Source organism: Acinetobacter defluvii, from assembly GCF_001704615.3.
Classification (GTDB): domain Bacteria; phylum Pseudomonadota; class Gammaproteobacteria; order Pseudomonadales; family Moraxellaceae; genus Acinetobacter; species Acinetobacter defluvii.
In genome coordinates this window covers 519,045-634,387 of record NZ_CP029397.2, presented here as the reverse complement: position 1 = coordinate 634,387, position 115,343 = coordinate 519,045, and the positions used below count along the sequence as shown (strand labels likewise).

General features: G+C 38.9%; 119 protein-coding genes, 6 tRNA genes, 3 rRNA genes and 1 pseudogene (1 of these 129 only partly in view). 48 read left to right on the top strand and 81 right to left on the bottom strand.

Annotation, left to right across the window (positions count from 1 at the left end; genetic code table 11):
* A protein-coding gene (gene rsmA / locus DJ533_RS05425; protein ID WP_065994278.1) for a 16S rRNA (adenine(1518)-N(6)/adenine(1519)-N(6))-dimethyltransferase RsmA crosses the window boundary here: on the bottom strand, window positions 1–396 show its 5' portion. It extends 417 nt beyond the left edge of the window; 396 of the gene's 813 nt are visible here — the first part of the coding sequence; its start codon is at window positions 394–396; its stop codon lies beyond the left edge, outside the window.
* 20 nt (window positions 397–416) lie between these two features.
* Window positions 417–1,400, bottom strand: a complete 984-nt coding sequence (gene pdxA / locus DJ533_RS05420) for a 4-hydroxythreonine-4-phosphate dehydrogenase PdxA (protein WP_171488534.1) — start codon at window positions 1,398–1,400, stop codon at window positions 417–419.
* A 363-nt stretch (window positions 1,401–1,763) separates the two neighbouring features.
* On the opposite strand from pdxA, the gene rplM reads away from it, so the two are divergent.
* The 8 genes from rplM to DJ533_RS05380 all read left to right on the top strand — a co-directional run bounded on the left by rplM (window position 1,764) and on the right by DJ533_RS05380 (window position 7,228).
* The gene (gene rplM, locus DJ533_RS05415) at window positions 1,764–2,192 is read left to right on the top strand and encodes a 50S ribosomal protein L13 (protein WP_004722943.1); all 429 of its coding nucleotides are present in this window, start codon (window positions 1,764–1,766) and stop codon (window positions 2,190–2,192) included.
* A gap of 12 nt (window positions 2,193–2,204) precedes the next feature.
* On the top strand, window positions 2,205–2,591 hold the full coding sequence (gene rpsI / locus DJ533_RS05410) for a 30S ribosomal protein S9 (RefSeq protein ID WP_065994276.1): 387 nt from the start codon (window positions 2,205–2,207) through the stop codon (window positions 2,589–2,591).
* 403 nt (window positions 2,592–2,994) lie between these two features.
* Window positions 2,995–3,648 carry a glutathione S-transferase N-terminal domain-containing protein gene (locus DJ533_RS05405; RefSeq protein WP_065994275.1) on the top strand — a complete coding sequence of 218 codons (654 nt, stop codon included), beginning with the start codon at window positions 2,995–2,997 and terminating at the stop codon, window positions 3,646–3,648.
* Window positions 3,649–3,662: 14 nt separating this feature from the next.
* Window positions 3,663–4,091 carry a ClpXP protease specificity-enhancing factor gene (locus tag DJ533_RS05400; RefSeq protein ID WP_065994274.1) on the top strand — a complete coding sequence of 143 codons (429 nt, stop codon included), beginning with the start codon at window positions 3,663–3,665 and terminating at the stop codon, window positions 4,089–4,091.
* Window positions 4,092–4,117: 26 nt separating this feature from the next.
* Window positions 4,118–4,777 carry a hypothetical protein gene (locus DJ533_RS05395; RefSeq protein WP_065994273.1) on the top strand — a complete coding sequence of 220 codons (660 nt, stop codon included), beginning with the start codon at window positions 4,118–4,120 and terminating at the stop codon, window positions 4,775–4,777.
* Between the two features lie 506 nt (window positions 4,778–5,283).
* Window positions 5,284–6,249, top strand: a complete 966-nt coding sequence (locus DJ533_RS05390) for a hypothetical protein (protein WP_065994272.1) — start codon at window positions 5,284–5,286, stop codon at window positions 6,247–6,249.
* An 11-nt stretch (window positions 6,250–6,260) separates the two neighbouring features.
* Window positions 6,261–6,794 (top strand): GTP-binding protein, encoded by a 534-nt coding sequence (locus DJ533_RS05385; RefSeq protein WP_065994271.1) that lies wholly within the window; start codon window positions 6,261–6,263, stop codon window positions 6,792–6,794.
* A 14-nt stretch (window positions 6,795–6,808) separates the two neighbouring features.
* Window positions 6,809–7,228 carry a roadblock/LC7 domain-containing protein gene (locus DJ533_RS05380; protein WP_065994270.1) on the top strand — a complete coding sequence of 140 codons (420 nt, stop codon included), beginning with the start codon at window positions 6,809–6,811 and terminating at the stop codon, window positions 7,226–7,228.
* A gap of 45 nt (window positions 7,229–7,273) precedes the next feature.
* Here DJ533_RS05380 and DJ533_RS05375 read toward each other — a convergent pair whose 3' ends face one another.
* The 6 genes from DJ533_RS05375 to DJ533_RS05350 form a co-directional block, all read right to left on the bottom strand.
* On the bottom strand, window positions 7,274–9,220 hold the full coding sequence (locus DJ533_RS05375; protein WP_065994269.1) for an acetyl/propionyl/methylcrotonyl-CoA carboxylase subunit alpha: 1,947 nt from the start codon (window positions 9,218–9,220) through the stop codon (window positions 7,274–7,276).
* Window positions 9,221–9,304: 84 nt separating this feature from the next.
* Window positions 9,305–10,141: an enoyl-CoA hydratase/isomerase family protein gene (locus DJ533_RS05370; RefSeq protein WP_065994268.1), complete on the bottom strand. Its 837-nt coding sequence runs from the start codon at window positions 10,139–10,141 to the stop codon at window positions 9,305–9,307.
* 13 nt (window positions 10,142–10,154) lie between these two features.
* On the bottom strand, window positions 10,155–11,312 hold the full coding sequence (locus tag DJ533_RS05365) for an acyl-CoA dehydrogenase family protein (protein WP_065994267.1): 1,158 nt from the start codon (window positions 11,310–11,312) through the stop codon (window positions 10,155–10,157).
* Window positions 11,313–11,424: 112 nt separating this feature from the next.
* The gene (locus DJ533_RS05360) at window positions 11,425–13,038 is read right to left on the bottom strand and encodes an acyl-CoA carboxylase subunit beta (RefSeq protein WP_065994266.1); all 1,614 of its coding nucleotides are present in this window, start codon (window positions 13,036–13,038) and stop codon (window positions 11,425–11,427) included.
* Window positions 13,035–13,973, bottom strand: coding sequence for an SDR family oxidoreductase (locus DJ533_RS05355; RefSeq protein ID WP_065994265.1), 939 nt, complete (start codon window positions 13,971–13,973; stop codon window positions 13,035–13,037). Before DJ533_RS05355 ends, DJ533_RS05360 begins: the two co-directional genes overlap by 4 nt.
* A gap of 94 nt (window positions 13,974–14,067) precedes the next feature.
* On the bottom strand, window positions 14,068–15,897 hold the full coding sequence (locus tag DJ533_RS05350; protein ID WP_407647726.1) for an acyclic terpene utilization AtuA family protein: 1,830 nt from the start codon (window positions 15,895–15,897) through the stop codon (window positions 14,068–14,070).
* Window positions 15,898–16,012: 115 nt separating this feature from the next.
* On the opposite strand from DJ533_RS05350, the gene DJ533_RS05345 reads away from it, so the two are divergent.
* From DJ533_RS05345 to DJ533_RS05325, 5 genes are all read left to right on the top strand, one after another.
* Entirely contained in the window at window positions 16,013–16,612 is a 600-nt protein-coding gene (locus DJ533_RS05345) for a TetR/AcrR family transcriptional regulator (RefSeq protein WP_065994263.1), read from the top strand.
* Between the two features lie 50 nt (window positions 16,613–16,662).
* Window positions 16,663–17,058, top strand: a complete 396-nt coding sequence (locus DJ533_RS05340) for a DUF2750 domain-containing protein (RefSeq protein WP_228716516.1) — start codon at window positions 16,663–16,665, stop codon at window positions 17,056–17,058.
* Window positions 17,059–17,284: 226 nt separating this feature from the next.
* Window positions 17,285–17,902, top strand: a complete 618-nt coding sequence (locus DJ533_RS05335; protein WP_065994262.1) for a DUF6915 family protein — start codon at window positions 17,285–17,287, stop codon at window positions 17,900–17,902.
* A gap of 80 nt (window positions 17,903–17,982) precedes the next feature.
* Complete coding sequence (locus DJ533_RS05330) at window positions 17,983–18,681, top strand: hypothetical protein (RefSeq protein WP_228716515.1); 699 nt, start codon at window positions 17,983–17,985, stop codon at window positions 18,679–18,681.
* On the top strand, window positions 18,674–19,072 hold the full coding sequence (locus DJ533_RS05325; protein ID WP_065994261.1) for a hypothetical protein: 399 nt from the start codon (window positions 18,674–18,676) through the stop codon (window positions 19,070–19,072). The genes DJ533_RS05330 and DJ533_RS05325 overlap by 8 nt, the downstream gene beginning before the upstream one ends.
* A gap of 426 nt (window positions 19,073–19,498) precedes the next feature.
* Here the strand turns inward: DJ533_RS05325 and DJ533_RS05320 are convergent, their stop codons facing one another.
* Window positions 19,499–20,662 (bottom strand): acyl-CoA dehydrogenase family protein, encoded by a 1,164-nt coding sequence (locus DJ533_RS05320; RefSeq protein ID WP_065994260.1) that lies wholly within the window; start codon window positions 20,660–20,662, stop codon window positions 19,499–19,501.
* 201 nt (window positions 20,663–20,863) lie between these two features.
* Here DJ533_RS05320 and DJ533_RS05315 point away from each other — a divergent pair, with 201 nt between their 5' ends.
* Window positions 20,864–24,250 carry a DEAD/DEAH box helicase gene (locus tag DJ533_RS05315; protein ID WP_065994259.1) on the top strand — a complete coding sequence of 1,129 codons (3,387 nt, stop codon included), beginning with the start codon at window positions 20,864–20,866 and terminating at the stop codon, window positions 24,248–24,250.
* A 90-nt stretch (window positions 24,251–24,340) separates the two neighbouring features.
* Here DJ533_RS05315 and DJ533_RS05310 read toward each other — a convergent pair whose 3' ends face one another.
* From DJ533_RS05310 to DJ533_RS05270, 9 genes are all read right to left on the bottom strand, one after another.
* Window positions 24,341–25,414, bottom strand: a complete 1,074-nt coding sequence (locus DJ533_RS05310) for an AI-2E family transporter (RefSeq protein ID WP_065994258.1) — start codon at window positions 25,412–25,414, stop codon at window positions 24,341–24,343.
* 198 nt (window positions 25,415–25,612) lie between these two features.
* Window positions 25,613–25,727, bottom strand: a 5S ribosomal RNA gene (gene rrf, locus DJ533_RS05305).
* 180 nt (window positions 25,728–25,907) lie between these two features.
* Window positions 25,908–28,800, bottom strand: a 23S ribosomal RNA gene (locus tag DJ533_RS05300).
* A 392-nt stretch (window positions 28,801–29,192) separates the two neighbouring features.
* Window positions 29,193–29,268: transfer RNA gene (locus tag DJ533_RS05295), tRNA-Ala, on the bottom strand.
* Between the two features lie 73 nt (window positions 29,269–29,341).
* A tRNA-Ile gene (locus DJ533_RS05290) sits at window positions 29,342–29,418 on the bottom strand.
* Between the two features lie 59 nt (window positions 29,419–29,477).
* Window positions 29,478–31,016 (bottom strand): 16S ribosomal RNA (locus tag DJ533_RS05285).
* Together the 16S, 23S and 5S rRNA genes with 2 tRNA genes alongside form the textbook arrangement of a ribosomal RNA operon.
* Window positions 31,017–31,463: 447 nt before the next feature.
* Window positions 31,464–32,534 carry a DUF6670 family protein gene (locus DJ533_RS05280; RefSeq protein WP_065995472.1) on the bottom strand — a complete coding sequence of 357 codons (1,071 nt, stop codon included), beginning with the start codon at window positions 32,532–32,534 and terminating at the stop codon, window positions 31,464–31,466.
* Between the two features lie 19 nt (window positions 32,535–32,553).
* Window positions 32,554–33,381, bottom strand: a complete 828-nt coding sequence (gene pssA, locus DJ533_RS05275) for a CDP-diacylglycerol--serine O-phosphatidyltransferase (protein ID WP_065995471.1) — start codon at window positions 33,379–33,381, stop codon at window positions 32,554–32,556.
* A gap of 42 nt (window positions 33,382–33,423) precedes the next feature.
* The gene (locus DJ533_RS05270) at window positions 33,424–34,281 is read right to left on the bottom strand and encodes a 23S rRNA (adenine(2030)-N(6))-methyltransferase RlmJ (RefSeq protein ID WP_065995470.1); all 858 of its coding nucleotides are present in this window, start codon (window positions 34,279–34,281) and stop codon (window positions 33,424–33,426) included.
* A gap of 113 nt (window positions 34,282–34,394) precedes the next feature.
* On the opposite strand from DJ533_RS05270, the gene DJ533_RS05265 reads away from it, so the two are divergent.
* Window positions 34,395–34,997 carry a 2OG-Fe(II) oxygenase gene (locus tag DJ533_RS05265; protein WP_065995469.1) on the top strand — a complete coding sequence of 201 codons (603 nt, stop codon included), beginning with the start codon at window positions 34,395–34,397 and terminating at the stop codon, window positions 34,995–34,997.
* A gap of 96 nt (window positions 34,998–35,093) precedes the next feature.
* Complete coding sequence (locus tag DJ533_RS05260) at window positions 35,094–35,621, top strand: hypothetical protein (protein WP_065995468.1); 528 nt, start codon at window positions 35,094–35,096, stop codon at window positions 35,619–35,621.
* Window positions 35,622–35,692: 71 nt separating this feature from the next.
* On the opposite strand, the gene DJ533_RS05255 is transcribed toward DJ533_RS05260, so the two are convergent.
* From DJ533_RS05255 to DJ533_RS05235, 5 genes are all read right to left on the bottom strand, one after another.
* Window positions 35,693–35,944 carry a DUF2789 family protein gene (locus tag DJ533_RS05255; protein WP_065995467.1) on the bottom strand — a complete coding sequence of 84 codons (252 nt, stop codon included), beginning with the start codon at window positions 35,942–35,944 and terminating at the stop codon, window positions 35,693–35,695.
* Between the two features lie 181 nt (window positions 35,945–36,125).
* Complete coding sequence (locus tag DJ533_RS05250; protein WP_065995466.1) at window positions 36,126–36,374, bottom strand: DUF2789 family protein; 249 nt, start codon at window positions 36,372–36,374, stop codon at window positions 36,126–36,128.
* Between the two features lie 187 nt (window positions 36,375–36,561).
* Window positions 36,562–37,548 (bottom strand): malate dehydrogenase, encoded by a 987-nt coding sequence (locus tag DJ533_RS05245; RefSeq protein WP_065995465.1) that lies wholly within the window; start codon window positions 37,546–37,548, stop codon window positions 36,562–36,564.
* Between the two features lie 168 nt (window positions 37,549–37,716).
* On the bottom strand, window positions 37,717–38,379 hold the full coding sequence (locus tag DJ533_RS05240; protein WP_065995475.1) for a ribonuclease T2 family protein: 663 nt from the start codon (window positions 38,377–38,379) through the stop codon (window positions 37,717–37,719).
* A gap of 44 nt (window positions 38,380–38,423) precedes the next feature.
* Window positions 38,424–40,322, bottom strand: a complete 1,899-nt coding sequence (locus tag DJ533_RS05235) for a lytic transglycosylase domain-containing protein (RefSeq protein ID WP_171488596.1) — start codon at window positions 40,320–40,322, stop codon at window positions 38,424–38,426.
* Between the two features lie 358 nt (window positions 40,323–40,680).
* Between DJ533_RS05235 and miaB the strand changes: the two genes are divergently transcribed.
* The 4 genes from miaB (at window position 40,681) to DJ533_RS05215 (ending at window position 45,081) form a co-directional block, all read left to right on the top strand.
* Window positions 40,681–42,135 carry a tRNA (N6-isopentenyl adenosine(37)-C2)-methylthiotransferase MiaB gene (gene miaB / locus DJ533_RS05230; RefSeq protein ID WP_065995464.1) on the top strand — a complete coding sequence of 485 codons (1,455 nt, stop codon included), beginning with the start codon at window positions 40,681–40,683 and terminating at the stop codon, window positions 42,133–42,135.
* A 39-nt stretch (window positions 42,136–42,174) separates the two neighbouring features.
* Window positions 42,175–43,251 (top strand): PhoH family protein, encoded by a 1,077-nt coding sequence (locus tag DJ533_RS05225; RefSeq protein WP_065995463.1) that lies wholly within the window; start codon window positions 42,175–42,177, stop codon window positions 43,249–43,251.
* A 27-nt stretch (window positions 43,252–43,278) separates the two neighbouring features.
* Complete coding sequence (ybeY, locus tag DJ533_RS05220; RefSeq protein ID WP_065995462.1) at window positions 43,279–43,764, top strand: rRNA maturation RNase YbeY; 486 nt, start codon at window positions 43,279–43,281, stop codon at window positions 43,762–43,764.
* 207 nt (window positions 43,765–43,971) lie between these two features.
* Entirely contained in the window at window positions 43,972–45,081 is a 1,110-nt protein-coding gene (locus DJ533_RS05215; RefSeq protein WP_081406161.1) for a mechanosensitive ion channel family protein, read from the top strand.
* Window positions 45,082–45,150: 69 nt separating this feature from the next.
* Here the strand turns inward: DJ533_RS05215 and DJ533_RS05210 are convergent, their stop codons facing one another.
* Entirely contained in the window at window positions 45,151–45,597 is a 447-nt protein-coding gene (locus DJ533_RS05210; RefSeq protein ID WP_081406160.1) for a hypothetical protein, read from the bottom strand.
* Window positions 45,598–45,781: 184 nt separating this feature from the next.
* Window positions 45,782–46,663, bottom strand: a complete 882-nt coding sequence (locus DJ533_RS05205) for an energy transducer TonB (RefSeq protein ID WP_065995460.1) — start codon at window positions 46,661–46,663, stop codon at window positions 45,782–45,784.
* A 218-nt stretch (window positions 46,664–46,881) separates the two neighbouring features.
* Between DJ533_RS05205 and DJ533_RS05200 the strand changes: the two genes are divergently transcribed.
* The 5 genes from DJ533_RS05200 (at window position 46,882) to DJ533_RS05180 (ending at window position 50,720) form a co-directional block, all read left to right on the top strand.
* Window positions 46,882–47,565: a hypothetical protein gene (locus DJ533_RS05200; RefSeq protein WP_065995459.1), complete on the top strand. Its 684-nt coding sequence runs from the start codon at window positions 46,882–46,884 to the stop codon at window positions 47,563–47,565.
* Between the two features lie 142 nt (window positions 47,566–47,707).
* Window positions 47,708–48,412 (top strand): DUF3108 domain-containing protein, encoded by a 705-nt coding sequence (locus DJ533_RS05195; protein ID WP_065995458.1) that lies wholly within the window; start codon window positions 47,708–47,710, stop codon window positions 48,410–48,412.
* Between the two features lie 102 nt (window positions 48,413–48,514).
* Window positions 48,515–49,090, top strand: a complete 576-nt coding sequence (locus DJ533_RS05190; RefSeq protein WP_065995457.1) for a xanthine phosphoribosyltransferase — start codon at window positions 48,515–48,517, stop codon at window positions 49,088–49,090.
* Window positions 49,091–49,227: 137 nt separating this feature from the next.
* Complete coding sequence (locus tag DJ533_RS05185; protein ID WP_065995456.1) at window positions 49,228–50,103, top strand: acyl-CoA thioesterase; 876 nt, start codon at window positions 49,228–49,230, stop codon at window positions 50,101–50,103.
* A gap of 233 nt (window positions 50,104–50,336) precedes the next feature.
* Window positions 50,337–50,720 (top strand): hypothetical protein, encoded by a 384-nt coding sequence (locus DJ533_RS05180; RefSeq protein WP_065995455.1) that lies wholly within the window; start codon window positions 50,337–50,339, stop codon window positions 50,718–50,720.
* Between the two features lie 146 nt (window positions 50,721–50,866).
* Here DJ533_RS05180 and wrbA read toward each other — a convergent pair whose 3' ends face one another.
* Window positions 50,867–51,460, bottom strand: coding sequence for an NAD(P)H:quinone oxidoreductase (wrbA, locus tag DJ533_RS05175; RefSeq protein WP_065995454.1), 594 nt, complete (start codon window positions 51,458–51,460; stop codon window positions 50,867–50,869).
* A 115-nt stretch (window positions 51,461–51,575) separates the two neighbouring features.
* Here wrbA and DJ533_RS05170 point away from each other — a divergent pair, with 115 nt between their 5' ends.
* Both DJ533_RS05170 and DJ533_RS05165 read left to right on the top strand, forming a co-directional pair.
* The gene (locus tag DJ533_RS05170; RefSeq protein ID WP_065995453.1) at window positions 51,576–52,820 is read left to right on the top strand and encodes a YihY family inner membrane protein; all 1,245 of its coding nucleotides are present in this window, start codon (window positions 51,576–51,578) and stop codon (window positions 52,818–52,820) included.
* Between the two features lie 388 nt (window positions 52,821–53,208).
* On the top strand, window positions 53,209–54,006 hold the full coding sequence (locus DJ533_RS05165; protein WP_065995452.1) for an AraC family transcriptional regulator: 798 nt from the start codon (window positions 53,209–53,211) through the stop codon (window positions 54,004–54,006).
* Window positions 54,007–54,123: 117 nt separating this feature from the next.
* On the opposite strand, the gene DJ533_RS05160 is transcribed toward DJ533_RS05165, so the two are convergent.
* The 3 genes from DJ533_RS05160 to DJ533_RS05150 form a co-directional block, all read right to left on the bottom strand.
* Window positions 54,124–55,485: an NAD(P)-binding domain-containing protein gene (locus DJ533_RS05160; protein ID WP_065995451.1), complete on the bottom strand. Its 1,362-nt coding sequence runs from the start codon at window positions 55,483–55,485 to the stop codon at window positions 54,124–54,126.
* A gap of 435 nt (window positions 55,486–55,920) precedes the next feature.
* The gene (locus DJ533_RS05155; RefSeq protein ID WP_065995450.1) at window positions 55,921–56,559 is read right to left on the bottom strand and encodes a fumarylacetoacetate hydrolase family protein; all 639 of its coding nucleotides are present in this window, start codon (window positions 56,557–56,559) and stop codon (window positions 55,921–55,923) included.
* A 33-nt stretch (window positions 56,560–56,592) separates the two neighbouring features.
* Window positions 56,593–57,093, bottom strand: coding sequence for a YcxB family protein (locus DJ533_RS05150; protein ID WP_065995449.1), 501 nt, complete (start codon window positions 57,091–57,093; stop codon window positions 56,593–56,595).
* A gap of 172 nt (window positions 57,094–57,265) precedes the next feature.
* On the opposite strand from DJ533_RS05150, the gene DJ533_RS05145 reads away from it, so the two are divergent.
* Entirely contained in the window at window positions 57,266–58,570 is a 1,305-nt protein-coding gene (locus tag DJ533_RS05145; RefSeq protein ID WP_065995448.1) for a hypothetical protein, read from the top strand.
* A 78-nt stretch (window positions 58,571–58,648) separates the two neighbouring features.
* On the top strand, window positions 58,649–59,140 hold the full coding sequence (locus DJ533_RS05140; RefSeq protein ID WP_148245827.1) for a hypothetical protein: 492 nt from the start codon (window positions 58,649–58,651) through the stop codon (window positions 59,138–59,140).
* A 69-nt stretch (window positions 59,141–59,209) separates the two neighbouring features.
* On the opposite strand, the gene DJ533_RS05135 is transcribed toward DJ533_RS05140, so the two are convergent.
* From DJ533_RS05135 to DJ533_RS05120, 4 genes are all read right to left on the bottom strand, one after another.
* A tRNA-Arg gene (locus DJ533_RS05135) sits at window positions 59,210–59,286 on the bottom strand.
* A gap of 347 nt (window positions 59,287–59,633) precedes the next feature.
* A tRNA-Arg gene (locus DJ533_RS05130) sits at window positions 59,634–59,710 on the bottom strand.
* Window positions 59,711–59,763: 53 nt separating this feature from the next.
* Window positions 59,764–59,840 (bottom strand) — tRNA-Arg (locus DJ533_RS05125).
* A 14-nt stretch (window positions 59,841–59,854) separates the two neighbouring features.
* Window positions 59,855–59,944 (bottom strand) — tRNA-Ser (locus tag DJ533_RS05120).
* Window positions 59,945–60,209: 265 nt separating this feature from the next.
* Here DJ533_RS05120 and rnr point away from each other — a divergent pair.
* Entirely contained in the window at window positions 60,210–62,651 is a 2,442-nt protein-coding gene (gene rnr, locus DJ533_RS05115) for a ribonuclease R (RefSeq protein ID WP_065995601.1), read from the top strand.
* Between the two features lie 263 nt (window positions 62,652–62,914).
* Here rnr and DJ533_RS05110 read toward each other — a convergent pair whose 3' ends face one another.
* On the bottom strand, window positions 62,915–63,778 hold the full coding sequence (locus tag DJ533_RS05110) for an IS982 family transposase (RefSeq protein WP_109849250.1): 864 nt from the start codon (window positions 63,776–63,778) through the stop codon (window positions 62,915–62,917).
* 253 nt (window positions 63,779–64,031) lie between these two features.
* On the opposite strand from DJ533_RS05110, the gene DJ533_RS18630 reads away from it, so the two are divergent.
* The 5 genes from DJ533_RS18630 (at window position 64,032) to DJ533_RS05085 (ending at window position 67,794) form a co-directional block, all read left to right on the top strand.
* Complete coding sequence (locus tag DJ533_RS18630) at window positions 64,032–64,289, top strand: hypothetical protein (protein WP_065994123.1); 258 nt, start codon at window positions 64,032–64,034, stop codon at window positions 64,287–64,289.
* A gap of 67 nt (window positions 64,290–64,356) precedes the next feature.
* A complete protein-coding gene (locus DJ533_RS05100) occupies window positions 64,357–64,956 on the top strand; it encodes a hypothetical protein (RefSeq protein WP_065994122.1) in 600 nt (199 codons plus the stop codon).
* Window positions 64,957–65,056: 100 nt separating this feature from the next.
* Window positions 65,057–67,096: a M3 family metallopeptidase gene (locus DJ533_RS05095; protein WP_065994121.1), complete on the top strand. Its 2,040-nt coding sequence runs from the start codon at window positions 65,057–65,059 to the stop codon at window positions 67,094–67,096.
* A 40-nt stretch (window positions 67,097–67,136) separates the two neighbouring features.
* Window positions 67,137–67,343, top strand: a complete 207-nt coding sequence (locus DJ533_RS05090; protein ID WP_171488594.1) for a YheV family putative zinc ribbon protein — start codon at window positions 67,137–67,139, stop codon at window positions 67,341–67,343.
* A gap of 13 nt (window positions 67,344–67,356) precedes the next feature.
* Window positions 67,357–67,794, top strand: a complete 438-nt coding sequence (locus DJ533_RS05085) for a hypothetical protein (RefSeq protein ID WP_065994119.1) — start codon at window positions 67,357–67,359, stop codon at window positions 67,792–67,794.
* Between the two features lie 381 nt (window positions 67,795–68,175).
* Here the strand turns inward: DJ533_RS05085 and DJ533_RS05080 are convergent, their stop codons facing one another.
* The 5 genes from DJ533_RS05080 to DJ533_RS05060 all read right to left on the bottom strand — a co-directional run bounded on the left by DJ533_RS05080 (window position 68,176) and on the right by DJ533_RS05060 (window position 73,746).
* Window positions 68,176–70,371, bottom strand: coding sequence for a TRAP transporter large permease subunit (locus tag DJ533_RS05080; protein ID WP_065994118.1), 2,196 nt, complete (start codon window positions 70,369–70,371; stop codon window positions 68,176–68,178).
* A 350-nt stretch (window positions 70,372–70,721) separates the two neighbouring features.
* The gene (rrtA, locus tag DJ533_RS05075; RefSeq protein ID WP_065994117.1) at window positions 70,722–71,303 is read right to left on the bottom strand and encodes a rhombosortase; all 582 of its coding nucleotides are present in this window, start codon (window positions 71,301–71,303) and stop codon (window positions 70,722–70,724) included.
* An 87-nt stretch (window positions 71,304–71,390) separates the two neighbouring features.
* Entirely contained in the window at window positions 71,391–72,536 is a 1,146-nt protein-coding gene (locus tag DJ533_RS05070; protein ID WP_065994116.1) for a hypothetical protein, read from the bottom strand.
* A 549-nt stretch (window positions 72,537–73,085) separates the two neighbouring features.
* Window positions 73,086–73,502: a hypothetical protein gene (locus tag DJ533_RS05065; RefSeq protein WP_065994115.1), complete on the bottom strand. Its 417-nt coding sequence runs from the start codon at window positions 73,500–73,502 to the stop codon at window positions 73,086–73,088.
* The gene (locus DJ533_RS05060; RefSeq protein ID WP_065994114.1) at window positions 73,489–73,746 is read right to left on the bottom strand and encodes an FAD assembly factor SdhE; all 258 of its coding nucleotides are present in this window, start codon (window positions 73,744–73,746) and stop codon (window positions 73,489–73,491) included. The genes DJ533_RS05065 and DJ533_RS05060 overlap by 14 nt, the downstream gene beginning before the upstream one ends.
* 180 nt (window positions 73,747–73,926) lie before the next feature.
* Here DJ533_RS05060 and DJ533_RS05055 point away from each other — a divergent pair, with 180 nt between their 5' ends.
* Complete coding sequence (locus DJ533_RS05055; protein ID WP_065994113.1) at window positions 73,927–75,099, top strand: acyl-CoA dehydrogenase family protein; 1,173 nt, start codon at window positions 73,927–73,929, stop codon at window positions 75,097–75,099.
* Between the two features lie 61 nt (window positions 75,100–75,160).
* Here DJ533_RS05055 and DJ533_RS05050 read toward each other — a convergent pair whose 3' ends face one another.
* The 30 genes and pseudogenes from DJ533_RS05050 to DJ533_RS04905 form a co-directional block, all read right to left on the bottom strand.
* On the bottom strand, window positions 75,161–76,651 hold the full coding sequence (locus tag DJ533_RS05050; RefSeq protein ID WP_065994112.1) for a flavin-containing monooxygenase: 1,491 nt from the start codon (window positions 76,649–76,651) through the stop codon (window positions 75,161–75,163).
* 206 nt (window positions 76,652–76,857) lie between these two features.
* Window positions 76,858–77,223: a 50S ribosomal protein L17 gene (gene rplQ, locus DJ533_RS05045; protein ID WP_004281488.1), complete on the bottom strand. Its 366-nt coding sequence runs from the start codon at window positions 77,221–77,223 to the stop codon at window positions 76,858–76,860.
* An 18-nt stretch (window positions 77,224–77,241) separates the two neighbouring features.
* Window positions 77,242–78,249, bottom strand: a complete 1,008-nt coding sequence (locus DJ533_RS05040; RefSeq protein ID WP_065994111.1) for a DNA-directed RNA polymerase subunit alpha — start codon at window positions 78,247–78,249, stop codon at window positions 77,242–77,244.
* A gap of 17 nt (window positions 78,250–78,266) precedes the next feature.
* Window positions 78,267–78,893, bottom strand: coding sequence for a 30S ribosomal protein S4 (rpsD, locus tag DJ533_RS05035; RefSeq protein ID WP_065994110.1), 627 nt, complete (start codon window positions 78,891–78,893; stop codon window positions 78,267–78,269).
* A gap of 12 nt (window positions 78,894–78,905) precedes the next feature.
* A complete protein-coding gene (gene rpsK / locus DJ533_RS05030) occupies window positions 78,906–79,292 on the bottom strand; it encodes a 30S ribosomal protein S11 (protein ID WP_001040166.1) in 387 nt (128 codons plus the stop codon).
* Between the two features lie 19 nt (window positions 79,293–79,311).
* Window positions 79,312–79,668, bottom strand: a complete 357-nt coding sequence (gene rpsM, locus DJ533_RS05025) for a 30S ribosomal protein S13 (protein ID WP_065994109.1) — start codon at window positions 79,666–79,668, stop codon at window positions 79,312–79,314.
* A 106-nt stretch (window positions 79,669–79,774) separates the two neighbouring features.
* Window positions 79,775–79,891, bottom strand: coding sequence for a 50S ribosomal protein L36 (gene rpmJ, locus DJ533_RS05020; RefSeq protein WP_000867907.1), 117 nt, complete (start codon window positions 79,889–79,891; stop codon window positions 79,775–79,777).
* A gap of 20 nt (window positions 79,892–79,911) precedes the next feature.
* Complete coding sequence (gene secY / locus DJ533_RS05015) at window positions 79,912–81,231, bottom strand: preprotein translocase subunit SecY (protein WP_171488593.1); 1,320 nt, start codon at window positions 81,229–81,231, stop codon at window positions 79,912–79,914.
* Window positions 81,232–81,276: 45 nt separating this feature from the next.
* Complete coding sequence (gene rplO / locus DJ533_RS05010; protein ID WP_065994107.1) at window positions 81,277–81,717, bottom strand: 50S ribosomal protein L15; 441 nt, start codon at window positions 81,715–81,717, stop codon at window positions 81,277–81,279.
* A 3-nt stretch (window positions 81,718–81,720) separates the two neighbouring features.
* Entirely contained in the window at window positions 81,721–81,897 is a 177-nt protein-coding gene (gene rpmD, locus DJ533_RS05005; protein ID WP_004825182.1) for a 50S ribosomal protein L30, read from the bottom strand.
* A 6-nt stretch (window positions 81,898–81,903) separates the two neighbouring features.
* Window positions 81,904–82,401 carry a 30S ribosomal protein S5 gene (gene rpsE / locus DJ533_RS05000; RefSeq protein WP_065994106.1) on the bottom strand — a complete coding sequence of 166 codons (498 nt, stop codon included), beginning with the start codon at window positions 82,399–82,401 and terminating at the stop codon, window positions 81,904–81,906.
* 2 nt (window positions 82,402–82,403) lie between these two features.
* A complete protein-coding gene (rplR, locus tag DJ533_RS04995; protein WP_004725713.1) occupies window positions 82,404–82,754 on the bottom strand; it encodes a 50S ribosomal protein L18 in 351 nt (116 codons plus the stop codon).
* A gap of 14 nt (window positions 82,755–82,768) precedes the next feature.
* Window positions 82,769–83,302, bottom strand: coding sequence for a 50S ribosomal protein L6 (gene rplF / locus DJ533_RS04990; RefSeq protein WP_065994105.1), 534 nt, complete (start codon window positions 83,300–83,302; stop codon window positions 82,769–82,771).
* A gap of 13 nt (window positions 83,303–83,315) precedes the next feature.
* Window positions 83,316–83,711, bottom strand: a complete 396-nt coding sequence (gene rpsH / locus DJ533_RS04985) for a 30S ribosomal protein S8 (RefSeq protein ID WP_065994104.1) — start codon at window positions 83,709–83,711, stop codon at window positions 83,316–83,318.
* 13 nt (window positions 83,712–83,724) lie between these two features.
* Entirely contained in the window at window positions 83,725–84,030 is a 306-nt protein-coding gene (rpsN, locus tag DJ533_RS04980) for a 30S ribosomal protein S14 (RefSeq protein ID WP_065994103.1), read from the bottom strand.
* 9 nt (window positions 84,031–84,039) lie between these two features.
* On the bottom strand, window positions 84,040–84,576 hold the full coding sequence (rplE, locus tag DJ533_RS04975) for a 50S ribosomal protein L5 (protein WP_065994102.1): 537 nt from the start codon (window positions 84,574–84,576) through the stop codon (window positions 84,040–84,042).
* A 16-nt stretch (window positions 84,577–84,592) separates the two neighbouring features.
* Entirely contained in the window at window positions 84,593–84,910 is a 318-nt protein-coding gene (rplX, locus tag DJ533_RS04970) for a 50S ribosomal protein L24 (protein ID WP_065994101.1), read from the bottom strand.
* 12 nt (window positions 84,911–84,922) lie between these two features.
* Entirely contained in the window at window positions 84,923–85,291 is a 369-nt protein-coding gene (gene rplN / locus DJ533_RS04965) for a 50S ribosomal protein L14 (RefSeq protein ID WP_004725701.1), read from the bottom strand.
* Between the two features lie 94 nt (window positions 85,292–85,385).
* Entirely contained in the window at window positions 85,386–85,643 is a 258-nt protein-coding gene (gene rpsQ / locus DJ533_RS04960) for a 30S ribosomal protein S17 (protein WP_065994100.1), read from the bottom strand.
* Window positions 85,640–85,837, bottom strand: coding sequence for a 50S ribosomal protein L29 (gene rpmC / locus DJ533_RS04955; RefSeq protein ID WP_065994099.1), 198 nt, complete (start codon window positions 85,835–85,837; stop codon window positions 85,640–85,642). Before rpmC ends, rpsQ begins: the two co-directional genes overlap by 4 nt.
* Window positions 85,837–86,250 (bottom strand): 50S ribosomal protein L16, encoded by a 414-nt coding sequence (gene rplP, locus DJ533_RS04950; protein WP_065994098.1) that lies wholly within the window; start codon window positions 86,248–86,250, stop codon window positions 85,837–85,839. The genes rpmC and rplP overlap by 1 nt, the downstream gene beginning before the upstream one ends.
* Window positions 86,190–87,006 (bottom strand): annotated as a pseudogene (gene rpsC / locus DJ533_RS04945) (30S ribosomal protein S3). The gene rplP and the pseudogene rpsC overlap by 61 nt, the downstream one beginning before the upstream one ends.
* 1 nt (window position 87,007) lies before the next feature.
* Complete coding sequence (gene rplV / locus DJ533_RS04940) at window positions 87,008–87,337, bottom strand: 50S ribosomal protein L22 (protein ID WP_065994096.1); 330 nt, start codon at window positions 87,335–87,337, stop codon at window positions 87,008–87,010.
* A gap of 11 nt (window positions 87,338–87,348) precedes the next feature.
* The gene (gene rpsS, locus DJ533_RS04935) at window positions 87,349–87,624 is read right to left on the bottom strand and encodes a 30S ribosomal protein S19 (protein ID WP_004869548.1); all 276 of its coding nucleotides are present in this window, start codon (window positions 87,622–87,624) and stop codon (window positions 87,349–87,351) included.
* A gap of 19 nt (window positions 87,625–87,643) precedes the next feature.
* Complete coding sequence (rplB, locus tag DJ533_RS04930; protein WP_065994095.1) at window positions 87,644–88,468, bottom strand: 50S ribosomal protein L2; 825 nt, start codon at window positions 88,466–88,468, stop codon at window positions 87,644–87,646.
* Between the two features lie 11 nt (window positions 88,469–88,479).
* Window positions 88,480–88,800 carry a 50S ribosomal protein L23 gene (gene rplW, locus DJ533_RS04925; RefSeq protein ID WP_065994094.1) on the bottom strand — a complete coding sequence of 107 codons (321 nt, stop codon included), beginning with the start codon at window positions 88,798–88,800 and terminating at the stop codon, window positions 88,480–88,482.
* Window positions 88,797–89,399: a 50S ribosomal protein L4 gene (gene rplD, locus DJ533_RS04920; RefSeq protein ID WP_065994093.1), complete on the bottom strand. Its 603-nt coding sequence runs from the start codon at window positions 89,397–89,399 to the stop codon at window positions 88,797–88,799. Before rplD ends, rplW begins: the two co-directional genes overlap by 4 nt.
* An 11-nt stretch (window positions 89,400–89,410) precedes the next feature.
* Window positions 89,411–90,049, bottom strand: a complete 639-nt coding sequence (rplC, locus tag DJ533_RS04915) for a 50S ribosomal protein L3 (RefSeq protein WP_065994092.1) — start codon at window positions 90,047–90,049, stop codon at window positions 89,411–89,413.
* Window positions 90,050–90,108: 59 nt separating this feature from the next.
* Window positions 90,109–90,420, bottom strand: a complete 312-nt coding sequence (gene rpsJ, locus DJ533_RS04910) for a 30S ribosomal protein S10 (RefSeq protein ID WP_004725677.1) — start codon at window positions 90,418–90,420, stop codon at window positions 90,109–90,111.
* 273 nt (window positions 90,421–90,693) lie between these two features.
* Window positions 90,694–91,422: a type 1 glutamine amidotransferase gene (locus DJ533_RS04905; protein ID WP_065994091.1), complete on the bottom strand. Its 729-nt coding sequence runs from the start codon at window positions 91,420–91,422 to the stop codon at window positions 90,694–90,696.
* A gap of 189 nt (window positions 91,423–91,611) precedes the next feature.
* Between DJ533_RS04905 and DJ533_RS04900 the strand changes: the two genes are divergently transcribed.
* The 7 genes from DJ533_RS04900 (at window position 91,612) to DJ533_RS04870 (ending at window position 98,837) form a co-directional block, all read left to right on the top strand.
* A complete protein-coding gene (locus DJ533_RS04900; protein WP_065994090.1) occupies window positions 91,612–92,799 on the top strand; it encodes a PLP-dependent transferase in 1,188 nt (395 codons plus the stop codon).
* A 224-nt stretch (window positions 92,800–93,023) separates the two neighbouring features.
* Window positions 93,024–94,607: a helicase HerA-like domain-containing protein gene (locus tag DJ533_RS04895; protein WP_065994089.1), complete on the top strand. Its 1,584-nt coding sequence runs from the start codon at window positions 93,024–93,026 to the stop codon at window positions 94,605–94,607.
* Window positions 94,608–94,764: 157 nt separating this feature from the next.
* Window positions 94,765–95,529: a globin domain-containing protein gene (locus tag DJ533_RS04890; RefSeq protein ID WP_065994088.1), complete on the top strand. Its 765-nt coding sequence runs from the start codon at window positions 94,765–94,767 to the stop codon at window positions 95,527–95,529.
* A gap of 197 nt (window positions 95,530–95,726) precedes the next feature.
* Window positions 95,727–96,170: an RrF2 family transcriptional regulator gene (locus DJ533_RS04885; protein ID WP_065994087.1), complete on the top strand. Its 444-nt coding sequence runs from the start codon at window positions 95,727–95,729 to the stop codon at window positions 96,168–96,170.
* 102 nt (window positions 96,171–96,272) lie between these two features.
* The gene (yihA, locus tag DJ533_RS04880; RefSeq protein WP_065994086.1) at window positions 96,273–97,118 is read left to right on the top strand and encodes a ribosome biogenesis GTP-binding protein YihA/YsxC; all 846 of its coding nucleotides are present in this window, start codon (window positions 96,273–96,275) and stop codon (window positions 97,116–97,118) included.
* 128 nt (window positions 97,119–97,246) lie between these two features.
* Window positions 97,247–98,191: a metal-dependent hydrolase gene (locus DJ533_RS04875; protein WP_065994085.1), complete on the top strand. Its 945-nt coding sequence runs from the start codon at window positions 97,247–97,249 to the stop codon at window positions 98,189–98,191.
* Window positions 98,192–98,348: 157 nt separating this feature from the next.
* Window positions 98,349–98,837 (top strand): hemerythrin domain-containing protein, encoded by a 489-nt coding sequence (locus DJ533_RS04870; protein ID WP_171488533.1) that lies wholly within the window; start codon window positions 98,349–98,351, stop codon window positions 98,835–98,837.
* On the opposite strand, the gene DJ533_RS04865 is transcribed toward DJ533_RS04870, so the two are convergent.
* Entirely contained in the window at window positions 98,832–100,082 is a 1,251-nt protein-coding gene (locus DJ533_RS04865; RefSeq protein WP_065994083.1) for a dicarboxylate/amino acid:cation symporter, read from the bottom strand. The genes DJ533_RS04870 and DJ533_RS04865 overlap by 6 nt on opposite strands.
* A 143-nt stretch (window positions 100,083–100,225) precedes the next feature.
* On the bottom strand, window positions 100,226–101,101 hold the full coding sequence (locus DJ533_RS04860; protein WP_065994082.1) for an acyl-CoA thioesterase: 876 nt from the start codon (window positions 101,099–101,101) through the stop codon (window positions 100,226–100,228).
* 282 nt (window positions 101,102–101,383) lie between these two features.
* On the opposite strand from DJ533_RS04860, the gene plsB reads away from it, so the two are divergent.
* Window positions 101,384–103,966, top strand: a complete 2,583-nt coding sequence (gene plsB / locus DJ533_RS04855) for a glycerol-3-phosphate 1-O-acyltransferase PlsB (RefSeq protein WP_065994081.1) — start codon at window positions 101,384–101,386, stop codon at window positions 103,964–103,966.
* Window positions 103,967–104,204: 238 nt separating this feature from the next.
* Here the strand turns inward: plsB and DJ533_RS04850 are convergent, their stop codons facing one another.
* Window positions 104,205–104,714 carry a hypothetical protein gene (locus DJ533_RS04850; protein ID WP_065994080.1) on the bottom strand — a complete coding sequence of 170 codons (510 nt, stop codon included), beginning with the start codon at window positions 104,712–104,714 and terminating at the stop codon, window positions 104,205–104,207.
* 275 nt (window positions 104,715–104,989) lie between these two features.
* Window positions 104,990–105,760, bottom strand: a complete 771-nt coding sequence (locus DJ533_RS04845) for an NAD(P)H-binding protein (protein ID WP_065994079.1) — start codon at window positions 105,758–105,760, stop codon at window positions 104,990–104,992.
* A 59-nt stretch (window positions 105,761–105,819) separates the two neighbouring features.
* Here DJ533_RS04845 and recG point away from each other — a divergent pair, with 59 nt between their 5' ends.
* From recG to DJ533_RS04830, 3 genes are read left to right on the top strand one after another with little or no spacing between them, the layout of a single operon-like run.
* Window positions 105,820–107,865 carry an ATP-dependent DNA helicase RecG gene (gene recG / locus DJ533_RS04840; RefSeq protein ID WP_065994078.1) on the top strand — a complete coding sequence of 682 codons (2,046 nt, stop codon included), beginning with the start codon at window positions 105,820–105,822 and terminating at the stop codon, window positions 107,863–107,865.
* 19 nt (window positions 107,866–107,884) lie between these two features.
* Entirely contained in the window at window positions 107,885–108,358 is a 474-nt protein-coding gene (locus tag DJ533_RS04835) for a hypothetical protein (protein ID WP_065994077.1), read from the top strand.
* A gap of 39 nt (window positions 108,359–108,397) precedes the next feature.
* Window positions 108,398–109,081 (top strand): ComF family protein, encoded by a 684-nt coding sequence (locus DJ533_RS04830; RefSeq protein ID WP_065994076.1) that lies wholly within the window; start codon window positions 108,398–108,400, stop codon window positions 109,079–109,081.
* Here DJ533_RS04830 and DJ533_RS04825 read toward each other — a convergent pair.
* Together DJ533_RS04825 and DJ533_RS04820 are read right to left on the bottom strand one after the other, a co-directional pair.
* A complete protein-coding gene (locus tag DJ533_RS04825; RefSeq protein ID WP_065994129.1) occupies window positions 109,078–109,470 on the bottom strand; it encodes an NUDIX hydrolase in 393 nt (130 codons plus the stop codon). The two genes, DJ533_RS04830 and DJ533_RS04825, sit on opposite strands and share 4 nt — an antisense overlap.
* A gap of 103 nt (window positions 109,471–109,573) precedes the next feature.
* On the bottom strand, window positions 109,574–110,191 hold the full coding sequence (locus DJ533_RS04820) for an LOG family protein (protein WP_065994075.1): 618 nt from the start codon (window positions 110,189–110,191) through the stop codon (window positions 109,574–109,576).
* A gap of 158 nt (window positions 110,192–110,349) precedes the next feature.
* Between DJ533_RS04820 and DJ533_RS04815 the strand changes: the two genes are divergently transcribed.
* Window positions 110,350–111,363, top strand: coding sequence for a magnesium and cobalt transport protein CorA (locus DJ533_RS04815; RefSeq protein WP_065994074.1), 1,014 nt, complete (start codon window positions 110,350–110,352; stop codon window positions 111,361–111,363).
* 99 nt (window positions 111,364–111,462) lie between these two features.
* Here DJ533_RS04815 and DJ533_RS04810 read toward each other — a convergent pair whose 3' ends face one another.
* The 6 genes from DJ533_RS04810 to DJ533_RS04785 form a co-directional block, all read right to left on the bottom strand.
* Window positions 111,463–111,879, bottom strand: coding sequence for a hypothetical protein (locus DJ533_RS04810; protein ID WP_065994073.1), 417 nt, complete (start codon window positions 111,877–111,879; stop codon window positions 111,463–111,465).
* Window positions 111,880–111,960: 81 nt separating this feature from the next.
* Window positions 111,961–112,248, bottom strand: a complete 288-nt coding sequence (locus tag DJ533_RS04805) for an STAS domain-containing protein (protein ID WP_065994072.1) — start codon at window positions 112,246–112,248, stop codon at window positions 111,961–111,963.
* Between the two features lie 15 nt (window positions 112,249–112,263).
* Complete coding sequence (locus DJ533_RS04800) at window positions 112,264–112,896, bottom strand: MlaC/ttg2D family ABC transporter substrate-binding protein (protein WP_065994071.1); 633 nt, start codon at window positions 112,894–112,896, stop codon at window positions 112,264–112,266.
* A 21-nt stretch (window positions 112,897–112,917) separates the two neighbouring features.
* On the bottom strand, window positions 112,918–113,595 hold the full coding sequence (mlaD, locus tag DJ533_RS04795) for an outer membrane lipid asymmetry maintenance protein MlaD (RefSeq protein ID WP_065994070.1): 678 nt from the start codon (window positions 113,593–113,595) through the stop codon (window positions 112,918–112,920).
* On the bottom strand, window positions 113,595–114,374 hold the full coding sequence (gene mlaE / locus DJ533_RS04790) for a lipid asymmetry maintenance ABC transporter permease subunit MlaE (protein WP_065994069.1): 780 nt from the start codon (window positions 114,372–114,374) through the stop codon (window positions 113,595–113,597). The genes mlaD and mlaE overlap by 1 nt, the downstream gene beginning before the upstream one ends.
* Window positions 114,371–115,189 carry an ABC transporter ATP-binding protein gene (locus DJ533_RS04785; RefSeq protein ID WP_065994068.1) on the bottom strand — a complete coding sequence of 273 codons (819 nt, stop codon included), beginning with the start codon at window positions 115,187–115,189 and terminating at the stop codon, window positions 114,371–114,373. The genes mlaE and DJ533_RS04785 overlap by 4 nt, the downstream gene beginning before the upstream one ends.
* Window positions 115,190–115,343: the final 154 nt, after the last annotated feature.

Here is a 115,343-nt window from a genome sequence, read left to right as displayed (position 1 = left end):
CTCTAAGAGGTGAAAAAGTAATGGTGTAGAAATGTTATAAGGTAAATTTCCCACTACACGAAGCGGACGACCTTCCTGAAAAAGCGCAGTAAAGTCATACTTCAAGGCATCTGTTTCCACAATCGTTAAACGTTCTGGGTGCGGCACTCGTCCTGGTAGTCCCGCTGCTAAGTCACGGTCTAATTCAACTACTGTTAAGGCATCACATTCACCAATTAAAGGTGAAGTCAGTGCAGCTAAGCCTGGACCAATTTCAACAATATTGTCACCTGAGCGTGGATTTACTGAACGTACAATTTTGGCGATTACACGTTGGTCGTGTAAGAAGTTTTGTCCAAAACGCTTACGCGTGTGATGCCCTTCATCTTTTGGGTTTAAGGCATTAATTTGATACATAAAATATTTTCCAACGTGAATTAGTGTCGTGCCAGATCAAGTGCAAGGTCAACAGCAACATGTAAGCTCGAACTTTTTGCCTGTCCTGTACCAGCAAGGGAGAGTGCGGTGCCGTGATCAACTGAAGTACGAATAAATGGTAAACCTAAAGTAATATTAATTGCTTCACCGAATCCTTGAGATTTTAACACAGGTAAACCTTGATCGTGATACATGGCTAAAACTGCGTCAGTATCTTTTAAATGCTCAGGAGTAAATAACGTATCTGCAGGCAAACTTAAACTGATATTTATGCCTTGTGCACGGTAGCTTTCAAGCACAGGATTAATGATATCAATTTCTTCATGACCGAGATAACCGCCCTCACCTGCATGAGGATTCAAACCACAAACAAGAATACGGGGATGTTCAATTTTAAATTTAGTTTTTAAATCGTGAATCAAAATATCAAGTACTTGATGTAAACGCACTGTAGTGATGGCATCAGCAACATCACGTAGGGCTAAATGTGTCGTTGCTAATGCAACCCGTAACGTTTTGGTGGCAAGCATCATCACCACACGTTCTACACCTGCAAACTCTTGATAATATTCAGTATGCCCACTGAAATGCATGCCTGCATCATTGATTACTGACTTTTGTACAGGTGCAGTCGCCACCCCAACACTCTGCCCTTGCATAGCATAATCAGCCGAGCGGCGAAGTTGCTCTAAAACATATGCAGAATTTTTAGGATTTAATTCTCCTAACTCGACATCTTCATATAAAGGCACATGCTCTACATACAGTTGACCTTGTGCGGATGATTGCTGTTGTTGTTGATATGCAATAATGTCTACTTCTCTATTTAAAATTTTGGCACGATCACGCAACATATTGATATCTGCTAAGACCACGATTGGACGTTCATCGACACGATCTGCAAGACTTAAACAAATATCAGGACCGATGCCGGCAGGTTCACCACTGGTAATATATAAAGGAAGCATTATCATCATACCCATTGCATTTGCTTTATTATAAGCGTGAAAAGCCTATTCATTTAAAAATTTTACTTTCCTTATCAATTTCAGCAGTATATCTATAAAACAAATATACCTATAAAATTATGCAGCATAATTATAATTTCAAATTTTTAGATTCAACTTCAAACTTTTATAAGGGTTGTCCGATATATTTATTTCCAATGCTTAAACACAAAAAAATACTGCAAACTAAGCTTTGCATTTTTAATTCACACTCAATATAATAATGCGCTTGAAATTCTAAATTTCGATTGTGGATTCTTCACGTTTCAGGTAGAATTCGCGCTCCTTTTGTTTGGACAGACTCCATAGTCCAAACCAACTATAATAGGTAGTGGTTTAATGAAAACTCTCAGCGCTAAGCCTGCTGAAGTTCAACACGACTGGTACGTTGTTGATGCTTCTGGCAAAACTTTAGGTCGCCTTGCGACTGAAATCGCTCGTCGTTTACGCGGTAAACACAAAACTTCTTATACACCTCACGTTGACACTGGTGACTACATCGTAGTGATCAATGCTGAACAAGTACAAGTGACTGGTAAAAAATCACTTGATAAGAAATACTATCGCCACACTGGTTTCCCTGGTGGTATCCGTGAAACTAATTTCGAAAAATTAGTTGCTCACAAACCAGAAGAAATCTTCGAACGTGCTGTAAAAGGCATGTTGCCAAAAGGTCCTCTTGGTTATGCAATGATCAAGAAGATGAAAGTGTACGCTGGTACTGAGCATCCACATACTGCTCAACAGCCACAAGTTTTGGACATCTAAGGGATACAGCACATGGCTACTAACTATGGTACAGGTCGCCGTAAGACCGCAACTGCACGTGTTTTCCTATCAGCTGGTACTGGTAAACTCGTAATTAACAACCGTACTCTTGAACAGTACTTCGGTCGTGAAACTGCTCGTATGGTTGTAAACCAACCACTTGAGCTTTTAGAAGCAACTGACAAATATGACCTTTACATCACTGTTGCTGGTGGTGGTATCGGTGGTCAAGCTGGCGCAATCCGTCACGGTATTACTCGTGCATTGATCGCTGCTGACGAAACTTTAAAACCTGCTCTTCGTCAAGCTGGTTTCGTTACGCGTGATGCTCGTGAAGTTGAACGTAAGAAACTTGGTTTACGTAAAGCACGTAAACGTCCTCAATTCTCTAAACGTTAATTCGTTTACCGAATCGGACAAAAAACCTTGGCCTTTGCCAAGGTTTTTTTATGTCCTAAAGACTACATCTTTAAGATCCAATAAAACACACCAAGAAGAACCACAATCACAGAACTCCACATACTGGTTTTTAAAGTAAGATTGCCCTACTGCATCCAACGATCAACATCTTCATCAAAATCACCCTCATCTAACCACAATGCTTCGCCACGCCAGAATGCACGACTAAAATAGCCATTTTCCGTGCCTAAACCGATCATTCCAATCAAAATGAAAAGATAAATTATAATTTTTAGCCTTGGTATTTCTTTTCTCTTGTTTTGTAGTGAAATAAAATTGTTTCCGTGATTTTAAGGTCTAATTTTAGTATCCTATCTGATTCACGTAGCTTACTTTTTGGAATATGAACCTCGAAAACCCACCATTGCAAGGGATTACACTTTATAGTCATGCAGATGATTTTCGCTCGCATTGGGTTCGTTTTGTCCTGACAGAGAAACAAATTAAACATAACTTGATTATTGTCGATGAAGATGATGAGGATTTAGCCAGTTTAAACCCCTATAACCAACTGCCGATGCTCATCGAAAATGATCTAAAATTATTTCATACTGCGATTATTTCTGAATATATTGATGATCGTTATCGTCAAAATAAACTTTATGCTGATGCGCCTGCACCTCGGGCTGAACAACGTCAGTATATTTGGCGTTTTGAACAAGATTGGTTGAAACTTGCCGACATTATGCTACGTCATCCCGATACTTTAAATGTTGATGCACAAAGAAAAGCCCAAAAACAATTACGTGATACTTTGGTTTCATTAACGCCACTGTTTCAGCATTTTCCTTATTTTATGTCAGAAAACTTTACAATTTTAGATTGCATGTTAGCGCCAATTTTCATACGGTTAAAACAAATGGGAATTGAATTACCAAAGCAACAATGTCGTCCAATTTTATTATATTGCCAACGAATTTTTAATCGACCAAGCTTTTTGAAGTCTATGACCCTTCAAGAAAAAAATCGTTTTCAAGAATTTTTAGCCAAAGAATAGAAGAGTAATTTCTCATGTCTGAACCAGAATTAAACTTAACACCAACACGCCCATATCTTGCTCGTGCAATTTATGAATGGATTTGTGACAATAACTTAACCCCTTATCTTCTAGTCGATGCCACACAACCCTACACCGATGTACCAACGCAATTTATTCAAGATGGGCAAATTGTCTTGAATATTGTGCCCCATGCCGTGCATATGTTGAACATGAGCAATGAAGCGATCACCTTCTCTGCGCGTTTTGGTGGGGTTTCTAAAGATATTTATGTCCCTATCAATGCTGTACTCGGTTTATATGCCCGTGAAAACGGACAAGGTTTGTTTTTTGATCCTGAAGAATATGCTAATGTTGAAAATACCCTTGAAACATCACAAGCTGATACAACGGAAGACGTTGAAACAGTTAAGAAAAAACCAAGCCTAAGAATTTTAGATTAAAAACTTACTGATATAAGGAGACCTGAATGGCTTTTGATCTCGTACAATATTTTGCTGAGCAGATTAAGATCCAAAAGCCTCAGCTTTTAAACCAATACACTTCAGAAGAAAGAAAGAACTATTTACTTGAGATGAATGCACTTACTTTAGGAAAATTGGTGCATCTTTGGAAGCAAAATGAAGACGTGGTTTATCGAGAAATACAAAATGTTGATCATTTATATGTGCAAGAAATTGCTCGACATCTCACAACTTCACCACACAACCATTCAAAACTCAAAAAAACTGAACTTGAAAATGCCACCATTGAAATTTTAGAATTACAACTGAAGGAGTTAAAACAACTCGATGAAACAGGAAGTTTTGGAAAAGCAGGTTTACGTGAACTGATTTTAGGGCAAGTTGAGCATTTATCTGGGCATGCTGATGATTGGGTTTGGTCAACCAATGAGCTAAAAGAGTTGAAAGGTTCTAAACCTATTGTACAAGAAGAGATATCATTGGATGAAACCATGAAGGAGTTTAATCAAATGGTCAGTATGCAAAAAGAACAGGTTCAAGCCGAACCGATCTCGATAGAAACAACAGCACCTCTAAATCCAGCATGGGCAAAAGTATGCGAGCCTATCGTGGCTTTGGTGGTTCTTTGGATTCTATTTGAAGCCTTACAAAAGGTATTTGCTTAAATTTATTTAAGCTCGACTTTAGACATAATTTAAACTGCAATAAGACATTATAAGCTTATTGCAGTTTTATATTTTTTAACTTTACATAATACTTCCGAATAAAACCTTATATTTTTTATATTTGTAAAATTAAGCTAAAATAATTTAGCCATGCTATATTTTAAATTCCTTACTTTTTCTTTTAAATATAAAAATTCATACGATAATAAATAAAATTTATTGCTTTAAATACTATATTTTATATAATAAATACACACTATATCTTTGATTTTTAATTAAATGTTTAATTGATCACATATATTTTAAATATGTGATATGGAACACAAATTAAAGCCTAGCTTATAAGTTATAAAATTCTTTATTAGATTTAAAATCTTTCAAAGGAGTTTTTACTTGAGTTTACATGATGATGTTTACTCAAGCTCAGAGAAACTTATTTATAAAGTATAACTTTGGTTTATAGCACTAGATATTTTGTATTCTTTCATTTTCCTTAAAGTGATATTATGAATAAACCACGTATCAATATCGCAATTTCAGGGCTCGGACTGGTTACAACTGAAAAACTCAAATTAAAATTGCGTGAAGTTATTCCATCTTCTTTGGATATTCATTGGGGAAAATTAAATGAAGCAGAGATTCATTTAGTGCTTATTCATGAATTCTTTTTTGAAACAGCAAATATCCAAAAAATTATTTTTTCAAACAATCTCGCTTATTTAAAAATATCTAAAGACAATTTTTCTCAAAAAGACATTATAGACCATACCTTGTATCTACCTATTCAGGATACAAAGTATTTAAAAAGTTGGTTGGAAACTCATGTTTTGGCTAAGCTCCAGATTGAGCTAGCCCCCCCTCTAGGCAATCTATCAACGCCATCGCCAGATTTTCCTCTTTTAGACGTTCAGTTTATTGCTGATATTTATGATAATTTACATCGTAAAGTGCATATTTTTGATCAATTAGGCAGTTTAGCGATTGTTGATCATCATCAGCATTGTGTTTGGATAAATAGCCAACGTACACAAGCACACACTGACGGCTCATTGCAATATAACTCTGCGATTATTGAAGACTTTTCAAATGTTTCTCGAAAATATCCTTTAAATTTAGAAGATTGGTTATTTGAGTTAGTTTGGAACTCACACCACTTATGTATACTCCCTCATGCTTCAGCACATTTTAAAATCAAGTTTTGGCCACAACCCACCGCAACTGATCGTAAATTAATTTTGCAACTTTCTGCATGCTTTATACAAGGTGCAGAAATTCAACACGTTGCCAATAAATTAGGCATCGATATCGAAGTGGTTCAGCGTTTTATTAATGCAAATTTAGCTATACACAATGCGGAGTTGGTCAACGCTAAAACTTGTCAATTTGACCAGAACCATTCCCAAGAAAGTCATCAAGATGTCAGTACTCTTCGCAGTTTTTTTGGGAAATTAAAACGCCGTTTCGGCTTTTAGGATAGCAACCTATGATAATTCAAAAATATAAAATTGTTTTTGCTGGTTCAATGGGGGCAGGCAAAACCGAAGCAATCAAAGCCTTATCGGAAATCTCTGTATTAGCCACTGAAGCATTAAATACTGACCAAGAGCGCCATCAAAAACTCAATACCACTGTAGGTATCGACTATGGTGAGATTACACTTGAAGACGGCAATAAAATTGGATTATACGGTACACCTGGACAAGGGCGCTTTGATTTTATGTGGGGTGTGATCTGCCAAGGTGCGATTGGCACGATTATTTTAATTGATCATAGCAGTCCTAAAAGCCTCGAAGAACTTCAATATTATGTTGATATATTTAAACAATATGGTGAAAACATTGTCATTGGCATTAGCCATATAGATGAAAATACAGAAGTATCTAGCCATCAATACCGTACTTGGCTGATTGAAAATAATTTGAGTTATCCGTTATTTTTTATAGACGCACGCAAAAAAGATGATGTGTTAATGTTACTTGAAACCATTATTACCACATTAGAAATTAAATATGTATAGTATAGAGGAATCATATGCTGAATATCGCTGAACAACGTAGCGCACCAGATGAATTAATCAATTTTACCAAAGCCCAAATTCATGATGTTTTAATGAATGTAAAAGGCATTGATTTCATCATGGCATGTTCAACCGATGGTTTTGAATTATGTTCGGTATATCGAAAAAACACCTATAATTCTAGTAAGCTTGCTGCGGTGAGTAGCTCGATTTTAGCGATGGTCAGTGCTTTTTTAGGTGAAATTGAATTGGTCGGTTGTCAAAGTATTACTCTTGATGCTGAAAATGGTAAAGCTGTTCTCACTGCTGTACCTGCGAGTAAACATCCGATGGTTATTGTGACACTCACTGCCAAAGATATTTTATTGGGGCAATTACTGTATAGTTTAAAAGAAGCGAGCAATAACATTCTTAAACACGATCATGTTGACTAATTAAACAAAAAGCCATCTAACAACAGATGGCTTTTTCTACATTAATTAGACATCAGCTTGAATATTTAATAACACTTGACGCTTTTTAACTTGTTGTCCAATCTGGGGAATAATTTCTTCAACCACCCCATCCACATCGGATTTGATTTGTTGTTGAATTTTCATTGCTTCTAACACAATCAAGGTTTGTCCTTTACTCACTGTGTCACCTTTATTGACCAAAATATTAATCATTGCGCCATCCATTGGCGCACGAATCATGCCATCTCCTGCCACATCGGCTGTTTCAGGTGGCAAGTAAGTAATATTGTGGACTTGAATATTGCCATGCTGACCATCTAAATACAGCAGGTCACCTTGTTGAACATAATCAATTTTACGACGTACACCTTCACAGATATAAATTAGTTGTTGTGCTGTCTGTTCCACCAGTTCGATATTTTGTATTTGTCCACACAATTCAACGGACACTACATTCTGATCTCGTTTAACCAGAACCTGTAATTGCTGCTCATCCACTTTTAGTTTCAATGGCAATGCCAAAGCGATGCCCGTATTCCAACTACTATTGCTTGAAGCATCAGTAAATAATGCCGCCACAATAGCTAAATTTTCTAAGCTCAAATTTTGTGGATGCAAACTGACATCTTGTTGAAAATGTTCTTGAATAAATGCTGTGTTGGTCTCACCCGCCACGATGATTGGATGACGCAATAAATTGACCAAAAACTGTTTATTACTGTTTACTCCCAACAATACACAATCATCCACTGCACGTGCCAAAAGTCGAATAGCATCTTGACGAGTTTGAGCATGGACGATGATTTTCGCTACCATCGGATCATAAAACGGACTAATTTCATCGGTTGGCATCATGCCATGATCAATCCGCACATTCGGTAATTGTGCAGCTTGCCAACGCAGAACTTTGCCAGTTTGGGGTAAAAAGTCCTGACGTGGATCTTCAGCATATAAACGGACTTCTATGGCATGCCCATTCAATGTTAATTGATCTTGTTGTAAAGGCAGTGTTTCACCATTCGCAACTCGGAGCTGCCACTCGACCAAATCTAAACCTGTAATCATTTCAGTCACAGGATGTTCGACTTGTAAACGTGTATTCATTTCTAAGAAATAAAATTCACCAGACGCATCCAATAAAAACTCAACTGTTCCCGCACCGACATACGCACATGAACGTGCCGCAGCCACAGCTGCTTCACCCATTTTTTGTCTTAAATCCTCAGTCATCACTGGACAAGGTGCTTCTTCCACGACTTTTTGATGACGACGTTGAATCGAACAATCACGCTCAAACAAATACACATAGTTGCCATGTATATCACCAAACACTTGGATTTCGACGTGACGTGGTGCAATCACTGCTTTTTCAAGGATTAGTTCACCTGAACCAAAAGCATTTTCAGCCTCAGATCGTGCTGTTTTTAACGCTTCAATAATATCCGTCGCACGTTCAACCAAGCGCATGCCACGCCCACCACCACCTGCCGAAGCCTTAACCATCAGTGGATAACCGATTTGATCGGCTTGTTGTGCTAAATAATCAATATCTTGCTGATCGCCTGCATAGCCCGGAACGCAAGGCACACCAGCCGCAATCATAGCAATTTTGGACAGGCGTTTACTGCCCATCAGCTCAATCGCAGCCGCTGGAGGACCAATGAAAACTATCCCATGTTCTGCACATGCAGCTGCAAAGTCCGTATTTTCCGATAAAAAACCGTAACCTGGATGTACGGCATCTGCACCTGTTTTTTTACATGCATCAATAATCTTTTCAATCGACAAATAAGACTCTGAAACTTTAGAAGCTCCGATATTTACCGCTTCATCTGCAACGTGTACATGGCGTGCATTACGGTCGGCATCTGAATAGACCGCCACAGTTGCATAGCCCATTGCTTTTGCTGTTTTCATGACGCGAACAGCAATTTCACCGCGATTCGCCACCAATACTTTTGAAAATGCCATTCTCGTTTTCCCTATTCTTGGTTTTATACTTTTAAAAATATTGAATCAGTTTTCTGCTATACATGTTTTAATCAATAGAAAAACTTATTCTCCATTAAACCAATTTGGATGACGTTTTTGAATAAATGCCATCGTGCCCTCAACGCCTTCTTCACTGGCAACTGCATCAGCAAACTGACGTGCTGCGTCATCAAGTAATGGGCTTAACGCTTCATTTAAAGTACGGTGCAATAAAGCTTTGGTCGCACGAGAGGCTTTTGGCGCACAGCGCTTAATTTGCTGAGTGACTTCCGCAAGTTGTGCGTCCAAATCTGTATCATCTTGTGCAATCTGATGAACCAAGCCAACATTTAATGCCATTTGCCCTTTAAAACGTGAACCTAATAATGCCAAACGGCGTGCTTGGGTTAAGCCAACACGCTTCACCACAAAAGGTGCAATTTGTGCAGGTAAAATGCCCAAACCTGTTTCAGGTAAACCAAACTGAGCATCAACATGTGCAATTGCAACATCAGACACACATGCCAAACCAAAACCACCACCTAAGACAGCCCCTTCAAGAACTGCAACAACGGTCTGTGGTGCAGTATCGACCTGTTCAATCAAAGCCCCAAAAGTACGGTTAAAATCGACATAAGCTTGATTATTGCCTGCCGAAGCCGCTTGCATACGAATGGCAGCCATATCTTTAATATCGCCGCCTGCACAAAAATGTCTACCTTTACCACGCAACACCACTGCTCGGATACTCAAATCATCTTGGATAGCAGTAAAAACTACCTGAAGGGACTGCACCATACTCAAACTCATGGCATTACGGCTTTCAGGACGATTTAACCAGATCGTTAAAATACTGGAGTGTTGCTCTAGTTGAATACTGTCATCTATCTGCACATCCTGTAGAGAACTCGATAAACTCATATCATTCTCCTGATTATTTTTGCTTACGTGGCAAAATGTCCATCAGCTTACAGATGATCCCGAGCATGATTTCATCTGCGCCACCACCGATTGAACCTAGACGACCATCACGATATAGCTGTGATGCAGGGTTATCCCACATAAAGCCATTACCGCCCCAATACTGTAAGCAACTGTCTGCAACTTCACGGGTTAAACGCCCTGCTTTGAGCTTTGCCATAGAGGCGATTTCTGTGGCATTACCACCATCAATGTGAATTTCACATGCACGATAGGTCAAAGCACGTAAGGCTTCGACTTCAGTCATCATTTCAGCAAAACGGAAATGGACATATTGGTTATTAATCAACGGTTGTCCAAAAGTAGTACGCTCTTTGGTATATTCAATGGTTTGTTTAATCACATGCTCTAAACCACCGATAGCATTGGCAGCCGCCCACATACGCTCTTCTTGGAATTGCATCATCTGCATCATAAAGCCCATGCCTTCTGCACCAACCAAGTTACGCTGTGGGACACGTACATTGTCAAAATACACTTGCGCAGTTGTGGTTGAACGCATGCCGAGTTTATTTAATGGCTCTGAGAAACTAATTCCTGCCGACTTGGCAGGCACGATAATCATGGATTTATTGACATGCGGTTTGTCATCAGAAGTATTTGCCAATAAACAGAAAAAATCGGCTTGTAGTGAGTTGGTAATCCACATTTTACTGCCGTTAATCACATAATCATCGCCATCTTTTTTGGCAGTAGTTTTCACGGCTGCAACATCTGAGCCTGCATGAACTTCTGACACAGCAATGGCAGCGACATATTCCCCTGCAACGGCAGGGGTCAGGAATTCATCACGTAATTCCTTGCTACCAAAACGTGCCAATGCAGGCGTTGCCATATCGGTTTGCACACCAATTGCTAAAGGAACACCGCCACAAGCAGCACGACCTAACTCTTCAGCAACTATGAGATTGTAAGAATAATCCAGTGCTGAACCGCCATTTTCCTCAGGTTTACAAATACCCAGCAAGCCCAAAGCTGCCATTTTTTTAAATACATCATGAATCGGAAACCGTCCAGCCGCTTCCCATTCAGAAATAAAAGGGTTGAGTTCAGTTTCTACAAACTGGCGTGCGGTACGACGTAATGCGTCATGTTCTGCTGTAAATTTCATTTTGTTTTGTCCTTAATTTAAATATTTGTTTTTTAATCTCTTAATCTCTCCCAACCTCCCTTTTTAAAGGGAGGAGTCCCCCTCTTTATCAAAGAGGGATTAGGGGAGATTTTTAAAACCTCGGTACGCCAAAACGTGTCGAATTTAACTGGCGCTGTTGTGCTTCATAAACGGTTTGTAATAAAAAAATTAGGAGTTTACGTGTATCTCTTGGGTCAATAATGCCATCATCATGCAACATGGCTGTATTGGCTAAAGCTGTCGATTGTTGCTCCAATTTTGCAGCTGTACTTTGCTCTAAGAAATCAAGCATTTGCTCATTCGGCTCCATGCCCGAAGCTTTTTGTTTGGCTTCTGCCACAATGCGAAGGACTTTGCCTGCTTGGGCAGAGCCCATCACAGCCACATGTGAGTTTGGCCATGCAAAAATGAAATCTGGTGCCAGTGGACGACCACACATGGCATAATTTCCTGCACCATATGAACCATGCACCACAATAGATATTTTTGGCACAGTGCTGTTGGCAACTGCTTGAATCAACTTCGAACCATGTTTGATAATACCGTTCTGCTCCGCATCCGTGCCAACCATAAAACCTGTGGTATTGTGTAAAAACAATAATGGTCGCTGAGTTTGTTCACAGAGTTGTATGAACTGTGCGGCTTTAGCTGCCCCTTGTGGTGTAATTGGGCCATTATTCGTAATGATGCCAATATTTAAACCACCGATTTTCGACCACCCACACACAGTATGCTCATCGTATTCATTTTTAAACTCAAAGAAATCCGAATCATCCACTAAACGGGCAATCACTTCTTTCATATTTAAAGGTTGCTTCGGATCGGCAGGAATGATGCCAAGCAACTCATCAATGGCATAACGAGGTTCTTGATAGGCGCTCTTTAAGGTTGTGGTTTGCTCTTTCCAATTTAGATGTTTAAAAATATCACGAGCAATCCGAATCCCATCGGCATCATTTTCCGCCAAATATTCTGCTGTGCCTGCCACTTGTGCATGCATTTCTGCACCACCCAATTCCTCAGCAGTTGCCACTTCACCTGTTGCAGCCAGCAACAGAGGTGGACCTGCAAGCAGCATCTCTGTTTGCTTACGTACCGTGATGACATAGTCAGATAAACCCGGTTGGTATGCCCCACCTGCCGTTGCATTACCATGCACCACTGAGATTTGCGGTATCCCTGCTGCGGACATTCGAGCTTGATTGGCAAATGTTGTTCCGCCTGCGGTAAAGACTTCTGCTGCATAGTTTAAGTTTGCGCCGCCACTTTCTGTTAAAGTCAACATGGGCAATTTTTGTTGCATCGCAATCGCTTGTAAACGTAAGGTTTTATGTACGCCCATCGGTGCAACTGTTCCGCCTTTAATCGCACTATTACTCGCTGAAATCAGACAACGTACACCATTCACAAAACCGATCCCTGAAATGATGCCACCACCCGCATCCGAGCCATCTTTATCATCATGCATGTTGTAGCCAACCAAGCTACATAACTCGATAAATGGTGAATCCGCATCCAAGGCTAAACGCACACGCTCATGCGGTAAAATTTTGCCCCGCTTATCAAACTTCGCTTTTGCAGCATAAGACTTTTCAACACTTTTGTTTTGAATGGCACGAATTTCTTCGATTTGTGCCAATAAAGCGGCTTGATTTTGCTGATATTGCTCACTGCCCACCGCAATTTCAGACTGAAGAATCGTCATGCTGAATCTCCTTGCTGTTGAGGTTTTTCACCTTCCGCTTGCGTAGTACTGTGCTCTGTTTTTCCAAGTTGATCTTTTAAAACATCTGGAATAAAAGCACGATGGAAACCATTGAACGAGGTACTATTGGTGGCATCAGCCAGCGGATACATACGGGTACCTTGTGATGCAGCCCCATCTACACGAATGGTCACGCCTGAAACAAAGCTTGCTGCTTCTGAAAGTAAATACACAATTGCTGATGAAATTTCAGACTCTGTACCCATGCGTTTCAATGGTACATTGGATGCTAAACTTGGAATGATAAATTTGGCAAAATCGCCTGTGTAATTGTCCATTCCCGAAGAAATAATCCACCCGGGTGCAACACAATTCACCCGTACCCCTGAACGTCCCCATTCCACCGCAGCCGTTTTGGTCAGGTTATCCACACCTGAACGTGCTGCGCCTGAGTGACCCATGCCCGGCATGCCGCCCCACATGTCGGCTGCCATGTTGACGATGCTGCCACCATGCTTTGCCATCCATTGGTTATAGGCTTCTTTCATCAAGTAAAAAGTTGAATGCAAGTTATTGCGAACAACTGCATCAAAACCATTGGCTGAAATGCCTTCTAGATTTGAAGGGAATTGACCACCTGCGTTATTCACCAAACCATCCAGCTTTCCAAAATTTTCAATCACTTCTGCAATCATGTCTTTGACTTGTTTTTCATCACGGTTATCACAGATAATAAAATGGACTTTGCCACCATCTTCGTTAATTTCTTTGCTGACTTTTTCAAGCTTTTCAATTTTACGCCCTGTGATCACCACTTGTGCGCCTAAAGCTGACAACTCATGTGCAGTACAACGACCAATGCCTGAGCCACCACCTGTCACGATAATGACTTTGTCTTGAAAAGCATCTGGTCTAAAGATTGAGTGATATTGCATTTTTTATTTCCAATTAGTGTTCTTTATTCCGAAATTTAAAAGTTTCCTCTGCCTTTTGGGGAGGGATTAAAATAGTTTTAGTATTTCCTGCTAATTATTTCACCAACCCCTTCGCTACTTTTACTGGCATATCTAATAGCTGCTGTGCAAAAGCTTTACCTTGTGGGTCTATGCGTAGACTGGCAATTCCACCACCACCTAGTGCATTTTCCAGCATAAAATTCAGCGCATTTAAACCCTCAAGCTCATAAAAAATTACTTTACTGATTTCTGGGTGTAGAACATGCTGCATATATTTCGCCACGTTTTCTTCTGTTAAATTTGCACGAATCCAAGGTAAATATTCAGGCTGACGTGCAATGACACCAATATTGCTATGGTTACCTTTATCACCACTACGTGCATGCGCAATCTCGATCAACGCCACTTCTATTTCATCACCTGTAAATTGTGCAACTTTACCTTGAATATTTTGAGGCAATGACTGATCTGTCGAACCTTGAGGAATCTCAACTTTTTGACGTTGACCATTCATGTCGATTTCGACATGTAGTTTTGATTTATCGACAAGAAAAGAGAAAAGTTTAATTACTGGTGAAGCTTTTGGACGACCACCGACCAATCCTGTGAGTGCGGGTGCCATACCTGTCGAAGCTTGGGCAATTTCTGAGGCAAAGAACATACACGCCTCTTTAAACAGATGTTTCACTGCCATTTTCACCACGATTTCACGATTATTGTGAATACGTGCATGTGCGCCATAAGTGGTTTCAGTACCTAAAAGTTCAACTGATTTTTCAGTAAATGGTGGGACTGATCGTAATGCCAAAACACGCTCACATTTATTTAAAATTGCATCGGCAATGGCTTGTGCTTTTTCAGGTGCTTCACGCCCTGCCACCATAAAACTGACTTGCACACGATAGCCATCAGGATACGTAGCACTCACTTTATACTGCGCTGTTGGTGCTCGTCCAAGTGCGCCTGTAACCTGCACCCGATGCTCACCGACTTGCGCTAAATGTACTTTGGAAAAGTCCGCAGTTACATCAGGCAATAAATATGCTTGTGGATCACCAATTTCATAAACAATCTGTTCTGCAACGGTTGCAGTCGACACCAGACCACCAGTACCTTGCGGTTTAGTAACAATAAATGTTGCATCTTCAGCTACTTCAACAATCGGAAAGCCCATATTGTCAAAGCCTTCAACCAAACGCCAATCCGTGAAGTTTCCACCTGTACATTGTGCGCCACACTCGATGATATGCCCTGCCAATGAACCTTGTGCAAGTTTGTCATAATCATTCAGTGACCATTGATATTCATGCAACAATGGCGCAAGCACAACTGCGGAATCCACTACACGCCCTGTGATCACAATATCCGCACCTAGATCAAGCGCATCTCGAATAGGAATCGCACCAAGATAAGCATTACAACTGGCAAGTTGGGCAGGAAAATCACTACCATTAAACATTTCTTTAATATTTTGTTTTTGTAATTCGGCGACTTGCGGCAATAAATCATCTCCTAAAACCACAGCCACTTTTAAGTCTAGTCCTTGTGTCTGAATCACTTTTTCTAAAGCATCACGACATGCCAATGGATTGACACCACCCGCATTACTGATCACTTTAATTTTTTTATCACTAATTTTTTTGAGTAATGGTGTCATCACACGACTGACAAAATCTAAGGCATAACCATGACTTGGGTCTGTCATCATGGCTTTTGCCATTATCGACATAGTAATTTCAGAAAGATAATCAAAGACCAAGTAATTGATATCGGATAAATGTACGAGCTGAAATGCTGCTGTATTGGTATCGCCCCAAAAACCTGAAGCACATCCAATTTTGACTACACGTTGATCTTCCATTTTCCTACCTATCTTATTTTCATTGTAGTGAATAAAATTCATACTTAATCTACCAAGCAAGCGCTTGGTTTGTAAAGTGCAAAATGCTATGCTGAATTGGCAAATCTGTTAAATTTCATGTCAATAAATTTTAAAGCTCAAGGATGAAAGCATTGTTATGATTGCAACGTCTATTACAGAAATTGAACCTATTGCTTGTTTTGATGACAGCCCTCGTGGTCGTTTATTATTGGGTGCTGCATATTTATTTCATAAACAAGGCTATGCCAAAACCACCGTCAGAGAACTGGCAAATTTTATTGGTATTCAATCAGGTAGCTTATTTCATCATTTCAAAAGTAAAGATGATATTTTGGCAAATGTGATGCATGAAACCATTATTTATAATCATGCACGTTTGGAACAGGCAGTTGCCAAGTCAGACAACCTAGAACAACAGTTGAAAAATTTAATTCATGCTGAACTGACTTCAATCACGGGTGACACAGGTTCTGCGATGGCAGTTTTGGTTTATGAATGGTTTGCTCTGTCTAAACAGCGCCAAGACGAACTGTTAAAACTGCGCAATGATTATGAAAATATTTGGCTGAATGTGATTGAAGAATTAAAAGTATTGGGCAAGATTCAGCATGATGCATTTATTTGGCGTAGGCTACTTGGTGGTGCGATTGCATGGACAGTAACTTGGTATAGACCTGATGGAAAAATTTCGTTGGATGAGTTGACGGAAATGGTATGGGAAATGGTGATGCGGTAATTCGTCTAAAAGAAAGCATGACAACACAGAGTAAAATCTAAGAGAATTAAATGAGTTATAAAATACATCAGAAGCAAATTGAAAATGTTTTTTCTCTAACCAGCGAGCTAAGATTCCAGCATTTTATATCAAAAGTATGTGATTGGGAGGAGCTATGGATTTTAGAAGATACAAATGATCATTTTCTTATACTAACCCCTGAAAAAAATATTGAATATTTACCTGTCTGGCCACATTCTGAATATGCTTCTCAATTTTCTAGTCTTTATCCTACCTATAAGCCTAGTAGAATTATGCTCAATTCGTTTCTCAAAGAATGGTTATTAGACCTTCACAACATGAATATTCAAATCGGTATTTTACCTAATTTAGAAATTAGCGTATGGATCATAGAACCCAATAAGTTAAAAATAGAATTAGAAAATGAGTTAAAACAATATGAATGAAATGCATCACACTATTTCAGAATGGTATATTCCAATAACTTTAAATTGTCTGCTGAATTTAGAACTGTCATTAAAACCATGATAGGCATACCATCGAATTAACTTAAATCGCTTAATAGAAGCTAAAAATCTCTACGTCACAACTTAACGCACGCCATCAAAAAATGATTTTTATTGTCATGATATTTTGCTAATCTACTGACTTTACAACAATAAAACTACAACAATGAACCCAGTCCAACATGCTCAAATTTCACAAAAACGTCGTGGTGGTGAACTTGAAGACTATATCGACATTCATGCTTTAATCGACAGTACCAAAATGCTTTGCACGGATAATCGTCATCGTATTTTGCATACCTTTTGGGGGGTGCAAGAAGTCATTATTCCGATCTTTGGGCATCATTTTCAGAATAGTGCAGGCGCAAGTATCGAAGTCAAAGACCTCTGCGAAAAAGATCATTTATTGGTCGATTTTCATCATCGTTTTATTCCTACTTTGGGCGATTTTGTGGCAGCGATGCAAGATATTCCCACCGAAGGTTTAGCCAAACGTTTAGAAAAATTTCATACCGAAGTGATTGATGATCCCAAATTATCTGCAACTTTACTCTCACCTTTGTCAGTAACAGGGCAGCTTAAATCTTTACTGATTACCCATAACAGTTGGTTTATCAATACCATTTTACCGATGATGGGTAAAAGTGAAGCGAAGTTTATCGAATTTGATCTTACACCTTCAATGTTTTTTAATCCTATGCGTTTTGAGTTATGGATGGACAATGGCACAGTTGTTCCACCCAGTGCCATGAAATTACAAGACTTAAAAGCGAAAATCGCTTAATTCCACCTTTATAAAAAGGAAGTAAATACAATGACAATAAAATATGTCATCCGCAGTAATGATTTTTCTTATAATGATGAATGGTATCAAACCATCAAGCTGCCGCAGGTAGTATTCAAGCCATTTATACTGATCAGGCTGAAGCCATTCAGGCATATAAACAACTTGTTGTGGATGCTTTATATGAAGATGGTGAATTGTGCAATTATGACATTGGCAATGGTTATGCGAGCGAAGAAACCTATGAAAAGTTAGAACAATTTGTGCTTGAAAAAACAGGTGAAGAATTTGAAATCGATGATGAAATTCCTGAAATGGAATTAGATGATGCATTTGAATTTGCGCAACTTTCAGGCGTATTACACTATCAACTGATTGAAATTGACGAACAAAAACCTATTTATATTTTATGGTCAAATGAAGAACAAGACTACTTACGCAGTGAAAATTATAATATTTTTGACAGTACAGATGAAAACTTCAACACCGTAGATGACTTTGAACTTTACATCTTTGAAAATGATTTTAATGGACATGTTTTTGATCAGTCTCTAAAAAAGATCAGTGAAAGTCCTGAAATATTAAAAAGTTTAATCCTTGGTATTCCTGCACTTGTTTATGCCGAAGATCGCAATTGTATTCTCAATATTGATTGGGAAGATATCTCTTTTAGTCAATTAAAAGCGATTAATGCTTTACTTAAAAACCCTATTTTTGAAATCCGACAAGTTACTTTAGAACAACTCCATAAAATCACCAATGGAGAAGAAGATGAGTAATATTAAATATGTCATCCGACAACGTAACTTTTTTTATAACGATGAAGGCCAATATCTTACCGATCCCGAATTTGATGGATGCGAAGGCTATGGTGATATTGAACAAGTTGAGGATAGCTTACTGTTAGCTCAACAACATTGTGAAATAAAAAATGTTCAATTTATGCGTAATGCTGAATTATCTATGTATTGCCCACCATGTGAAAATCATACTCATAACCACCCATCTGACGAATTTAAAGCAGAATTAGAAGAACTGTTACAGGGATATGGTCATCACTTATGTACTTTAGATGGTAGTTTAATAGCAAAACTTCCCTCTGACTTACCTGATGAGGCTGTACTAAAATTTGCAAAAATCGTCAATATTCTTGCCTATGAAGTACTATAATTTAAACAAGATGAAAAACTATATGCAATTTGGTTATTTAAAGAACAAAAATATTTTGGTTACACAAAAATTCTGACCTATTCAAATCCAGATTATTTTGCACTAGTAGGAACATACCTTCTTAAGGATGCATTATTAATTCCAGGTTCATTATCTGAACTCAGCGACACCCCTGAACTCCTCAATGCATTTATACAAAATAACTCAGCATTCTTTGAATATCAGGTCAATCCTGATGGAATTTTAATCGATAGTGTCGATGTTTCTTTTGAGGATTTATCTGCTCTAAATACCTTACTCAAACAGCCGATTTTTGAAATTCGACAAGTCACATTAGAACAACTTGCAACATTAGGCTAAAACTGCCTTTTTAAACAACATTGAAATGCGGTATTCTAGCTAACACCGCATTTTATTTAAATAAAATCAATACCCCAACTGACGACTCGCCAAATCTTTCATAATTTCTTCAGCGCCACCACCGATCATATTTACTTTCACATCACGGTAAATACGCTCCGACTTTGTCCCTCGCATAAAGCCCATACCACCAAGCGTTTGTACCGCAGCATCGGCACAAAATTGCATGGTTTGTGTTGCAACATTTTTAAGCATACAAATCTGTGCGATCAACTCATTACCTTGCAACTCAGGCTGCCCCAAACGATAAGCTGTATCTTCAAGCAATGCCAAGGTTGTGGTTAAACGAGTGGCCATATCAACCAATTTATGCCGTACCACTTGATGATCGACCAGACGCTTACCAAAAGTTTTACGCTCTTTTGCCCATTCCAAAGCTTCTTCATAACACGTGAGTGCAAAACCATAACTACTGGCTGCAAGGAAAAAACGTTCCATGTTAAAGTTATTCATAATCACAAGGAAACCCATATTTTCTGCACCCAATAAGTTTTTTGTAGGCACTCGGACATTGTCAAAATGTAAATGTGCAGTATCCGATGCCCACCACCCCATTTTATCCAGTTTGGATTTACTAATGCCTTCACTATGTGCATCTACCAAAATCATGGAAATACCATTTGGTCCTTTGGCTTCAGGATCAGTACGTACCGCAACAGTATAATAATCGGCACGTATTCCCGAAGTGATAAATGTTTTTTCACCATTTAAAATATAATCCTCCCCATCACGCACAGCTGCGGTTTTCAACGCTGCAACATCTGATCCTCCTGTGGGTTCAGTAATTGCCAAAGCAGAAATTTTTTCACCCGCCAAAATTTGTGTGAGTACGCTTTCTTTAATTTCAGACGAAGCAAAGTGATTGATGGGGGGCGCACCAATCGAGTGTGAAAGTAAGGATGCACACAAACCACCTGAACCTGTTTTAGCAAGTTCAATCGACGATAATAAAATATGAAAAGCATCTGTACCTGCGATACCGCCATAATTTTCATCAAAACCTAATCCAAGTAATCCAATATCTGCGGCTTTTTTGTAAAGCACTTTCGGAAATGTTTCTGATTCTTCCCACTCATTCACATAAGGCATTAATTCTTTTTGTACAAATTTACGCACAGTGTCAGCAAATTCAAAATGTTGTGGAGTGTAATAAATTGGATTTGGATTCATTTTTAGATACATCCTTATTAACTTTAAAATCTATACTGACAGATTTTTGTACTTTTAAGTTTGCAGAAAGCATCATTTAAACCCCATAGTCACGATCTTTTTCGCCAAAATATGAGTTTCATTTACTCACAAATATTGATTTTTTATGACAGGAAAATCCATTACAATCTTGGACTATTTGCTTTTTAATCTGATGTGGCGATGACGACTCTGACACAATTTTTATCTCGCTTTAGCTCTGGAACTATTCAACGTAGTTTGAATTATGTGAAAAAAATTGAATTGGCGAGTTTAGATACTCATCTTGAAAATGATCGCTTGGATATTGAAGCGCAAATCGAAGGCACTGATTGGTACGAAACCTTTATTCGGGTTGATCTCGCCAAAAGTAAAATCACTGACAATGAGTGCAGCTGTCCTGTTGGTTTTAACTGCAAACATGCTGCAGCATTGGCACGTTATTATTATGATCATCAACATGAAAGACCGTTTAAAAAGCTGCACAGTAACATCGATCATTTTCAGCAAAATATAACTGAACATCGCACAGTCAGATCCTCCAATCACGCCACCCATTACACCGCCAAAGCATGGCTAGATCAGTTCCGTCAGCAATTGGCTGTTGAAAAATCCAAACAAACCGTATCACTACCACAATTGGTCTATATTTTTGAGCCGAAGAAAAATTCCAAGAAGTTACAATTGGTGGTCAATAAAGTACGTCGTACCAAAGATGGCAACATCAGTAAAACAGAGCACTATACCAGTTATGACAATGTGCCCAATGGTCGCTTAAAAGTCTCGGCTGAAGACAAAAATATCTTTAATCATCTGTATTTTTTTGCCAAATTAAACTTCAATAATACCAGTGTATATAACTATCCACCGACATGGGATATTGCAGGCATTTACCAAGAACAACTGAAAATCGTGATTGAAAAAGGTGTTTGCTATAGTCTAAATGCATTAAATCCTGCACTCACATGGTCAGAAGAGCGTTTTCAGCTCGAATTTGATTGGCATTCACGTCCTGAACAACAAACTGAAAAATTAAAAGCCAAATTTTTAAATGCACAACAACAAGAAATCAGTGCTGAGCATGCCAAGCACATTTATATTATTTATTCACATCCCCTGAGTTATTTAGATACATCCACACAGCAAGTCGGTGCACTTGAGTCTTCCTACTCGATTGAAATGCTAGATGAATTGATGAATATGCCACAAATGCCGCTTGAGCTTTTAGCGGAATTTGAGCAAGTCATTCAGCCTTATGCTATTTTTGAGGATTTACCACAAGCACAGTTGGCACAAAGTATCGAAACTGTCACAGGACAACCCAAACCCATCTTACGTTTTGGCGGATTCCCACAATATGATCGTCTTGCTCACATGCACGATTATGCAATGGCGGAAATCGAGTTTGAGTATCCGAGTGGACGCATCAAAGCAGGCAATGCGGATGAAAATATCATTGTCTATTACCAAAGTAAATCTGTTCGCCAACAACGTGATTTACAAGCTGAAAAACAATGGATTCAGCAGTTAAAACAAAGCATTCCAAGCTTTCAAAACATCAGTAAATTCAGTAAAAATAAACGCCCTGCCTTTGATCAAGTCACTGAAAATTCAGTCTTTTGTGCAGATCCATCGGATTGGATCAAACAACTGATTCCTGAAAATCAATTGCAATATGCAGGTTGGCAAGTTGAACATACACCTGACAGTTTGTTTAATCTTTTACCAACGCAAAATTTACAACTCAGTTTAAATGAATCTGAACATTCCCAAGATTGGTTTGAAGTCGGTGCCACCATTCAAGATCAAAATGGCAATAGCTATGATTTGATTAAGTTATTATCCCATCTTGTCATGAAAATGCCGATCATTTTAGAGCCTGAGTTCTTTGAACAATTGGATGATGATGGCTATTTTATGTTGAATTTGGGCAATGGACAGCCGCAGCTCACACTTAAAGTCCAAGAAATTAAACCAATTCTGATTTATCTCAAAGAGATTTTACAATCCCCTGAGTCCGCTGGTTTTGACCGCTATGATGCAGCACGACTGATTGATTTAGGACATACTTTGGGTATGCCGTGGCATGGCTCGGAACGTCTATACCAATTCGCGCATAAACTCAATCAAAGCTATCAACAACAGATTGCGACACCTGAAGGCTTCAACGGCGAGCTACGACATTATCAACAACAAGGTTTGGCATGGTTACAGTTTTTACGTGAAACTGAACATGGTGGTATTTTGGCAGATGACATGGGTTTGGGTAAAACTGCACAGACTTTGGCACATATTCTCATGGAAAAACAAGCGGGTCATTTAGACCAATGCCCTGCTTTAATCATTGCACCCACCTCACTCATGCACAATTGGCGCAAAGAAGCGGAAAAATTTACCCCACAATTAAAAGTCTTGGTACTGCATGGGCAACAACGTGCAGAACATTTCCAAGAAATTGAAAATGCAGACATTGTCCTCAGTACTTACCCACTTTTAAGCCGAGATGAAGAACAGCTTTTAGCACATCAATATCATTTATTGATTTTAGATGAAGCACAAAATATTAAAAATCCACGTGCCAAAGCGGCACAGGTTGCACGCCAAATTCAAGCTAAACACCGTCTATGTCTGACAGGCACACCGATGGAAAATCATTTGGGTGAATTATGGTCATTGTTCTATTTCATCATGCCAGGCTTTTTATATAGTCAGGAAGTATTTAATAAAAAATATCGTCATCCTATTGAAAAAAATGCCGATCTTCATATGAAAAATAAGCTGATTTCACGAATTAAACCCTTTATGTTACGGCGTTTAAAAACAGAAGTTGCCAAAGAACTCCCTGAAAAAACCACGATTGAAGTCAACATTGACATGAATGCACAGCAATCGAAATTGTATGAAGCTGTACGTGCCACAATGCAAAAAAATATTCGTGATCTGATCAAAGCAAAAGGCTTTAACCGCAGTCAGATTCAGATTTTGGATGCCTTATTAAAATTACGTCAGGTCTGTTGTCATCCGAGTTTGTTAAAATTAGAGCATCTTAAAAATGACCATATTACTTCTGCCAAACTTGAACAATTACTTGAAATGGTCAGTAATATGGTGGAAGAGGGTCGTAAAATTCTGATTTTTTCTCAATTCACGACGATGCTACAAATCATTGAAAATGAACTCACTCAACTGCAAATTAAAAATGTCAAACTCACAGGACAAACCCGAAAACGTGATGAAGTCATTACCGCATTCCAAAACGGTGATGTGCCTGTGTTCTTGATCAGCTTAAAAGCAGGTGGTGTTGGCTTGAACCTCACTGCTGCGGATACCGTGATTCATTATGACCCTTGGTGGAACCCTGCAGCTGAAGATCAGGCCTCGGATCGTGCATGGCGCATTGGACAAGATAAACCTGTATTTGTGTATAAATTAATTACTAATCAAAGCATTGAAGAGAAAATTTTAGCTTTACAAAACAAAAAAGCAGATTTAGCAAAATCTGTTCTAAGTATAGATCATGAAAATGAAATAAAACTCACAGAAACAGACATTCTTAATCTTCTTGATTAACTAACTTCTATTCATGATAGAATTTTATAGCATCAACTGTTTTTGTTCATAGATTAGTTTTATAAATATTTGAAATAATAGGGATAAATTTCACTCTTTTAAATTTTCATCATAGATTTTATCTACTAGCAATAACGCAAATGGCTGAGTAGACTGAAACTCTTTTAAAATGATCACGATGATAGAAGTTAAAGGAATTGCCAAAATTGCACCTGATATCCCCCAAATTGCAGACCACAACGATAAGGAAACAAGCACAACAAATGGAGATAAATTAATTTGTTTACCAATCATTTTAGGCTCTAACACATTACCAATGTACATTTGAACAATCGTCAATAATATCGTTAAAACAATTACAATTTGAATCGAACCAAATTGAACTAATGCTAAGGTGACTGGAAATATAACAGCTAATAAAGATCCGATATAAGGAATATAATTTAAGATTCCAATAATTAAAGCCCAAAATATTGCATGTTCCACCCCAAATATCCACAAAATCAACCAACATATTACAGCTAAAATAAAATTAATTAAGGTCTTAACAGCTAAGTAATCACCAATTTTTTGATTAATCACTAAAATCAAACTCTGGGTTTTTTCTGCACTTCCATGAGGAAAAGCTTCACTCAACTTCTTTGCAAATTGCCTTTTCTCCGCAATTAAAAACATCGCATACACTAAGATCAAAACGATCATACTCGTAAAATAGCTGACTGCACCAATCATATATGAAATTACGTTTTGCATATTCAGATGTTCTAGAATAAAACTTTGAATCACACTCCAATCTGCATCTTGAGCCCAACCATATTTCAAACTAAGTTGCTTAATCATTTTTTCTAAATTATGTTGATAAGAAGGTGCTGTTGCTAAAATTTGCTCACCAGTGGTCAGTAAAATATGACTAAAACCTAAAATAGAAATCATAAAACCAATAAAGACAAGAATTCGTCGAAACCATGCAGGCGTTTTATTTAAAAGAGGTAAATTGCCAAGCCAATCGGTCAAAGTGGATACAATATACATCACAATAACAGCGATAAAAATTGGTAAAAGAAAGTTCTGACCAATAATTAATAGCCAACCAAGGAGAATCACAAATAATAATAAATAGACAGCAATCTGTAAGGGACGTTGCCATAGCTTTCCTTCATCCATAATTCCCCTCCTTGATCATTAATAAAAATATTTCTAAAATAACAAGTTATATAATTATTCTAATCTAAATATTAACTCCAATATCGGTAAATTCAGCTTTACATGCCGTAAATGCTTTCATTTCTATATTCTTTTATATTATTTTCCCACCCATAAAAAACACCCTCTGTCTTCTGACAGAGGGTGTTTGAATTTAAAAGCTGGCGATGACTTACTCTCACATGGGTAACCCCACACTACCATCAGCGCAAAGAGGTTTCACTTCTGAGTTCGGGAAGGGATCAGGTGGTTCACTCTTGCTATTGTCGCCAGCAAACTGTTTATGATTAATCACTTGGTCTTAATTACGATGCTTTGTGCTTCGATGTGCCTAGCTTTGGTCAAATGAGTTATTAACAGAAATTTATTTGAGTTGGATATTTTAACTAGCTTTTTCACTAAATCAAGTATTTTGCATTGAATTTATCGAAACATACAACTGTTTGGGTGTTGTATAGTCAAGCCTCACGAGCAATTAGTATTGGTCAGCTTCATACGTCGCCGTACTTCCACATCCAACCTATCAACGTCCTAGTCTTGAACGGCTCTTTAGGAGGCATAAAGCCTCGGGGAAATCTTATCTTGAGGTAGGCTTCCCGCTTAGATGCTTTCAGCGGTTATCCCTTCCGAACATAGCTACCCGGCGATGCGACTGGCGTCACAACCGGTACACCAGAGGTTCGTCCACTCTGGTCCTCTCGTACTAGGAGCAGATCCTCTCAAATTTCCAGCGCCCACGGTAGATAGGGACCGAACTGTCTCACGACGTTCTAAACCCAGCTCGCGTACCTCTTTAAATGGCGAACAGCCATACCCTTGGGACCTGCTTCAGCCCCAGGATGAGATGAGCCGACATCGAGGTGCCAAACACCGCCGTCGATATGAACTCTTGGGCGGTATCAGCCTGTTATCCCCAGAGTACCTTTTATCCGTTGAGCGATGGCCCTTCCATACAGAACCACCGGATCACTAAGACCTACTTTCGTACCTGCTCGACTTGTGGGTCTCGCAGTTAAGCGCGCTTTTGCCTTTATACTCTACGCGTGATTTCCGACCACGCTGAGCGCACCTTCGTACTCCTCCGTTACTCTTTAGGAGGAGACCGCCCCAGTCAAACTACCCACCAGACATGGTCCTCGTCCCGGATAACGGGACAGAGTTAGAACCTCAATATTACCAGGGTGGTATTTCAAGATTGGCTCCACCGAAACTAGCGTCTCGGTTTCAAAGCCTCCCACCTATCCTACACAAGTAAGATCAAAGTTCAATGTCAAGCTGCAGTAAAGGTTCACGGGGTCTTTCCGTCTAGCCGCGGGTACACCGCATCTTCACGGCGAATTCGATTTCACTGAGTCTCTGCTGGAGACAGCGCCCCCATCATTATGCCATTCGTGCAGGTCGGAACTTACCCGACAAGGAATTTCGCTACCTTAGGACCGTTATAGTTACGGCCGCCGTTTACTGGGGCTTCGATCAAGAGCTTCGCTTACGCTAACCCCATCAATTAACCTTCCAGCACCGGGCAGGCATCACACCCTATACGTCCACTTTCGTGTTTGCAGAGTGCTATGTTTTTAATAAACAGTTGCAGGGGCCTAGTTTCTGTGGCTGCCAGCAGCTCAAGAAGCAAGTTCTATCACCACCGGCAGCGTACCTTCTCCCGAAGTTACGGTACCATTTTGCCTAGTTCCTTCAGCAGAGTTCTCTCAAGCGCTTTGGTCTACTCGACCTGACCACCTGTGTCGGTTTCGGGTACGATTCCTGTGTAACTGAAGCTTAGAGACTTTTCTTGGAAGTATGGTATCAGCCACTTTACTGTACAAGTACAGCTTGCTATCAGTTCTCAGCATAGAGTACCCCGGATTTGCCTAAGATACATGCCTACAACCTTTCACCTGGACAACCAACGCCAGGCTGACTTAACCTTCTCCGTCCTCTCATCGCATTACACAGAAGTATTGGAATATTAACCAATTTCCCATCGACTACGCCTCTCGGCCTCGCCTTAGGGGTCGACTCACCCAGCCCCGATTAACGTTGGACTGGAACCCTTGGTCTTTCAGCGAACGGGTTTTTCACCCGTTTTGTCGTTACTCACGTCAGCATTCGCACTTCTGATACCTCCAGCAGACTTCTCAATCCACCTTCATCGGCTTACAGAACGCTCCCCTACCACGTATACATAGTATACATCCGCAGCTTCGGTACTATATTTTAGCCCCGTTACATCTTCCGCGCAGGCCGACTCGACTAGTGAGCTATTACGCTTTCTTTAAAGGGTGGCTGCTTCTAAGCCAACCTCCTAGCTGTCTATGCCTTCCCACATCGTTTCCCACTTAATATAGATTTTGGGACCTTAGCTGGCGGTCTGGATTGTTTTCCTCTTGACTACGGACGTTAGCACCCGCAGTCTGTCTCCCGGATAGTACTCATTGGTATTCGGAGTTTGCATCGGTTTGGTAAGTCGGGATGACCCCCTAGCCGAAACAGTGCTCTACCCCCAATGGTATTCGTCCGAGGCGCTACCTAAATAGCTTTCGGGGAGAACCAGCTATCACCGAGTTTGATTAGCCTTTCACCCCTATCCACAAGTCATCCCCTGGCTTTTCAACGACAGTGGGTTCGGTCCTCCAGTTAGTGTTACCCAACCTTCAACCTGCTCATGGATAGATCACCCGGTTTCGGGTCTATACCCAGCAACTATGCGCCCTATTAAGACTCGATTTCTCTACGGCTCCCCTATTCGGTTAACCTTGCTACTGAATATAAGTCGCTGACCCATTATACAAAAGGTACGCAGTCACCGAACAAGTCGGCTCCCACTGCTTGTATGCATGCGGTTTCAGGATCTATTTCACTCCCCTCACAGGGGTTCTTTTCGCCTTTCCCTCACGGTACTGGTTCACTATCGGTCAGTCAGGAGTATTTAGCCTTGGAGGATGGTCCCCCCATATTCAGACAAGGTTTCACGTGCCTCGCCCTACTCGTCATCATTATATGTGCCCTTTCGTGTACGGGACTATCACCCTCTACGGTTGCACTTCCCAGAGCATTCCGCTAAAACACATATAACTTAATGGGCTGATCCCCGTTCGCTCGCCGCTACTGAGGGAATCTCAATTGATTTCTTTTCCTAAGGGTACTGAGATGTTTCACTTCCCCTCGTTCGCCTCGCATGACTATGTATTCATCATGCGATACCTACCTTATGGTAAGTGGGTTTCCCCATTCAGAAATCTCCGGATCACAGGATATTTGCCGCCTCCCCGAAGCTTATCGCAGGCTATTACGTCTTTCATCGCCTCTGACTGCCAAGGCATCCACCACATGCACTTAATTACTTGACTATACAACCCCAAACAGTCGTTAATCCCTACAAGTAGGATTAAGACAATTTAATAAATATTCATATTTATCAAACCTACAGTTTGTTGTCTGTGCACTTAAGCACTGTACAGCTTCAATCTAAATTCATATACCAAAACGCTTGATTCAGTTTTATCGCTAGTAACTCAATTTCTTTCAAACATTCAAACATGTCACTTGCGTGTCATATTCTTATGTTTAATTGAAACGAGTATGAACAATTTATTTCAACTCAAATATATTCTGTTAATGATTAACTACTGCCTCGTCAGCACGTAGTAAACTGTGATAAATCACAGAAATTAATCAATTCAATTTTCATCAAATTCATTAATTTCTATAATCTATTTTAGCTCGTACTCTTGAAAGTACTTGGTGGAGACTAGGAGAGTCGAACTCCTGACCTCCTGCGTGCAAAGCAGGCGCTCTACCAACTAAGCTAAGTCCCCAGCTTAAGACCAATATATCTAATTTCCTGCATTCAATACTTAAACTCTCATTCAAATATTTTGTTAGTCAGAATGGTGGGTCTGACAAGACTTGAACTTGTGACCCCACGCTTATCAAGCGTGTGCTCTAACCAACTGAGCTACAGACCCTCAGATACATCAATGAAGAACAACTTGTTGTGGATTCTTACCAATCGTCAATCTTTCGTTAAGGAGGTGATCCAGCCGCAGGTTCCCCTACGGCTACCTTGTTACGACTTCACCCCAGTCGTCGACCACACCGTGGTAAGCGTCCTCCTTGCGGTTAGACTACCTACTTCTGGTGCAATAAACTCCCATGGTGTGACGGGCGGTGTGTACAAGGCCCGGGAACGTATTCACCGCGGCATTCTGATCCGCGATTACTAGCGATTCCGACTTCATGGAGTCGAGTTGCAGACTCCAATCCGGACTACGATCGGCTTTTTGAGATTAGCATCCTATCGCTAGGTAGCAACCCTTTGTACCGACCATTGTAGCACGTGTGTAGCCCTGGTCGTAAGGGCCATGATGACTTGACGTCGTCCCCGCCTTCCTCCAGTTTGTCACTGGCAGTATCCTTAAAGTTCCCATCCGAAATGCTGGCAAGTAAGGAAAAGGGTTGCGCTCGTTGCGGGACTTAACCCAACATCTCACGACACGAGCTGACGACAGCCATGCAGCACCTGTATGTAGATTCCCGAAGGCACCAATCCATCTCTGGAAAGTTTCTACTATGTCAAGACCAGGTAAGGTTCTTCGCGTTGCATCGAATTAAACCACATGCTCCACCGCTTGTGCGGGCCCCCGTCAATTCATTTGAGTTTTAGTCTTGCGACCGTACTCCCCAGGCGGTCTACTTATCGCGTTAGCTGCGCCACTAAAGCCTCAAAGGCCCCAACGGCTAGTAGACATCGTTTACGGCATGGACTACCAGGGTATCTAATCCTGTTTGCTCCCCATGCTTTCGTACCTCAGCGTCAGTATTAGGCCAGATGGCTGCCTTCGCCATCGGTATTCCTCCAGATCTCTACGCATTTCACCGCTACACCTGGAATTCTACCATCCTCTCCCATACTCTAGCTTCCCAGTATCGAATGCAATTCCCAAGTTAAGCTCGGGGATTTCACATCCGACTTAAAAAGCCGCCTACGTACGCTTTACGCCCAGTAAATCCGATTAACGCTCGCACCCTCTGTATTACCGCGGCTGCTGGCACAGAGTTAGCCGGTGCTTATTCTGCGAGTAACGTCCACTCTCTATAGGTATTATCTATAGGAGCCTCCTCCTCGCTTAAAGTGCTTTACAACCATAAGGCCTTCTTCACACACGCGGCATGGCTGGATCAGGGTTCCCCCCATTGTCCAATATTCCCCACTGCTGCCTCCCGTAGGAGTCTGGGCCGTGTCTCAGTCCCAGTGTGGCGGATCATCCTCTCAGACCCGCTACAGATCGTCGCCTTGGTAGGCCTTTACCCCACCAACTAGCTAATCCGACTTAGGCTCATCTATTAGCGAAAGGTCACAAGTGATCCCCTCCTTTCCCCCGTAGGGCGTATGCGGTATTAGCGTCCCTTTCGGAACGTTGTCCCCCACTAATAGGCAGATTCCTAAGTATTACTCACCCGTCCGCCGCTAGGTCAGTTACCGAAGTAACTCACCCCGCTCGACTTGCATGTGTTAAGCCTGCCGCCAGCGTTCAATCTGAGCCATGATCAAACTCTTCAGTTAAAATCATTTGTGCCTTTATTATAGAATAAGACACCAATTCTGGCTCATCAATTTTCTGACAAATTCTCTCAAATAAACTTCGAGTAATTTAAACCAATCAATCAATGATAATATTTCGATCAATCAACCAGTAAAAATCCACACAAGTTGTTCTTCATATACTCTTAATGATCCTCTCGATGCTTCATCAGCATCAAGCTAGGTCGGCTATATTACTCTCTTAAAGCAGAAAGTCAACATGTAATGAAAATTATTTTCAACCCCTCTTCCTAAAACCCAACTTAACCACTTAATGCTAAGCCACTGTTTTAGCAGAAGTTTTAATCTTCATCGCCGCCGATGGATGTGCATTCTACAGTATTTCATTACTGACGCAACCCCTTTTTTTAGTTTATTTTTATTTTTTTATTCAACTGTGTATTTATTCAGCAAATTTAGCTTGTTTTACTATTTTTTGAGCGCACAAGGCACAATATTGACCATTTCATCTAATTTTTTTTCTTCATGATTCTTTTCTTGCCACTTTAAAGGACGACAATCAATATATTCGCAATAACCACTTTCGCCTGTTTCTTCTATTCCATCAATATTCACACAATATTTAAAGCTCCCTACATAACCTGCTGCTAAACCAAATTTATAATCCCCACGACTTTCTGCATGTATTTCTATTTTTCTATTTTCATTCTGAAAAATCCAACCGAACTCTCGAGGCAAATACATTTCTTGATGATTCGGTGTTTTAACTTTTGGATAGACTCTTAAAATCTTAAAATATACATTTTCATCAAACATTTCAGTTTGAGCAGTTTTTGCATCTCGAAGATAAATTCTAGATTGCATAATTTGATTAAAATTATTTCGAATCTGTGCGAGAAGAAGTTGACGTTGATTTTGTAAGTTAATTATTTGATAAGTAAAAAAACACAGTGGTAAATATGGAATATTAATAGCACGCGCATATTCAAAAGAACCCATTCCATCAATTGCGTAGGTCTGCCCTTTATAAATCACATTTCCTTGGCAATGACAAAGTAAAGACCAGTGGTCAAACATGCCTAATTTGAGTTTAGTAAAATGCGAAATAATCGGTGTAGTTTGAATTTTAAGGTCTAAACTAAGCTCACTATCTACACGTGTCAGCCGAAAGAATGGGAAATCACCTTGTAACGTTTCTTTATTGGCAAATTGATAAAAATTTGGCTCAAACTTGCAGTCGTTTTCAATAGAATAACGTGCATAGTGCCCTGCCATATTGGCGCTACAACTGCTAATCACTGTTACTGTATCTAAAGCTGTTGTTTGAATAGCACTAGGATTACGCAGCATAGGAATATTGGGTTGCCCAATAAGACTCAAAAAACTTAAATAATGTAATGGCGCAGGAAGATCTGGAATCATCAAGCCTTGATGGATAATTTTAAATCGCCCACGTTGTGGATGATAATCAAGCTTGAGCGGAAATGAAGCTTGATTGAGCTGTTTGGATTCATCGATCAAATTCATTAACAACTGCATCTCAAGCTCCTATTTTTTATTAGCTCACTGCATTTTTTCTAGCCAGAAAAGTCGTTATAAATCCTGAAATTGCATAAATAATTGAAATAATCAAAATACCTACTGGAATATTATAAGTGACTGCCGCCAAAATAAATACTGCAATTGGTAACACAAAAAATGGCACTCTTTTGCGATCTACTGTTTTAAATGAATAATATTTAATATTTGAAATCATTAACAAGCCCACAGCGACAATGATTACAGCATTGGTGATTTGAATCGCAATATCCTTTAAGTCAAAGATATATGGAAAATCTCGTCCGACCCACACCAAAGAAATAATCATGACAGCAGCAAGTGGACTTGCAACACCAATAAAATAACGTTTATCCACCACACCGATTTGCACATTAAAACGTGCTAAACGGAATGCAGCACATGCAGTGTAAACAAAACATGCAGCCAAACCGATACGACCTAAGTCATGCAAACTCCAACTATACATCAGAATCGCGGGTGCTACACCAAATGCCAACAAGTCAGACAAGGAGTCAAACTGTTCACCAAATGCACTTTGCGCACCAATTGCTCGCGCAACACGCCCATCTAAACCATCAAATAAAGCAGCTAAAAAAATGGCATAAATCGCTTGCGTAAAGTCACCATTCATACTGGCAATAATCGAGTAAAAGCCCGATAAAAGCGCAGCCGTGGTAATCAAATTTGGCCACAAGTAGATACCGCGACGTTTCACCTTTTCACCCTCATGGGTATGCTCTACTTCTTCAACTTCAAAAGTAATACCATCAAAAGCATGATCATCATGTGAAGAAGTATTCTGTTCAGGTTTATTTATATTTGTCATTGTTGGATCCTACTGTGACCTTTTATCTCTTCGAATTTACTTTTACTCGCCCACTAACCAGCGTACCGCAGCATGTCCACCATTTTCACTCATACGTAAATGAGGGAATAACCACTGTAATGCTTCATCCGCATCCTCAGAGAATTTCCAAGGTGGGTTAATGACCAACAAACCACAACCATTTAGTCCCACTGGGGTATCATCTGGCCACACACATACTTCACAAACCAGTTGACGACGAATGCCTGTTTTGATCATTTTCTTTTCAAAACGTTCAATCATGGCACGATCTTTAATCGGATACCAAACTGCAAAAATACCTGTAGGCCATTTTTTATAAGCTGCAACTAAAAGTTCAACCAACTGCGGAAAATCTTTACGCTCTAACTCATAAGGTGGGTCGATCATGACCAAACCACGCTTTTCTTTAGGCGGAATTACCCCAAGTAAACCTTCATAGGCATCACGCTCATGCAAGCCTGCACGTTTGTCACGAATATTAAAATAAAGCTGTTGAAATACATCACGTTGCATTTCAAAAATAGTCGCTTTATCCATATCACGTATCGCTTCAAGCGCAAACCAAGGCGAACCTGGATATGCACCTTTGCCTGAAGCTGTGCGCATATCTTCTACAATTTTAAGGTATTGCTTTACACCTTCAGGTGCGTTACGTTTAATAGAATCATCGAGCTTAACCAAGCGATGAATGCCATCTAAATATTCACCAGATTTTTGTGCGGGCGCAGAAGATAAATCGTATTTACCTGCACCACCATGTGTATCGATATAACGATAGGGTTTATCTTTGGCATTAAGACGTGTCAAAATTTGCAGCAATAACACATGTTTCATAACATCAGCAAAGTTGCCTGCATGGAAATGGTGACGGTAATTCATGTTTCGATTCATTCCTAAGTTTAACTGCTATTTTAGCACGAAAAAATATATCTTCACTGCTCCGTTCTTGTTCTAAAATAATCCTCTTATTTTTTAATTCTTTTTGGAAATGTATGGAAGTGATCTTTCTCCCAAAGTCTTGGAATGTTGATCAAATCTTAGATGATTTAGATCAACACGGTTTCGCCATTATTGACAATGTTTACCCCACAAACTATAGACAAGCGCTTGTAAATGAATGTTCTTCCCATCTGAATGAGTTCCGTGAAGCAGGCATTCAAAACGGTATCGTCAGCAATATTCGCAGTGATCATATTTTATGGATCAATGACAATCTAAATATTGCCCAACACCATATTGAAACCTTAAAACAACTTTCTAGCACACTCAACCGTGCTTTTTACTTAGGGATCAATGATATTGAAGCCCATTTTGCTTGCTATAATGCAGGTGAGTTTTATGCACTACATCGTGATAACCCACAAGGCAAGAATGGCAGAATGATCTCTGCTGTTTATTATCTGCATGAACAATGGCAAGAAAACTGGGGCGGACAACTTCATTTACAAGATAAAAACAACCAATGGCATAATATTCAACCTAAACCCAATCGTATCGCCATGTTCCAAAGTGATCTTTTACATGAAGTAATCGAGGCTAAACATCAGCGTTTATCTATTACTGCATGGTTACGTTCAGATCAACAACTGTTATAAGTTATTTTTCTTTATTATTTTTACACTCAAACTACATCTTTAAATTCTGATATTCATCCTCATATATAGCAACATTAAAAATGAGGATGAAGGCGCATGTTTGAGAATACAAAACAAATCGTTGCACGTATTGGCGAAACAGACCAATTGTATTTGCAAGAAAATACGCCTGAACTCGCTTTGGAACGTGCTGACTTACGTTTGCAATTGGTCGTACTCAGCCATGTACGTCAAGAACAAATTCATTTTCTACAAGAGGCGATTGTGTTACTTGAAAGTGCACGTGTGGAATATGAAGAAATGCCGATGCGTTTATATCTAAACCTATCTTTGCATTTGGCAAAAGCCTATATGTTGTATTTTGAAATCACGCAAGAAAATCGTTTTGCATTGATTACCCAGCAAATCTTAAAGCCATTAACACCACACGAGCATAGTGAAATTTATTTCTTTCTTGCTTATGCGTCGGCTGTGAAAGATGAATTGGCTTTGACGCGTCATTGGTTGAGTAAATATCTCAAAACAGCAGAATGTGATGTGGCACTCTTGCAAGAACATCCTGCATTTAAACATACACGTCAACAAACTTGGTTTAATGATTTAATTCAACACAAATTACATTAAGCTTTGAGTTTTCGATCTAACAAAGATGGTATAAACACCATCTTTTTTTTAAATCTAAGAGTAAATATTAATTAAGCTGTTTGCAACTTATAAGCATCCATATGTAATTGCTGATTAAGTTCATCAATCCACATCGCCCAGTCATCATCTTGTACCAAATGACTAATCAAAAAATCTCGTTGTGATTTATTCCAAAATGGTGCGTCATGTAAATTTTGGTTTGCAGACAGTTGATGGGTTCGCACATACAGCTCAATTGCAGCTGGACTATTTGCCAAACCGAGCTGAGAAAATAATAACGCTAAAGATGGTTTATTGTTCATGAGCTTCCTGCCCTCCCTCGGTTAAATCATTGTCATTTAATCATGGCTAAACTTATATCAATAAAATTGTGTTTATTTATATAACTAACTTATAAGAATTTAGGCATAAAAAATAGCCTTTCGGCTATTTTTTGTTGTTTCAATTTGTGATCATTTTTTGTCTTACAAATTGTATGAGGAGCTATTTGTTTTTCTGAAGATTTTGGCTCAATAGTTCATTCAGTGTGTCTACCACGATCGCCCATTCATCATCTTTTTGCCAATGACTACTTAAAAACTGACGCTGTGCATCACTCCAAAAATCTGCTTGGTGCATCATCACACCTTCAGGCAACTGATGAGATTCAATAAATTGATCCATTGATGCTTGATCAGCATCTAAACCTAATTGTTCGAACAATAATTCTAATGTCGGTTGTCCATCAAACATTTTCTTCTCCTCATATGTTTATTTTCAAGATATTGACTGATAAATTTAAACTAACTTTTTTTCAGGATATTTTCAGCTCGATATTGCGCTATTCTTGTTATTGTTTGTTAATCCATTTTTATACTGGTATGAATAAAAAAGCACCCCTAAAAGGAGTGCTTCTTCTAACTTAATCTAAAAGATTAAATTATTTAACCATGTCAGAAACTGCTGCACGTTCTTCTTCAAGCTCGTTCAACGTATGGTTGATACGCTCACGGCTGAATTCGTCAATTTCTAAACCTTGAACGATTTTGTATTCACCGTTTTCTGTTGTTACAGGGAAACCGAACATTACGCCTTCTGGAATACCATAAGAACCGTCTGAAGGAATACCCATTGTCACCCATTTGCCATTTGTACCAAGCGCCCAATCACGCATGTGGTCGATCGCAGCATTTGCAGCCGAAGCAGCCGAAGATAAGCCACGTGCTTCGATGATCGCAGCACCACGTTTACCTACTGTTGGAAGGAATACATCTTTATTCCATTCAGCATCGTTGATTTTGTCTTTTAAGCTTTCGCCGTTTACAGTTGCAAAACGGTAGTCAGCATACATCGTTGGAGAATGGTTACCCCAAACAGTCATGTGTTCAATATCTGAAACTGCAACATTCGCTTTTTGAGCAAGTTGAGTTAACGCACGGTTATGGTCAAGACGTAACATTGCAGTGAAGTTTTTCGCAGGAAGATCTGGCGCAGATTTCATCGCGATGTAAGCATTTGTGTTTGCTGGGTTACCTACAACAAGAACTTTAACGTCACGGCTTGCAACTTCGTTCAATGCTTGACCTTGACCGATGAAGATTTCACCATTTACTTTTAATAAATCAGCACGTTCCATACCTGGACCACGTGGACGTGAACCCACTAATAATGCATAGTCAGCATCTTTAAATGCAACTTTAGGATCATCAGTACCGATCATGCCTTCTAATAATGGGAATGCACAGTCGTCTAATTCCATCATTACGCCCTTAAGCGCAGCTTGAGCTTTCTCAAATGGAACTTCTAATAATTGAAGGATAACTGGTTGGTCTTTACCAAGCATTTCACCACTAGCGATACGGAATAATAAGCTGTAACCGATTTGACCTGCAGCGCCAGTAACGGCAACACGAACTGCTTGCTTCATGTAATTATCTCCAATTGAGGATCGTAATGTGATTAAAGGACTGTTTCCATTTAATCGAATTATCATAAACGCCAAAGATTGTACTCCAATCTTTTCCGTTATGCATTTAAAAGAAAATGATTTTCAACAAAAGTATGATAGAAAAAATAAATAAGATGTTTCAAAACCTTAATATGCGCCTTTTATGGAAAAGCTTGTCGGACAATTTGATACAATATGATTCGAGCATTGTGTGTATTGTCCATTGACTTTGTAGCACACCTGAATTTCAGTCAAAATGCTATTCGATCTTGCAGCCTGACAACTAAAACTAATGCCATTAGCAGGTAAGCTTGGATTGAGTTTAATAAATTGTGATTTTAATTGGCTATGATATACAGTTTTGCTTTCTGAACTGGTTAAATCCGCTGGAATTTTTAATTTTTCTGCCAAATTAATCATGGTTCTAAAATATTGGCTCGCATTCATAGGAACACAACCCCCAACACTCTGCCACAATTGTGTCCGTGAATTCGGATCAGGCATTACACGTGCCACAACTTTAGACTGTAATGGGCTGAGTGTCGCAGATGAAGATGTTGTACAATCTTTTTGCGTAGTTTCTGGTAATAAACCAGAGATCGTCAATGAATAACCTTCCAAACATTTGCGTTGTTTTTGCTTAGAATTGTCTAAGGCACACACAGCAGGTGTGAGTTGTATTTGCATGACATAACCTTGCGGTCGAGCTGGCGCTGCATGAACACGAACTGAAAATAAAAGAAATCCGATGCAGATAACAATCCACACTCCAGATGATTTATTCAAAGAACTCAATACAGCGTTTTTCATTGTTTCGATACACACAAAAGTTATTTCAACAGCCACTCAATCCACTATTCAAAAGAACGTGTTGGCACAACAGGCATACGACTTTCAATCACTTGTGCACCTTGCCCCAACAACCTGCCGTAATGTACTGCGTTAGTCATCACATTTTTCACATAATCACGTGTTTCATTCAGTGGAATCGCTTCTGTATATTGATCAGCAGACAAAGGACGATCATCTGGCTGCCAACGCTTGGCACGATTTGGACCCGCATTATAACCTGCTGTCGCTAAAACTGGATTATTACTGAGCTGTCTTTGAATCATAGATAAATAATAAGTGCCATAGCGAATATTAGTATTTGGATCACTCAGTGCCGCAGGATTATATGTTTCACCCATTTGTCGTGCGACTTGTTTAGCCGTCCCTGGCATGATTTGCATGAGACCGCCAGCCCCAACATGTGAGCGTGCTGCGCTGACAAAACGACTCTCTTGGCGCATTAAACCATATGCCCAAGCAGGATCTATCCCTGCATTTCGGCTATGACTCACGACCAAAGCTTGATGCGGTGTCGCATAACGGTAAGTATAATTGTGTTTATTCTTAGTGCGATCTGCGGCATAAATAGCACGATCATACCACCCCATATTGGTCGCTCTCTGTGCTGCGGCAAGTAATAAACCATCATCTTGTTTTAAATAAGCTTGGCGAACTGCCCAGTTCCATTCACGATTGGTATATGTTGCGTTGGCATTGATATTTTTTAAAGCAAAGGCTCGACGGAAATGAATATCTTGATTTAAACGCTGCATATCATTTGAAGAAGGCTGCTCCTGACTGAGTCCATCATTATATTTTTGTCCGATATGATCTTTGGCTAATAAGTTGTGATAATCATCACCAGACATTGCCAAACGTTTAAAAATTTCTTCAGCAGTTTTTTTCGACTGACGATCATTACGTTGCTCTGAAGCACGTGCTAACCAATACTGCCAACGATCTTCTTGTTTTTGCGTCACACTCATACTGTCAATCGCACGAATTACACTTTCCCATGCGCCAAAACGGATGGCTTGTCGTGCATAAATTTCAGCTTCTTCAGCACTAAATGGCACACCATAACTGGCATCTAAACTTTCTAGAACTTGACGATTAAAATTATTTTTCATCACTGTGGTTCCGCCAATATAACCCACAGTACGGTACAAATATTTTTGTACATTGGCAGGTAAGCCTTGTGCAAGACGTGGTGTAGTCTGCAAGGCAGAAGTCAAATCCGTGTCAGCAGCACGACCAAGCGCAAATACCAAATAAGCATAATCTTGTACATTGGCTTTCGGTGCTGTCCATAGATAGTTCAGTGGGTTGGCTTGAATCTGATTGAGTTGTGCTAAGGACAAATTCACGCCAATGCTTTGTGCCGTTGCAATGGCTAAACCAGACTGTCCAGCTCTCAACTGTGCATATAAACGTTGTTGACGGTCTTCTGTCGTCATCAATGGGCTAGATAACATTAAGCGCCCTAAACCGTTACATGATTCAGGTTGCGTATTGGTGGCTAACCAAACATCTTTAAATTCTGCAAAAACCAAGGAATCCCCTGTTCTTGCACGCACCTGTGCCATCGCACAACTTTCTGCTTGGTCGGGGTTGCTGACATATGCCAACACAGGTTGCGCATTAGCAAAATCTGCTTGTTTGACTTTTTCTTCAACATAATCTGCGGCAAGTTTTTCTGCCATTGCAGACTGCGGATAGCGCTGTGCAAAACTGACAATATTCGCAGGTGGCTGAAAGGCTAAGTTTGAATTTAAAGAAAAATATTCTGGATAATAGCCCAAGGCATCATTTTGCATTGAATATTTATATTGTTCTAATAGTGCTGGATTATTGGCATTTCGTAAAACATCATTAAATTGTTCTTCTACTGCTTGTGTAACTTGTAGACTCGCACATGCCATTAAACCTAAAACACACGACGTTATTTTATTTTTTTTGATCGATTTTTGATTTAACACGTTTTCTCTCACCAAAGAAATGTCATCTTGCATGGTTAGCCTTTTTTCAACATCGCATAAATATAATGCGTAGTTTAATTATTCTCATCCATTTCTACTGTTCTGTTATGTAACCTTATGATTCAACGTTATTAATTTCCTACATTTTTTAAGTATTTTTCTCCATATTTTATCTATTGCACATACTGTATAGATTTTTATTATAGCTTTGTATGTAAATACTGTAAAATACGCTGCTTTTCTTGAGTTGAAGAAACTTCACTCAATTTAATTTTTGGTTTTATATAGGATAAACGCCTCCATGACGGTTCAAACCTTCATTCCAAATGGTGCCAAAGCTGCCTCAGAAAACACTGTTCTCCAGCCACAGCACACCCCAGCCGACGGTACAGTGAAAAAACTGTATATCGAAACGCAAGGGTGTCAGATGAATGAGTATGACAGTCATCGTATGGCAGACCTTTTAGGCGACTCGCACGGTTATGTACTGACTACAGACCCTAAAGATGCAGATATTTTACTCATGAATACCTGTTCGATTCGTGAAAAAGCACAAGAAAAAGTGTTTTCTGAATTAGGTCGTTGGCGCAAACTGAAAGAACAAAATCCAGATTTAGTCATCGGTGTGGGTGGTTGTGTGGCTTCACAAGAAGGCGATAACATCCAAAAACGTGCGCCTTATGTCGATATGGTGTTTGGTCCACAAACACTTCACCGCTTACCACAAATGCTTGATCAACATCATGATCAAGTTGAAAAGCCGAAAAAAGAAAAAATTAAGTTGGTCGATATTTCATTCCCAGATATTGAAAAATTCGACTTTTTACCTGAACCTCGTGTTGAAGGTTTTAAAGCCTTTGTTTCAATCATGGAAGGCTGCTCAAAATACTGTTCATTCTGTGTTGTACCATATACCCGTGGTGAAGAGGTTTCTCGCCCACTGGATGATGTCTTGGCTGAAATCGCAGGTTTGGCTGAAAAAGGCGTGCGTGAAATATCATTACTTGGTCAAAACGTGAATGGCTACCGTGGTGAAACTTTTGAAGGTGAAATCTGTACTTTTGCTGATTTACTGCGCTTAGTTGCAGAAATTCCAGGCATTGGTCGTTTACGCTATACCACTTCTCACCCGCTTGAGTTTAATGATGATTTAATTCAATGCTATCGTGACTTACCGCAAATGGTTTCACATTTACATTTACCTGTGCAAAGTGGTTCAAATGATGTGTTACAAGCAATGAAACGTAATCACACTATTGATGTTTACATCGATAAAATTGCCAAGTTACGTAAAGTACGCCCTGATATGCATTTATCTTCTGACTTCATCATCGGTTTTCCTGGTGAAACAGATGCAAACTTTGAAGAGACTTATCAATTCATCCAAGATTTGGACTTTGACCATTCTTATAGTTTTATCTATTCAAAACGTCCAGGTACGCCTGCTTCCGAGTTGGCGGATGACACGCCTGAAACTGTAAAAAAAGAACGTTTAGCCAAAGTTCAACAATGGATTAAACGTTCAAGTATCGAAAAAACGGATGCTATGCTTGGAACTATTCAACGGGTCTTGGTTGAGAAAGTTTCTGACAAAGACCCAAATATTTTGGTGGGTAGTGCAGACAATACACGTTTAGTAACATTTGTAGGAGATGCTGCTTGGGTCGGACGCTTTGCAGAGATTGAGATTACTGAGATTAAAACCTTAAATTTAGTTTACGGTGAACTCTTGAATCTTGAGCCCGACGTGTCGTAATGTAGAGCTATCCATCAAGACACTATAAAAGGATATCACTTGACTGCCGAAATTCGACGTACAGTAGCTTTTCCTGGCATTTCTATGGAACGTTTAAAAAGCATGCTTGGTGCTTATAACAGCCATATGAAACAAATTGAACAACGTTTAGATGTCAAAATCTCCCATCGAGGCGATACATTTTTTGTCGATGGGAATCTTGATGCTGTCACAAGGGCGGAGCTTTTATTGCAGCGCCTTTATGACGAAGCGGAAATTTCCTCACAAATCAGTGCAGACACCGTACATCTGATGATTCAAGGCAGTCAAACTGACCGAGAATTACAAGAAGACTTGTCAGAAAATGAACATACTGGTTTGGAGGCGATTTGGTTACAAACCCCTAAAGGTCGCATCAACCCACGTGGCATGAACCAAAAGCGTTATGTGCAACGTATTTTACAAAGTGATATTTCTTTCGGGATCGGTCCTGCAGGAACAGGTAAAACCTATCTTGCTGTAGCGGCTGCGGTAGATATGTTAGAACGGAATGAAATTCAACGGATTTTATTGGTACGTCCCGCTGTTGAAGCAGGTGAAAAACTCGGTTTCTTACCGGGCGATTTAACCCAAAAAATTGATCCCTATTTACGCCCACTTTACGATGCCTTGTATGAAATGCTCGGCTTTGAAAAGGTTGCCAAACTGATTGAACGTCAAGTGATTGAGGTTGCACCCCTCGCCTATATGCGTGGTCGTACCCTCAACCATTCATTCGTGATTTTGGATGAAGCGCAAAACACCACACCTGAACAAATGAAAATGTTCCTCACCCGTTTAGGCTTTGGTTCACGGGCAGTGATCACCGGTGATATTACCCAAGTCGACTTACCTCGTGGACAACAATCAGGTCTTGCACATGCGCTGCGTGTTTTAGAAAATGTTAAAGAAATTCATATCACCCGTTTCCATTCTCGTGATGTGGTTCGTCATCAATTGGTTCAAAAGATCGTCGAAGCTTATGAAGGATGGGAAGGTGAGCAACAACGTTTAAGTGCTGCTGCACGTGCTGAACGCAAAGCGCTACAACAAGCGTTGATCGCAGACAATGATGCCAAAGCCGATGCACAGGACTAAAATGTTCTTCATTGTTAAGGATGTATTTTGAAACTCAGTTTAACCTTACAACAAGCGTTTGAAGCACCTGAATTGGTGCTCAAACGTGCTTATCTTAAAAAAGTTGTTGAAACTTCACTGCGTCGTATGAACACACAAAGTGATTGTGAAATCGGTATTGCCTGCGTAGATATTGACGAAAGCCATAAATTAAATTTGGAATATCGTAAGAAAGACAAACCCACAAATGTACTGTCTTTCCCAAGTGATTTGCCTGATGAAATGGCGCAAATTTTGGATACATTTCCAATTGGTGATTTGGTGATTTGCATTCCTGTGGTTTTACAAGAAGCCATTGAACAGCAAAAAACACCGATTGAACATTTTACTCACATGCTCGTACATGGCACATTACATCTCATGGGCTATGACCATGAAACTTCAGATGAAGATGCTGAAGAAATGGAAGCATTGGAAATCGAAATTTTGAAAAAACTTGGCTTTGAAAACCCTTATATTGTCAAAGAAGATTAATTTTTCTTCACTTGAAAATGGCGATTTAGAATGATGAGTGATAAATAATATTACTCATCATTTTTTAAAATATGGAATGCTCATTTTTAATTTGATGTTTCTTTACACTTCTCTGCTGAAACGCAAAAACTCTTTACTATCAAGTTGATTGGCTTTTCACTATACTCAAAAAACCCCATTAAAATCCAAGATTAGAAAGCTTAAACCATGTTGGATCGCTTATTTGAAGAGTTTATAGATACCCTAAAACGCAGTATTTTTCTGAGTATGGGGGCACCTGAAAATCGAGATATGGATTGGGATGTCGTTGCTGCGACCATGCTCAGCAAATTATTCATTGCCGTGATTTTAATTGCATTTTTTTGGTTGTTGAGTCGTGGTCTGCGACTTGCTGTTCGGTACATTTCTAAAAAACTCAATACGAATCAAATTATTATTAATATTATTAATAATACCATCCACTTTTTTTGGCTACTCGCTTCAAGTATCACTATTCTTTCGCAATTTGGTTTATCTGAAAAATATTTACAAGCAGTGTCCCGTGCTGCGATTGTTTCACTGATTTTTTATATTATTTGGATGTTATTTACCAAACTGACCATGCGCTTTTTGGATCGTTTTTATATCGATGATTCTTTAAAACAACTATTACGCAATATTATTTCGGTGTTATTGGTGATTTTTGGTATCGCTGCGATTATGGCACAGTTTGGCTTTAACATTATTTCGATTATGGCGGGTCTTGGGATTGTCGGAATCGCAGTCAGTTTTGCAGCACAATCTACCCTGTCAAATTTTATCGCAGGAATTACGATCTTGATTGAGCGTCCTTTTCATATTGGTGATTGGGTACGAATCAATAAATTTGAAGGAAAAATTACGCAAATTTTATTACGAACGACTCATATTCGTAACCGTGATAATTTATTGATTATTATTCCAAATTCAACCGTTGCTAATGCTGAAGTGACCAATTTAACCGCACATGAAAGAATGCGTTTTGAAAGTTACTGTCGGATTTCACTCCAAGAAGATGTGGAAAAAGCACGTACTGCGATCTTAGCTCGTTTAGTTGTGGAAGATGAATACTTAAAAGTTCCTGAACCAAGCGTAGATGTACATGAATTTGCTGAATCAGGCATTGTATTGATTGTGCGCTATTGGCTAGAACCTTACCAAATGGAGCGCTTACCCCGCATTCAAGAAAAACTTTTAGAACACGTAAAAGAAGCACTACAAGATGCCAAAATTAATGTTCCTTATCCTCATCTACAATTACTACAACAACCTTTTTCAGCCCAAAATAAAAGTGAGTGAAATACATGAAGTTTGTGCTCATTTTTAAAGTCAACATTAGATGAGGCGTATTTTCTTTCTTTTAAATATTTATCTGTCTTCTATACTTTGAGGAACAGTGGTTCTCCAAAATTGTTTTTTATATTTTCCAAAGTCTTCTTTTTGAACACGATAACACACTCGGACATTGTCATAAGAATCCCGATAACTATTTACAGTACCCTCAACACACAAGTCAGGGTTATTCACCGAATAACTCACTATTGGTGGTTTTCCAGTTGACTGATTATTCCTCCGCACACCTGACATTTCATCTTTTAAAGTAAATACAACACCTGTTTGTGTATCCAATGCCACATAGATATGGTTTAAACGATCACCTATATTTAATAAAATATATTTTTGATTAAAATTTGGCTGTCGAGTTAAAAAAGCTTTCTGATAGGTTGCAGTATTTGCTTTTGAACAAAAATCGATATCACTATAATCATATTGACAGGTATCAACTGCTTTAAATTTTGTCTGAGCAAAACTCATCGTACTCAATAAAACTGTTGTGATAAGTAATAGGTATTTCATTGATTGCTATTGCGCTGACGATATTTTATAAAAAATTATCATTTTTCACTTATAAAATGAATAGTTAAAAATCTAATGAGTGAATAAATAAAATACTCATTCACTCATTTACATATATGAAAATGATTTTAACAAAACCTGATTAACGCACCTCAAACTCTGATTCTGCTGGATCAAAACGCCAAGTCCGAATAATTCGTAATTCAGAAATATCTTTCATATTGGCATCAAAATTTCCAAAAGGCGCACCTTTACGTACCGAGTTCTTTGCAGCCTCATCTAAAATCGGATGCCCTGAACTTTCAATCAAACGAATCGCACGAATTCCGCCAGATGCGTTCAAAATCACCATCAAACGCACTTCACCTGATAAACGCTGAAGTTTGGCTTGTTCTGGATAATAACGATTACCATACAACTCTACTTTGGCGCGGAACTTTTCCAAATATCCCGCTGAAGCATCTTTTTTCGCTTGAATACCATCTACCGTTTTAATTTTTTGTTGCTTACTAAAATTTTGTTGCTTCTGTAAATACTGTGCTTCCAAACTCGCAACCATTGCTGCCTTGGCTTGGAACTGGCTTTGCAATTCATCCATGGCTTTTTTACGCTCATTTTGTTCAGCTTGTTTTTGCCAACTTAAAACTGTCATTAACACTTTTTCTTCAAACTTTAATTCACGCTTTTGTTGTACTTTTTCTAAGGCTTGTAATTGTTGATCCCCTGCACTCAAATCTTCAGCCTGTGCGGGCATTTCACTCGACATACGATGTTTTTGGCGAAAAATCCCTGAGCCGTGTTGATCTTCCTGAGCCAAAAAGTCTGCATCTTTTACTTCATCCGCACTAGGACGAAGCGTTACCGCAATCTCTTTACTTTGAGTATTTTGCTCTGTCGGTTCAGCAAACTGCAAAGAAATAAACACCAAATGAACGGCAATTGCGACAATCACCGCACCCAAAAAGATGTTGTCTTCCCACCAAGGTAAAAAAGCCTTAGATGTAGTACTCATTTTTTTAAACATGACAAATGACCGCCATTCCCCAACTTAATAAAAAATACAACCATTTAGCATTACACTTTTAATACTTTTCGATGCCACTTTTAATAGAAAATAGAGCATCACAACAAAACTTTAAAATGGTGCATCTAAATTTGCTAAACTGCAAGAATAAAGCTTGGAAATTTTAAACAAATCGACAAGATACACCAGATAAAATAAGCTGATTTGGAACTTAATTTATGTCATCGCTACTTTCTAAAATTACTCGACGAATTCAACGTATATATCAAAAAGCGGGAGATTTTATCGAAGAAGAGCGTGAGTTCCCTGTTTCTCAAGTTTTTTTAAATGCAACTTTGCAACGATTTGTGACTGATAATGTTGGAATTATAGAAGATTTACATGCAGATTTGCATGATGATTGGCTGCGTTTATACGCAACCCTGAATGTTAAAGGAATGCATTTGGTCTTGGCAGTTGACCTTAAACTGATTCAAATGGAATTTAACAAAGATATGCAGTTGATTGTTTTTGAGCAAATTAGTGATACAGAAGTGATTGAAGCCACTTATCCAAATGTTTTTTATAAAATTGGGGTCAATACTGCATTATTTTTCTATCAAAAAATCCTTAAAAAAGATCCATTAGGAATGATCTTAGAAAAATTCAATGTTTTAACCGTAAAAGATGAACTATTACATTTAGATCTTAATCGTTGGTTGGGAGATAAGCGCTCCATCATGGATACTTTAAATAAAGTACATATTAACCATGCTGAATTACGTGAAACTGAACTTGTCGTGATTGGCAATGTCAATTTAATGGCGCTCTTTAGTAAAGTAGATGCAGATGACTGGGATGATTCACTTAAAGATGACGTGATTGAAACAGAAGTCACTCCAATTCAGCAAAAAGACAGCTAAGTGAGTGTTTAAACTCAAACTTTTAATTAGATTCATGCAAAATAACTACACAAATTCACATATTTTGCTGAAACTCTAATTTTTTCTACTTAATTCAGTCGCATAATAGCAATAACACAAAAATTGCATAGGACATTTACTTATGGCAACACCATTCATGAAAAAAATCGGTATCAGCACAAGTCTTGTAGCGGCATGCGTATTAACAGGTTTTTCAAGTCATGCTCTTGCCATGAGCCCCTTCCAAGCAACTTATCAGTTTTCTTATAATGGTAAAAATATGGGTTCAGCGACTCGTACGTTAACTCAAAATGGCAATAACTGGACCTATGTTTTTGCAGCAAAAGCCGCAGCGATTGCCTCTGCCACTGAAACCAGTCGTTTTGGTTTTAGTAATGAACAAATTCAATCCAAGGATTTTAGCCGTAACAGTAAAATCTTGGTGCACAATGACACCATGACCATTAAATTCAATCCAAGTGCAAAAACCATTAACACCAATAAACGTGACAAAGCACGTTCTTTTGCATGGAAAGCAGGCGCATTAGATGAATTAAATGCTGAATTACAAGTCCGTGAGGATCTAAAAGGCTCAGGTTTAAAATCAAGCTATCTGATCGCAGATGCCAAAGGTTTGGATACCCGTCGTTTTGTTAAACAAGGCAATGAATCAGTCAAAACCAGCTACGGAACCTTTGATACCATCAAAGTCGTGCTGACCCATGACAATAAAAGCAAACAATCTGTTTTCTGGTTAGCACCAAAACTTGATTATTTACCTGTAAAAATGTCACATCAAGATGGTAAGACATCTTACAACCTTTCTCTGACTGGCTATAAAAAATAAGCAATTTCCTATTTTTTATGAAATTGGGCTTGCATTTTTTTGGGTGCTTTTTAAAATACGCCTTTGCTTGAAAAAGCACCTTGCCCTTAGAGGATTCTTCCCGTGTACGCACTAGAACAGAAAATCTTGGCTGAAGGTATCGTTCTATCTGATCAGGTTCTGAAAGTCGATTCTTTTTTAAACCATCAAATTGATCCTGTGATGATGCAGCAAATTGGTCAAGAGTTTGCGCGTCTTTTCAAAGATGCAGGTATCACCAAAATCATTACCATTGAAGCTTCAGGTATTGCACCTGCAGTAATGGCAGGACTTGAGCTTGGTGTTCCAGTCATTTTTGCTCGTAAATATCAATCTTTGACTTTAAAAGATGACTTATATCGTTCTAAAGTTTTCTCATTTACAAAGCAAATTGAAAGTACCATTGCGATTTCTAAAAAACACATCAGTGCAGGCGATAAAGCGCTTGTAATTGATGACTTTTTAGCAAATGGTCAAGCGGCATTAGGTCTTGCTGACTTAATCCATCAAGCACATGCCGAAGTGGTCGGGATTGGCATTGTGATTGAAAAATCATTCCAACCAGGTCGCCAGTTGTTACTTGACAAAGGCTATCGTGTAGAATCTTTGGCACGTGTTGAATCTTTAGCAAATGGCACAGTGACTTTTGTGCAAGAGTAAGTGAAAATATTTTAAATTGAGCGCTTTAGGCGCTCTTTTTTATACTTTATGAAAAGAGATTAAGCATTTTTCTCATTTCTTTTTTATCTAGCCACATTATATGATCTTAAAATACAAAATATTAGGTCAACGCTAGCATGGTTTCGCTTACACAAGAATTAACCCATTTATTGCATGTTCAACAAATTGATCAATATCTTTTTCAAGGTCAAACCTCACAGCTTTTTGGTTCGCATTTATTTGGCGGACAAATTTTAGCTCAAGCTTTAATCGCAGCTTCAAGAACCACAGACCGCCCTGCTCACTCTTTACATGCTTATTTCATTCGTAGTGGACGTACAGATCAACCTATTTTATTCAAAGTTGACAATTTAAGAGATGGTTCAAGTTTTTCTACACGTCAAGTCCATGCGCACCAAGATGGTGAAATCATTTTTTCGGCAATGCTATCTTTCGCTAAACCAGAACAAGGTTTAGAGTTTCAAGGTTCAGCCCCACAATATCCAGATCCAGACTCACTCAAATCAGAACAAGAATATAAAATTTCTATCCTTGAAGACATTCCTGAAAGTCGTCGTAGCATAGTCATGCAGCAATTCAACCTCTTGATTCATCCAGTTGAGTTTTACAATCCTTTCAAACCAGTTAAAGCAGATACTCAATATGCTGAATATTTTAGAACTTTTGAAAAAATAACAGGTGAAATGGACTATATTGCCATGCATCAAGCAATTGCTGCGTATTATTCAGATTATAATTTGCTCACGACATCTTTACGTCCACATGGGATCAGCTATGCCAATGGTGGGGTCTATAGTGCCAGTTTAGATCACACCTTACATTTTCATCATGATTTTCGCGTAGATGAATGGATGCTGTATGATATGTATGCGACGCGCTCAAGCCAGTCACGCGGTCTCAACTTTGGTGAAATGTGGCAAAATGGGAAATTGGTCTGTAGTGTCAGTCAAGAAAGTTTGATGCGCCAACGTAATATTTCAACACATAGATAAGGGATAATATTTCAATAAACATACAGGTGATCTTAAAATGCATCAAACAATTAAAATCATTCATTTTCTATCCTTAATGTTTACATGAATTAGCAAAAACATCGCTTTAATTCAGCTACAATCAAAATGTCATCGAATTGAAATACTCATTTCAATTCGATGCTGAAAAGAATTATTGTTCAAGTATAATATGATGAAGGCAAATGGACGTTGTCCGATACGAGTACCATTCAATGACTGATGAAACTGTTATAACTTGCCCAAAATGTGGTTCAAATGAGATTGAAAAACGCAACCATGAACAACTCTTACAAAAAGCAGGTGGCGTGCTGTTAAGCTCGGCTGGTGCCGCGGCAGGTACTGTTGGTGGCGCTGCATCTGGTGCATCTATTGGTACTGCGATTGGTACTGTGGCTGGTCCACTAGGCGTGATTATGGGGGGTACCATTGGTACTTTTGTTGGCGCGATCAGCGTAGGCATTACAGGTGGCTTTTTAGGACATCGTTTTGGTAAAAAAGCGGGGATCGTGGTTGATCAAAATATCTATTTAGATTACCAATGTAAAAAATGTAAACATCGCTTTAATATCCAACTCAATGCAGATACACAAAAATAATCTGTCTAAAAATACATATTTATACAATACAGTTTAAATTTAGGAAGTGAGGGATTTGCCTCACTTCCTAGATCATGGTAGTAAATCTTTATTGCTCTTGTAAAACTTCAATGAATTGCAAGAAACAACTAAAATTCTAATCTATATTAGACACTCAGCTTTTTTACAATTTCACCTAAACGTTTACCCTGTATTTCACACAACACTTTTTCATCTTGGCTCAAACCTAAATCATGACGTGGACCACTAACATGACTCGCACCATACGGCGTTCCACCTGACTTGGTGTTGGATAATGCTGGCTCAGCATTGGTTAACCCCATAATCATCATGCCATGATGAAACAATGGAGGGAGCATAGTCAGTAAAGTGCTTTCTTGCCCACCATGCATCGAGCCTGATGAAGTAAATACACAGGCAGGTTTATTATGCAAAGCTCCATTGAGCCATAAACTTGTAGTTTGATCCCAAAAGTATTTCATTTCAGAAGCCATATTGCCAAAACGCGTCGGTGAGCCTAACGCTAAACCAGCACAATGCTGTAAATCCTCTAAAGTACAGTAAATATCCCCTTCTTCAGGAATACTGGCTTGTGCTTCTGTCACGACAGGAGATAAATTTGGCACAGTACGGATTTTTACAGCAACACCTGTGGCTTCAATCCCATTTGCAATCAAATGCGCCATTTCTTTGGTCGAACCATATTTGCTGTAATACAGAACTAAAACATATGCTTGCATAATCTTTTTTAAACAAGTGAAAAAGAAAACTATACGGTATTTTGCTGTGTTTTTGGTTAAGCTGTAACACTAAAGCTGAATAAACATGATGAAAATAAATTGAGACAGATCAAATATGATGGATTTACTGAAAAAGCTTCCCTTTTATGACAAAACTTGGTTTCAGTTTATTTTGTTTGTCATTAAGCGATTTGAAGCAGATCGTTGTCGTGATCAAGCGGGCTCTTTAACCTATACCACACTATTTGCAGTTGTACCCATGCTTACGGTATTTTTGGTGATCATTTCATCCATTAAAGCGCTTGAGCCTGCCCGACAACAATTACAACAAATGATCTATAGTAATTTTTTGCCTAAAACCAGTATTGCCTTTGACAAAGCCTTTAATGTCTTTACGCAAAATTCAAGCAATTTAACTGTGATCGGGGTACTTTTTCTATTCATCACCACAGTGATGATGTTGACCAGTATCGAAACTGTATTTAATCGCATTTGGCGAGTACAAGAAACCCGTAATGGTATTGTTGGTTTTATGCGTTATTGGACGATTATTTCTTTAGGTCCAATTTTACTGGGGAGTGCTTTTGTTATTTCTTCAACACTCGCATCTATGAATGTGTTAAGCAATAACTTTGCAGGCTACCAAGTCGATGGTACAGCTTTATTGTGGGTGATTTCTTTTGCCTTAACAGTGATTGGCTTTTTCATTTTATATTGGACAATTCCAAACCGCAGTGTACCGATTAAAGCAGCAGCAATTTCGGGTTTATTTAGTGCCATTGTTTTTGAACTGCTTAAAAATCTCTTTGGTTTTATCATGACCAACTTCACCAGTTATACCATCGTGTATGGCGCTTTCGCAGCAGTACCAATTTTCCTGTTATGGATTTTTATGTCATGGAATATTGTCTTGCTTGGGGTAGAGATTAGTTATGCACTTACTGCCTTCTATACAGGTAAAACTCAAACTCGTCATCCTATTTTGATGCTATTGGATGTTTTAGAGTTATTTTATCAAAAACAAAAAACAGGCAAAGTAGTGACGGATGCTGAAGTATTAAAAATTTTAGGTCGTGGGGAAATTGGGCGTTGGCCTGCTTACGTGGTGATGTTAGAAAAGTTAAATTTAGTCACCCGTACAGACAATAACGAATATGTACTTGCCCGAAATTTAGATACGATTGATTTTTGGACATTCTATACAGCTTTGCCTTATCCACTGCCTCGTCGTAAGGATGTGGGTAACATTCATCCTGATGATGTTTGGATGCAACGCATCGGTCCTGCTTTAATTGAGTCTGATGAATATTTGGCAGCGAAACTGTCTATTCCACTTTCGACAATTTTAGAAAGTAAATGATCATTTCTGCATCTATTATTTATAAAAATGCAAAATTATTTTGGCTCTAGAGGAACATAACGCTTTTGCTAGTCTAGAGCCTTAGAAAATAAAGTAATCCCTTGTGGAAGCTTCGATCAATGGATACACCATCAATGCAGAAAGTCCACATTGAATAGCAATTTACATGATCGCTGTGATATCGACGACTGCAACTTTCAATACCCCTTGTTGCAACCCCCAACTCATACATCACACTCGCATAAGTCCTGATGCTCTAACATCAACTGCTTGATGCATTTACATAAGATTGATCTTCATAGAAAGAATGTCATGACTATAATCTTGTCTTTTTTATAGGATATACTTAAAAACAGACAACTTATCTTGTATTTCAGGCAGTTTTAAAATGCGCAATAAAAAAGTCCAACGCCTTGAAGATTACACTCGATTACTGACCAATGATGACATCCAAGCACCACTTTGGATTGATTTTCGGGATGATCCTGCTTTGTCGGTTTATCCTGTACATCGGCACGCTTGGGGAGAGTTTGTCTATGCTTTTAACGGTGTAATGGAAGTAAATATTAACCAAGTTAATTATCTTACGCCTCCACCTTATGGTCTGTGGTTACCACCAAATTTACATCACAGTGGACTAAATCGAACCTCAGTTTCTCATGCAACTTTGTATATTCATGCATCTTTGTGTCAGCAACTGCCACAACAAGCTGGGATTTTACTGACCTCACCTTTGGTGAGTGCGATTTTATTACATTTAAAACAACATCCTATAAAGAATACAACTGAACATCTGCGCCTATTACACGTATTACTTGATCAATTACAGTACGCCCAATACGTTCCTAGTTATTTACCCCATACAAATCATCCAAACCTAAAACAGATTTTAAATTATTTATATGAAAATCCTGCTGATCAAAGTGCTTTGTCTGAACTTGCCCAACAGATCAATACTACTGAGCGGACTTTGGCACGTTTAGCCCAAAAACAACTGGGGATGTCTTTAAATGAATGGCGACAACGTTTAAAAGTGATGAAAGCAATGAGCATGTTGAGTGAAGGCAAAACCGTGGAAAATATTGCCCTTGATTCGGGCTATGCCAATGCATCTGCTTTTATTGCCATGTTTAAACGCTGGATGGAGATCACGCCCGATCAGTTTCGTAAATCATTGAACTGTTAAATTATATTTTTGATTTTAAAAAGAGCTGTTATTTGACAGCTCTTTTTAAAATATTGATCAATATTTTATTTAGCGACTTATCATTATAAATCGCGCTTTTACATGATTGACTTAAAATTACATCGCTTGCTGCTCTCGATTCTCACTCTCAAGATATGCCTCTAAAGAGTCATCTAAAGCATATAACCACGGCGTATGATGTGGTTTCGACATTTTTCCAGTCATGACAGAACGATAGGTTTTATCTCTAAAGCTCATGATGCTTTCTTTTTTATGCTTTTTCCATTGCATAAAAATATCATTTACAGCATCAATATCAAAACTTGGATAATCAGTGGTTGCAATCAATTGCTTGATATATTCACCTTGGAATTTCACCATTTGTTCAGGCGTTTTTAACTTACTTTCACGTGCGATCCACATTTGAGAATGTGCTTGCATATCCGCCGATGAAGGTAATTCAATTTCTCCCATGATAATGTCACGTACATACCAAGCTTGTGCATCGAACATGTTGAAGGTGTACCATTGATCTTGCATGCCCAAATAGAACAGTTTTGGATTATTTTCCCAAACCACACCTTGATATAAGGATTGTGGGTATAAGCAATTATGCGTTTTAAGGCGTAAATCTTCTGCCATATAAGGGAAATGGTGTACATAACCTGTACACAAGATGATCGCATCAATTTTGGCAGAACTTCCATCACCAAAATAGGCTGTATTTTCATCCACTTTTAGAAGGTGTTGCTTTTCAGACCAGTTTTTTGGCCATTTATAGCCCATCGGTTGACTACGATAGCAACTATAAATTTGCTTTGCGCCATATTTATAACATTGTGAACCAACGTCTTCAGCAGAATAACTACTGCCGACAATTAGTACTGTTTTACCTTTAAATTCAACAGCATCTCGGAAATCATGGGCATGTAAGATGCGACCATTAAACTGATCAAAACCTTCATATTCAGGGACTTTCGGTGTAGAGAAATGTCCTGAAGCAACCACTACATAGTCAAACTGTTCTGAATACACTCGATCTTGTGTATGGTCACACACTTGAACAGTAAATTTTTCAATGCCTTGATCATATTCAACATGACGTACCGCAGTATTAAAGCGAACCTGATCTTTCACACCCGCTTTTTCAACACGCCCTTTAATATAATCCCAAAGTACGGCACGCGGTGGATATGAAGCGATTGGCTTTTTAAAATGTTCATCAAACGTATAGTCTGCGAACTCTAATGCTTCTTTTGGTCCATTTGACCATAAATAACGATACATACTTCCATGTACCGCTTCACCATGTTGATCTACACCTGTGCGCCAAGTGTAGTTCCATAGTCCGCCCCAATCGTTTTGTTTTTCGAAACATACAATTTCTGGAACTTGTAGACCTTTGGCCTTTGCCGATTGAAATGCTCTCAGTTGAGCCATACCACTTGGTCCAGCTCCAATAATTGCAATTCTCGTCATTGCTATCTCCATTAGTTTTGAGTTCTTTGAAAAAGCTCCTAACACAGATGAATCATCTAGAAATAAAATCCTATGAAAATCATCTTTAGATTTAAAAAATAAGAAAATAGAACCTTAATTCTAGATGAAACTATCTCTCAAATTAGAATGCTTATGCGTAGAAATGTGAGAACTTAGAGATCAAAAATAAATACGTCTTAAACGTATTGGCAACCTCTAAAAATACAGTAAAACTCACACAAAGTTTCAACACAATATCATAAATAGTTATTAATTTCTAAATAGATTATCAAAATTACAAATAATAAAATGTTACAATTATTGCTATTTATTGAAATTATTCATAAATTTAGTTTTAACAAAAAATAAAAAATGGACACTTTGCAGCTACAGAGTGTCCATTTTTACACGAATTTACTTCATTGAAATTGAATTTTATTTTACAAAAGTTTGCCAAACAAAATCTTGCGTTTGACCATTTAATGTCATCCTCAATTGATCACCTGAAGCCAATGCCCCCACGCCTGCGGGTGTACCCGTCATAACCACATCCCCTACCTCTAAAGTAAAGACTTGGCTCATATCACAGAGTAGATCTGCGATGCTAAATAATAATAATGATGTATCACCTTTTTGACGTAATTCACCATTTACTTTGAAGTCAAATGTCACAGCATCCCATGCTTTAACTTCGCTAGTTTCCACCCAATCTGCCAGAACACATGCACCATCAAAAGCTTTGGCACGCTCCCAAGGTTGCCCTTTTTTCTTTAAATCATCTTGCAGATCACGCAAAGTTAAATCTAAACCGAGAGTAATCGCACCAATCGCTGCAACGGCTTTTTCAGGATCAGTTTCATTTTTTAAAGTGTGATCAATACGCAAAGTTAGCTCGCATTCATGATGTAAACTGCCTAAAGTCGTATTCCATGAAATTCCATCATCTAATGAAATTAAACTACTAGGTGGTTTAATAAATAATACTGGACGATCTGGAATCGCATTGCCTAATTCTTTGGCGTGATCTGCATAACTACGACCAACACAGATAATTTTTGATGGACGAATACTCATAAATTTCCCTTTCTCATTTTTGCTAAAAAGACTTTATTTTTTAAAGGTATTTTTAAATATGCTTTGATCGGCTGGATCAGCAAATGCACGTTTTGGCACAATGATCACCGTGCGATTTTTTAACTCGATCATATAGGTGAGTTTGCCTTCTTGAAAATACTGCACATCACTGTATGGAAATGATTTCTTTGGGCGACCACTGGAAAAAATTTCGGCATGATCTTGAAACAATTCAATACCTTGCTCACTTTTACCAAACTGATATTTAATAAACTGGCGTTTAAACATCATCGGTAAAAACCAATAGCGTGTCAGACCTTGTAAAAGCAAAAAGAATAAACCTAAAAAGACATAATAACGCCCCACTGTTTCCATACCCAAGTAAAAGCCATATCCGATGATCGCAACACTTACGATGGGCGTTAAAAAGCGTGAAATTTGTTTTTTACCTAAAGCAGCGAGCTTAAAACCATCTTGTGATTCTTCTAAATTAAGATAATAACGTGCAGATAATGCAGGCTGAATGTCTGACATAGTGCTTCAATATAAAATTAAACGATGCCAAGATATTACACTAGAAACCGCATTCAACCGAGTTTTGATGATAATTTGCTTGCCTAATTTTAAAATTTAGGTCAATTCAAAACCCTTCATTTTCATGTAAAACATAAATGTAAAAATGGAATACAAAAATAAGGACACAAAGATGAAAGCGATTCATCAAACTCTATGTACATTCGTTTGCTTCACTGCCAGTTCATTCAGTTTTGCTCAAATTGTGACATGGACGGACAATATTCCAAGCAGTCTCAAACCTTTTCAAAATAACGCTCAACAACTTGCCAGTTACGTGCAAGACGATATTTTCATTTATCCACAAATCGCCACAAAAACCAGTTTACCTACCCTAAAAGCCAACCCAAATCCAACCGCTCGCTTTACTTCAGCTGCGATTATTGTGCCTGTCAGCAGCCAAGAAGTTGCAAAGACCTTAGGCAATTACAATCAATATGTTGGACTATTTCCCACTTTAAAATCAGCCAAACTACTCGAACAAAAAGGCAATGTCAGTCAAATGAAGTATCGGGTGTCGATTCCTACACCTATTCCTGTACTGAATTTTAATGAAGATGTAGTGATGCAACATCAAGTCTCTACTAACAGTATTTCAACTATTGTGATTGATGCGCCACTGCCTTATGCAGTAGGTAAATTAGAATGGTTTGCTCTGGGTGATAAAAAAACACTGGTCACCTTAACCCAATGGGGAGACACCAGTCAGCCGAAAGGATTCTTATTTAAACAGATTTTAAATGCGATTCCTGAAGCCAAACTCGGCATTCCCACAGGTACAGGCGCTTTTGTTTTAGAATCACTTAGACAACGTTTTGGCACTAAAAACACCATTGCACTTGCTGCAGGTCAGTTACCAGAACCAAAATTTTCTACAACGCAGATTCAAAAAATTGATGCTTTAAGTGAAAGCACAGGACAACCTGTAAGCATTGTCAATATGCCAACCACCATCCCTTATACACATGGACGAGAAATGCTACGTTTTACGACGACTTATCAAGCATTTAAGGAGTCACCACAACAACTACAAAAATGGTTACAGCCTGCCGCATATCAAAGTGTTTTCCCACGTCAAATTAAGAAAATTACAACTTCTACACTCACCGCACAAGGTCAAGATGCCGACATTAAAGTCAGTATTGGTCTTGGTGTTGTCAGCATCCCATTTGACTTTAAAATGCATTTTAATTTTCCAAAGAACAATGAAAACAACTTCTTTGCTAATGGCGGAGATTTACGCTATTTAAAAGGACAAGTTCAATTGAATCCACAAGACTCAGGCACTTTAATGCGTGTCACTTCTGCGGTAAAAGTTGATGAAAAAGCGCCTTTTTTACTACGAGCTGCACGCAGCTTGCCTTATCATGATATGTTACCTTCGACGGGAGGAAATGCAGTATTTACTCAAAAAATTAAAGCGCAAAGCAAATCATAGGATCAAATAAACATGTTACAGGGGCGCAGTCGATATGTAGTCAGCTTATTCGCATTATTATTCATTGGATGTGAAAAAATGCCTGAATATCAAGTCCCTGTTATTCTTGAACCTCAATATACGTTTGTACCACCACAAAATATACCCGAATTAAATCGTCATGGTTATCTCATGTTTAATATAACTGCTTTGAGTGAAAAACCATTACATAAAATTTATGATGAATATCGTTTTCATTATGCCCACTTCAAGTGCCCAATCGACGACAAATTTGAAGTGACTGGTTCTCTTGCTGCGAATGAATTCGAAGACAATCCGATTATTTATGAAAATCATTATTTTAAATATGATGTTTCATTTACCATCTGCCCTGAAAATGACGCATCCAAACTAGAATGTATCTATGACTTTAAACAATTAAAAGCATTACCTAAAGAACTTTCTTGTCGTGTCATTTTTGGACGAATGTTTGGGCAGAGTGCTGTAATTACAGAAAATATTAAAATGGATATTTCACAACTTGAACATGCAAAATTGTATGTAGCACCTCAGCTCGAAAAAGACGAATAATAATTTTAGACACAAAAAAACCGCAATTAAGCGGTTTATTGTCAATTTTACATCTGTCGATGATCAATTTGGTGCGCTCAGAGAGATTCGAACTCCCGACCCCTTAGTTCGTAGCCAAGTGCTCTATCCAGCTGAGCTATGAGCGCGACGTCTTGATGGGACGCATTATACGCCTTTTCATTTTTTTGTTAAGCATAATTTTATGATTTGAAATTTGGATGTCTGATATTTGGACAATATACATCTTAATGCTTATTTTTAATTCAAGTCCTTAAGATAAAAACGATAAATGCCATATTCCTGTCTCTTATGATCATTTAATTGATCTAGAATGACTCCCACTCCTACTTTGTCTCCTTATTATAAAAGCAACAAGAGCAAATCTTTATTTATAAGATGGTCTATTTCAGTATAATTGTTTTAATTTTTTTAAATACAAACACAAAAAAATCGCAACATGTGCGATTAATTTACCATCCAAAGATGTTTAAGTTGGTGCGCTCAGAGAGATTCGAACTCCCGACCCCTTAGTTCGTAGCCAAGTGCTCTATCCAGCTGAGCTATGAGCGCATTACTTTGATGTCGTATAACGACTTCGTTAACTTCCAGTGGTTTTTTAAATATGGTGCGCTCAGAGAGATTCGAACTCCCGACCCCTTAGTTCGTAGCCAAGTGCTCTATCCAGCTGAGCTATGAGCGCATCGTTAAAAAACGTGGCGGTGAGAGAGGGATTCGAACCCTCGATACAGTTGCCCGTATGCATCCTTAGCAGGGATGTGGTTTCAGCCACTCACCCATCTCACCGTAACGAGCCGCCATAATACAAACTAAAAGCTAATTCAGCAAGTGATGATTTAAAAAAAATACTGTTTTTTTGCTTGATTACATATTTTTTAAACAATTTTTATATATTTGTGCTTTTTTCATACTACAAACTGCGCTAATTCAATGAAAACCGAAGAAAATCCATAAAAATTTTAAATTTTAAATAGATTCTTGCAATCATTTACGTGCAGTCTTTGTCTGTATGACTTATGCTAATCTTATCTTCTGACAAGAAACCAAATACATGATGAAAAATTGGGTCGATCCTGAAGCCAAAGCTGAAGCCGAACGTTACGACAATCCTATCCCAAGTCGTACCCTTATTCTTGAAACAATTGAGCAAAAGCAAGAACCACAATCACATGCTGACTTAGTGGATTTTTTTGCAATTGCTGATCAAAAAAGCATTGATGCCTTGAGCCATCGGTTAAGTGCTATGGTGCGTGATGGTCAATTGATGAAAGATGGCTTTAAATATCAGCTGATGGCAGATCAACCAACATTAGATGCAACTGTTTATATCAACTCAAAAGGTCTAGGCGTTGCCAACATTGATGGCAAAAAAGAAGAATTTTTATTGCCTGAACGTGAGTTACGCCAAGTCTTTCATGGTGACCGTGTCAAAATGCAGCAAACGTCGGTCGATCGTAAAGGCAAAGCTTGGGGCTATATTACTGAAGTCACCCAGCGCCGAGTGAAACAGTTGATTGGTAAAGTTGCAGAGTTTGAAGATGAATATTTCATTCAACCCGCCAATCCAAATGCACATCAACCGATTACTTTAGAAAAAGAACTGATTGAGCATGCCAAAGCCAACGTTGGCGATTCAATTCGGGTTGAAATTGATGATTATCCAACCCGTGATGAATTTGCCACTGGACATATCATTCAATCGATGGCAGACAAAGCCGACACTGAGATTATTATTCCACAAACCATTTTGGAATATGGTCTGCCTTATGAGTTCCCTGCAGAAGTGGTTCAAGAAGCTGAAAGCTTTAAAGAACCTTCCGAAAAAGATCGTGAAGGTCGCATTGATTTGCGTGATTTACCACTCGTTACCATTGATGGTGAAGATGCACGTGACTTTGATGATGCGGTTTATGCTGAGAAACGTCCGGGGGGCGGCTATCGTGTCGTGGTGGCGATTGCTGATGTGAGTCATTATGTGCGTATCGGCAAACCATTAGATGATGAAGCACAAGAACGTGGAACATCAGTATATTTCCCACATTTTGTTTTGCCAATGTTGCCTGAAGCATTGTCAAATGGCTTATGTTCACTTAATCCTGATGTTGACCGTTTGTGTATGGTCTGTGATTTAAATCTTAGTCGTGCGGGACGAGTGACGAAATTTGAGTTCTACCCTTCAGTGATGCACTCACAAGCACGTTTAACCTATACGCAAGTTGCTGAATACTTTGAAGGCAATAGTGCAGCAGTTCCTGAAAATCGTGATGTTCGCAAATCCTTAAATACCCTATTCCAACTCTATCAAGTACTCAAGGGTTTACGTGCCGAGCGCCATGCGATGGAGTTTGAAACTGTCGAAACTTATATGACTTTCGATGAGTTAGGCGGCATCAATGAAATTCTACCTCGTACACGTAACGATGCACATAAACTCATTGAAGAATGTATGTTGCTTGCCAACGTAGCAGCCGCAGAATATTGTTTAAAAAATGAAGTGCCAATGTTGTACCGTGTACATGAAGCACCAGAGTTTTCACGCATTCAAAAAGTCAAAGATTTTGTAAAATTATTGGGTTTGCCTTTCCCAGATCAACCAACCCAAGCCGATTATCAAAAAATAATTGAAGCGACCAAAGACCGTATTGATGCGCCAAGTATTCATGCAGTTTTATTGCGCTCAATGATGCAAGCGTATTATGGTGCGAAAAATGTTGGTCACTATGGCTTAGCTTATGAAGCCTATACACACTTTACTTCACCGATTCGCCGTTATCCTGATTTGTTGTTACATCGTGCAATTAAAGCCAGTTTAAGCACCAAAAAATATCCGCTATCAGGTGCAGCATTAGATGATGCAGGTGAGCATTTCTCTGCCACGGAACGTCGTGCAGATGAAGCCTCTCGTTCTGTCACTTCCTGGTTGAAATGTCATTATATGCAGCAGCATTTAGGTGAAGAATTTGTGGGCGTGATCAGTGCAACGGCTGAGTTTGGCTTATTTGTCACGCTAAAAGATTTATATGTTGATGGTATGGTACATGTCAGCCAACTCGGTGATGATTTCTTTATCTTTGATCAAGCCAGTCAAACGCTGGTTGGACAAAATCGTGGGCAAGTTTTTGGTTTAGGTGATGAAGTTAAAATCAAAGTTGCTGGTGTAAATCTTGAAGAACGCAAGATCGACTTTGAGCTTTTACAACAACTTTCTCACGCAGGGCGTGTGATTCGTAGTCGTGCACCACGTATTGCTAAACCTGTAGCCAAGGAAGAAGTTTTTTCTGAACGTCCTGCTAAAAAGACCAGCTCTGAACCTTCAAATATCAGTGATGATGGAGAACGCCTCATTCGAAAGAAAAAGCCCAAAGGCAAGCCTAGCTCTTACAGCAAAAAGCCTGCTAAAAACACTGCAACGAAGTCTGAAACGAAGACTAAGGATAAAGTGAAGAAAAAAGCGAAAAAGAAAAAGTCGAATGCTAAGACTCAAAGTGAATAATTGGATCTAAGAATAAGGGCGCTTCGGCGCTCTTTTTGTTTATAATTACCTAGAATTTAAAATAAAACTCATCATGTCTAAAAGCTCTTTTTCTAAATATTATTACCACAATTATGTGATTTTGATGATGGTTATCTTATTCATAAGTGGAACTTATAGCATTTTATTTTTAAATTTTTCAGCAACGCCGATGGTCAATCTGATTGCTCTGGTTATTTCAACCACTCTATATTTTACCATTAACCTGAGTTCGATGAATATTATTAGTTTGCAATCAAATTTTTAAAAGTTGGTTTGCTAGTATTTAAACAATAGGCGACTACTGCCGACATAATATTCACCATAAAATTATTAACCGAACGATGACGTGAATGATCTATTTGATGCAAATTTTTTAATTGGTCATTCACTGTTTCTATCAAACCACGTCGTGATAATAATTGCTTTTCAAATAATGTTTGTGACTCTTTCTGCTTCATATTTTTTCGTGAAGGTGTTAATAATTTTAACCCTCTTGCGATTAAAGCATCTTTTTTTGTTTTACTTAAATATCCCTTATCACCAAGCAGGATACCTTTAAATTCTGAAGTAAGCTCCTCAAGTACTGCAACATCGTGAACATTGGCTGATGTGACTTTTAAATTAATAATCTCTCCTAAGTTGTTGATCACAAGATGTAATTTAAAACCGTAAAACCATCCTGTACTACTTTTTCCACGATTCGCAAGGTCTTTAAACACACGATGTCGTTTAATTCTAAGATTATGACAAACAACAAGCTTAGTTGAATCAATGATACAAATTCCTGTATCTGCTCCTTTAATTTGATTAAAGAAACAGCTAAGTGCTTGCAAGCAACGAGGCATAATTTCAACAAAACGGTTATAGCTAAGAAGTTTAGGGAAAGCAGATTTCCAAAAAGGAATGACCATATGACAATAAAAATATTTAAAGAATCTAAATCCAGATTGGTGGAATAAAATCACGATTGTCATGATTTCAGATAAGCTTAGGGCAGACTTCTGTAACCTTAAATTTTGATGTGGAATGAGAGATTTTTCTAAAGATTCATCAAATATTTTGCAAAAATCATCTAAAAGACAAAATAATTCTGTAATATGATCCATAGAAAGCCTTAGGTTGTAATGTTTTGTCTTGAGAACCAATACGTTACAAACTTTAGGGCTTTTTTTCTACTCTTTTTTTGATCGAACTCAGGTTACCATTATTTTATATTTCTTTTATTTATCTAAAAAACAACTATGGGTAATTCCTAGAAACTGGAAAAACTTCAAAATCTCTCCTTTATTTCATAGCCTAATTTTATTACCCATAATTTTAATTCCAATATGTTGGATCAACTTTTCAAAAACTCTTCCCATGATCTACACGAAAATATATGGAGTACAAACTGTTGAAGTTTTAGAAGTAAATGTAAAAAAACTTACTTCCAAAAATGGCACAACTTATTGTTTATCTAATAAATATTCTTGTTTGCCTATTTTCAAAATAAATTATGAAGAATTTAAAGCTTATCAAAACAAAAAAGTAATTCTACAAATCTCCCATCAAAAAAGTTCACTTGGAACAATTATTCACTCTATCGATCATATCCACATCTCTGAAAAAAATAATTAATCAACTTTTCAAATATGCATGAACTCTATGCTAAAGTTTAAATATAAAAATAAAAGTGCATATATTGATGAAAAATATAATTCTGCTTACTCTCCTTGTTTCTGTAAATCTTTATGCAGAAGTGACATTTTCTACCTATCCCATCCCTAAAAAATTCAGCTCATTTTCAGGTAACATTCCTATGCTGAAAGGTAAAGGTTTTCATGAAATCAATAAACAGATTCAGAAACAACTCTTAATCAATGATAATACCCCCATCGAATTTAGTGCAGAAAAAATTTATCAAGACCACGAGCATTTAAGCATTCAAGTTCATCAAGAGATTTCAGGTGGTCGTATATATTATCGAGATAAATATTATGTGATTGATCTAAAAGATAAAAAACTGATGACTTTAGATCAAGTTTTAAAAAAATATCAGCTTTCAGCAACTACGATTTCAAAACAAATTGCTGAAGAACTTGAACCTTGTATAACATCCGAAGCTCAACTCAACGAAGAATGTTCAAGTGGTGATAGAGAATTCTTATATCGAGATTTTGCTGAAGATCGACACAGGGTCGACCTCAAAAATGCGGATAGTTTTTATCTCAAGAAAAATATTTTAGGCATCAGTTTTGATGCAGGTGGATTTTCCGTTCCTTTCGAATTTGGTCTTGAAAAATAAAACTTGTGAAATATGGGTGAATTATTTGAACAAAGCTTGATTTCCCACCTTAAAAGCCCTACATCTAACTATAACGAAACATATTTGGCATAAAGAAGACATGACATTAGAAAAGGCAACTTTGCCTGTACCAAAATTTGACAAAATTACTTTATCGCAACTGAAACAAAATATTGAAGCGTCTATTCAAGATGGACAAAACTTTTTAAATGAACTTACTCAAGTTCCAGAAACCATTCAAGAACAACTCAATGTTTTAGAACAGATTGATACCCTTGAAAATAACATGAGCGAATCTTGGGGCGTATTGTCACACTTAAATGCTGTGATGAATAATGCTGAGACTCGTGAAGTCTATCAAGCACTTCTACCGAGTCTAAGTGAATATTACACTCAACTTGGTCAACATGTGCCACTGTATCAAAGCTATCAACACGTATTTGACAATGCAGTATTTAACGACCTCCCTCCTGCACAACAAAGCGCAATAAAACTAGCTCTACGTGATTTTAAACTGTCAGGCGTGGCTTTAGAGGGTGAAGCCAAAAAACGCTACGCAGAAATTTCAGCACGTTTGTCACAACTCTCCTCTGATTTCTCTAATCATGTTTTAGATTCAACCCAAGCATTTTTCTTAGCTTTAAATGATGAGCAACTTAAAGGTTTGCCACAAAGCAGCATTGAATTATTAAAACAATATGGTCAACAACGTGAACTCGATCAAGCGGTTGCAACTTTAGATATTCCGTCTTATTTAGCGATTATGACCTATGCGGATGATCGTGATTTACGTGAACAGCTTTATAAGGCTTACACCACACGCGCTTCAGACTTAGCTGCTGATCCACAATATGACAATTCGCCTATCATGGTTGAAATTTTAAGCCTGCGTCAGGAAATGGCGAAACTTTTAGGTTTTGACAATTATGCAGAATACTCTCTTGCTTCAAAAATGGCACCTGATGTTGCAACTGTTAACCAGTTCTTAGTTGACCTTGCAGAACATGCACGTCTGCCTGCTGAAAAAGAAATTGCCGAACTTAAAACTATTGCAGCACAAGATGGCATTACTGAGTTACAAGCGTGGGACACGACGTATTATTCAGAAAAACTCAAAGTTCAACAGTTCAATCTTTCACAAGAAGATTTAAAACCCTACTTCCCTGCACCAAAAGTCATTCAAGGTTTATTTAATGTGGTCAATCGTTTATACGGAATTAATGTCATAGAACGTGAAGCACCGCTTTGGCATCCTGATGCGCATTATTATGAGCTTGAAGATCAGGGTTCAGTGATCGGTGGTTTCTATTTCGACCTGTATGCACGTAGTGGTAAACGGGGTGGTGCATGGATGAGTGGTTTCCGTTCTCGTATGCAAACTGAAAATGGCTTACAAAAACCGATTTGCTATATGGTTGGAAACTTTACACCACCAGTCGGTGATCAACCTGCACTACTCACCCATGACGAAGTCAATACTTTGTTCCATGAGTTTGGACATGGGCTACATCATATGTTAACTGAGGTAGATAATATCGCTGTGGCAGGTACACATGGCGTGGCGTGGGATGCTGTAGAATTACCAAGTCAGTTTATGGAGTTTTGGACATGGGACAAAGACAGTTTAGACTTACTGTCTGAACATATCGAAAGCAAAGTGACTTTACCAGAAGACTTGCTGAAAGCCTTACTGGATGCCCGTTTCTTCCAATCTGGCATGCAAACTTTACGTCAAATCGAGTTTGCTTTGTTTGATCTAACCATTCACAAACGTACGCCTGCTTTAAATGCAGAACAAATCCAAACAACTTTGGATGATATTCGTGAAAAATTTGCGGTTGCCCCAACCACAGCAACCAACCGTTTCCAAAATAGCTTTAGTCATATTTTTGCAGGAGGCTATGCCGCAGGGTATTACTCTTATAAATGGGCAGAAGTTCTTGCGAGTGATGCATTTGATCGCTTTGAAAATGAAGGTGTTTTTAATACACAAACAGGTCAAGAGTTCCGCAAAGCCATCTTGGCAGTCGGCGGTAAAGATACGGCTTTAGACGCTTTTGTCAATTTCCGAGGACGTGAGCCTAAAATTGATGCTTTGTTGCGTCATCAAGGTTGGACGAATGCCTCTAAAAACGCTTAAACTACGCATGTAAAATTAATTATGTGGTGAGTGTATGAATATCAAACGTCGTTTCATTGCTGGGGCAAAATGCCCAAGATGTGAGTCGATGGATCGAATCGTTATGCTCACCACTGACGAGGCTGAATGGATTGAATGTATCGAGTGTGATTATTCTGAAAATCGTCCTACTCATGTAGATGCGCCCGAGGAAACAGCACCCGATGAGATTGGGGTTATTCAATTCAAACCTCGTTCATCAAAATAAATTTGGATCGAACATGCAATTAGATACAAGAAATAATTCAAAATTAATATGGCTTATTGCTGGGGGATTGGTCGTTATTATCGCTTTAGCCAGCGCTTTATTTTGGCTTAAAGCAGATCAAGATCAAACAAAAACGGAAGCCACTTCTACACAAAAAGCACCTCCGAAAGCGACTGCACCACCACTGGCTCAACCTTTAGAACAAGCTGCCGTCTCTGAAGCCACAACACATACACTTGTAGATAAAACGATTTTAACAGAACCAGTTTCTGAGAATGAAAGCTTAGCAAAAGAAGAAATTGCAAAACTTGAAGACATTCAAAAACAATTACAAGATCAACAACAGTCTTTAGAGTCTCAACATGCGGATGCAGATCAGTTGATAAAGCTCAAAGAAGAACAATTAAAACTGCTCGAACAACAGCTAGCTGCCGAACAAAAACACTCTTAATATTTCGACCTAAACATCATTCAATGTAAATTGAATGATGTTTTTTTATTGAAAATAAATAAAGCATTACCTATAAAGTAAAGTTAAATCTTCAAGAAAATATAGGTTTACTCATTAAAGAAACATAGATAAATGAGAAGCTAAAAACACTATTTAAACAGTATGCTTATGACTATTTCTTAGTCGGAACTTTAATAGCATAAGACATTAAAAATACAGTGAATTTAATCCTTATATTTTCATTTATAATCAATTTTTCAATGGATACATTTAACCAGTAGAGTGTTTTCAATACTGTCAGTTTCTTTACTAAGAAGACGTTATTTCAACTTCCTATCAAAACAAAAAAGCACCCGAAGGTGCTTTTCTTAATAGTCTAGATTATTTATTGGCATACCAGTCAAACATGTTTAGCAAGTACGGTACGAAAGTGACGATCACTAAGGATGAGAACAATACCACGATTGGCAATATCCAGCGCTCATAACGATAGTAGAAACTTGTATATTTCTCTTTTGCTTCTGCATCGGCGGCGGCGACTTCTTCATCCCCGACCGAGAGCCGCGTCAGTAAGTGGTTCAATGCCACAGGTGGTGCAACATAACCAAATTCAAAGGCAACCAATACGATCATCCAGAAATGAATTGGATGGATGCCATTCTCATATGCAACCGGTGCTATCGTTGCAGCAACCAAAATCACCGCACCAAATGGATCCGTTGTCATACCAATAATCGCAAGTAACATTGCCAAGAATGCCAATGACAACATGATACTACCCATATGTGTAGGTACCATTGTGACGATTTCACTACGCTCAATCAGACCACCCATACTCGCAGAAAGCGCCATAAGAATGATCAAAGCACCGATATGTCCAACACTCTCAGACGAAGCAAACCAGATTGATTTACCAAATCCACGTTTACTTTCCGCATTAGTATTATGTGTGCGTAAATATTCTGACTTTTGCTCATGCTCATGCGCCAAAGCACTGTTGTACTGTGGTACTGGAACACGATCACCCAAATATTTATCAAACAAAATATAAGCCAAGAGCATGATAGGAAGAATCACAGGCGCAGTAAACTCATCCATCTGCGTATCCAAGCCATAGCTATAGAAACCTACCACCAATGCTGTAATGACCACATACGGAATAACTGGCACCAACGCTCTTAACATGCCAGGAACAGCAATTTTTGGTGAGTTAATACGGAATTTATCTTCAGCAAGATATAAAGATACCCCAAGGAAAATAAATGCAGTTAACCAGAATACATAAATACCATGATCAAATAATTCATCAGATGTTACATGACGACTGTCTAACATTGAGATCAAAATGACCAATAGACATGGACGTAATACAACCCCTAACGATCCTGACATGGCAGAAACTGCCAGTGCATATTGACGACGTGCACCAGAGTTCCACACTTCACGATAAATAATCGCACCTGCTGCCACAACGAAAATCCCTGAAGCACCTGTATATGCTGTTGGAATCGCAGCAGCAATCAAGATAATCCAAGTCAAGGTTTCAGGCGCAAGATTCCATGGACGTAAAATCGCAAGGAAAACATCCATAATTCGGGTTTGTGTTAATAACATCCCCGCCCAAATAAACAAGGCTAAGTTCAGGAAGATTCCAGAGAATTCCACCAATTGACCAAGGTAAATGCCTTGCCCCATTGGGTAGTCCATAAAGAAGGTAAATGAAATCCCAGTTAAAATTGCCATGAATGCATACAAAGGAATACTGATCAGTGAAAGTCCAATGTTGCCGCCTTCTTTGGCAGTTTTAGGAATAAAAAACAGTTGATATAAACTAATGAGCGTCAAACTCACGAAGAGTATCATCCATAAGTAATATCCCCAAATCGTTTCATACGTTGACTCTACCCCAGAATTAATCACAGACTGATATTGACTCCAGACCGAGTATGACAACAAGCCATTACCCAAAATCATGGCAAGTGAATACACTCTAAAATCAAGCTTGGTTGTTGGTGGACGCAAACTAATATGATGCATTTTCAATGATGCAGAGATCGCTGAAATCACAACCATCAATAATAAAATCAAGACACGGTTTTCTGTACCAAACTTAAATAGCCAGAAAAAGCCTGTTTCCATGGTACGGTAGTTACGAATAGAAGGATGCTGTTCCAAATGCTTCATTGACTTATCATAGAATGCAAATTTTTCTTCACATTCAGTTTTTGCAGCCATGAAAGATTGACGCACATCTGCTTCTGGTGTCACACCAAAGAAACTTGCATCAGGATCACTTGCTTCAGCTTTCATGCGTTCTTGAACGAGCGCATCAATATTGGGATTACGGTCACAACTTGGTTTCGTGGGTTCAGCTCTTAAAAAGGAATATTGCATTCCGATTTTTTCGTCACCATATAAGCGTTCGCCAATACGCAACATTTGCCCATGAATCATTTCCCCTGTACCAATTAACAAGGTCAATAAGAGAAGCATCAGGACGATAAAAGTTGAAATCCATTCTGTCCATATATGACCAATCAGTCCTAAGCCTGATTTTTTTTCTGTACTATCATTCATGATAATTCCATTTTTATCTATAATCTTATAAATCTTTTATAAGACTAATATTTTTATAAGTTATGAGTTACTGAAACGTCCTCATTTCCTATTTTTATTTCCACTTCCAAATCTGCATGCTTTCTCAACAAAAAAGTATGGCAGCGCTACATTTTTTTTCGTGCATTTTTGTCAAGTATAAAGCGATAAAAGCACATTAATTTACTTAATCTATACATATTAATGAGTAATTATAATTAAAAACAATACCTTAATTGCATTCACAGCTATATAAAGCTTTTATTTATTGATCTTAAATATTGTCTTAATTTTTATAAATATCATTAAAAAATGATAAAGTGATTTGAATTTTAATGATTATTTTCTTTAAAGACTTGTCGATAAGCTAAATATGCAATTGCACAAATAGCCCCCCAAAACGCACCCACCAAATGAGCTTCTACCAATACAGGACTACCAATCAGTTGAGATGTTCCAATCTGTCCAAAAGTATTTTCCCAAATCAGTTTAACTACGACTAAGAACAACACCAAGACCGCAAAGTTGCGTTCTTTACGAAATTTTAAATAGAAAAAAGCCGCTGCCACATACAAGCCATGCAATATACCTGATAATCCTGCATAAGCTTCAATACTCGGATATAAATAATAAAAACTTAAACTGGACAAAGGCGCTAAAATAAGCAGTAGTAAAATAATAAAACGATTTTGAATATGGGGAAAAATAAAAGGCAAACACGCAAATGCAATTATATTTAATGCAAAATGTACCCAACCCACATGTACCCAATGGGCTGTCCACCAACGCCAAATTTCTGTAAAAAATGTATAACGCCAATAAATAAAATCAGATTGAAAAATTTGCAGACATGCAGAGATACACGCACAACTCGCGATGAATAGCATACGCTTATTGAACTGTATATCTTTCATATCAAGTCTCTCCAAAATAACAAGAAAAGCCGAGGCTTTTCTTGATTATAAATATAAAACTGGAAAGAAAATGTTGCTTTTTCGCTGTTAAGGCGTTGCTGCTTCCTGTGTAGACTCAGTTGGTGTTGAGCTTTCTTCTTGGTTTGGAGATGCAGGAGTATCTTCCGTTGCAGGAGCAGAACTTTCCGTTGCTGAATCACCTAAACCATCAAATAGCTCATCATCCCCTGTTGCACCTTGGTCATCCCAGAATACAGTCATGCCATCATCCCCAGCACGTACGCCAGTATGCTCAGTCCAATAACGGTCAGCAATCGCTTGTACCATTTGTCCTGCCATTGCATCAATTAATCTAAACTCGGGATTAACAGGTTTATCTTCTTCTCGAGATGCTGCATAGGTGCGTAATGCTTCACGAATACGTGCATCATCACCACTTGCTTGCGCTGAAACAGCGTATAAAGCATGTGCTAAGCGTACACCTTTTTGTTCCCCGATTTGCATGGACTGTTTTAATGTTTGATATGGATCTGGTTTGCCTTCATCCGCACCTGGTAACAATGTCCAAATTACGGCACGTGTCGCCATTGGTGCACCCCAAAATTTATTATTATCCAAACATGCCATACCACGTTCAACGATTGCAGCAATATCTTTCGGGACATTGGCAGCACCACCAGAGTTGATGTCATTGGTCATGGCTTGTAAGCCACTCAGCATCCCCAAAAGATAAATCGTTTGATCTAAATCTTTTTTCATCGTTGGACAAGAGTCGCCCAAAGTATATTTATATTTGGCTTGCCAACGTTCAGCAAATAATTGATAGCCTGTGTACTGACGATTTGCCGCCAATGCAGCCCAACGCTTTTGTTCTACACGAGCATCTTGCGCTTCTGACACCTTACCATCTTTAGACGCACGTAAGTAACGAAGTTCAGCATCCAAAGCACGATTTTCCGCACACATACCTGCTGCAGAATAAAGCAATACTGCCATACGTGTTGGATCAGCCCCCATGTCCTTGGTTGCCATAATCGCTGGTGTTAATGCATTGCCTGTTTGGCATGCCATATCAGCATCACCACCTGCTAAGATAGGTGGAACAATATGATTTTCACTGAAGCCCAAAGCAACATTTGCGCCTGACTTAATCACATATGAACAACCAGATAAAATAGATGAAGCAACAATAGCAGTCGCCATAAATTGCCCAATTTTGTGGACTTTAGACATACTTCCTGTCCTCTATGTAATTGTGTTTATGTCCTTTTTGCTTAAAATATCAGATACCTTACTTGAATAAAAGAGTAATTGCTCTAATTTTATCGGTATAATTTGCCATAATACATATAAAAATGAATTGACCGTATAATAGTGACTACTAAATTTTAGGCAAAAAAAAGTAGCATTGCGACGGTTCAGCACATGCTACTTGTTAAATGGTAAACTCTCAGGAGAGTTTATTCGTTTTAAGTTTTCTTTTATCTATCTGTTCCCTCAGCACAGTTCCTAGTCTTCCCACTACAATCGCAAGAATAATTGCGATCACTAGAAACAACCATTGTTGAACTTCAGTCATTTTGAAATCCTTCATTTGCTGTTGGTAGATTTAATGTACAGGTAAAATTAAAAATTAATAAATAAAATTGTCTAACAATCTTACTTTTAACTCCTTTTTTGTGATTTTAGTCTAACAATAATAACTAAATTAGCAAAAAACAATCTAACCATTTGTTTTTTAAATATTTTTAATATTCAAATATAATATAAAATGTCGAACAATTAAGCTAACTTTGCCTGTGTTTTTAACATTTTCCAGCTTTTTTGTGCTAATTGATCTTGCCAAACAATAAAACTTGAAAGTTTATTTGAATTAGAAACATCTTCAACATAGATCACAATATAAAAAATGTGATCAATCATTTGCTTTATTTTTACGTGTTGTATCTTCTGATTTTGCACAAATTTAAGCGACCAAATCTGTCCATCTAATTGTTCAAACTGTGCAACTTGCGGTTTTAGACTGAACATATAACCTGAAACAGTCAAAAGTAAGACACAAGGTAACCACAGCCATAGGGTTAAGATTGGGTAGAGAAGAATTATAATGGCTACACCCAAAAAAAGCTGAAACCATCGCCAATATCGGCTTGGTTTCAGCTTAAAACAGCGATAAGGTTCAAGATTAACCATGGACATATTGTTTAAGTTTAATAATAAGTTGTCTTAATTCTGGTTTTGGAGGCTCAGATACTTCCATAAACCAATCGAGTAAATCTGGGTCTTCTTGGTCAACCAATTCTTTAAATAAAGCTTTTTCGGTTGCGTCTGCCTGTAAATAATGTTGTTTTACATAAGGATCAAAATAAACATCAATTTCTTTCAAACCACGACGTGCACGATAAATAACTTTACGTTCTTCCAAAGTTAATTCTTCAAACATTGATTTCCCCGAAGATAATTGATGTGACTAGTTTACCTTATTCCATGATAAATACCTGTGTATTTATCTAGATTGACCAAACTTATCATTTTCATCCATGAAATGAGCATTCACCTCATTGAGAACAAATTCATGTTCAATTAATTTGTAAATATTAAACAATGATTTGGAATAAAAAACATGCAATCAGGATCAATTCGACCATTGGCAAATATGCTACCTCGTAACTTATTTAATGCTGAACATGAAGCATTTCGTGAAACCGTACGTAAATTTTACGAAAAAGAAGTCGTGCCAAATATTGCTAAATACGAAGAACAACAACATGTTGATCGTGATTTATGGAACAAAGCAGGTGAAATGGGCTTACTGTGTGCAACCATGCCGGAAGAGTATGGTGGCTATGGCGTAGATCGCCTTTACAGTATGATTTTAATTGAAGAACAAGCCTATGCAATGGATTCTTCAACAGGTTTTTCTTTACATTCAGATATTGTAGCCAACTACATCAATAACTTTGGTAATGAGGAACAAAAGAAACATTGGTTACCTAAAATGGCATCAGGCGAAACAGTGACTGCGATTGCAATGACCGAACCTGGCACAGGTTCTGATTTACAAGGCGTACGCACAACAGCCGTTTTAGATGGGGATGAATATGTTATCAATGGTTCGAAAATCTTCATTACCAATGGTTATTTGTGTGACATGGCTGTCGTTGTGTGTAAAACAGGCAATACAGACAAAGGTTCTGCTAACTTATCTTTGATCATTGTTGAAGCTGACCGCGCAGGATTTAGCAAAGGTAAGCCACTCAATAAAATCGGGATGAAAGGTCAAGACACCTGTGAGTTATTCTTTGAAGATGTGCGTGTACCTAAAGAAAATTTATTAGGTATGGAAGGCATGGGCTTTATCATGCTGATGAAAGAATTGGCATGGGAGCGTATGTTGGTAGCGATCATTTGTCAAGCAGGTGCAGAAGCTGCATTTGCACATACCGTTCAATACACCAAAGACCGTAAAGCTTTTGGCAAACCGATTGGGGCATTCCAAAATACACGCTTCAAACTTGCTGAAATGCGTACTGAAATTGATTTCTGCCGTGCTTATTTAGATCGCTGTATGGAGCTTCAACTCGAAGGTACACTTGGTGTCGATGCAGCAGCAGCAGCGAAATATAAAATTTCTGAACTATTCTCTGAAGTCGTTGATGAGTGCCTACAACTACATGGAGGTTATGGCTATATGCTTGAATACCCGATTGCACGCGCTTATATCGACAACCGTGCAAATCGTATTTACGCAGGAACCAATGAGATCATGAAAGAATTGATTTCACGTTCTTTATAATCTAAAACAGATTGAAAAATGGAGCTTTTAAGCTCCATTTTTATTCAAATAAATAAAACGATTAAGATACTAACTTTGGTTTCTTGCTTGGCTGGCTCTCACGTTTATGAAACTTCAACACACCATCTTCAAATTTCGCATTTTTGAGTTCTTTACGATCAGCAAGGTAATTATTGGTGACTTTCCAAGGTGCATGTTTACCTTGTTTCGGCATTACATCAGCCGCACGCGCGATATAACCCGAAGTTAAGCTACCCATTACCGTATCTTCCATCAACTCAGTCGCATCACCTTGAGGAATGACCTCATCGAAGCCTTTTTTATCCATATAATTTACAAGGCGACTGATATATTCAGCTGCAATATCAACCTTGAGTGTCCAAGAAGCATTAATATAACCAATAATCAATGCCATATTCGGCACATCACTGACCATCACGCCTTGATAGAGCATGTGTTTAGACGTATTCATCGGTTTACCATCTATTGTCGCTTTGATACCACCTAGAATTTGGATTTCTAAACCTGTTGCTGATACGATGATGTCTGCATCTAAATGTTTACCAGATTTAAGTTGAATACCATTTTCGGTAATTTTTTCAATTTGGTCTGTTTCAACACTTGCTTTACCAGAACGTAAGATTTTGAATAAATCACCATCTGGAACCACACATAAACGTTGATCCCATGGATTATAAGTTGGAGTAAAGTGTTTCATATCCACTTTACCTTTTAACTGCATTTCAATTGATTTAAGTAAAAACTTACGCAATAACTTCGGTTGTTTTTGTGCGATCGCATAAATACCGCGCTGCATCCCAATATTACGCGCACGTGTTAACTTATAAGAAACATCTTCTGGCAATACTTTGCGCATTTTCTCATAAACAAAGTCAATCGAAGGAATCGATGCAATATAAGTCGGAGAGCGTTGCAACATCGTAACATGTTCAGCACCACCTTTAGCCATTGCAGGTACAAGTGTAATCGCAGTTGCACCACTCCCAATAATGACTACTTTTTTGCCTGTATAGTCTAAGTTTTCAGGCCAGAATTGGGGGTTTACAAATTCACCTTTAAATGCATCTTTATTTGGGAAATCTGGTTGATAACCTTGATCATAATTATAATAACCTGTACAGCCTACAACAAAATTTGCGATCCAAGTTTGCATTTTTTGATTTTCATCTTCAATTTCTACAACCCATTTTTTTATTGAAGAATCATAGTTGGCAGTACGTACACGATGTTTAAAATGAATTTTATCTTTAAGTTTAAACTCTTCAATAACTTCGCCAACATAGCCTTTGATTGCCGCACCATCCGCCAGAACATTGGCTTTTTGCCATGGTTTAAAGTTAAAACCAAAAGTGGACATGTCCGAGTCTGAGCGAATACCAGGATATTTGAATAAATCCCAGGTACCACCAAAGCTTTCACGGCGTTCAATAATTTCAAAAGAACGTTGCGGTGAGTTTTTTGAAAGATGTGCAGCTACACCTATTCCTGAGATCCCTGCACCTACGATAAGAATATCAACTTGCTTTTCCATTTTCTTTTTATAACCTTTAGAAGAGTACATTTTTATTAAAGCACAAATCTGACAATACAAAATGTCAAGTTTGCATTTTTCTGACAGAAAACATGTCAGTTCAGGACATTTTTGGTATTTTGTCTAACAATCAGTAATTTTTAAACATAAAAAAAGGTCGGTATAAACCGACCTTTTTCAGAACAACCGAAGTTCTTAGCGAAGTATTAGTTTACTTCACGATCCACAAGTTCTACATAAGCCATCGGTGCAGCATCACCTGCACGGAAACCAGCTTTAAGAACTCGGAGATAACCGCCGTTACGTTCTTTATAACGAGGGCCAAGAACGGTAAATAATTTACCAACAGTTGCTGCTGAACGAGTACGAGCAAACGCTAAACGACGGTTTGCAACTGTATCGTTTTTAGCTAAAGTGATTAAAGGCTCAGCAACACGACGTAACTCTTTCGCTTTAGGAACAGTAGTTTTAATTAACTCATGTTCAAACAAAGAATTCGCCATGTTTTGGAACATCGCTTTACGATGACTGCTTGTACGGCCTAATTTCACACCACTATTACGATGACGCATGGTGATAGTCCTACTTAATTAACGGCTACGATAGGCAAAACGATCGTCCATACGTAAACTAGCTGGTGGCCAGTTTTCTAAACGCATGCCGAGTTGCAAGCCTTTTGAAGCCAGAACATCTTTGATTTCAGTCAACGATTTTTTACCTAAGTTCGGAGTTTTTAACAACTCGACTTCAGTACGTTGCACTAAATCACCGATGTAGTAAATATTTTCTGCTTTCAAACAGTTAGCAGAACGAACAGTAAGCTCTAGATCATCTACTGGACGAAGCAAGATTGGGTCAACTTCCTCACGAGGCTCTTGAGCAACAGGTGCTTGATCTTTCTGAAGATCAACAAAAATTGCAATTTGTTGTTGCAAGATTGTTGCCGCTTTGCGGATTGCTTCTTCTGGATCAACAGTACCATTGGTTTCAAGATCAATGACCAATTTGTCAAGGTCTGTACGTTGTTCTACACGCGCATTTTCTACGGTATAAGACACACGCTTGATTGGGCTATAAGAAGCATCTAATTGTAAGCGACCTACTGGGCGAGTTTCGCCTTCAGGGAAGCGCGAATCAGATGTTTCATAACCACGACCTTGAGCAACTTTCAAGCGCATTTTCAATGAGCCTGTAGCACTTAACGTGCCGATCAAATGTTCAGGGTTAACCACTTCAACATTATGTGGTAAACGAAGATCAGCAGCAGTAACATCGCCAGGACCTTGTTTCTCTAATGTTAAATATGCTTCATTTTGATCGAACAGCTTAATAGACAATCCTTTTAGGTTCAGCAAGAGCTCGACGATGTCCTGCTGCAAGCCTTCTAAAGTACTGTACTCGTGCTCGACACCTTCTATTTCCACTTCAACCACAGCTGCGCCAGGTAAAGAAGATAATAGAATGCGACGTAAAGCATTCCCAAGAGTATGACCAAAGCCACGCTCTAAAGGTTCTAGAATCACTTTCGCCGAGGTCCCGCTTGCCGCTTCGACCTTGATCGCTTGCGGAGTAAGAAACTCGTTTGCAGTACGCGTCATTATTGCTACCTCAAGGATTATTTAGAATACAATTCTACAATCAAGCTTTCGTTGATTTCAGCAGGTAAATCAGAACGATCTGGTGCAGCTTTAAAAGTACCTTCAAGTTTTGAATGATCTACTTCAATCCAAGAAGCTGTACCACGTTGAGCAGCTAATTCAATTGCGTTTTTAATACGTAATTGTTGTTTAGCGCCTTCGTGAACTGCGATCACGTCACCCGCTTTAACTTGGATAGACGCGATGTTAACACGACGACCATTTAAAGTGATTGAACGGTGAGATACAAGCTGACGAGCTTCTGCACGTGTAGAACCAAAGCCCATACGATAAACAACGTTATCTAAACGGCTTTCAAGCAATTTCAACAAGTTTTCACCAGTTGCGCCTTTTACACGAGCTGCTTCTTTATAGTAATTACTAAATTGACGCTCTAACACACCGTACATACGACGTACTTTTTGTTTTTCACGTAATTGTAGTGAGTACTCAGATTGTTTTCCGCCACGCGCCTGACCATGTTGACCAGGAGCCTTAGCATGTTTTTTAGTTTTGACGTCAAATGGTTTAACGCCAGATTTTAATTGCAGGTCTGTCCCTTCGCGGCGAGAGAGTTTGCATTTTGGACCAATATAACGAGCCATGAATGTTTCTCCTTACACGCGACGTTTTTTAGGTGGACGGCAACCGTTGTGCGGAATTGGAGTCACATCGGTAATGCTGTTAATTTTATAACCCACTGCACCTAATGCACGAACCGCAGATTCACGACCTGGACCAGGACCTTTTACAAGGACGTCCAAGTTTTTCAAACCGTAATCTAAAGCAGCTTTACCAGCAACTTCAGCAGCTACCTGAGCAGCAAACGGAGTTGATTTACGTGATCCACGGAAGCCTTGTCCACCTGAGGTAGCCCAAGCCAATGCATTACCTTGACGATCGGTAATCGTAACAATGGTGTTATTAAAAGAAGCGTGAATGTGTGCAACACCTTCAGAGACGGTACGAGTGACCTTCTTGCGTGTGCGTGTATCTTTAGCCATCTTTTAGCTTCCAGAAATCTTATTTCTTAATAGGTTTGCGCGGACCTTTACGGGTACGTGCGTTAGTTTTGGTGCGTTGTCCGCGAACAGGCAAGCTGCGACGATGACGAAGACCGCGGTAGCAGCCTAAATCCATTAAACGTTTAATGTTCATGGAAATTTCGCGACGTAAATCACCTTCGGTCGGAACCTTAGCAACTTCAGCACGAATCGCATCAAGCTGAGCATCATCTAATTCACGAATCTTAGTTGTTGGTGCAATGCCTGCAGCAGCTAAAATAACTTTAGCAGTATGACGACCAATACCAAAGATATACGTGAGAGAGATAACAGCATGCTTGTTATCCGGAATGTTTACACCGGCAATACGAGCCATTCAAATTTCTCCAAAAAGGCAGTAGAGATAATCAACCGCCCCACAAAATCTTGAGGGGCGGATAATAACCCAATTAGCCTACTGAAATCAACAGGTCTTAATTAAATTAACCTTGACGCTGCTTATGACGAGGTTCAGCGCTACAAATTACGCGAATAACCCCATTACGACGGATAACTTTACAGCTACCACAAATTTTCTTTACAGAAGCTTGTACTTTCATGATGAAACCTCTAAGTGCGCTTATCCCTTAGGATGAGCAGTCGTTTTTCTCATTAACGTTTGATTGTCATACTGGCGTGAAGTGAGATGTGCTTGTAGCTGAGCCATAAAGTCCATCACAACAACGACTACGATGAGCAATGATGTACCACCAAGATGGAACGGAATACCAAATGAACTTTGTAGAATCATCGGCATTAAACAAATCACTGTAATGTAAATCGCACCAATAAACGTCAAACGATTAAGAATATGATCTAAGTAACGAGCAGTTTGCTCACCTGGGCGAATACCAGGTACATAAGCTCCGCTGCGTTTCAAGTTTTCTGATACTTCTTTAGGGCTAAATACAAGTGCCGTATAAAAATAACAGAAAAAGATAATTAACGCACCAAAGAGCACCAAATACAAAGGTTGTCCAGGCGACAATACGAGTGCCAAATCTTGTAGGCTACGTTTTACGATTCCTGCATTTGGATCAGCACTACCTAACCATTGTCCTAAACTTGCAGGGAACAACAATAACGAACTTGCGAAAATTGCTGGGATTACCCCTGCCATATTAATTTTCAATGGTAAATGTGTTTGCTGTGCAGTGAATACACGTCGACCTTGCTGTTTTTGAGCATAGTTAACAGGTATACGGCGCTGCGCTTTTTCAATAAACACAATAGCGGCCAGTACAGCGACAGAAAGCAATCCAAAGATAGCCAAACCGATTAAGCTCGATTGACCATTATCTACTGAAGTAAATGCTTGGATGACTAAGTTGGGTAAACCTGCAACAATACCTGCGAAGATAATCATCGAGATACCATTACCAACCCCACGTTCTGTAATCTGCTCACCTAACCACATTAAGAACATCGTACCTGCGACTAACGATGTTAGCGCGGGAATGTAAAATGCTAATCCAGAAGTCAAAGTAATGCCTTGACTAATGAGACCTGCACACATCCCAATACCTTGCACAAATGCGAGTAATAGTGTGCCGTAGCGTGTGTATTGATTTATCTTACGCTTACCCTGCTCGCCTTCTTTCTTTAATGCTTCCAGCGAAGGAACAACCGTAGACATAAGCTGCACGATAATCGATGCAGAAATGTATGGCATGATCCCTAACGCAAGAATTGACATTCGTTCTAATGCCCCGCCTGAGAACATATTGAACAAGCCTAAGAATGTGCCTTCATTAGCCTTGAAAAAACGTTCTAAAGCGACATTATCGATACCTGGTAGCGGAATATGCGCTCCTAGTCGAAAGACCACCAATGCACCAATTAAGAACATTAATCGGCGTATAATTTCACGGTATTTCACATGAAATGGTTGACCTTTCATCATATTCACATGACCTGAAGAACTAGGAGACATACTCACTCGCGATTACTCCTCGACTTTACCGCCAGCAGCTTCTACAGCAGCTTTAGCGCCTTTAGTCAAAGCAACACCTTGTACAGTGAACGCACGAGTAATTTCACCAGAAAGAACGATACGAGCACGTAACATATCTTTACGTACAACATTCGCAGCTTTCAAAGTTTCAAGTGAAACGATATCACCCTCAACTTTAGCAAGTTCTGACAAACGTACTTCAGCAGTTTTCAAAGCCATTTGGCTAGTGAAACCGAATTTAGGTAAACGACGATATAACGCAGTTTGACCACCTTCAAAGCCTGGACGAACGCCACCACTTTTACGTGATTTTTGACCTTTGACACCACGGCCGCCGGTTTTACCAACGCCAGAACCGATACCACGGCCTAAACGACGATTTTCACGTTTTGCACCTTCAGCAGGTGCAAGCTCATTTAAACGCAGAGTCATGGCTTATTCCTCTACACTAACCATATAGTAGACTTTGTTGATCATACCACGGTTAGAAGGAGTATCTACCACTTCTACAGTATGACCAATACGACGCAGACCTAAACCTTGTAGGCAAAGTTTGTGATTTTTCAAACGATGCGAAGAAGATTTAGTCTGGGTAACTTTAATCGTTTTCATGATTGATTACCCTAAAATTTGTTCTACTGAAAGACCACGTTTCGCAGCTACTTTCTCTGGAGAAGTCATATCACGCAAACCATTAAAAGTCGCGTTTACAACGTTTGCAGCGTTTGTAGAACCATAACATTTAGTCAATACGTTACGTACGCCAGCAGCTTCAAGCACCGCACGCATAGAACCACCAGCAATTACGCCAGTACCTTCAGATGCAGGTTGCATGAATACACGGCTAGCGCCATGACGTGCATTGATTGGGTGTTGTAAAGTACCGTCAACAAGATCAACAGTGATCATGTTACGACGTGCAGCTTCAAGTGCTTTAGAAATAGCAGCTGGAACTTCACGTGCTTTACCGCGACCAAAACCTACACGACCATTACCATCACCTACCACAGTTAATGCTGTGAAAGAGAAGATACGACCGCCCTTAACAACTTTGGCTACACGATCAACGGCAACCAGCTTTTCAACAAGACCTTCGTTTTGTTCAACTTTAGCCATGATTAGAACTCCAAGCCGTTTTCACGAGCAGCATCAGCCAAGGCTTTGATACGACCATGATATTTAAAACCAGAACGGTCAAATGCTACTTTAGTAACACCAGCAGCTTTAGCACGTTCTGCGATTAAAGCACCTACTTTAGTAGCTGAGTCTACATTACCTGTAGTGCCACTACGTAAAGATGCATCCAAAGTAGAAGCTTGCGCTAATACTTTGCCACCATCTGCTGAAATAACTTGCGCATAGATGTGACGCGGCGTGCGGTTTACACACAAACGAGTCGCACCCAATGCACGAATGTGCAAGCGTGTGCTTTTTGCACGACGCAAACGGGATTGTTTCTTTTCGTTCATAAGAACCTCGCGCCTTATTTCTTCTTAGCTTCTTTACGAAGTACAACTTCGTCAGAATAACGAACACCTTTACCTTTATATGGCTCTGGTGGACGGTAACCACGGATATCTGCAGCCACTTGACCTAAAGCTGCTTTATCAGCAGATTTAAGTACGATTTCAGTTGCAGTTGGAGTTTCAGCAGTTACACCTTCTGGAAGGTTGTAGTCGATTGGGTGTGAAAAACCAAGGTTAAGGTTAACAATGTTACCTTTAACCGCAGCTTTATAACCAACACCAATCAGTTGTAACTTGCGTTCGAAACCTTCGCTAACACCTTTTACAAGGTTGTTAAGAACAGCGCGAGCAGTACCAGCTTGCATCCAAGCGTCTTTCGACTCAGCTTTAGGAGCAATTTGAAGTTGACCTTCTTCCTGTTTTAGCTCGACCAGCGCATGCAGGTTGAAAGACAACGTACCTTTGCTGCCTTTCACTTCGACCTGCCGGCCGTTCTGAGTAACTGTTACACCATTTGGTACAGTTACTGGGGCTTTAGCCACACGAGACATGAGGAATCACCTATTAAGAAACAAAAGCAATAACTTCACCACCGATGCCCGCAGCACGTGCAGCGCGATCAGTCATGATGCCTTTGCTTGTAGAAACAATTGCAATACCTAAACCTTGCTTAACGCTCGGAAGTGCATCTTTACCGCGATACTGGCGTAGACCTGGACGGCTTACACGCTTCACAGTTTCGATAACTGGTTTGCCTTCGAAATATTTTAAAGTAATAGTCAAAGTAGCTTTGCCTTCATTGTCAGCAACTTCTACATTTGAAATATAACCTTCTTGTTGAAGTACGTTCGCAATCGCAACTTTCAACTTAGAGTTTGGCATAGAAACAGTTTGTTTCTTTGCCATTTGTGCGTTACGAACACGTGTTAACATGTCGGCAACGGTATCTTGCATACTCATTTATAGTCGCTCCTTACCAGCTTGCCTTAACAACGCCCGGTACATCACCTTGCATTACTGTGTCACGTAATTTGTTACGGCTTAAACCGAACTTACGGAAGTAACCATGAGGACGACCAGTTAAACCACAACGGTTACGAAGACGTACTGGAGATGCATTACGTGGTAATGCTTGTAACTTCATCATCGCATCGAAACGTTCTTCATCAGAAGCATTTACGTTTGCAATCGTTGCTTTTAATTCAGCACGTTTTGCAGCGTATTTAGCAACTGTTTTTTCGCGTTTCAATTCGCGATTAATCATACCTTTCTTAGCCATATCGACCTCTTATTTGAATGGGAAGCCGAAACCACGCATAAGCGCACGGCCTTCGTCATCAGTGCGAGCAGTCGTAGTAATGGTAATGTCCATACCACGAATACGATCGATCTTATCAAAATCGATTTCAGGGAACATGATTTGTTCCTTGAGACCCATTGAGTAGTTACCACGACCATCGAATGATTTCGCAGAGAAACCACGGAAGTCACGGATACGAGGGATCGCAATTGAGATCAAACGGTCTAAGAATTCGTACATTTGTTCGCCGCGTAAAGTAACTTTACAACCAATCGGCCAACCATCACGGATTTTGAAACCTGCGATAGATTTACGAGCTAAAGTAAGTACTGGTTTTTGACCAGCAATAGCTTGCATATCAGCTAAAGCGCCATCTAACAATTTCTTGTCAGCTGCAGCCGCACCAACACCCATATTAATGGTAATTTTTGTGATGCGAGGAATCTCCATCACGTTTGCCAAGCCAAGTTCTTCTTTTAACTTAGCTCGGATTTCGTCGTTATAACGCGTTTTAAGTCTGGCCATAGCCTATTTCAACCTATTACTTCGCCACCGCCACTGATTCACCATTTGACTTGTATACGCGAGTTTTCACGCCTTCAGTCACTTGGTAACCAACACGGTCAGCCTTTTGGGTTGTAGCATTAAAAATTGCCACGTTTGAAATATGAAGCGAAGCTTCTTGTGTAACGATAGCGCCTTCAGCACCAGTTGCACGGTTCGGCTTTTGATGCTTCTTAACCAAGTTAAGGCCTTCTACCATAACACGGTCATTAGAAACAGACAGAACAGTACCCTGTTTGCCTTTTTCTTTACCTGCGATCACAATTACTTGATCGCCTTTTCTAATCTTAGCCATGATTGCCTCTATTTATAGAACTTCAGGAGCCAATGAAATGATTTTCATGAACTGTTCAGTACGAAGTTCACGAGTCACTGGTCCGAAAATACGAGTGGCAATCGGAGCCTTGTTGTTGTTCAAAATAACTGCAGCATTATCATCAAAACGGATCACAGAACCGTCTGGACGACGAATACCGAATTTAGTACGAACTACAACTGCATTCATCACGTCACCTTTTTTAACACGGCCACGTGGAATTGCTTCTTTTACAGTAACTTTAATAATGTCGCCAACAGAAGCATAACGACGATGTGAACCACCTAGTACTTTAATACATTGTACGCGGCGAGCACCACTGTTGTCTGCTACGTCGAGCATACTTTCGGTTTGAATCATTGCCCTACTCCAAAACCGAGTCGCATCACCGGTCGCAATTTCGAAAGGCTCAAAGAGTACTCGAAATTGATCGATGATGCAACAAGAACGTTAATTACTCAGCAGCAGCTTCAACTACTTCAACTAAAGTCCAAGACTTAGTTTTAGACATTGGGCGGCTTTCTTTGATGCTTACAAGATCGCCAGTTTTAGCAACATTGTTCTCATCATGAGCGTGTAATTTAGTTGAACGGCGGATTAATTTGCCATACAACGGGTGTTGAACGCGGCGTTCGATAAGAACAACAATAGACTTGTCCATTTTGTCGCTTACCACTTTACCTGTTAACGTGCGAACTGTTTGCTCACTCATTGTGCGTTCCCCTGTTTTTCGGTAAGGAGGGTCTTGATGCGAGCAATTGTCTTACGAGTAAGCGCAACTTCATGCGATTTACCCAACTGACCAGTTGCTTTCGCCATGCGAAGACGGAATTGATTCAACTGTTGCTCATCAAGCAAAGCCACCAATTCTTCTACCGATTTTTCACGTAGATCTTTAGTTTTCATTACATCACCGTCTTAGTAACGATAGTGGTTTTAAACGGAAGCTTAGCTGCTGCAAGCGTAAACGCTTCACGAGCCAATTCTTCGCTAACACCATCCATTTCGTACAAGATCTTACCTGGTTTGATTTGGCAAACCCAATATTCCACAGAACCTTTACCTTTACCCATACGAACTTCTAAGGGTTTTTCAGTAATTGGTTTGTCTGGGAAAACACGGATAAAGATCTTACCACCACGTTTAACACGACGACTGATTGTACGACGACAAGCTTCAATCTGACGCGCAGTCATTTGACCACGTTCGATAGATTTAAGCGCAACAGTACCAAAAGATACAGTGCTACCGCGATGTGCTAGACCTGTGTTACGGCCTTTTTGTACTTTACGGAATTTAGTACGTTTAGGTTGCAACATGGATTATTCTCCTTTTTCAGCAGAACGATCATTGCGACGACCACGACGCTCTTGACCTTCACCACGACCACGACCACGTTTAGCTGGACGCTCTTCAGCAGGAGCAGGGTTCATGACTTGTTTCATGCCACCTAAAATCTCACCACGGAAAATCCATACTTTAACGCCGATCGTACCGTAAGTAGTCTCAGCACGCATAGTAGCATAATCAATATCAGCACGAAGTGTATGTAAAGGTACACGACCTTCACGGTACCATTCAGTACGTGCAATCTCTGCACCACCTAAACGGCCTGAAACTTCAACTTTGATACCTTTAGCGCCAGCACGCATTGTGTTTTGTACCGCGCGCTTCATAGCACGACGGAACATTACACGTTTTTCTAATTGAGAAGCAATTGCTTCAGCAACTAGACGTGCGTCTAAGTCTGGACGATCAATTTCATTGATACTTACTTGCGCAGGAACACCCATAATATTGGTAAGTTCACGCTGTAATTTCTCAATATCTTCGCCTTTTTTACCGATCACGATACCTGGACGAGCAGTGCTAATTGTTACTTTAGCAGCACCTGTAGGACGTTCGATAAGAATATTGCTGATCATTGCATTCTTAAGTTTTTTAGTTAAAAACTCACGAACTTGCAAATCTTTAAGCAAGTATTCAGCGTATTGTTTCGGATTCGCATACCAGTTAGCGTTATGACGTTTCACAACACCTAGGCGGATACCGATTGGATGAACCTTCTGACCCATATCAAACCCCTACCTTAACGGTGATGTGACAAGTACGCTTAGTAATACGATCTGCACGGCCTTTCGCACGTGGCATAATACGTTTAAGGCTCATGCCTTCATCAACGTAAATCGTAGTTACTTTAAGATCGTCTACATCTAAACTGTTATTATGTTCAGCGTTTGCAATTGCAGATTCCAATGCTTTTTTAACCAAAACCGCAGCTTTTTTGTTGCTGAAATTAAGGATATTAAGCGCGTGAGCAACAGATTTGCCACGGATTAGGTCTGCAACCAAACGAGTTTTTTGTGCCGAGATAGCGGCACCGCGTAATTTAGCAGTTACTTCCATCATAGCACCTATTAACGTTTAGACTTCTTGTCAACACCGTGACCACGATAGGTACGAGTTGGCGCGAATTCACCTAATTTATGACCAACCATATGTTCAGATACAATCACTGGAACATGGTTACGGCCATTATGTACAGAAATTGTTAAACCAACAAAATCCGGGAGGATCATCGAACGACGCGACCAAGTTTTGATCGGCTTACGAGAGTTACTCGCTACTGCCGCTTCAACCTTAGCGAACAAGTGCGCATCGACGAATGGGCCTTTTTTCAGAGAACGAGGCATTGTCAGATTCCTTTACTTGTTACTTAACGCGACGGTCGCGAATGATCATCTTAGTCGTACGCTTATTGGTACGTGTCTTGTACCCTTTCGCTTTTTGACCCCATGGGCTTACAGGTTGAATACCTTTATTACGCCCTTCACCACCACCATGTGGATGGTCTACTGGGTTCATCGCCATACCACGAACGGTAGGACGAACGCCACGCCAGCGTGATGCACCTGCTTTACCAAGTGAACGAAGGTTGCTTTCTGCATTAGATACTTCACCTAATACAGCGCGACATTCAACGTGTACTTTACGCATTTCACCTGAACGAAGACGAATGATTGCGTAAGAACCGTCACGACCCAACAATTGAGCAGAAGTACCAGCTGAACGCACTAGTTGAGCGCCTTTACCGATTTTAAGTTCAATGTTATGTAGTGTAGAACCGATTGGCATGTTGCGAAGTGGCAAGCAGTTACCTGTACGAATTGGAGCATCGTTACCAGATTGTACTTTATCACCAGCGCGAAGGCCTTTAGGTGCAATGATATAACGACGCTCACCGTCAGCATAAAGCACAAGTGCGATATGAGATGTACGGTTAGGATCGTATTCAATACGTTCTACAGTTGCAGGAATACCATCTTTGTTACGTTTAAAGTCAACAAGACGGTAATGCTGCTTATGTCCGCCACCAACGTGACGAGTCGTAATGTGACCGTTGTTATTACGACCACCAGTACGTTTTTTAGCTTCTACCAACGGAGCATAAGGTGCGCCTTTGTGAAGATGGCTATGAACCACTTTCTCTACAAAGCGACGCCCTGGAGACGTTGGCTTACATTTTTGAATCGGCATAATTTTCGTCCTTATTCCGCTGCGCTTTCAGCGGTATCGCCCAAGTCAGCCATTTCGACATCTTGGCCAGCTTTCAGGGTGACGTATGCTTTTTTAACATCAGAACGACGTCCTAATGTACGACCAAAGCGCTTAGTCTTACCTTTAGTGATCGTTGTGTTAACTTTAACAACTTGAACACCAAATAATTGTTCAACTGCTTTTTTGATTTCAAGTTTGTTTGCATCAAGTGCAACTTTAAAAACTTGAACACCAGCAGCTTCACCTAAAACTTGTGCCTTTTCTGAGAATACAGGTCCTTTTAGGACTTGATAGATACGTTCGTTGTTCATCCGAGTTCTACCTCAATTTTCTTAGCAGCAGCAACAGACATTACAACTTTATCGAACGCGATCAAGCCAACAGGATCGATCCCAGCAGCATCTACCACATCAACATGTGGAAGGTTACGTGCAGCTAAGTATAGATTTTCATCTACAGCTTCAGTAACGATTAATGCGCGAGTAGCGTTCAAGTCGTTAAGTTTTGCAAGCAATTCTTTAGTTTTAGGCGCTTCAACAGCAAACTCTTCAACCAATACAAGACGATCTTGGCGAACAAGTTCAGCTAAGATACATTGCATTGCACCGCGGTACATTTTACGGTTAACTTTTTGAGACCAATCTTGTGGACGTGCAGCAAAAGTTTTACCACCACCAACCCAGATTGGGCTACGAATAGAACCAGCACGAGCGCGGCCAGTACCTTTTTGACGGAATGGTTTTTTACCACCACCAGCAACGTCTGCACGTGATTTTTGTGCTTTTGAGCCTTGACGACCACCAGCTAAATAAGCTGTAACAACTTGGTGTACAAGTGCTTCATTAAAGTCACGACCAAACGCAACTTCAGACAATTCAACAGCAGAGCCGGAAACAGTTTTTAAATTCACGTTATTTCCCCTCAGGCCTTGATCGTAGGACGAACGATAACGTCGCCACCAGTAGCACCAGGAATCGCACCTTTAACAACTAGAACTGAACGTTCAGCGTCAATAGATACAACTTCAAGACCTTGTACTGTTACGCGCACATCACCTAAGTGACCAGGCATTTTCTTACCTTTGAATACGCGACCAGGAGTTTGGTTTTGACCTGTAGAACCTAAAACACGGTGAGATACAGAGTTACCATGTGTAGCATCTTGCGTACGGAAGTTCCAACGCTTAACACCACCTTGGAAGCCTTTACCTTTAGATTGACCAGTTACGTCAACAATCTGACCCACTGCAAACAAATCTACACCGATAGTTCCACCAACTTCACGACCTTCAAGATCAGCTTCTGTAGCACGAAACTCTTGAACCAAACGGCCAGCAGCAACACCCGCTTTCGCAAAGTGACCTTTTTGAGCGTTAGTTACGCGAGATTCGCGACGTTCACCAGTAGTGATTTGAATCGCTTGATAACCATCAGTTTCAAGCGTTTTGATTTGAGTGATACGGTTAGGATCAACCTCAATCACTGTTACAGGCACAGAAACACCAGCATCTGTAAAGATACGTGTCATACCGCACTTGCGACCGACTAAACCAATAGCCATGTGCATAAACCTCTAAAAAAGCGGCTTAATTAACTTAGAGCGTTAATTAACCGAAAGCCTTAACCCAATGCGATCTGAACATCAACACCAGCTGCAAGATCCAACTTCATCAATGCATCCACAGTTTTGTCTGTAGGTTGAACGATGTCGATCAAACGTTTATAAGTGCGGATCTCGTATTGGTCACGCGCATCTTTGTTTACGTGTGGTGATGTCAAAACGTTAAAACGCTCGATGCGAGTAGGCATCGGAATTGGACCACATACTTGTGCGCCAGTACGTTTTGCTGTTTCTACGATCTCTTGAGAAGATTGATCAATTAAGCGATGATCAAAAGACTTAAGACGGATACGAATTCTCTGGTTAGACATACCAGTTAACTCCAAGCCAAATATATAAAGAATCACTCCTGACGCATCTCACCCTACTAAAAAGGCAAGTGTCAAGAGCAGTGAATTATCACTAAGGTCGTGATCGATGCCACGACTGTAACGATCTGAATGACTTTCTTGGACATTCAGCCCTTCCTATCGAAGGGTCGCCCATTATAGCGACTGTTTAACGCTTAAGCAAACCTATTTAACCGTTTTTCTTTATTTAGGTCATTTTAATTGTAAATCTACATTGATTATTGCTTAATCACTTCACTCTATCTTTAAAACAAAATCGATTGCATGATTAAGTAGCATATTTCCCATTTGGTAATCCTGCTGTTGAGAGTGCCTTAATGTATTCAAACTCTGTAATGATGCATTATTAAACACCCTATTTTCTTCTTCGTGGTCTATAAAAATATTTAAACTATGTGGAGTAATTTCAGGGTGAAACTGAAAGCCTAGGACATTTTTACCGATTTGATAAAGTTGATTCACGCATGCATGATTTTCTGCTAACCTGATCGCACCTTTAGGAATATCAAAGGTTTCACTGTGCCATTGCATCACCTTCATTCGGTCTGGAATCTGAAATACATTTTCTAATACAGGCTGACTTCTATTGATTAAAGTCCAACCAATTTCTTGTATAGGATTGCGACTTACATTTGCCCCTAACGCATTTGCAATGAGTTGCCCTCCTAAACACAAGCCTATGGCGGGTTTTTCAGTCGCCAAATAACGTCGAATCCATCTTTTTTCGATTTTTAACCATGGATAATTTGCTTCATCATTGACACTCATTTCACCTCCCATGATCATCAGTAAATCAACCTCATCGACATGCGGTAATGCATCTATGTCTAATTGTGAGTCTAGTGGCAAAGCAAAAAACTCTGTGGCGGTAATTTCAGCACCCATTGCCTTTAAATACGCATAGCAACTGCCAAAGCCTTCGCCTGCAATATGTTGAAAATAATGGACTTTCAAATTTCTCATGGGCTTCACCTATTTTTATTGTATGTGTGCTTGACACAATCCAACATTGCTAGAAATACAAAAGCTAAAATGCAAAAACGAAGCCAATATTGAGTTTGGTTATTAATTTTGACAAATTATTGCTTTGTGGCTACGGATGAATATGGTTTGCTAAGTGTCATATTTTTTCTTGTTATTTTGAGTGACACTGTGAAACTAAAACCACAAACTGCATTAATCCATGCCCCACGTAAAGCCCCACAATATATAAATACAATCCAAGCTCCCCTGTATCGTGCATCAACAATTATTTTTGAAAATACCGATGCCCTGTTCGATCGTCATTGGACAGATGATTATGATTATAGTTATGGCACCCATGGCACCCCTACGACCTTTACTTTGGGGGATAATATGGCACAAATTGAGGGGGGGAAATATTGCTTACTAGCGCCAAGTGGGTTGTCTGCCATTAACCTCGTCAATTCATGCTTTTTAAGTTATGGCGATGAGGTTTGGGTTGCGGATAATATTTATGGTCCCAATATGGAACATTTACGCAATTTAGAATCACGTTATGGTATTCAGATTAAAGTATATAATTCAATTGATGTTGAAAGCTTCCAACCAACTCCCAAAGCCAAACTGATTTGGTTAGAAGCTGCAGGTTCGGTCACCTTAGAATTTCCAGATTTGGTTAAACTTGTAAAAAAAGCCCAAGCACATCATCTGTTGACAGCTTTAGATAATACCTGGGGTGCAGGTCTAGCTTTTAATGCCTTTGATTTTAGTGAAGAGCATTTATCTGTCGATATTTCAGTACATGCACTAACCAAATACCCTAGTGGTGGCGGTGATATTTTAATGGGCTCTGTGGTCACACGTGATCAAAAATTACATCATCAATTATTTCGTATGCATGCAATACAAGGCATTGCAATCTCTGGAGATGATGCTGCTCAAGTGCAACGTAGTTTAGCTTCTATGCGAATCCGCTACGAACATCAATCAAAAAGTGCCTTATACCTTTTGAACTGGTTAAAAACACAAAATACTTTCGCTCAAGTTTTACATCCTGCTGATCCTGAGAATATCAGCCATCCTTTCTGGAAAGCAACTTGTCAAACCGAACAGAGTGCTGGCTTGGTGAGTGTTATTTTCCAACCTGAATATGAGATAACCACTGTTCGTAGATTTTGCGATGCATTACAACTCTTTAAACTCGGCTTTAGCTGGGGTGGTCCGGTCAGCCTTGTCATGCTCTATGATTTAAAAACTATGCGTGTTTTGCCACAACAACACTTACAACAAGGGGTATTGGTACGCTTTTGTATCGGCTTGGAAGATACCGAGGATTTGATCCAAGATATTCAACAAGCTTTAAAAACCATCACATAATAAAACCAGAGAGAATAATAGACTCAAGTGTGTCTATTATTCTCTTTTACCAGCTATTCATTGTTTTTCAGTCTTTTAAATGATTAAAATCAAAGTAATGAGATTACATATAACGCTTTGTTTTAGCATTGTAAAAATAGTTAAAAATTAAGCACAACTTACAATTTGTATGTTAAAAAATATTCCAATAACATCAAAATTTTATATAGAAAATAGGTTCACTTATGGCAACGCCACTGGTTATTGCAAAAAAAACATCTAATATCACACAAAACATTGTTTTACATTCTCAATTTGCCAACCGTCACGGACTCATCGCAGGGGCAACAGGAACAGGAAAAACGGTCACCCTAAAAGTTTTGGCTGAAAGCTTTTCTCGCATTGGTGTACCTGTATTTTTAGCGGATGCAAAAGGCGATGTATCAAGTATAGCCAAAACAGGTTCAAGCAATCCAAAGTTTGATGAACGCATTAAAAGCTTAGGTATCGATCAGATTCCGTTTGCAGCTTCACCCACTATTTTTTGGGATCTTTTTGGTGCGCAAGGACACCCAATCCGTACTACAGTTTCAGAAATTGGTCCTTTACTGCTTGCGCAAATGCTTAACTTAAATGAAACCCAAGAAGGTGTGCTCTCTGCTGTTTTTAGGATTGCAGATGATCAAGGTTCATTACTAATTGACTTTAAAGACCTTAAAGCGATGCTGACGTATGTTAGTGAAAATGCAGCCGCACTCAAAGCAGAATATGGCAATCTTTCACCCGCAAGTTTAGGTGCAATCCAGCGCAATCTTTTAGCTTTAGGTGATCAAGGCGGTGATAAATTCTTTGGTGAACCTAGCTTGGATATCATGGATTTTATTCAAACTGACTCCAATGGTCATGGCTACATCAATTTATTGGCGGCTGATAAATTGATGAATACACCTAAACTCTATGCAACTTTTTTACTTTGGATGCTTTCAGAGCTGTTTGAAAAATTACCTGAAGTGGGTGACATGGACAAACCTAAACTGGTGTTTTTCTTTGATGAGGCACATCTATTATTTGATAATGCCAGCCCAGCTTTGCAAGAAAAAATTCAACAAGTGGTACGTCTGATTCGCTCTAAAGGAGTGGGGATTTATTTTATTACACAAAGTCCGCTCGACATTCCTGAGGATGTACTCGGGCAACTGGGTAATCGAATACAACATGCTTTGCGTGCCTTTACACCAAAAGATCAAAAAGCCGTCAAAACTGCTGCAGATACTTTCCGTGCCAATCCAGAGTTTAAAGTAGACCAAGCCATTACCGAACTGGCGGTAGGTGAGGCTTTAATTAGCTGTTTGGATGAACAAGGCACACCACAAATTGTAGAGCGTGGTATGGTAATGCCTCCTTACTCTGCATTTACTCCAATCAACCCAGAAGAGCGCAAGGCATTGATAGCGCAAAGTATTGTTGCGGGTATCTATGAAAATGAAGTTGATCGTGATAGTGCCTATGAAATGTTACAACGCAAAGTAACGGAGAGCGCTCAACAAAAAATTGCCTTTGAACTGGCAGCGCAGCAAGCAAAGCAGCTTGAAGAAATCACTAAGCAACAATTAAAACAACAAGAAGTTGCAGCAAAACAACAAGCCAAAGAGCAAGAACGTATTGCTAAAGAACAGCAAAAGGAAGCTGAACGCGCAGCAAAACAACGTGAAAAACTGACCCAAGATATTGTAGGTACTTTTGCAAAAAGTGCAGCACGCAGCCTAGGTGGTAGTACAGGACAAAAAATTGTTCGTGGCTTACTTGGCTCACTATTTGGAAAAAGATAATTTCTATTTATTTTAATACCAATAAATCATTATTAATTAAGAAGTAACCTATTATTCCTTAATTTTTTAATGGTTTTTTATATTTAGCATATTGCAATTTGCTTATTAAAAATGTATTTTAAATACATCTTATAAAGCCAGATAAAAAGGTCTAGCCATGACACCACAACATATCGAATTAGTAAAATCTACAGTGCCTGTGCTACGTGAAAATGGCGTTGCATTAACACAATATTTTTATAACCGCATGCTGACCAATAATCCTGATCTCAAAAATATTTTTAATATGGATCACCAAAGTTCAGGTCGCCAACCTCGCGCACTTGCAGCTGCAGTTTTGGCTTATGCTGAAAATATTGAAAATCCAAGTGTCTTAGCAAAAGCTGTTGAACACATTGCGACAAAACATGTCAGCTTAGATATTCAAGCAGATCAATACTCTATTGTAGGTGAAAATTTATTACATTCTATTAGTGAGGTTTTAAATGTTCCTTTTGAATCTGACTTGATTGCAGCATGGAAAGAAGCTTATTTACAGCTTGCAGATATTTTAATTAATGCTGAAAAAGCAAAATATGACGGTTTAGCTACACAAAATGGAGGCTGGGCTGGTTGGCGTACTTTTGAGATTTCTGCGATTGAAGAAACGGCAGAAGGCAAGAAATTTACCCTTAAACCCCAAGATGGCAATACGATTCCTGCATCAGAGCCTAAATATTATATTTCAGTAAAAGTTCAGGTACCGAATCACGACATTCAACAACCACAACAATTTACATTTGCTGAAGCACAGCAAGGCAATGACTATCAAATTGTGGTAAAACCTGAACAACAAAAAACTGAGTTTTCTGTGGCAAATATTTTACTTGACCATTATAACGTGGGTGACACCGTTCAAGTAACCGCACCACTTATTGGTTAATCTCTTTTGCTTACAGAAGTAGGTCAGTCTTGTATTGACCTACTTTTTTTTACTGTTTATTATAACTCGATCTTTTCTACGCACTCCCCTTCTTCCCACAGTATTGTTGATAAAACTAGTCGGATTTATCGCCAAATTCTTTTCTTTTCAAGAATTTTCACGTTAACATGGCTTTAAGTTAATGAATTGAAAGTGCTATGCAGTTAAATAAATTTACTGATTATGCTTTGCGTCTAGTCTTATATACCGCACGACCTAGAGATACGCCTTATACCATTGCTGAGATTGCAAAAGATTTGAAAGTGTCAGAAAACCATTTGGTTAAAATTGTGCATTTTATGGCTAAACAAGGATGGCTCATTACCACACGAGGTAAAGGTGGTGGAATTCGCTTAAATCCTGAAGTTAGCACTCTACGACTCGGTGCAATGGTTCGTATTTTGCAAGGTGAGGCACCTATTGTTGAATGCAATACCCCCCCTTGTGTTTTACGTCGTCGATGTGGATTAAAAGGTATTTTGGATAATGCAGTTGAACAGTTTTATCAAGTTTTAGATCAATATACCGTTGCCGATGTACTAAGCCGCTCAACGAATGTTCCAACTTCAAAGCAATCAGCGATCGAACTTATTCAACTTTGATTTGAGTTTCAGTTTAGACATTTTTTGAATTTATTCTCAGAAATTCGTAACACAGAGCGTGATGATTTATACTAAAGCTAATTTTTAGTTTGAAGTTGAATTATGCATCGCAGCAGTGGAAAGTCGAAAAACAGTAAAACAGCAAATGCGCCTCGGCAAAAAATTAGCTACGAAAAAAAAGTAGATTCCGTTATTTCTGAATATGCAAGCACCGCCTTAAATTGGTTGCGCAAAGCTGAGTTCTTAATGAGCGCACCAAAACTCGACTTGTGTGTAGAAGATACAGGTTATGAAGTTGCATTTGCAGGACGCTCAAATGCTGGTAAATCCAGTGCAATTAATGCGATTACCAATCAAAAACAATTGGCTCGTGCCTCTAAAAAGCCTGGTCGCACTCAAATGATCAACTTTTTTAGTCTAGGTAACCCCCACCAACGTTTGGTCGATTTGCCAGGTTACGGTTATGCAGCAGTACCTGAAGCAATGAAAATCGTTTGGCAAAAAGAACTAGAAAACTATCTTATCCATCGTAAAAGTTTACAAGGCTTAATTTTGCTGATGGATATTCGCCATCCACTACAACATTTTGATGTGATGATGTTGGAATGGGCATATTCTCGTCAACTATTTGTGCATGTATTACTGACCAAATCTGACAAACTTAATCGTGGTCCAGCCAATAAAGCCTTACTAGAGGTCAAACAAGAATTGAAGAAAATGAAATTAAATTTTTCGATTCAACTGTTTTCATCTTTAAACAAAGAAGGTTTAGAAGAGTTAGCAAGTGTGATGGGGGGACGTTTGAATTTTACTTTAGATAATCCAACAGGTTTTGATTTGGACAGTATTCCTGAAGCATCAGCAGATGATATAGAAGATGAGATGGAGGACACGAACGCCGCAGAACTCAATGAAAACCCTAACAATAATCTAGATCAATTAAAATAATTGTATAATTGTCCGACCAAATCCATCACCTATTGATATTGGAATGTCCTAAATTGCTAAGAATAATTTAGGGCATTTTTTTATACTAGAAGAATGTGGAATCAAATTAAAAAAATTAGGACAGTACGATGAAGTTATTCTCTCGTTTAAAAAATAGTAAGATTGGATCGTCTATTCAATATCATATCAAACCTCGTAAAGTGAAATTTGAATGGCAAGAAACGCCTGTGGATTGGATTCCAAATCAACCTTTTGCAAGTTATTTCATTAATGAAATTCACAACATTTTACCTGCAGGTGAGTTTTGGTTTTGCCGCTTATATAACCGAGTATTACCAAGAGTCACAGACGAAAAACTTGCTGAAGATGTTCGTGCTTTTATTCGCCAAGAAGCCATGCATGCACAAGCCCATACCTCTGCCAATAAAGAATATCTCACTGTACGTAACATTGATATTCAACGTAATTTAAATCTCATGGATTTTTTATTTGGAAAGTTATTAGCCGATCAACCTCTAGGCATTCATGTACCTAAAGCTTTAGAACATCAATGGGATTTATTTCGTTTAGGTATTGTGGCAACCGTTGAACATATGACCTGTGTATTAGGTAAATATGCACTTTATAATAAAGAATGGGAGCGACTTGGTGCAGATGCCAATATGCTAGATTTGGTAAAATGGCATGGTGCAGAGGAAATTGAGCATCGTACAGTGGCATTTGATTTATATCGTCACCTCGGTGGTGGTTATATTTCCCGTTATTATCAAAGTGTTATCGCTATTATTGCTATTTTAGGTTTATGGGTAGATGGTGCAGCACATATCATGGGACAAGACCCACGCTTTGCAAATAAAAAACCTGCATTTTACAAACCTTGGATATGGCGTGAATGGGCAAGTATTGCACAAAAAGATAATCGCATTATGCCTCATCCGCTTTGGCTCGTGTCGCAACAGCTCGGTTATTTAATGCCGTGGTATGATCCTGTGCATGAAGCAAAAACAGAAGATGCGATTGCCTATTTAGATCAATCTCCTGCTGCTAAGCGTGCATTGCCTCAAGCAGCTTAAAGTACTAAAAAATAAACCATATAAATTCACTTTTATATGGTTTATTTTTTGTTAAATATATCACATTTATTTATAATTTCAGTAAATAAGCCACAAGATAACTTTACTGAGAATGAAAAATTTATTCGCTATTTTTTACCAGTTTTTTCAAAAACTCGTGCACCGTTCTTCTGCATCAACCACTCGCAGTCATGTTGCATCTACAAAAAGTGAAAATAAAATTTCGTATTCCGAAGATTTAATCCCTTCTTTAAAAAATGATCATCAGCAATTGATTGCACTGTATATTCAAATCGATCAACTCATTCAAACACAAAACTTTGATGATATTCAAACAGCTTTAGCCACCTTAAAAACTGAATTCAATCGTCACATCATGCAAGAAAATGTCAGTTTTTATTGCTATCTTGAGCAACAGTTTGCAGAAAATGAAAATCACTTAGAAACAGTGAAAGAGTATCGTAAAGAAATGAATGGCATTTCACATGCTTTTGTCATGTTTATTAAAAAGTGGCAAACTCAGGTAATTTCACATGAAAACCTAACCATTTTTCAAGCAGAATACGCTGCGATTGGTGAAGTATTAACACAGCGTATTCACAGTGAAGAAAATCAGCTTTATCCGCTTTATCAACCTTCCCTATGAATTGTAGCTGCTTGTCTTTTCAAGCGTTTTAGTATGATGGTCAACCACCACACTGATCATCATATCACCTTGCACATTGACCACCGTTCGCACCGTATCTAACAAGCGATCAATTGGCAATAAAATCGCAATTGCTTCTGCAGGTAAGCCCACAGATTGTAAAACCATAATCATAGTGACCATCCCTGCACTCGGGATACCTGGTGCACCGAGTGAAGCAATCATTGCAGTTAAACAGACAATAATTTGTTGCGCAATGCTTAAATCCAAGCCCATCAGATTTGCAATAAATAAGGCGGCAGCTGCTTCATATAAAGCTGTCCCATCCATATTGAGCTGTGTCCCAAGTGGAATGACAAAGCCTGCGGTTTGCGGACGTACACCCAAATTTTGCTGCGCACACTGCATAGACAATGGCATGGTCGCTGAACTAGAACTGGTTGCAAATGCGGTGATTAATGCTGCTCGTGCACCTTTGAAAAAGGTGATAGGACTCATTTCCCCAAAAACCCATAACAATAGTGGCAACACTACTGCCCCATGAAAAATCGTTGTGCCTGTCACCACCGCAGCAAACTCTGCCAAACGACTCAAAATCGAAATATCTTCTGTAGAAATGAGTTTTGCCAATAATGCAAAAATACCAATCGGTGCGAGTTTCATTACCCAACTCACCAAAAACATCATGACTTCAAAAAACTGTAAACTCAATACACGAATACTTTTAAATTTATCCCCACCTTTGACCAAAGCTGCACCCAAAAATAGTGCGAAGACCACCACTGCCAAGACATTGCCTTCCGCAAATGCTTTAAATGGGTTAATCAAGGTATTTTGAATAAAATTGGTAAAAAAAGAGCTTGGCGTTAATGTGTCTGGGGTTTGATGGTTAGTCATGGCATCTTGAAACAATGCAATATCTACGCCTTTACCCACATCAAATAAATGCGCACAAGTAAGACCTAAAATCAGTGCCAAAGTTGTGGTGGTTACACAACAAGCTAAAGTAATTTTCCATGTACGACTGAGCTGCCCACCTGCTTGTAGGTTAGAAACGCCGACCACAATTGAACTAAAAATCAGAGGGACGAGCAGCATTTTCAATAAGCCAATAAATATACTACTGGCAATGCCTAAGAGATAAATACTGCTGTCAAAAAATTGTGTAGCGGGAAACAGATTAAGTAAAAATCCAAATGCAACACCTAAAATTGCGGCAATTAAAATTTGCGTATTTAAGCTCATCTTCACTGACTATTTTTCTTTGCTTGCATGCACTATGCCATTGAAAGCATGAACAATCGAGCGTTTTTTTGTGACAAGTCTCATCTTAAAAATGCAAAAGCCATCAATCATGATGGCTTGTATAACGTTGTTATATTTTAACTTTATTGATTTTCTATTTCACGTACACGCATCAAGCCTTCTTGCACAGTACTGCATACCAGTTCGCCATTTTGCCACATACGCCCAAAGTTTAGCCCACGAGAATTAGCACTAATAGTTGCATCCATATCGTAAAGCATCCAATCATCCGCTTTTACAGTTTTATGGAAATAAATCGTATGATCAATACTGGCACATTGCAAACTTGGAGATAGATAGTTCAAACCATGCGGACGTAGTGCTGTCATCATTAACGTATAATCTGAGTAAAAAGCCACAATCGCTTGGTGTAATGCAATATCATCTGCCAAGGCAGGCGCAAGTTTGTCATGCGTGCGCAAATAATGCGCATATGAGGGTGCTTCTGGCTGAGGTTGAAAAGGATTGCTGATCGTGGTTGGACGAATTTCAACTTGGCGTGGACGCATAAATGCTGTACGAATATTTTCTGGAATAAAACTGACTAAATTCTCTTTTAATTCTTGCTCAGACTTTAACTCTTCAGGTTTTGGATATTGTGGCTCTGCAATTTGATAATCTAAACCATCCTCTGGCGTTGCAAAGGATACCATCGCTGAAAAAATCGTACGCCCATGTTGAATTGCTCGAACCTGACGGCTTAAAAAGCTTTTTCCATCACGTAGCTTATCTACTTCATAAATAATCGGTGCATTAATGTCACCCCCATACAGAAAATAAGCATGCAAAGAGTTCACGGGACGATCAGCAGTATATGACGCTGCACGCAATGCTTGACCCAAAACTTGCCCACCAAAAACTCGTTTACCTACGAGATTTCGGCTTTGCCCACGAAAAATATGCGCTTCAAGCTTTTCTAATGTGAGTAAATCAATGAGTTCTTGGGTTAAAGCATTCATATAAAACCTATTCTTATTTAGGCTGTAGTGAAGTAAAATTCACGACATACCTGAAAGCTGTGAGAATACTGAGTATTTTGCCATAATTTCAGAGTATTTTACTAAAGTTTCATAAACAATATCGTCACTTATTTTTTTGTTATAATTCTTCACTATACGATTTTTAACGATAAAACCGCATAGTATGATGATCCTTTGTCATAAAATAACACACGGTTTTTACAACGTTTTTAATTTTAGTTTTATTGCATCAACAGTATTTCTTAGGAACTAGGAGTCAATATGTCCAAGAATGGTTTTGGTCAAATATATCGTCGGCTTTCCAGTAAGCTACTTGACCTCGTGGTCACACCACATGTTCTTGGAGAAGTTCCTAGCACAGAAACTGCACTCTTAGATGATGATAATCAATCTGATATAACGACACAAACACAAAAACTCGTGTGTTATGTGTTACAAAATTATTCACGGAGTAATGCACTAGTTGTTGATGCAGAAACTCGTCGCCTAAACCTACAACCCGCACTTGATCCAATTGTGCTAGAAAATCACAAAGAAAAAGCTGCAGTTTTATTTTTACAAAATAATGATGATGCACAATTCTTAGGGCAACAATCCCATGCTTACCCACCTCGTTTAGTGCGTCTGATTGAGTTTATTGAAAAACATCCTGATGTAGACATTGAACTGATTCCTGTGACTGTTTTGTGGGGACGCTCACCAGATAAAGAAGATTCTTGGTTAAAACTTTTGTTTACAGACACTTGGGCGACCCCGAGTAAAGTCAAGCAGTTGATGAATATCGGCTTACATGGTCGTCAGTCTTTTCTTGAGTTTCATGAAGCAAAATCATTACGTGAATTAGTCGATTTTGCTAAAACGCAACATCCGAATATTTCACCCACAACCTATATTATTAACCAGTTGAATGACTATCTAGATCGTCAACGTGAAGTGATTCTTGGTCCTGACCTTTCTGACCGCCGTAACGTCATGCTGACTTTAATCAAGTCACCCGATGTACAAGATGCCATTCGTAAAGAAAGTATTCGCTCTAAAATCAGCATGATTGAAGCTGAACGTAAAGCGATTGGCTTTGTGAATGAAATCGCCTCTGATTATTCTTATTCAGCGATACGTTTTGCCGAAGTTGCACTGACACGTTTATGGACCCAACTTTATGATGGTGTTGAAGTACATAATTTCAGTACGGTACGTGAGTTGGCGAAAGACTATGAAATCATTTATACCCCATGTCATCGTAGTCATATCGATTATTTGTTGTTGTCGTATGTGATCTTTAAACGTGGCTTAATGGTGCCGTATATCGCTGCAGGTGATAATTTAAATATGCCATTTGTAGGTCAATTATTACGTGGTGGTGGGGCGTTCTTTATTCGTCGCTCATTCCGTGGTAATGCGCTTTATACGTCCGTATTTAAAGAATATTTATATAGTATTTTATCTCGCAATACACCTTTGGAATATTTTATTGAAGGTGGCCGTTCTCGTACTGGTCGTTTATTGCCGCCTAAAACAGGCATGTTGGCAATGACGGTACATGGTCATTTACGCGGTAAAACCAAACCGATCGCTTTTGTACCCACCTATATCGGTTATGAGCGCTTAATGGAAGGCGCAACCTATGTGGGGGAAATGAATGGTAAACCGAAGGAGTCAGAGTCTATTTTCGGTATTATTCAAACCTTGAAAAAGATTGAACGGATTTTTGGTAAAGTGCATGTCAACTTTGGGGAACCTGTTTTTCTAGATGATGTATTGAAAGCACATGGAGCTGATCAAGTTCAGATTGAACATAATGATGACCCGATTCCAGATCAAGTGTCTGATGCGGTAAATAGTTCAGCCCATATGATTTTGGAAAATATTAACCGTGCGGTCGTGATTAACCCCGTTTCGCTCTTGTCATTGATCTTATTGGCAACGCCTAAGCATACGTTAGATGAAGAGATTTGTGAAAAACAACTCGACACTTATCGCAAGCTATTAACCGCTTTGCCGTATGATGAACGCACACAAGTAACACCATTGTCTGGTAAAGAAATCATTGCTTATGGTCTAAAACTGAAACTGATTAAACGTGTTCAACACGTACTTGGCGATATTATCGCGATTGAAGACAATCAAGCCATTTTACTGACCTATTTCCGTAATAACATTTTACATGCCTTTGTTTTACCATCATTAATTGCTGCTTTGGTTGAGCATAATGGTAAAATCAGTAAGGTGGATTTACTCAATGTAATCCGTACCTTGTATCCATTCTTAAAAGCTGAATTATTTTTAAAGTGGAATAATAGTGAAATCAATGCACAAGTTTCTGAGTATGTGAATGCTTTGGCACAAGCAAATTTGATTTTTGTGGATGATGCAGACTTTATTTATAGTCCAACACCAAATTCAGAAGATCATAATCAGCTTGCAGTGTTGGCAGAGCCTGTGCGTCAAAGTCTTGAGCGTTATTACATGACTTTGGCGCTCATCACGCAACGTGGTTCGGGCAATATTTCAATTCGCCAGGTTGAAGAGCTGAGTCATCTTGTTGGTCAGCGTTTGTCTGTGTTGTATGAGTTCAATTCGCCAGAATTCTTTGATAAAGCCTTATTCCAAAGCTTTGTGAAAGTCTTAACTGAGCAAGGTTATATCAAGACCAATGAAGACAATGCGATTGTATTTGATGCGCAATTCCGTAATGTTGCACAATATGCCAACTTGGTGTTGGATGATGTGACTTTGCAAATGCTTCAACACATTACGTCGTTTACCGATGATGAATTAAAAGCTGCGTTAGATGCTTTAGCTGCGCAACAAGCGAAGAAGCGTTTAAAACGGAAGAAGAAGTAAGATTCAGAGACTTCCTCTCCTTTTAGGAGAGGTATCTTTTAATTGATTTATCTAAAATTAATGATAAAACCTAGAAAACACTAAAAAGCGACTTTTTTCTAAGTCGCTTTTTTATAGCAATATTTCAAATAAGTGATCAAATTCTATAGATTATCTTGATAGTATTTCGCATAGTGCCCATTATGTTAAATACAGTATTTTTTTATAGGAAAAATTAAAAATATTAACAATAGATTTATTACCTAAAAGATAAATTTTCTCTTATATATGCAGAATTTTTTTCATTATCAATAATTAATCTATCAGCATAGGCTTCTTGCATTACTTTGATTAATTGGTGTCTCTCCTCTCCTTTTAGTGGAATCTTATTGGGATCTAAAACTATTTCTCCAGCTAAGGTCATGTTGAATGTCATTTTTAAATTTTCTTTCTTAGTGTTATATGATAAAAAAGTATAATACTGCCCTATTGAAAATCTCATTTTTCCAAAATCGTTTTTTATAGGCTCCCCACCATAAAAGCTCATAATTTGAGTAGCTACTTGCATGCATTTTTCTGATGAAATATTTCCATTGTATTCATTAGTTGAGATATCCATTAAGAAATCACTAATGTCATTTATATCACCAAGATTTTCTATAATTTCATATAATTGATCAGCTATATGTACGATATTTTTATTAGAAAAAGAAGGTAAAGGATTCCAAACATGTCTGAGTAATGTCTGAATCGTTTGTGTTTGATACATGTTAAAAAATCGCTCAAAAGACAATAAAAGGTTTGGAATGATTTAAAATTAAGATTTTCTAAAATTAACATAATACACGTTATGCGAAATTCAATGTATTTATTGTTTAATAATCATAATTTTAAAATCCATCAAACAACTAAATTATCAATAGTTAAGCTATTTAAAGGATTTTTCTCGTTCCACGCTTATCATTTAAATAATGTTTCACAGATTTCATCAGATAGATTCAAATACAGTTTTATAAAACAGCCTGATCAATTAAAATAATTCTGTTACAACTTAAACCCATTCACTACTATTCTGCGTGCAAAAATCCTTTTCCCACTCTCCCTCTCACTCTCCAAAACCAACTCAGGCAACCCAAATTCTCGCTGAATCTTTAAAATCATTTCATGCAAAGGCTGGGGTTGATTATTGGTACAAATATAAGACTTTTCAGGATGTTCCACGTGAAGTAAATGCGCTAAGAAATTGGCAAGCTCATCGATATGAATCCGATTTGACCAATGAATATTGGGATACGTTTTTGTAGTTTCAGCTAACTTCAGCATTCTCACTGTAGACGTCCCATAAATCCCAGTTGGACGTACAATCACACATTCATTGGGATAAGCCTGCTGCCATAACTGTTCCATTTTTAAAAGTAAATGACCTTGTTCATCACTTGGAATCGCTGGTGAATCATCATTGATGATTTCACCGTTATTCTCACCGTAGACTCGTGTGGATGACACCACGATAATCCGTTTAATCGGATGATTGCTTAAAGCATTTACAATGGGTTGGACAGAATCCACATAAGTCTGCTGATACGATTCAACTGAACTTAAAGTCGTATGTCGAGATGGCGCAAGCAGGACATAAACCACATCAATAGATTTAATGTATGACAAATCAAGTTGCTGAATATCCTGAATCAAATGCTCAGCAAAATCATCCTCTTTCGGACTACGACTCACTGTGGTAATTTGGTGATCTTGTTGAAATAATTGTTTAGCAACACGCTGCGATGTTTTACCATAACCGATAAATAGAATATGCATCAAATGACCTATTCTGAACACTGATCCATCAAGATCAAATAAACCTAAGTTGAGGGGACATGGCTACCGTCCATCAATTGCAAGGGGTTGGCAATGCCGCCGCTGCTTTACTTGAAAAACTAAATATTTTCACCACAGACGATCTGCTGTTTCATTTACCACGTGACTATGAAGATCGTAGCACGATCATTGCCATGAACCAATTACAGGTTGGGCGTAGCTATCTCATGGAAGGCGTGGTCAAATCCATCGATATGCCCCCTGGAAAACGCAAATCGATGGCGATTTTGCTACAGGATGATTTCGGTAAAGTCACCTTACGTTTTTATCATATTTATAAAGCCCTGACAGACCGCGCTAAAGCAGGCAATCGTTTAAGAATCTTTGGTGAAGTCCGTGTCGGTGCGCGTGGTTTAGAGCTGTATCATCCTGAAATACAACTCATCACAGAACATACGCCTTTACCTCAGACTGAACTCACAGCCATTTACCCTGCAACCGATGGCTTAACCCAACCAAAACTGCGTGAATATATCAAACAAGCATTGAATCATCATGCCGATGATTTGCCTGAGTTACTACCAGAAAAATTCACCAATGGTTATGCGCTCAAACAAGCACTGGAATATATTCACCATCCCCCTGTGGATGCCAATATGTTGCAACTATCTCAAGGTTCACATCCTGCACAGCAACGCTTAATTTTTGAAGAGTTGGTGGCACATCAAATTAGTTTACTGACCCGTCGTGCTTATATTCAGCAAATCGCAGCACCGTCATTTTCCTACAGTAAAAGTTTTGCCAAACAACTTTTAGCAAGCCTACCTTTTGAAATGACCAATGCTCAAAAACGTGTCTCCAATGAAATTGCCAAAGATCTAAAACAAAACAAACCGATGCTACGCCTTGTACAAGGTGATGTAGGTGCAGGGAAAACCTTGGTTGCAGGCGTGGCAGCTTGTCATGCTTTGGAAGAAGGTTGGCAAGTGGCACTGATGGCACCAACTGAGATTTTAGCTGAACAGCATTATCTAAACTTTAAAAAATGGTTTGAGCCTTTGGGTTTAAATGTGTCTTGGCTTTCAGGCAAACAAAAAGGTAAAGCACGCACTGCCGCTGAACAAACTATTAAAGATGGTACGGCGAATGTCATCGTGGGAACGCATGCGCTTTTTCAGGACAATGTCGAATTTGCCAAATTGGGTTTAGTGATCATTGATGAGCAACATCGTTTTGGGGTCGATCAGCGTTTAGCATTGCGTAATAAAGGCGTGGACAATACCACACCGCACCAACTGGTCATGACGGCTACACCGATTCCTCGTACATTAGCCATGTCTGCTTATGGTGACTTGGATACTTCGGTGATTGATGAATTACCTCCCGGACGCACCCCGATTCAAACCGTGACCATTCCACTGGATCGTCGTGAAGAAGTTTTACAGCGCATCGCCAAAAACTGCGCTGAGGGTAAACAAGCTTATTGGGTATGTACACTGGTTGAGCAATCTGAAACTTTAGATGCACAAGCAGCTGAAGCCACTTATGCAGAAATTAAAGAGCGCTTTCCTAAACTAAATATCGGACTTGTGCATGGAAAAATGAAAGCTGATGAAAAACAATCCGTGATGCAGCAGTTTAAAGACAATGAATTACAGCTTTTGATTGCAACCACCGTGATTGAAGTCGGTGTCGATGTACCCAATGCCTCCATTATGGTGATTGAAAATGCGGAGCGTCTTGGACTTTCTCAGCTACACCAATTACGTGGTCGTGTCGGGCGTGGTGCAACAGCAAGTTTCTGCGCCTTGCTTTATAAAAATCCGCTGTCACAAAATGGACAAGAGCGTTTACGTATCATGCGTGAAACCAATGATGGTTTTATCATTGCAGAAAAGGATCTGGAAATACGTGGACCCGGTGAGTTACTTGGAACAAAGCAAACGGGGGATATGGGCTTTCGTGTCGCAAAACTTGAACGGGATGATCACCTCCTCAATCAAGCCCACCATGTCGCGCAACAAGTTTTAAAAGACTATCCCGAAAATGCAGAAGCATTACTGAAACGATGGTTACCTGAAGCACCGAGATATGCGTATGTATAAAACAATAAGGAAAAATTAAATGACTTACAATATCAACCGAGTACATTTTCAAAAACCTGAAAGCATTAATAGTAATTTTTTTCTTGTAGATGAAAAACAAACGAATTATCACAAAATTTTAATTGTTGCTTTTTTTGGTGAATATCCTGATGGTTCATCAGGAAATGAACATGGTGAATATATTGCAACAATAAGCATGCTCGGGTTACAAGCCTTCAACCCAAGTTGTATAATTTTAGATTTTAGAGAGCTTTTTTATCACTGGGGTGATTCAATACTTGACGTATTTGGAGATATTCACCAATTTAAAAATGATAAAACCAATCCTAATGAACCTCCTTTCCCAATTATCGTAGTATCTTCATCTAAGTCATCAGGATTACTCTCACTCATTACAGAATATGGTGAAAACCGACCTGATTGGCATTTCTTTGATATGGTTAAAGCAATAGACTATGCTATAGAAAAAGCAGAAGAATGGCTTGATTCATAACAAACATGATTCACTCCAAATAAAAATAGAGAAAATATAATGCTCTCATTCATTAACCAACTGTTCCACAAAGGCGTACAAAGCATCTCCCCTTGCCTACTCTGTGGCATTGACCGCCAACAACAGCATTCGCTTTGTAGCAACTGTTGGGAACAATTGCCGTGGTACAGACAACATATCCAGCGTCATGAACACAACATACTTTGCGCACATCACTATGACTTTCCGATTGATCGAATTATTCAAACTTACAAATACGAACAACAACTACAATATCAAAACCTTTTAGCGCATAGTTTACTGAATTTAAGAACTCCCAAAGTTCAAGCCATTGTGCCGATGCCCATTTCCACAGAACGACTAAAAGAACGTGGTTATAACCAAATGTTGATCATTGCCAATATCATGGCAAAAGAACTGAAAGTACCCGTTTGGCAACCCGTGATCCGAGCTGCACAACATTCACAAAAAGGCTTAAGCCGACTTGAACGATTAGAAAATATTGAAGATCAATTTCAAATCATTCAAACAGAAAAACGAAAACACAAAAAAGTACTGATTATTGATGATGTGGTCACAACAGGAAGTTCGATTCATGCCCTGAGCCAAGCTTTAGAAAAACTCGGCTGTCAGCAGATTTATACTGCATGTATTGCAGCAGGAGGAATTAAACAACGTTCTCAGCTTGAAGAATCTGCGACCAATTTCAAAGAGTATAATTAAACAAGATTTGCCTTACACCACGGAATCACAATCTCTTTGGTTAATGGTGCAAGCAAAGTTTGTTTATCATCCAAATCAATCCACTTCATCTCAGCAATTTCAGCATTAATTCGAGGGGCTTGGTGGAGATTGACCTGATACACATAACTGACCAATTGATGCCCTGCTTCATTGGCAGCTTGTGTTTCAAAACGTCCAACAAACTGTTCAATTTTGGCATTTGCTCCTATTTCTTCTTTAATTTCACGCAACATAGTTTGTTGAGGTTCTTCATTTGGCTCAAGTTTACCGCCCACTTGCATAAAGAATTGGGTATTTTTCTTGCGGACGAGCAACAATTGATTTTTTTCATTGAGAATGATTGCCGCAGCAACAGTAATAATATTCATGAGCATTAAAAAAACAAAAAACACAATATATTGTGATATTAACCTATTTAATATTCAATATATTGTGTTTAAATAAGGAGCATCCTGATTACTTATTTCTCAATTAATCAAAAGTCTTATCCTGATCTTCTAATTTTACTAGCTCTTCTCGGTCTTTTACGCCCCATTTTGGTTCAGGTGCTTGATAGTGTTCAAGTCGGTTTAAAATATCTTCTAAAGATGGTGAATGGATAAGTACGTCAGTAAATCGTGCTCGCGAAAAGCCTTTATCTGTCGTGAGTTGAATAAACTTTAATAAATCATCATAAAACCCTTCAACATTTAAAAATGCGCATGGTTTTAAATGAATACCCAATTGTGCCCATGTCCATTGTTCAAAAATCTCCTCAATCGTACCCGCCCCTCCTGGTAAAGCAATAAAACCATCCGAAAGCTCAGATATTTTGGTTTTGCGTTCATGCATATTTTTCACAATATAAAGCTCGGTTAGGTGCGGATGTGCCAGTTCACGGTCGACTAAACCCTGCGGAATAACCCCAATCACTTGCCCACCTGCTGCCAATGCACTATCTGCCACAATGCCCATTAAGCCAGAACGTCCACCGCCATAGACCAAAGTTTTACCTTGTCTGGCGATTGTTTCGCCAGTCAGTTTGGCAATATCTGCAAAGATTTGATCAGAACCTAACGATGAACCACAGAAAATTGCAATAGAATTCATAAATTTAACCTAGTTTTAATTTTACCATGCGAGTATCTTAGAGAACGGATTAAGATTTTTTTTACAAAAGAACAATGTAATCAGTGTTTTTCATGAAATCCTTGTCTAAAATACACGCATCAATTTAACGCTATACTGCGCAAGGGAGAAAAGACACTATGCTTGAAGCCTTTTATGCCACTGAGCGCGGTAGTTTGGAAGATGCCACCATTAACGGTGGATTTGATCTACACCCAGAACTGGTGTGGATTGATCTTATTGCACCTTCACAAGAAGAACAAGAATGGGTATTGGACGCTTACGCGCAAAACTTTCCAACACTCAAATCATTGGAAGACATTTCTTCATCTGCTCGATTTTATCGTGATGATGATGGTATTTTACATATCAGTACCTATTTTTTAACGAAAAATAAAAACTATCAAGTCGAGGGTGATCCTGAAGACTCAAGCAATATGCTTGCTACAGTACAAACAGTCGCTTTTATTTTGCATAAAGGTCGTTTGTTTACGCTACGTGGTGAAAAACTTGTGGCTTTTCGGGCGTTTCGAGCACGTGCTCGACGTAATGATTATGATATCGATTATAAAGATCCGACTTGGATTTTATTAGGTTTACTTGAAGCTAAACTCGATGAGCTTGCGGATATCTTAGAAGATGTCCACAAGGACTTAGAGTTATACTCTACCGAAGTTCTCAATGTGCGCCATCGTGAGCAAATTCTTGATCTTGATGACATGATTACCCGTCTTGCGCAAAAAGAAGATATGATTGGGAAAGCACAACTCTGTCTAATTGACTTACGTCGCGTCCTCACTTTTCTTTCTCGTCCACGTGCGTTAGGGAGTCATATTTATGATGCTGACATCCGAGAATTAAGCGAAGATGTTCGATCATTGGTAGAGCATGATGCTTTCTTATTTCAAAAAGTTCGCTTCTTGCTAGATACCACTTCTGGCTTCATTAACACTGAGCAGAATGACACGATTCGTCGATTCTCCATTTTACCCAGTATGCTTGCACCACCAATGCTGATTGCCAGTATTTATGGAATGAACACAGAAGTACTGCCTTTTGCACATGGTACAACCAGTTTTATTGTGGTGATTAGCATCTTGATTGCATTCTTTGTTGGTCCACTGATTTACTTCAGATGGAAAAAATGGATTTGATTTATTCCTTATGCATTTACTTATAAAAAAAGCACCATTGGGTGCTTTTTTTATTTGAATGACTTAAATTATTCAAATAAATCCTAATCATCTAAATATTTAAGTTTTTAAATAATCTTCAAAGCTGTCTACAATAATTAAATCTTCTAATAATTCTGGATTTTCATCAGTTATTATTTGAACACATTCCGAATTTGCAGTGACCAATAAAAGAGGAGCTGTTGGATAAGTCATAAACATCGGAAATTGTGAAATTAATTTATAAACCGACTGCTCCATATCAGCGCTACCACAAGGTCTAAAAATCGTGATACCTTTTACTGTCTGATCATCATTCAAAGTGATATCAAAATGACAATCACCATCCTCACCATAATCGAGTAAATAGTAATTTTCTGATTGTTCAAAAAAAATATGATCTTTCTCTAAACTTTTCCAATGTGGAGCAAAAATAGAAAGTACATTCTGCTTCATACATGAATCATCCATTGCAAAAATAAAATATTCAATGCTCATTTTTCTTTCTCATTATTTTAAGTATTTTCTAGTAAGTTATTTAAAAGAAAAGCACCTTTCGGTGCTTTTCAGTATTTACAATCAGATAATTTTTAAATCATCTTGTAAATGGCAGGCTTGGATGATCTTCATCATTTTTTCAGGAACAGCTTTAAACTGTAAACCTTGCTGGTTCGGTGTTTGACGTAACCATTGCACCAATACAGACAAAACTAAGGTGCTGCCGTGCTGTAAATTTGACAAATTTACAGTTAAAGGAAATTTATTTTCAGTCTGAATCATCTTCAAACCATTTAAATAAATTTGTTCAGCATTGTCATAGGCAATTTTACCACTGACATACATTTCCTGATCTTTAAATTCAATCACCCGACACCTACCTACTTATTTTTTATTTACGGCTGCATCTGCATCTGGCTCAAATGTTGCAATGGCTTTGTCAATATCGCCACCATTACGTTTTACGTTTGCAGCAAATTGATTGCGGAACTGCAAGCCTAGATCAATACCTGACACATTGATGTTACGGATTTTCCATTGTGAACCATGATCAGCCAACTGGAATGACACAGGGATTTTCTCGCCTTTGTTATTAAAGTCGATGGTTACCACTGGGTTTTTACTACCAGTATCTTTAAATGGACGCATTGTGTAAGTTTGGTTGGTGTATTTAGCAAAAGCTGAACCGTAGTTTTCAATCAAAGTATTACGGAAATTTTGCTCAAACTTAGCACGTTGTGCAGCATTACTGTATTGGTTTGTGGCATATGTCCCCATCACAATACGTGTAAATGCTTGACCGTCTACATATGGATCAAGGTTTTGACGTACAATCGCTTTTACCGCAGCAGGATTGCTTTGTAGTTTTGCATGATCCACTTTTAAACGTGAAATCAAGCCATCTGCTACACGCTTAATAAAAGCTGAAGGGGCTTCTGCAGGGGCAGCATTCGCAGCAGTTGCGACCATGGTTGCTAAAACTGTTGCTGTAAAAGTTTGTTTTAATAACATATTCATCTGTCAGTATTCCTCTGATGTTTATTCAACAAAAGATGTTTGTGCATCTGTTGCTTCATTCGACGCAGATGCACCTTGTGAACCTGATGCACCCTCTGATGATTTCCCTGCACCACCAGTAATAAATTTAGAAATAAGGTCTTCCAAATCCATTGTACCTTGCGTATTTGAAACGCTCTCACCACGTTTAACATAGTTTAAGCCACCACCTGGTACCACTTTGAGATATTTCTCTCCCAAGAGACCATTGGTTGCAACCATTATGTAAGCATCTTCATCGATACTTGTGATGGATTTCATGTTATTCAATAGTTGCTGTTCCATTTCTTTTTGTTTCTTTGGATCAGCAGCTTGATAGTCCGAACTATAACGCAACTCTTCTAAAGCATTTTGTTGCACAGTCTTTAATTGAGTAGGATTAAAACTGGTGAGAGAACCATCCAAATCGAATTTAACCGTTGCTAAGCGTGTCACAGGATCAAGTGAAATAGAATCAACCTGTCCAATTTTCACACCGCTCATGGTCACTTTCGCACGCGGCTTAAGTCCATTCACATTGTCAAAAGTAGCAGTCATTGTATAACTATCTTTGAGATTAGTACCGACCAAACCACTGACTTTCATTGCCAAGAAAAATAGAGCAACACCGAAAATAATAACAAAAATACCTACGGCCAGCTCACTAGTACGTGATTTCATTAAACCCCTCCGAACATGACCGCAGTCAACACGAAATCAAAACCTAATACACATAATGATGAATACACAACAGTACGTGTCGTAGATGTTGCGATACCTTCAGATGTTGGTACACAGGCGTAGCCTTGATATACTGCAATCCAAGTACAAATTAATGCAAAAACAAAACTTTTGATAATGGTGCCATTGAGTACATCTTTTCCGAATTGGACGCTACTTTGCATTCCACTCCAAAAAGAACCTTCATCGACACCTAAAAAGTCAACACCCACCATTTTTCCGCCCATAATACCAATTGCAGCGAAAATCACGGAAAGCATGGGTAAACTCACAATACCTGCCCATAAGCGTGGAGAAACGATTCGTTTTAAAGGATCAACCCCGATCATTTCCATACTAGAAAGTTGCTCGGTGGCTTTCATCAAACCAATTTCAGCAGTCAGAGCTGAGCCTGCACGTCCAGCAAAAAGTAAAGCGGCAACCACAGGTGCAAGCTCACGTAACAAGGTCAATGACACCATCGTTCCAAGCATTGCCTCAGAACCAATATTGACTAAAATCGAGTAGCCTTGTAAACCAATCACCAAACCAATAAATAAACCAGATACTGCCGTGATCAAAAGTGAAAGCACACCCACACGATACATCTGATAAATAAAAAGTTTCACGCCCAATAACGAAGGCATAGAGAATAAAATGCGCAGCAACATCTGCGTTGCAACCCCTATTCCCTGAACACGTTCTAAAACGCGTCTACCTAATAAGGCAATAGCATTCATGAACGTACCTCATTGCTTAAATAAGCCTGATGACTAAATTGATAATCAACAGGCCCTTCGATTGAACCTGTTAAAAATTGTTGTACAAATGCGGAAGCATGTTGTTTTAATTCAGCTGGTGTACCTTCACCTTGCACTTTTCCTTCAGCCACCACATAAATATAGTCCGCAATGGATAATGTTTCATCCACATCATGCGACACAATAATCGTCGTTAAATCCAATGCTTCACGTAATGAACGAATTAAACGCGTCAAAACCCCTTTAACAATCGGGTCTTGTCCTGCAAAGGGTTCATCATACATAATCAAATCGGGATCTAAGGCAATGGCACGTGCCAAAGCTACACGGCGATTCATCCCGCCAGAAAGTTCTGATGGCATCAGCTTTTCAGCACCACGTAAACCGACTGATTCTAATTTTAATGCGACTAATTCTGCAATCAAGTTTTCAGGCAATTTGGTATGTGCGCGAAGCGGAAAGGCGACATTTTCATACACAGTCATGTCTGTAAATAACGCACCACTTTGGAATAACATTCCCATACGTGCACGCGCTGTAAACAACTCATTACGAGACATGGTTGCAATATTTTTACCATCCAGCAGCACTTCACCTTGGTCAGGTGTTAACTGTCCTCCGATCAAACGCAGCAAAGTAGTTTTACCTGTTCCAGATGGTCCCATAATTGCGGTAATTTGCCCACGACGAATTTTTAAATTCACATTGTCATAAATGACACGTTCCCCTCTGTTAAAGCTTAAATTTTTTATTTCGATTAAAGCTTGTGCATCGAGAAGTGATTGATTATTCATAGCTGAACATTTTCCTGCATTCAACAGCTCGCATACTATACTCTGAATTCAAGAATTTTGTTGTAATTAAAGATAAAGAACGGGTTCTAATTTTTACAAAATAAAAACTTAACGATATTTTTATGAGAATAATTCAACAGATTATTGTTTATTT

Bases quoted from the DNA above. Each gene is read 5' to 3' on its own strand.
- DJ533_RS04800 (WP_065994071.1), bottom strand. From the start codon at position 112,896: ATGAATATGTTATTAAAACAAACTTTTACAGCAACAGTTTTAGCAACC.
- DJ533_RS05065 (WP_065994115.1), bottom strand. From the start codon at position 73,502: ATGTCCATGGTTAATCTTGAACCTTATCGCTGTTTTAAGCTGAAACCA.
- rplP (WP_065994098.1), bottom strand. From the start codon at position 86,250: ATGTTGCAACCTAAACGTACTAAATTCCGTAAAGTACAAAAAGGCCGT.
- rplF (WP_065994105.1), bottom strand. From the start codon at position 83,302: ATGTCTCGTGTGGCTAAAGCCCCAGTAACTGTACCAAATGGTGTAACA.
- rplV (WP_065994096.1), bottom strand. From the start codon at position 87,337: ATGGAAGTAACTGCTAAATTACGCGGTGCCGCTATCTCGGCACAAAAA.
- rplW (WP_065994094.1), bottom strand. From the start codon at position 88,800: ATGAACAACGAACGTATCTATCAAGTCCTAAAAGGACCTGTATTCTCA.
- DJ533_RS05315 (WP_065994259.1), top strand. From the start codon at position 20,864: ATGACGACTCTGACACAATTTTTATCTCGCTTTAGCTCTGGAACTATT.
- rnr (WP_065995601.1), top strand. From the start codon at position 60,210: ATGATGAAAAATTGGGTCGATCCTGAAGCCAAAGCTGAAGCCGAACGT.
- pdxA (WP_171488534.1), bottom strand. From the start codon at position 1,400: ATGGGTATGATGATAATGCTTCCTTTATATATTACCAGTGGTGAACCT.
- rplB (WP_065994095.1), bottom strand. From the start codon at position 88,468: ATGCCGATTCAAAAATGTAAGCCAACGTCTCCAGGGCGTCGCTTTGTA.
- plsB (WP_065994081.1), top strand. From the start codon at position 101,384: ATGTCCAAGAATGGTTTTGGTCAAATATATCGTCGGCTTTCCAGTAAG.
- DJ533_RS05085 (WP_065994119.1), top strand. From the start codon at position 67,357: ATGCAATTAGATACAAGAAATAATTCAAAATTAATATGGCTTATTGCT.
- DJ533_RS05240 (WP_065995475.1), bottom strand. From the start codon at position 38,379: ATGAAAAACGCTGTATTGAGTTCTTTGAATAAATCATCTGGAGTGTGG.
- DJ533_RS05070 (WP_065994116.1), bottom strand. From the start codon at position 72,536: ATGTCTAAAGTCCACAAAATTGGGCAATTTATGGCGACTGCTATTGTT.
- DJ533_RS05160 (WP_065995451.1), bottom strand. From the start codon at position 55,485: ATGACGAGAATTGCAATTATTGGAGCTGGACCAAGTGGTATGGCTCAA.
- DJ533_RS05235 (WP_171488596.1), bottom strand. From the start codon at position 40,322: ATGGCATGTGCGAGTCTACAAGTTACACAAGCAGTAGAAGAACAATTT.
- rplQ (WP_004281488.1), bottom strand. From the start codon at position 77,223: ATGCGTCATCGTAATAGTGGTGTGAAATTAGGCCGTACAAGCAGTCAT.
- DJ533_RS05170 (WP_065995453.1), top strand. From the start codon at position 51,576: ATGATGGATTTACTGAAAAAGCTTCCCTTTTATGACAAAACTTGGTTT.
- DJ533_RS05380 (WP_065994270.1), top strand. From the start codon at position 6,809: ATGCTGAATATCGCTGAACAACGTAGCGCACCAGATGAATTAATCAAT.
- DJ533_RS04890 (WP_065994088.1), top strand. From the start codon at position 94,765: ATGACACCACAACATATCGAATTAGTAAAATCTACAGTGCCTGTGCTA.
- DJ533_RS05280 (WP_065995472.1), bottom strand. From the start codon at position 32,534: ATGCAGTTGTTAATGAATTTGATCGATGAATCCAAACAGCTCAATCAA.
- DJ533_RS04895 (WP_065994089.1), top strand. From the start codon at position 93,024: ATGGCAACGCCACTGGTTATTGCAAAAAAAACATCTAATATCACACAA.
- DJ533_RS05350 (WP_407647726.1), bottom strand. From the start codon at position 15,897: ATGAATTTTATTCACTACAATGAAAATAAGATAGGTAGGAAAATGGAA.
- DJ533_RS05215 (WP_081406161.1), top strand. From the start codon at position 43,972: ATGTTGGATCGCTTATTTGAAGAGTTTATAGATACCCTAAAACGCAGT.
- mlaE (WP_065994069.1), bottom strand. From the start codon at position 114,374: ATGAATGCTATTGCCTTATTAGGTAGACGCGTTTTAGAACGTGTTCAG.
- DJ533_RS05040 (WP_065994111.1), bottom strand. From the start codon at position 78,249: ATGACGCGTACTGCAAACGAGTTTCTTACTCCGCAAGCGATCAAGGTC.
- rpsJ (WP_004725677.1), bottom strand. From the start codon at position 90,420: ATGTCTAACCAGAGAATTCGTATCCGTCTTAAGTCTTTTGATCATCGC.
- DJ533_RS05095 (WP_065994121.1), top strand. From the start codon at position 65,057: ATGACATTAGAAAAGGCAACTTTGCCTGTACCAAAATTTGACAAAATT.
- DJ533_RS05405 (WP_065994275.1), top strand. From the start codon at position 2,995: ATGAACCTCGAAAACCCACCATTGCAAGGGATTACACTTTATAGTCAT.
- DJ533_RS05250 (WP_065995466.1), bottom strand. From the start codon at position 36,374: ATGTTTGATGGACAACCGACATTAGAATTATTGTTCGAACAATTAGGT.
- DJ533_RS05345 (WP_065994263.1), top strand. From the start codon at position 16,013: ATGATTGCAACGTCTATTACAGAAATTGAACCTATTGCTTGTTTTGAT.
- DJ533_RS05055 (WP_065994113.1), top strand. From the start codon at position 73,927: ATGCAATCAGGATCAATTCGACCATTGGCAAATATGCTACCTCGTAAC.
- DJ533_RS04820 (WP_065994075.1), bottom strand. From the start codon at position 110,191: ATGAATTCTATTGCAATTTTCTGTGGTTCATCGTTAGGTTCTGATCAA.
- rpsK (WP_001040166.1), bottom strand. From the start codon at position 79,292: ATGGCTAAAGATACACGCACACGCAAGAAGGTCACTCGTACCGTCTCT.
- DJ533_RS05145 (WP_065995448.1), top strand. From the start codon at position 57,266: ATGAAAGCGATTCATCAAACTCTATGTACATTCGTTTGCTTCACTGCC.
- rplE (WP_065994102.1), bottom strand. From the start codon at position 84,576: ATGGCCAGACTTAAAACGCGTTATAACGACGAAATCCGAGCTAAGTTA.
- DJ533_RS05155 (WP_065995450.1), bottom strand. From the start codon at position 56,559: ATGAGTATTCGTCCATCAAAAATTATCTGTGTTGGTCGTAGTTATGCA.
- DJ533_RS05140 (WP_148245827.1), top strand. From the start codon at position 58,649: ATGCCTGAATATCAAGTCCCTGTTATTCTTGAACCTCAATATACGTTT.
- rpmJ (WP_000867907.1), bottom strand. From the start codon at position 79,891: ATGAAAGTACAAGCTTCTGTAAAGAAAATTTGTGGTAGCTGTAAAGTT.
- DJ533_RS05110 (WP_109849250.1), bottom strand. From the start codon at position 63,778: ATGGATCATATTACAGAATTATTTTGTCTTTTAGATGATTTTTGCAAA.
- DJ533_RS05385 (WP_065994271.1), top strand. From the start codon at position 6,261: ATGATAATTCAAAAATATAAAATTGTTTTTGCTGGTTCAATGGGGGCA.
- DJ533_RS05395 (WP_065994273.1), top strand. From the start codon at position 4,118: ATGGCTTTTGATCTCGTACAATATTTTGCTGAGCAGATTAAGATCCAA.
- DJ533_RS05200 (WP_065995459.1), top strand. From the start codon at position 46,882: ATGTCATCGCTACTTTCTAAAATTACTCGACGAATTCAACGTATATAT.
- DJ533_RS04785 (WP_065994068.1), bottom strand. From the start codon at position 115,189: ATGAATAATCAATCACTTCTCGATGCACAAGCTTTAATCGAAATAAAA.
- DJ533_RS04885 (WP_065994087.1), top strand. From the start codon at position 95,727: ATGCAGTTAAATAAATTTACTGATTATGCTTTGCGTCTAGTCTTATAT.
- DJ533_RS05335 (WP_065994262.1), top strand. From the start codon at position 17,285: ATGAACCCAGTCCAACATGCTCAAATTTCACAAAAACGTCGTGGTGGT.
- rpmD (WP_004825182.1), bottom strand. From the start codon at position 81,897: ATGAAAACGATTAAAGTTACCCAGACTAAATCTTCTTCGCATCGTTTG.
- DJ533_RS05330 (WP_228716515.1), top strand. From the start codon at position 17,983: ATGGTATCAAACCATCAAGCTGCCGCAGGTAGTATTCAAGCCATTTAT.
- DJ533_RS04830 (WP_065994076.1), top strand. From the start codon at position 108,398: ATGCTCTCATTCATTAACCAACTGTTCCACAAAGGCGTACAAAGCATC.
- DJ533_RS05265 (WP_065995469.1), top strand. From the start codon at position 34,395: ATGGAAGTGATCTTTCTCCCAAAGTCTTGGAATGTTGATCAAATCTTA.
- DJ533_RS05340 (WP_228716516.1), top strand. From the start codon at position 16,663: ATGAGTTATAAAATACATCAGAAGCAAATTGAAAATGTTTTTTCTCTA.
- DJ533_RS04865 (WP_065994083.1), bottom strand. From the start codon at position 100,082: ATGAGCTTAAATACGCAAATTTTAATTGCCGCAATTTTAGGTGTTGCA.
- rpsI (WP_065994276.1), top strand. From the start codon at position 2,205: ATGGCTACTAACTATGGTACAGGTCGCCGTAAGACCGCAACTGCACGT.
- rplC (WP_065994092.1), bottom strand. From the start codon at position 90,049: ATGGCTATTGGTTTAGTCGGTCGCAAGTGCGGTATGACACGTATCTTT.
- DJ533_RS04875 (WP_065994085.1), top strand. From the start codon at position 97,247: ATGAAGTTATTCTCTCGTTTAAAAAATAGTAAGATTGGATCGTCTATT.
- DJ533_RS05210 (WP_081406160.1), bottom strand. From the start codon at position 45,597: ATGAGTTTTGCTCAGACAAAATTTAAAGCAGTTGATACCTGTCAATAT.
- rpsE (WP_065994106.1), bottom strand. From the start codon at position 82,401: ATGGCTAAAGTTGAACAAAACGAAGGTCTTGTTGAAAAGCTGGTTGCC.
- DJ533_RS04905 (WP_065994091.1), bottom strand. From the start codon at position 91,422: ATGAGAAATTTGAAAGTCCATTATTTTCAACATATTGCAGGCGAAGGC.
- DJ533_RS04845 (WP_065994079.1), bottom strand. From the start codon at position 105,760: ATGCATATTCTATTTATCGGTTATGGTAAAACATCGCAGCGTGTTGCT.
- rpsS (WP_004869548.1), bottom strand. From the start codon at position 87,624: ATGCCTCGTTCTCTGAAAAAAGGCCCATTCGTCGATGCGCACTTGTTC.
- pssA (WP_065995471.1), bottom strand. From the start codon at position 33,381: ATGACAAATATAAATAAACCTGAACAGAATACTTCTTCACATGATGAT.
- miaB (WP_065995464.1), top strand. From the start codon at position 40,681: ATGACGGTTCAAACCTTCATTCCAAATGGTGCCAAAGCTGCCTCAGAA.
- recG (WP_065994078.1), top strand. From the start codon at position 105,820: ATGGCTACCGTCCATCAATTGCAAGGGGTTGGCAATGCCGCCGCTGCT.
- rplM (WP_004722943.1), top strand. From the start codon at position 1,764: ATGAAAACTCTCAGCGCTAAGCCTGCTGAAGTTCAACACGACTGGTAC.
- DJ533_RS04835 (WP_065994077.1), top strand. From the start codon at position 107,885: ATGACTTACAATATCAACCGAGTACATTTTCAAAAACCTGAAAGCATT.
- DJ533_RS05375 (WP_065994269.1), bottom strand. From the start codon at position 9,220: ATGGCATTTTCAAAAGTATTGGTGGCGAATCGCGGTGAAATTGCTGTT.
- rpsQ (WP_065994100.1), bottom strand. From the start codon at position 85,643: ATGAGTGAGCAAACAGTTCGCACGTTAACAGGTAAAGTGGTAAGCGAC.
- DJ533_RS05185 (WP_065995456.1), top strand. From the start codon at position 49,228: ATGGTTTCGCTTACACAAGAATTAACCCATTTATTGCATGTTCAACAA.
- rpsN (WP_065994103.1), bottom strand. From the start codon at position 84,030: ATGGCTAAGAAAGGTATGATTAATCGCGAATTGAAACGCGAAAAAACA.
- DJ533_RS05100 (WP_065994122.1), top strand. From the start codon at position 64,357: ATGAAAAATATAATTCTGCTTACTCTCCTTGTTTCTGTAAATCTTTAT.
- DJ533_RS04810 (WP_065994073.1), bottom strand. From the start codon at position 111,879: ATGAGCATTGAATATTTTATTTTTGCAATGGATGATTCATGTATGAAG.
- DJ533_RS18630 (WP_065994123.1), top strand. From the start codon at position 64,032: ATGATCTACACGAAAATATATGGAGTACAAACTGTTGAAGTTTTAGAA.
- DJ533_RS05360 (WP_065994266.1), bottom strand. From the start codon at position 13,038: ATGACGATTCTTCAGTCTGAAATTGCGGTGGGCAGTGAGCAATATCAG.
- DJ533_RS04860 (WP_065994082.1), bottom strand. From the start codon at position 101,101: ATGAATGCTTTAACCCAAGAACTCATTGATTTACTCACATTAGAAAAG.
- DJ533_RS05400 (WP_065994274.1), top strand. From the start codon at position 3,663: ATGTCTGAACCAGAATTAAACTTAACACCAACACGCCCATATCTTGCT.
- wrbA (WP_065995454.1), bottom strand. From the start codon at position 51,460: ATGCAAGCATATGTTTTAGTTCTGTATTACAGCAAATATGGTTCGACC.
- secY (WP_171488593.1), bottom strand. From the start codon at position 81,231: ATGAAAGGTCAACCATTTCATGTGAAATACCGTGAAATTATACGCCGA.
- rpsD (WP_065994110.1), bottom strand. From the start codon at position 78,893: ATGGCTCGTTATATTGGTCCAAAATGCAAACTCTCTCGCCGCGAAGGG.
- DJ533_RS05195 (WP_065995458.1), top strand. From the start codon at position 47,708: ATGGCAACACCATTCATGAAAAAAATCGGTATCAGCACAAGTCTTGTA.
- DJ533_RS05270 (WP_065995470.1), bottom strand. From the start codon at position 34,281: ATGAATTACCGTCACCATTTCCATGCAGGCAACTTTGCTGATGTTATG.
- rplO (WP_065994107.1), bottom strand. From the start codon at position 81,717: ATGACTCTGCGTTTAAATGAGCTTGCACCTGCTGAAGGTGCAAAACGT.
- DJ533_RS05325 (WP_065994261.1), top strand. From the start codon at position 18,674: ATGAGTAATATTAAATATGTCATCCGACAACGTAACTTTTTTTATAAC.
- DJ533_RS05245 (WP_065995465.1), bottom strand. From the start codon at position 37,548: ATGAAGCAAGCAGTTCGTGTTGCCGTTACTGGCGCTGCAGGTCAAATC.
- DJ533_RS05080 (WP_065994118.1), bottom strand. From the start codon at position 70,371: ATGAATGATAGTACAGAAAAAAAATCAGGCTTAGGACTGATTGGTCAT.
- DJ533_RS05260 (WP_065995468.1), top strand. From the start codon at position 35,094: ATGTTTGAGAATACAAAACAAATCGTTGCACGTATTGGCGAAACAGAC.
- DJ533_RS05310 (WP_065994258.1), bottom strand. From the start codon at position 25,414: ATGGATGAAGGAAAGCTATGGCAACGTCCCTTACAGATTGCTGTCTAT.
- rrtA (WP_065994117.1), bottom strand. From the start codon at position 71,303: ATGAAAGATATACAGTTCAATAAGCGTATGCTATTCATCGCGAGTTGT.
- rpsM (WP_065994109.1), bottom strand. From the start codon at position 79,668: ATGGCTCGTATTGCCGGTGTAAACATTCCGGATAACAAGCATGCTGTT.
- DJ533_RS05355 (WP_065994265.1), bottom strand. From the start codon at position 13,973: ATGCAATATCACTCAATCTTTAGACCAGATGCTTTTCAAGACAAAGTC.
- rplN (WP_004725701.1), bottom strand. From the start codon at position 85,291: ATGATTCAAACCGAAAGTATGCTCGACGTAGCAGACAACAGTGGTGCT.
- DJ533_RS04850 (WP_065994080.1), bottom strand. From the start codon at position 104,714: ATGTATCAAACACAAACGATTCAGACATTACTCAGACATGTTTGGAAT.
- DJ533_RS04825 (WP_065994129.1), bottom strand. From the start codon at position 109,470: ATGAATATTATTACTGTTGCTGCGGCAATCATTCTCAATGAAAAAAAT.
- rplR (WP_004725713.1), bottom strand. From the start codon at position 82,754: ATGAACGAAAAGAAACAATCCCGTTTGCGTCGTGCAAAAAGCACACGC.
- yihA (WP_065994086.1), top strand. From the start codon at position 96,273: ATGCATCGCAGCAGTGGAAAGTCGAAAAACAGTAAAACAGCAAATGCG.
- rpmC (WP_065994099.1), bottom strand. From the start codon at position 85,837: ATGAAAACTAAAGATCTACGTGAAAAATCGGTAGAAGAATTGGTGGCT.
- DJ533_RS05060 (WP_065994114.1), bottom strand. From the start codon at position 73,746: ATGTTTGAAGAATTAACTTTGGAAGAACGTAAAGTTATTTATCGTGCA.
- rpsH (WP_065994104.1), bottom strand. From the start codon at position 83,711: ATGAGTATGCAAGATACCGTTGCCGACATGTTAACACGTGTTCGTAAC.
- DJ533_RS05180 (WP_065995455.1), top strand. From the start codon at position 50,337: ATGACTGATGAAACTGTTATAACTTGCCCAAAATGTGGTTCAAATGAG.
- rplX (WP_065994101.1), bottom strand. From the start codon at position 84,910: ATGGCTAAGATTAGAAAAGGCGATCAAGTAATTGTGATCGCAGGTAAA.
- DJ533_RS05320 (WP_065994260.1), bottom strand. From the start codon at position 20,662: ATGAATCCAAATCCAATTTATTACACTCCACAACATTTTGAATTTGCT.
- DJ533_RS05205 (WP_065995460.1), bottom strand. From the start codon at position 46,663: ATGTTTAAAAAAATGAGTACTACATCTAAGGCTTTTTTACCTTGGTGG.
- DJ533_RS05370 (WP_065994268.1), bottom strand. From the start codon at position 10,141: ATGAGTTTATCGAGTTCTCTACAGGATGTGCAGATAGATGACAGTATT.
- mlaD (WP_065994070.1), bottom strand. From the start codon at position 113,595: ATGAAATCACGTACTAGTGAGCTGGCCGTAGGTATTTTTGTTATTATT.
- DJ533_RS04815 (WP_065994074.1), top strand. From the start codon at position 110,350: ATGCTTGAAGCCTTTTATGCCACTGAGCGCGGTAGTTTGGAAGATGCC.
- DJ533_RS05365 (WP_065994267.1), bottom strand. From the start codon at position 11,312: ATGAAATTTACAGCAGAACATGACGCATTACGTCGTACCGCACGCCAG.
- DJ533_RS05165 (WP_065995452.1), top strand. From the start codon at position 53,209: ATGCGCAATAAAAAAGTCCAACGCCTTGAAGATTACACTCGATTACTG.
- DJ533_RS05150 (WP_065995449.1), bottom strand. From the start codon at position 57,093: ATGTCAGACATTCAGCCTGCATTATCTGCACGTTATTATCTTAATTTA.
- DJ533_RS05390 (WP_065994272.1), top strand. From the start codon at position 5,284: ATGAATAAACCACGTATCAATATCGCAATTTCAGGGCTCGGACTGGTT.
- DJ533_RS05255 (WP_065995467.1), bottom strand. From the start codon at position 35,944: ATGAACAATAAACCATCTTTAGCGTTATTATTTTCTCAGCTCGGTTTG.
- DJ533_RS05050 (WP_065994112.1), bottom strand. From the start codon at position 76,651: ATGGAAAAGCAAGTTGATATTCTTATCGTAGGTGCAGGGATCTCAGGA.